The organism is Spirosoma aerophilum, from assembly GCF_054782495.1.
The window spans coordinates 640,908-739,712 of sequence record NZ_BAAGSJ010000009.1 but is presented as its reverse complement, the minus strand read 5'-3'; the positions used below and the strand labels follow the sequence as shown (position 1 = coordinate 739,712).

Below are 98,805 nucleotides of genomic sequence, written 5' to 3'. Positions count from 1 at the left end.
TTCAGTTAAACGAATGCTAACCAGCATTTAGCCATTATTCACGTTAGATACTTGTCAGGTATAAAGAAAATCCGAGACAGGCTCCATGTCGAGAGATCAACAACAAAAGTTAACCAGGTGTCAGGACAGCTAATGGTGATTCTGTCTGCCGTTGTTGCGCCCCCTGAGGGCACGTATTGGGTTTCCCTACCCGGCTACCCGGCGGGTTATAGCCACAGGGTGTCAGCGTTACGGCTGTCTATCCGGGAGCCGTTGCTGCCGGGTAACTCTGCACAACGCTGGGCAACATTTTTTGCAAAGAGCCGAGTACGTCGCCGGAGCGGGTGGCTACAGAGAGGCTGCGGACGGAGCGTGAATCGCTTCCAACAACTGGTGGATCGTTTCGGTTATGGGCTTATCCGCTATTCCGGCGTCTTATCGACCGTTACGTATAAAATGAGCAACCTCACCCATAACCTTTTTGATGGCCTACTGCATTGAAGCACCCCCTACATTGATCGAAGCCTCTGCCGAACAGATCTGGCAGATTCTGACCGACCTAGACCGCTACCCGGACTGGAACCCGATGACGTTTCGGGTTGAATCGGATCTACGCCCTGGCGGGCCGGTTGTCCTGCATGTGCGGATGAATGAGCGTTACACCCGCATTCAACACGAAATTTTAACCGATTTTGATCCACCTTATCGGCTAGGCTGGCGACCCACTATGCCCGCCTTTCTGCTAAAGGCCAACCGAATTCAGCAGATCGAGCCACTGGGTGAGCGGCAATCACGCTACCGTACCTGGGAAACCTTCAGTGGGCCAATGGCGCCCCTGGTCATGTTTTTGTTTCGAAACGATATTCAGCGCGGTTTCAATGCGGTGGCTACGGCCCTGAAACGGTACGCCGAACAGCAGTACCTTTCCAGGGCTAACTAATTTGAATAATGGGTCGACAGGTCAACTGTTTAGTTTGAATAGAAGGTAAAAAACAAACGTATTAATGCTGTTTTCGTATGTTTTCCCTTTTGTTAAAATTACCAGGGGCCATTCTGTTTGACTTGATAAAAGCGAGTGCCGTTGAACCGAAAAAGCCCTTGTCCTGTACCCCACCACGTATTGCCTGATTTATCCTGAAACATACTTTGCACACAGCAACTCGGGCCATCAGCCGGTGTGAACACAGTGAATGCTTTAGGGTTGGGTAGGGGAATAGAAGGGTCAAATCTTGTGGTGCTGCCCCGGGCTGTAATCCAGACGATACCTGACTGTTCTATGATAAGGCCCCAAAACTCAGTTCCGCCCAAACCATCTTTGGGCGTATAATCTGTGAAGCTTGTACCATCGAACTTGCAAATGCCGTTTTTCATCGTGAACCACATGTTGCCAGCTTTATCCTGTGCCAGGCCACCGGCATAATTCTCGCCCAACTCTTCCTTTTGGTTATAATTTACAATCGTTTTTCCATCATAGCGAAACACCCCTTTGTTGGACGAAGCAAACCAAAGAGTTCCGGCTTTGTCTTCCAGAATCCCCGCCACATGGATAGAGGGGAGCAATGGAAATAGCGAGAAGCACGGACTACCAACGCTATCCGCCGATGGGTCATATTGGTAAACCCCACCGTGGGTGCCTACCCAGATTTTACCGGATCTGTCAACGAGGATGCTTTTTCGGCTTATGTCGATGTGGTTTAGGCCATCTTTTTGATTGTAATTTCTGAACGCTTTGCCAACAGCCCGTCTGGGGTCGTATTTATACACGCCCTGATCGGTTCCAAACCACATATTGCCGTTTTTGTCTTCATTGATGGCAAAAACACTGTTAGTACGAAAGCCATCCGGATTGGAAAAATAAGTCAACGTTTTTTCATCATACCTCACGACACCTTCGCCTATGGTGCCAAACCATAATCTGCCTTTCGAATCCTGAAAAATACTTCGGATGTATTGACTGACTAAGGTTGTGTCAAAATCGGGGGCCAACGCGGCTGCCTTAAAGTTTCTTAGTACAGTTGGGCTTTGTTCAGGCGTATATGCACCTGTTTTTATTTGGCCATGGCAGACTGTATAAATGGCTAACGAGCAAAAAAGCAGTAGTTTCGTTAATGACATATGGTTGCGCAATCCTTATTACATTTTATGAAGTTATCTGGTAAAGGCTGAGACGCTTTGGTAGCCCAACTCCCATTTCGTGGATGTTTGCCCATTGCAGGAGGTAACCGCCGTTTGCAAGGCAAAACTAACAATTACCCACAATGGGTTTCATAGTTTCATAAGGGAGCGTGTGTTGGAAAAACCAGCGTGGCTACGACGATATGTCAATCTTCTATTGCTTCAATCCCCTGATCTTTGAGCTTCGCTAACCCATCTTTCATCGCCTGGACTTGCCCGGGAGCATGTCCCTGCCAAACCGTAATTTCGCCAACGACCTTAAACGGGGATTTTGAACGATATGACTTTGTTGGATTACCGGGGAATTTTTTGTCGGTTAAATTCGGATCATCCTCAATTGGCCCCGTTGGCTCTACCAAATATATTCGTTCCCGGCCTTCTCCCAACGCCAGTTCAGCGCCCCAAATAGCGGCATCCAAAGTAGCTGTCAGATAGATGTATTTAGCGTTGCTGTTTTTCCCATAATTGGAGGCTACGCCCGTTTTAATAACGTCGCCTATCTTCAGATCGGCCTTTGTGCCATGGAAAAAAGTCTGCACAAAAGGACTCGGGCTTGATAGATGCTCATTTTTTGGGTTTTCCATTGTCACGTTGGCTTATTGTTGAGTTTAAGATCGATCCATAGATTCGCATAGAAAACGGTTTCACCGGCAATTTTATACTCACTTCCGAAAACACGGCTGTCAGGCGTAGGATTGATTTTCTAATGCAGGCAATCGGCAGAAAGGGTTGATTTGATGGCAAATGCCCTGGGGCTAAACTTCTTCAGGATCATCAGCGCACTGTCGGCGGTGCGCTGCTGCTCGTATATCCCCGCTATCAGAGCCATTGATTTGTCGGAGGATGTTTCGTGGTAGACGTCCATGAATTCAATGCTGAGCGTTGACGACGGAAACCGGCGGGGATAGTAGTCACCGGCATAAACCAGATCTTCGCTGTTGTCTGGCAGGGCAATCAGGTCTTTGGCTTTGCTATAGGTTCGGCCCATAGTGTCTATCGACTGCCGCAGTGGCGTTTGATAACCAAGCATTTGTTGCCGCAGGTTAGCATAATACACGCCTGTATCAGCCACAACGACGAAGTAAGTGGCAGTGGTGCCTTCCTGGTACTGCCCTTCAGCAGTATCCTGACCTGTAGGAGTGCTTCTTGCTGCAACGAGGGTAGGCTGTAAGCTGTCTGTTTTATCAGAAACCTGCTTTTGGGATTGAGGCTTACCGCATGAGATAATCGTCAACGTCAGTAAGATGTATGGTAGTCTGGCCATGTAATTGGGCCTGCTTGTATGATAGGCGCTTGTGTTCGAGTAAACACAATAGCAAGTAAAAATTACTACTGGTCTATAGGTTCAGATGTCAATCGTCTACCCATAACTTTATCAATGCCTTAGTTAAAGGGTTCATAATTAGACAGTTTTATATTATCAAACCAGGCGTCAATGTAACCTTTCTTACTGACGGAGCCAGAGCGTAATCCCACCTCAAAACATCGGCCAATATCTGTTTTCAAATTAAACGCAGCACTAACTTTACCCCAGTTTTGGTAGTGTAAATCGGCGAACCGCACTTTGTAAAATTTCCAGTTCTTATCAACAACAGGAATCATTGTTGTAGAGCCCCATTTGCTGCTATGCCCTTTGCTAAGCACCAGATAATGAAGCATTAGTGTGTCGCCTTCACCGCCTTTACACCAAAAGGAAAGCCAGGTATCCTGCTGAAAAGATTTCCATGTTGACTCCATTCCATCAGCCGCAAGCGTATCAGCTTTGAGGTCAGTGAACCAGGTAAACGGTTTGTCGGATGTTATGGAATCCCATCTTACATGAAGGCAGGTTTTTGATCGCTTATTTAATTGATTTTCCTTGACTCGATCATACGAAAAGGTAACATTTCGATTGACCCGCCACCAGTTTTCAGTCTGTGGTTTATTCTCAAAGTCATGTATTATAATTTCCTGCTTTTTCTGGGCTACAGCAAGTTGCAAGGGGAGAGTTACCAGAAAGAGTAATAAAAGTAAATGCTTCATATTTTGGCGAGAAAATAAAAATACGCCTATTTTAGTTTGATAAAATCAGTCAGCCAAATCACTGGCTGTTAAAATTGTTTCATCAAGCTTAAGGACTCAATACTTTTTTTGAGTTTGAATAAAGGAAGTATTATCATTGATACTTTTACTTGGTCTTCGTCAATATCTTTGAAATTGTAATAAACTTGCTTCAATTCTGCTTAATATATTCAGTGAATTTAGGTGTATTTTTGAACGTCAAAACACACTATTGATAACAGGACTTTCACAGTCTAGGACTTCATCATAAAGTCAACCAAAAACCCTATAAGAATGGCCGAGGCTGAAAAAGTGATCAGGCCTAGTATATAGGAAAAAAAAGCTTTTAGATAGTTCATCGTTTTGCCTCTGCCAAAAAACTGTCCTATCGCCCAGGAACAATAAACAGCGCCTATTATACCACCAATAGCCATTAATTTTAGGCTTGTCAAGCCCTGGAGTAAAGCAAAAAATGAATAAATCAACATGCAGATTCCCATGACGAAGCAAAGTAAAATCAATAATTCAAATGTGTTGTAAGGATATTTTCTGAAAAATAATTTTAGCCAAAAGGTGATAAAAATTCCTATAATTATATTTGCATAGCCATAATGTCCTTCTATCCATTTGAAGATTTTAACTGGTGTTTTTAACGCATCGCCTTCAAATTTTATATATTGATCTTCAATATGAAAAAGATGGATTAAAAAAGAATAGATTAACGAAGTTATAATAATGAAGATTACCGGTTTAACCAGTCGACTTCTGTTTTCAGAAAGATAATGACTAATATTTTGCCCCGGATTTGTTATCAGCTCTCTAACTGTGTATAAAATCCCACGTTCAAAATGCAGAACGTGTTCGATTTCGTGGAGGATATAATGTCCGTCAATTCTTTTTAAATTTGCTGGCTGTCCACAGTCCGGACAAAATTTTGAATTTACTTCGGCGTTACAGCTTTTACAATTCATTTTATGTGTGCGATCGTTTATCAATTTGCTTTTTAATCGTTGCTTGAGACTTTTGCTGTTAACGGTTTAGATATTGACGTTGTGGAAAAACCGATGATGATCGGGAGCGACTTTCAGTTTGTAAGTTAGGGTTACTTTTTTGATGCCTTGCTTAGGAGAGATGTTACAACCTGAAAGATATATGGTAAAACAATTGCTTTTTTGTAAAGAACAAAAGAAAAGGGGTGAATTAATTAATGGTTCAAATTACACCATTCGCTTGGGCGTTGCACCATATTGACTTTTGTAAGCCTTGATGAAGTGAGAGACGCTTTCGTAACCAATCTCCATGCTGACTTCCGAGACGTTCTTGTCGGTGTTACGGAGCAGGAAATGCGCGTGTTCGAGTCGTTTTCGGCGTATCCAGTGGCCGGGGGATGTATGAAAATGTTCCTCGAAATCACGCTTGAACGCTGACAGACTCCGACCTGATAGTCTCGATAGCTCATTCATGGATAGCGGCTTGAGGAAGTAAGTGCTCATCAGGTAGTCGAGATCGGTTTTCTGGCCCTGGTAGATGTGCCAGAGGATAGCCCGCAGGTGCTGGGCGGAGTCGAGTTCGAGCAGGTGAAGCAGGAGTTCCTGCGATTTGAGCCGCAGTAATTCGTTCAGAAACGGCGTTCTAGCCCCAAAGTAAGGGAGTAACGAGTTAATGAACGTGGCGAAGGTAGGCGATGACGTAAAGGACAGAATCGGATCGTCGGGGAGGGGCGTTTGCAGGCTTTCGAACAGGTTGAGGTGCTGGCTGACAAACTCCTTCAGCGACTTCTCATTCACGAAAAAGACGAGGCTTTTGTAGTTCGCGTCGATGGATTCGTTCATCGAATAGCAGCCCCGCTGAAAGAACAGGATCTGGCCTTTGTGTACGTGTAGCTCCTGCGTGGGCGAACTAAACTTCTTTTCGCCTTCCAATACCACAATAACGGCATGTTCTTCAAAGAAAACTTCGTTCCGTTCGGGATATACGTCACTGCGGTAGGCCACAAACGTCATCTCCGAACCGTCGGGCCGCTGAATGTTCAGGGATTGAAACTGGTTGGCTTGGATGGAAGAGGGGACGCGGAGCATAGTATTGATTAATATTTTCGTCAGCCAGAATGGCGAAGTCTGTTAACTTCATCAGGCTGCCCTATCGACATCAATGATACGTTCGCTCCATAAGGCATTGATCACGTAGCGGACAGCTTCCTGAACAGCATCGGTCGAGAGCCGGGGAAACTTGCGCATGATATCCGCAACTGACGCTCCGTTGGAAACAGTTTCCAGAATCAGTTCTACACGGATACGCGTTCCTTTCATACAAGGCTTTCCACCCAATATGCCGGGTGTAGAAGCAATATACTGATAGACCACAGTGTGTTTTTTATACTAAGTTACACCAAAAACTGAAACAGGTCGGGTTGGTTGTTCAGGTACTCAAACACGATGTTTTGGTCCTTCATCCGCTCCAGGAGTGGCTCAAAATCTTCGCGGTTCTTCAGCTCGATACCCACAACTGCGGGCCCTGTTTCGCGGTTTGTTTTCTTGGCGTACTCAAACCGGCTAATGTCGTCGTTGGGCCCTAGAACATTCAGGAAGTCGCGGAAGGCACCGGCCCGCTGCGGAAACCGGATGATGAAGTAATGTTTCAGGCCTTCGTATAGGAGTGACCGTTCCTTGATTTCTTCGGTTCGGGTAATGTCATTATTGCCACCACCTACCAGACACACCACGTTTTTGCCCTTAATTTCATCTTTCAGAAAGTCAAGTGCCGCAATCGTTAGCGCACCGGCAGGTTCGGCCACAATCGCTTCTTCGTTATACAACTGAAGTATGGTTGTACATACCTTACCTTCCGGAATCAACACAACCCGATCCAGATTCTGGCGGCATATCTCGAAGGTGGTGTCGCCCACCCGCTTCACGGCGGCTCCATCCACGAATTTATCAATCTGGCCGAGTGTAACGACGTGACCTTCTTCAATGGCTACCTTCATGCTTGGCGAGCCAAGGGGTTCAACACCGATAAGCTTGGTTTTGGGGCTTAGCTGCTTAAAAACTGTGGACACGCCTGATGCCAGACCGCCCCCGCCAATGGCCATCAGGAGGTAGTCGATCTTGAAATTGGAGTCTTTAAAGATCTCCAACCCAACGGTTCCCTGCCCTTCCATCACCTGCACATCGTCGAAAGGATGCACAAATATGCTTTCGTGGGTGTCAACAAATTCCATGGCGGCATGGTAGGCATCGTCATACGTATCGCCAACGAGCACGACCTCTACAAAGTCTTTGCCGAAGAGTTTTACCTGTTTTACTTTCTGGTTGGGTGTGGTCGTCGGCATGAAAATGGTGCCATGAACGGCCATCTTCCGGCAGGCATAGGCCAATCCCTGTGCGTGGTTACCGGCGCTGGCGCACACAACACCTTTGGCGAGTATGTCCGGCGACAGACTCGCCATTTTATTATACGCCCCCCGGATCTTATACGATCGAACGACCTGCAGATCTTCGCGTTTGAGGAAGATATTGGCCCCGTAACGGTCTGATAAATTAATGTTTTCCTGAAGGGGCGTATGGGTGGCTACGCCCCGAAGCCGTTCGGCTGCCAGATAAATATTGTCGAGGTCTGGAAACGTAAACTTTTTCTCTTCTGCTACCGTGCTCATACCGTAAAGTTACGCAAACAACGAATAAAGACGCTGTTAAACCCGAACCTGGGCTTTGTATTTACGTACAGCATGGTGCGCCGGTTGGCAGACCAGGTCACTTAACGAGCGCCCTTACGGGAGCGATTGGTCCGAATGCCGAAGGGTAAATAAAGCGGACAACTGCTAACCAGGCTTGTTGCGACAAACACGGCAGCCAGAGCCAGGCTTACGATAGCCCAAATGCCTGAAACAACGCCTGTGGCATACAAACCAACCAGGACAAGCGCGACGATAACCCGTATCGCCCGATCGAGGGAACCCATATTTTTTGTCATGTCTTTTTTTTACGAATGACGCTCATGGTTCAATCCCGATCTGTAACAAAAGTCACATTAGCAGGGAGTTACGGGAAAAATAATAGCTATGTCTCAGCCTCCGTACCCCGGATCAACCGGGGCACGGAGGCCGCTCGGCACCTTGTTTATTTAAAGCCGAATAGTAATGGAAAGAGAAACGTTACGACAATTGTCCAGAAGCAGTAGACGGGCAGGTAGGCTGCAATTGCTTTTCCGACTTCGGCCAGGGGCACTTTCTTCCACACCACTTTGTACAGTTGCGTGGCTACCAGCAACAGATTAAGTAAAATCAACACGTTGCCACCCAGCACGGCAGCCCGGTTGGGGGTGATGCCCCCTTCGGTAATTCGGAACACGATAGCCGACAAAGCGATGCCGTTGACGAGTATGGTGACCAGCGATAACAGGAAAAGAACCCATATTTCCGGCTGGCTTTTGGTTGACTTTGACGTTTCAGCAACGGAGAAGAAAATAATGGCCATGACGCCAATGAGCAAGGCGTTGAAGATTAGCAGAAACTCCCGGTCGTTATACGGGTCTTTGCCCGAGTAGATGATGGCGATCAGGTAAATGATCAGCATCACAACCACCAGCGGACTGAATATTCGGGCAATTACCGGCGATACTTTCCCAACCAGATGCGGATTGGTCTGGGTAAGGTAAGTGCCGACAATAGGAGCCGCAGGCAACGCGCGAAGGACAATATTTTCGAAATAAAAGTCTTTAATATCAAAGCCAATAAGGTGGAAGAGACCAACGGTTATGCCCGTCATGATGCCGCCTGCGATCAGGATGAGGGTAGTCATGACGACCAGATCACCGTTATACCGCAAATAGCCAAGTCGCTTCTCCGCGTTATTTCCGGTCTCGCCCACAAAAGCAACACCCAGTATGGCCCACAGAAACAAGAGTAAGTGGATACAGGATAAAATCAAGGTGTCGCTTTTTTTTACGTCGGGCAGGAAATTGATGAATAGCAAACCAGCGAACGTGGCACCCGCTATAGCTGCTATTTTGCCCATTGACAGATTGTTCTTCCAGGCAAAATAGGCTGTCAGCGCAGGGAAAACGACAAAACCAATGTTGCGGGGATAGAAAAAGTCTTCGCTGATAGGTAAAAAGGAGGGCAGCTTGACGATAAAACCCGCTACCAGCGCGGCCAAAAGCACCACAACTATTTCGCGGCCGCTGCCCCAGTTAATCTCATCGCTTTCATACGTCAGCCGTTCATTCCAGAAATCAGCTACTATATTGCCTTTAAGCTCCGGATATAATGTGTTGAACTGCCGCTTAAAATGAACCTTGTCTGTCCGGTACATTTTTTCCAGTTGCTTAGGGTTGTCCAAATGGGTGAGGATCTCGTCTTTCATGAGTTTGTATGGTAGGTTTATTTTAAATTTTGTTTTTGAGGATGGCTTCTAATCCCACAAGGTGCCGTTTAAGCCCAGAACGGCACCAAGCCATAGCCCAATGATGTACACCAGCAGGCTCAGTATGTTGGCCAGTGCTTTTAGCCAGCTGCCCTGATAACGCAGCTGGTCCATGAAGTAAAAAAAGACCCCGCCCGCTGCCCCTGCCAACGGCACGACAATTAGCGGTTTCAGCATCCATAGTTTTGGCCAGTTTGGGTTCGGATTTTTTACGGGCAGTAGGAAAAGGACGATCAGTACTAAGGCTATTCCGGCGCCTTGCAGCATCCGTTTGCCTACTGAACCCGGGTGAATTGGCTGCGTTGTTGATTGGCTGATTTGTGTCATAGTCATTGAGGGATAACTGGTTCTTAATTTATTTATGAAGTACTTTGAATTTCAAAGTTAGAGGGTAAAAAAAGAGACTTGCCTGTTGGGGGCAAACGTTTGTTGACTTACTCCGCAATTCCCTTGATGAGTTTTTCCAGTGCGTTTAAGTGATCGCTAAAGGCTTTGCGCCCAAGTGGCGTAGCGGCATACCGTGTGTTCGGTTTTTTGCCGATAAACTGCTTCTCTACCTGAATATAATTTAGCTTTTCCAGGCCTGTTAAGTGGCTGGCCAGATTGCCGTCTGTCACATCAAGAAACTCCTTTAGTGAAATAAAATCCAGCGCATCGTTAACCAACAGCGCCGACATGATGCCTAGCCTGATCCTGCTCTCAAATGCTTTATGTAAACCGTTAATGGATATGTTCACCTTTCGTACCGGTAATGCATGTAAATGCCATAAATGATATGGAATACCCCGAAGCCCAACGCCCACAGCAGCAACCCATAATCAACAAAATAAGCCCCAATCAAACCCAGACCCATTTGAATGAGCCCCAGACTTTTCACTTCTTCGTAGGTGAATTTGCTGGCGTTGTATAGTGCCAGGCCGTAGAAGAGTAACGAGAACGGAGCAATAAAGGCAATCAGGCCTTTGGCAATGAAAACGAGAATCAGCAGACCGCCCGCAATAAGGGGAACAGCCATGTTGATCATAAGCCGCCTGGATGTAGCGTTCCAGAGGGTTTCACCCCGTTTGTTGGCTTTCCGGGCCGATAGAATAATGGCAGTACCAATCGCCAGAAGCAACACCAGCGTGGCTAACAGAATAACATTCAGCAAACCGGAAGATGCCCACCCCGCTCGGGCCAGGTCATATACGGATTCGGTCGGGTTAAAATTGAAAAGGGTGTGGGCCAGATAAGCTCCCGCCAGGGCATATAGGCCCGCCATGATGCCTGCCCAGCCGGAAAGCGACAGAAATTTGGACGAGCGCTCCATCATGGAACGTATTTCAGCGATATTCCGGATATAGTCCTGGTCTTCCTTCATTTGAAAGTACTTTGAAATCCAAAGTTATTGAGAAATCATGAATATGCAAGCGTTATTCAATTTATTGATGTTCATTTTGGAATAAAAATCTACGGGTAGTTGCTGCAGACTACTCAGGGTACGGGTAATCTACAGTTGAGCCAAGACCGGTATGCAGGCCCTGCTTGTGCAAAGCCGTTGGGGGGTCGGTTTGTGAGTTGCCGGTGCTAACGAGACAAAGAAACCAAAATCGGTTCATGGCCATGCCGATGGGTTTATGGCTTTGCCTGCTCGTCAGCTGGACGAGTCTGCCGCCAGATTCTTAGAAAAGCCGATGAGTGATGAGGCCACTTAATGGTGACCTGCCGTGGCAGCATCGAACACACGGCAGAAATTGCCGCTGCCCACCTTGCCGATCTCATCGTCGGCAAAGCCCGCGTTTAGCAGGACATCGACAACGGCGTAGTAGAATCCGGTTGACTGGTCGGCCCAGGCTTCATTTGTGCGTTCGCCCACCCGACCTCGATTCTGACTACTGCCGGGTTGAGAAACAGGGCTACCGGGTCTGTAGGTAGGGGTCATTTTGGTGTCGGTGCCCATGCAGACATGATCGATTCCTACCCCAAAAACCAGGAGGCCTCAGCAGACATATTGTGTCCGCTGAGGCCTCCTCTGTCAACTTATGTTTACCGGGGGGGATTGTCGCGCGCCGGTTAAAATCACGACCTACGCCCATTCGCCAGTCGTGGCGTCCGGGTCGTTACAGATTACTGGCTGAAAAGGATTACTGTGGATTGGTTTCCATCAGCTTCAGCGCTTCATCGTCTTTGTACTTAACGATCTGCTCTTTCAACTGCTTTTTGAGGAGAGCCGTTACCTTTTCGTACCCTTTCTGGCCGTACAGGTTTTTGAGGTTGTTGGGGTCTTTCTGAATATCATAGAGTTCCCAGAAATCGTCCGGACCATAGAACCGGGCCAGCGTGTACTGAGCCGTGCGCAGGCCAAAGTGGGGCGACACATGGTGCGGCTGTGGATACTCGTAATAGTGGTAATACGCCTGATTTCGCCAGGTGTTCTTGCCGCCGGTCAGCAGGGGTAGAAATGACTCTCCCTGCACATAGTCTGGAACGCGGGTGCCGGTCAGGCTCAGCAGTGTGGGTGCCCAGTCGACATTCGACACGACCTGCTTCACCTGGCTGCCCGGCTTGATAACGCCCGGATACCGAATCACAAATGGGGTCTTCAGAGATTCTTCATAAATCCACCGTTTATCGAACCAGCCGTGTTCGCCGAGGTAAAAGCCCTGGTCGGAGGTATACACCACCACTGTGTTTTTGGCCAGCCCATTTTTATCCAGGTAATCGAGTAGTTTGCCGATGTTGCGGTCCAGCGAGTTGGCCGTGGATAGGTAATCTTTCATGTAGCGTTGGTACTTCCACTCGACCAAAGCCTTGCCGCTAAGTTTCTTTTCGTCAAATTCCTTACTGATTTTATTCTCGTAGTAGTCGTAGAAAGGCTTTTTCTGCTCGGGTGTGAACCGGTTGTAGGATGAGTAGGGTCCCGTAGCGTCATAATTGGCATGCACTTTCAGATCGCTGGCCAGAACCATGGTTTTATCAATGCTCATGTCCTGTTTTTGGGCAGCGGTGCGCCCTTCGTAGTTGTCGTAGAACGTAGGCGGCAGTGGGAACGTAACCTGGTCGTAAGCCCCTAAATCTTCCGTGGCTGGCAACCACTCGCGGTGGGTCGCTTTGTGACCGACTACCAGAAAGAAAGGCTTTGACGTATCACGGTGCGAAAGCCAGTCGGTCGATAAACTCGTTACAACGTCTGTGACGTAGCCCATGTGGCGGGTTGTCTTATTGTTCGAGTCGACAAAGTCTGAATTGTAATAACTCCCGTGCCCCGGCAGTATATTCAGGTAATCGAACCCGTGGGGTAGGCTGCCCAGGTGCATTTTACCGATCCAGGCTGTTTGGTAGCCGTTCTTCTGCAACTCTTCGGTAAATACCGGCTGGTTGATATCGAATACCTTCTCATTGAGTTTGTAGCCATTCCGGTGCGAGAACTGGCCGGTCAGCAAGGTAGCCCGACTGGGGCCGCAGATGGAATTGGCCACCACGTTATTGTAGAGAATGGCCCCTTCCCGGGCGATCCGGTCGATGTTAGGCGTTTTGGCTAGCTTACTGCCATACGCACTGATGGCCTGCGACGTATGATCGTCGGAGATGATGAAGACGATATTGGGGCGCTGCTGCGCCGGACGATCCGTTGGGAGGGCATCCGGCGAAACAGGTGTATAGCCGGGTATAGCCAGCAGCAAAGCGACGGCGGTTGCGCCCAGCAAGGAGCGAAAAACGGCTTGTTTTGTCATTGATTTATGGGTTAAAAAGACGGGTTACGGGTCGTATCGGAATGTTTAAAGAAGTAAGCGGCTCGAGGTATAACAGAAGTCGGGGTCGCCGACGTTAATAATTGCCCCGGTAGCGGTGGTCGAAGCGTTTCTGCTTGATCGAATGGAGCGGTATCTGTAATCCATTGGTCGATTCAAGCCAGTCGAATACCTGCCCTTTCAGCTCTTTGGCGATCTCCTGATGCTGCGGACTGCGAATCAGATTATTCACTTCCTGCGGGTCGTTTTTCAGGTCATACAACTCGTTGGCCTCCCAAACCCCGTGATTGAAAATGTACTTATAGCGGTCATTTCGGACGCCAAACATGGTGGGCGTCTGTGGGAAATCGGCTTCCCAGTAATATTCGTAAAAAGCCCGGTCGCGCCAGGGTATGGTTTCGCCTTTGAGTAAAGGCAGGAACGAGTTTCCCTGCATCTGGGCGGGTTTGGGCAGGCCCGCATAGGCCAGGAACGTTGGGGCAATGTCGACATTCTGAATAACCTGCTCCAGTTTCGTACCGGGCTTCACAATGGCCGGGCAGCGGACCAGCAGCGGCACCCGCATCGACTCTTCATACATGTGTCGCTTGTCGATCAGGCCCCGCTCGCCAAAGCTAAAGCCGTTGTCGCCCATATAAACGACCATGGTGTTTTCCAGCTGGCCATTTTCTTCCAGCCATTTCAGCACCCGCCCAACACTATCGTCGACACCCATCAGGGTTTCGCAGTACTGCCGGTAAAAGTCATTGAAATCAATGGCCCCGTGATACAGATAATCGACGCCGTGCCAGCTGTAACGCTGCTGCTTAACCCAGTTGGGCATGTCGGCCATGTTGACTTGCAAGGCTTTGGTTTCCGGATTCGTTGATGATTTTGGCCCCCATACTTTACTGGTGTCGGAAGCCGTCAGGTACATTGTCTGCGGGTAATTGATGGGCATGTTTCGGTACAGGCCTTTGTGGCGTTTGGCCGGCTGAAAGTCGGCATGAACGGCTTTGTGCGACAAATACAGGCAAAACGGCTTGTCTTTATTGAGCGAACTCAACCATTTAACGGCATAATCGGTCAGCAGATCCGTGGTGTAACTGCTGTCGCCATGAGCAACCTGTTTGCCGTTGATGTTGAACGTCGGGTTATAATACACGCCCTGCCCCTTAAAACTAAGCCAATAGTCGAAACCCGGCTGGGGCGCATCGTCGGCGTTACCCATGTGCCATTTGCCCAGAAAAGCCGTTTTGTAGCCTGCTTTTTGCAGGTATTGCGGGAAGAATTTCAGCCCCGGCGTCATGGGCGCAAAATTATCGACAACCTTATGCGTGTGGGCATACTGGCCGCTCAGGATACTGGCGCGGCTGGGTGAGCAAAGGGCGGTGCTGACAAAGGCGTTTCGAACATGGGCACCTTCGGCCGCAAGCCGGTCGAGATTAGGCGTTTTCAGACCGGCTACCTTGCCCGTGAACCCCATAAAATCGTACCGATGGTCGTCGGCCAGGATGTAAATTATATTCTTGGGTTTGGCCGCACGGGGCCCTGCCGACGGTTGGCCGGGGGTCTCTTTGCCCGGCAGTTGCGGGCGAAACGCCATCAGGGAGCCAATAAGCGATAGCAGGACAAACGTGTAAAAGAGTGGGTTTTTCATGACAAATGCGAAACGGGAAACAGTATTGAATACCAATTGAATATTTTTATTGGCCTTGGTACCGGTTGTGGGGCTTCATCAGCATGATAAAAAAGACGTAATAGCAGCGAACTACTTAATACCCGGTATTCTGTTCTCATTTTTTAGTAATAACTGGTTCTCTTTGCGGAATAGACAATAGCACACGCTATTGAGAAGGACAGCAGCCAAGCCGGTTGGGCTTATATGATCTGGTCGTTCCCTGCCAATAAGTCCGGGCAAAGTAGCCACCGTCCTTACACGCGCTTACTGTAGTGATGCGTGTCTACAATCATCCTGATCAGGTACACTATAAGTTGGATAATACGTATATTCGTAGAAGGGTGCTTCAATCAGCACCGTACGTGATTTGCGATACTTAATCCAACCGGGCTATGCCTAAACATTTACTGGCCCTGCTCACAACGATTATTTTTTTTACCGTCGTTGTTAATGCCTGTACGAAAGATGGTCAGGGCACAGCCGTTGCCCCTCTGGTATCTGTGCCGGTTGAGCCGACTCCGGTCAGTAATCCCATCACTGACCCTACGGCTTTGCTTGGGCAGATGCTGTTTTGGGACCCGATTTTGTCGGGGAGAAGAGACGTTGCCTGCGCTACATGCCACCATCCTGCCAATGCGTACACCGATGGTCTGGACCTTTCGTTGGGGATCAATTCGATCGGTTATGGACAAAGTCGCTGGCCTCTACAGCCGAATGACGTAAATTTTACAAAGCGCAACGCCCCAACGCTACTCAACGTAGCCTTTAATGGGATGGATGCCAGCGGAAATTATGTGCCGCTGGCCGCACCGATGTTCTGGGATTCGCGTGTGCAGAGTCTCGAAAATCAGGTGGCCAACCCAATGGTGACCTTTGAGGAAATGCGCGGCCATGCTTACCCCGAAGCCGTCGCTTTAGATAGTGTAGTTGCCCGGTTGACAAAAATTGCCGAGTATCGACAACTGTTTCAGACGGCTTTTGGTGCCGACCAATCCATTACGGCGGCAACGATCAGCAAGGCCATTGCGGCCTTCGAACGCACGCTAACCGCGATGAACTCGCCCTACGACCGCTACCAGAAGGGCGATAAAACGGCGCTCACCGAAGCGCAAATTAAGGGAATGCTGATCTTTAAAGACAAAGGCTGCGCCTTTTGTCATGCAGGCCCCATGTTTTCCGACTATAAACTGCACGTCATGTCGGTGCCTGATAATGGTAAACTCGCTGCGTCTGACGCAGGCGCAGGAGGAACCTATGCCTTTCGGACCCCATCGCTGCGAAATGTCGGGATGACGGCTCCGTACATGCATAGTGGGGTTTATGAAACCCTGAAGCAGGTGTTGACATTTTATGACGACATCGGCGAGCCCATCTCCCAAAATCCGCATGTGCCGGTGGAGCAGCTAGATCCCAAAATACAGCGAATTGCCCTGCGTGATTTTGAGCAGGAGCAGGTGATTGCCTTCATGAATTCCCTGACCGATAACGGTTTTGATAAGACAATTCCGGTTCGTGTTCCCAGTGGTCTGAGTCCCGGTGGCCGCCTTCGGTAGCTCCATACCAATTAAACACCATCAACACCTGGCCCGGCGCCTGGCCGACTGGCAGGCCGATACGGGTTGGTTTACCCGGCTTTAGGGTAGCGCGGCCGGGAAGCCGCGCTACAACTCTTTTTATATATCCGAATAATCGGTTGGGTATAAAAACCGGGTATCGTTTCTCGATACGTTCTTCTGGTAGTTGGGCATGGCAGAAAGCTTTTTCCAGTAGTCGTCCTTGCCAAAGGCGTCCCAATGGGCGTCTCTCGCTGCTTTGTTCTCGAATGTTGTGAGGTACATCAGGTTAGGCATGCGGCTGCCGGCCACTACTTCGGCGTAAAAAACGGCGTTGAAGCCAAGCCGTTTAAATAAACCAATCTCATCGCCCTGATTGAACATGTCTATCTTGTTTTTCGAGATCTTCTCGGTGTGTCCTTCATAGCTTCTCAGTTCGTAGACGCGGTCTTTTCGGGCCGAGGTCAGTTCGGGAAGGGTAAAGTGCGGGCTCTTTTCAAAAGCGTTTAACAGAATGGTCTCGATGCGGTCGTAGGGGGGCACGTTATACACGGCATCCAGATAGGCTGCGCCATCGGTCAGATACTGCTTGTCTTTGGCGAGTTTTTCGTCCAGCTTAAAAAAGTCATCGCGCGACCGGAAGGGAACAAACACATACAGCAGGCGATCGTCGGTAGATGCCGGTGTTGCTGCGTTGACAATAGTTTTGAAAACACCCACTTTCGCGATGCCCATCCGGTGGAGGGCCGGTAGATACGCTTTCTGGAGAAAATCGTCCAGCTTCTGTTCCTGATCGGCTGTTTTATAATGATACACTTTTAGTTCGTAAAACTCCCGGCTGGCCATGGGGGTAAAGGCGAATGAAGCCGCCGACTGAAGTAAGACAAACAGGCAGAGTAAACTGATTTTTGACATAGGATTTGACTAAAAAGCTTAATTGGTAAAACGGGTAAATGTACTAATCTTTCCGGGCCATTGTTGATCTCGACTTATAGCCAGTCTACTCACAATTTTCAAAGCGACTGTCTCTCCTTTTGCGCTGCATTGGGGCCACGGGTATGTATAACGCTTGTATTACGGGGGCGTCACGGATATAGGAGGAGTATGGCTGTATAGCGGCTAAATCGTTAGGGAGCGGTCATTTTAGAACGGTATGAATTAATTCAGTGACGAAGTCGTGGTTCAGTTGTTACGCTAAAAACAACATACAACCATGAACGAAGAAAGTCACCTTAACAGACGTCAGGCCATTCAGGGATTAGGTACCGGCTTCGCTGCCGTCGTTGCCACGCCGGTATTAGCCGCTTCGGGCGGTACTCCTGCGAATGCCACGGCGCCACCCGCCCTCGACAATCCAACCAGTAAATACCCGAAACCACCGTTTAAAGAGCAGCCACAACCCTGGCCGGGCCTCGCCGGGAAAATGGACCCGAAACCCGATCATGGTGAAACAAGCTACAAAGGATCGGGTCGGCTGGCAGGCCGGAAAGCGCTGATCACCGGGGGCGATTCGGGTATGGGTCGGGCCGCAGCCATTGCCTACGCCCGCGAAGGAGCCGACGTAGCCATCAATTACCTGCCTGCTGAAGAGCCGGATGCCCGTGAGGTTATTGCACTCATCAAAGCCGAAGGACGTAAAGCAATCGCGATTCCCGGCGACATCCGCGACGAAGCTTTCTGTCAGCGGCTGGTGGCTGAGGCCGTGCGGGGTCTGGGTGGTCTGGATATTCTGGTAAGCAATGCCGCCCGGCAGCAAGCCCACGCATCCATTCTGGATATATCGACTGAGCAGTTCGACTGGACCATGAAGACCAACATCTACGCGCCCTTCTGGATCATAAAAGCGGCTTTACCGCATCTGCAGCCCGGATCGGCCATCATAGGAACCACTTCGGAGCAGGCTTACGACCCCTCGGCAGATCTGTATGATTATGCTCAGACGAAGTCGGCCACTACCAGCTTTGTGAAGTCGCTGGCTAAACAGCTTGGCCCAAAGGGCATCCGGGTAAACGGCGTTGCGCCCGGTCCGATCTGGACCCCTTTACAGCCTAGCGGAGGAGCTACCCAAGAAAAGCTCAAGACCTTTGGTGGACAAACGCCACTGGGTCGGCCCGGTCAGCCAGCCGAACTGGCATCCATCTATGTTCAGTTGGCCGCCAGCGACGCCAGTTATGCAACCGGACAGGTTTACGGAGCCGCCGGAGGCAGCGGCCAGCCTTGATCGTAGTTAACCGGGTAAATGGCTGGTTCGTCGTCGGATGACAGGAAGAGAAATATGATCACAAAACTGGCTGGCCATTTGCCCGACTATAGACGATAGGGCGACTTAGCTGAACGAGAATTATGGAAAAATCCGCAGTCGATAAGGTATCAATAGGCGATCCGATGAACCGGGTCGATGGCCGGTTAAAGGTTACCGGGGCGGCTCAATATGCGGCCGAATACAACCTGCCGGGCATTACCTTCGGGGTGTTGGTGACCAGCACGATTGCTAAAGGCCGCATTGCCGGTTTGACGACGACGGTTGCCGAAAAAGTACCTGGTGTACTGGCTGTGCTGACCCATAAAAATGCCCCTAAAGTGCCCGGCTACGAGGCTGGAACGGATAATGCTGGCTCCAGGGTGTATGGCCAGGAGTTTCGCGTTTTTTACGACGATCGTATCTACTTCAGCAATCAGCCGGTGGCGCTGGTTATTGCCGACACGCTTGAACGGGCCACTTACGCGGCTTCGCTGGTGAGGGTGTCCTATCAGCAGGAGCCGCATCAGACCGATACCAGGGCAAACCTTGGCAAGGCAATCAAGCCTGAGCGACCGGAAGATTATTCACGGGGAATCCCGAACGCCTACAAAACAGCACCGGTGACCATTGAGCAAACGTACCACACGCCGGTACACGTGCATAACCCCATAGAAACCCATGCCGCGACCGCTTTCTGGGAAGGCGACGACAAGCTTATTGTTTATAACAAATCGCAGGGTGTGAAGCTGGCGCAGAAAGACCTGATGAAAGCGTTCAATTTGAAAGAAGAGAACATTCAGCTTCACTCCCCATTCGTGGGCGGGGCATTTGGTAGTTCGTCGCGCATCTGGCCGCAGGAAATGGCGGCTATCCTTGGGGCTAAGCATGTGGGGCGTCCGGTAAAAGTGTCGCTCAAGCGGCAACAGCAGTTTAATATGGTGGGTTACCGCCCCCGGTCGGTTCAGAAGATCGGGCTTGGTGCCAACGCCGATGGGACGCTTGTGGGTATTACGCACGAAGCGTATGGGCTGACGTCTACCTACGAACAGTTCACCGAGCGTATTCTGCACCCCACCAAGTCGGCTTATCGCTGTCCTAACCTGACGGCCAGTTACCAGCTCGTTCCGCTCGATGTCAGTACGCCCTGCTGGACGCGTGGCCCCGGCGAAACCAGCGGATCGTTTGCACTGGAATCGGCGATGGACGAACTGGCCTACGCCCTGAATATGGACCCGATGGCCCTGCGCCTGAAGAACTACGCGGAGGTAGATCCCGAAAACAACAAACCCTGGTCGAGCAAATACCTGAGCGAATGCTACGAGCGGGGTGCCAGCCAGTTTGGATGGAGTAAGCGAAACCCGGAACCCCGCTCCATGCGGTCGGGCGAGATGCTGGTTGGTTTTGGAATGAGTTCGGGAATTTACAAAGCAGAGCGCAGTCCGGCTGCCGCCCTTGCCAAACTTACGGCAGATGGCAAACTAACGATTCAGAGCGCTACGGCCGATACTGGTCCGGGTACCTACACTGTGATGACCCAGATCGCGGCCGACCTGACCGGCATTGCACCGGAAAATATTTCGTTTGAGCTGGGTGATTCATCGTTCCCGCAGGCACCGCCCCAGTTTGGTTCGCATACAGTCGCGTCGGTTGGTTCGGCGGTGCACGACGTGTGCATGGCCCTTCGGCAGCGGTTCGGTGAATTGGCCATCCACAAACAAGGGTCAGCCTTGTACGGTGTTGCCCAAACCGAACTCGTTTTCAATGGCGATACTATTGGGTCGAAGCAGGGAGCTGCCCGTTTGTCGTATGTGGATATTCTCAAGCTGAACAACCTGCCGGAACTGGCCGTTACGAAAGAAGCGAAGAGCGGTCCTGAGGTCGGAAAATACTCGGGCAAATCGTTCTGCGCCACTTTTGTGGAAGTGAATGTGCACCCGCAGACAGGCATGGTGAACGTAAAGCGGGTAGTGTCGGCCATTGATGCGGGAAAAATTATGAACCACAAAACAGCCCGCAGTCAGGTATTGGGCTCTGTTGTATGGAGTCTGGGTATGGCCCTGATGGAAGACGCGGTGATCGATCACCGCTTTGGCCGGTATGTGAACAAAGACCTGGCCGAATACCACGTTCCCGTTTGCGCCGATATACCCGAGGTGGACGTGATTCTGATTGACAAACCTGACCCGATCCTTGACCCCATGGGTGCGAAGGGGCTGGGTGAAATCGGTATGATTGGGTTGCCCGCAGCTATTGCCAATGCCGTCTATCACGCCACCGGGAAGCGTATCCGGGAACTGCCCATCACCCCGGATAAACTCTTGTAAGTCGACGTCGGCAGCGTTCTGAAGCCATTATCTTACAAAGTAAACGGTACCCAGTGGCCAGTAACTGGCTGTACCGAATACCGGTGGGTGCATCTGCGGACTACTTGTTTACCGGGTTTCGCAGGAATGGGTAAAGTCCATTTCTGTTTCGGCGAAGTGGCAAAAGCCGTCCAGCAGCTGGCTGAGCTTTTCGCCGGTTGGTGTTAACGAGTACTCCACCCGGACGGGAACTTCCCGGAAATTATCATTTCGGGTAATGAGTTTGTTCTGCTCCAGGAGTTTCAGCCGGTCGGCAAGTACATTATCACTAATCCGTTTCAGGTCTTCTTTTAAGCTTGAAAACCGATTGTTGCCTTCTTCTATGCTGAAGAGCACTTCGGTCAGCCAGCGTTTGCTTAGTATATTGATAAGCTCGTTTAATGCACATTTCTCTTCAAGAAACGTTTGATTATGGTAATTGGTGGAGCTTAGTTTTCTCATTCGAGTACTGATTTTTTTAGAAGTAACTCACAATTTTTGAAGGTATTGCCCGGACTGCCATCTGCCTGTTCCTTTGTGCCAATGACGTGAAAAAACCGTAGACGTACGCGACTAATTATGTCTTAAAGATACGTCATATGTTCTGACCGATTCCTACTCCCTTTCCTTTTTTACCGACGATCAATCTATTGGTTGATCGTTCTTATTTAACGTGAATAATGACCGCTACGGCGGTCGGATGTTTGTAGCAAAATGGTCTGCTGATCCAGCCAGCGTGCCGTAGGTACGTAACAAACAATAAACGTTGCGTACCTATGACACGCTGGTTGGATCAGCAGGCCATTTTGCTACAAACATATCGTGCCTACGGCACTTAACGGCCTGATAATTAACTGACGTTAATAATGTTATGTGCCGTTTTATTCCGTTTTTCAAAGCATCGGCCCGCTGGCTGAGTGAAACAAACTGTTTGTTTCACTCAGCCAGCGGGCCGATGGTATTATTGGACTGGTAAACCAGCGGAGCCGTTACTAGGTCCGCTCAGGACGCAGCGAACGAACGGCTTTACCGGCTTGCCACATTTCTGATTCGCGCAGTTCGGCGAGTTCAACTTCGAGTTTCTCGCGGTAGTCAGGCTGCGAGTTGCGAGTGATGCTGATTTCAGCCTGCTCCTGCGTTTTTACCGAGTTATACAGTTGCTCGAAAACGGGCTTGGTCGCATCGCGGAAAGGCTTCCACCAATCGAGGGCACCACGTTGAGCGGTTGTCGAGCAGTTGGCGTACATCCAATCCATACCGTTTTCAGCGACCAGCGGCATCAGCGACTGGGTCAGCTCTTCAACCGTTTCGTTGAAGGCTTCGGAAGGGCTGTGGCCATTGGCGCGCAGTACTTCATACTGAGCGGCAAAGATACCCTGAATAGCACCCATCAGCGTACCACGCTCACCCGTCAGGTCGGAGGTTACTTCTTTGTAGAAGTCGGTTTCGAACAGGTAGCCCGAACCTACGCCGATACCCATGGCAATGGCTTTGGTGCGTGCGTTGCCCGAAGCATCCTGATAGATAGCGAAGCTGGAGTTCAGCCCTTTGCCTTCTACGAACAGACGACGCAGCGAGGTACCCGATCCTTTTGGAGCAACGAGGAATACATCCACATCGGCCGGAGGAACGATACCGGTTTTTTCTTTATACGTTACGCCAAAACCGTGCGAGAAATACAGCGATTTGCCGGGTTTCAGGGCGGCTTTCACGGTTGGCCACAGTTCGATCTGAGCGGCATCGGAGAGCAGGAAGCAAATGATCGTACCTTTTTCCAACGCTTCTTCAATTTCGAACAGCGTTTCGCCGGGTACCCAGCCATCAGCAATCGCTTTGTCAAACGTTTTGCCTTTACGTTGTCCAACAATCACGTTGAAGCCATTGTCGCGCATGTTCAGCGACTGGCCGGGGCCCTGTACGCCGTATCCAATAACCGCAATGGTTTCATTGGCCAGCACCTCGCGGGCTTTTTCTAACGGAAATTCTTCCCGTGTGACTACTTGTTCCTCAACTCCTCCGAAATTAATCGTTGCCATGTTTAATTGGTTTTGTACTCGTATTGTAGGATTGTGATTGGTTATAAATAATAAGCCCACTCGGCTTCGGGCAGGTACTCGACCAGACCTTTTTCGGTCTTGCCGACTGCTACGCGGCCTGAGCGAACAAACTCAAGAATTTCGTACTGTTTGAGGTATCCGAAAAAATCGAAGATCTCGGTGTCGTTGCCGGTTTTCTCGATAACGACGTAATCCAGTCCCCAGTAAACAACCCAGGCTTTGTATTCTTTATTGATGGTCTCAACATCAAGCGATTTACTGCCCAGTTGGGTCGAAATCTTGAAGAGTGCAATCTCATTGTAAACAATCTCGTCGTTGAGGTAGCCGAAAACGGCCATCACTTCCACAATCTTGCGAATCTGACGAACGAGTTTCTCAACTTCTTCCCGCGATTCGTGCTTGATCACGATCGTGAAGCGCGATACGCCTTTGCGCTCCGTTTCCGAAACGGTCAGGCTCTCGATGTTGATGCGTCGGCGGGTGAAAATGATCGTGATGCGGTTCAGCAGCCCGATGGTATTCTCCGTGAATATGCAGATGGTGTAGGTTGTCATCTTATTTAAGTCTTATCTGCGAAACGCTGGCTCCGGCGGGAACCATCGGGAACACGTTCTCTTCTTTCTCAACGATCACTTCGAGCAGGAACGGCCCTTCGTGCGCCAGCATGGTATCGAGAGCATCGGACAGGTTATCCCGTTGATCGCAGGTTTGCCCGTCCATACCAAAGCCGCGGGCAATAGTGATAAAGTCAGGGTTTTGCAGCTCTACGAACGAATAGCGCCGTTCGTGGAACAACTGCTGCCACTGGCGAACCATGCCCAGGAAGTTGTTATTCAGGATGATGGCCTTTACCGGCTGCTTGTTCTGGACAATCGTACCGAGCTCCTGAAGCGTCATCTGGAAACAGCCATCGCCAATGATTGCCACCACCTGACGGTCGGGGGCACCCACCTGTGCGCCAAAAGCCGCCGGTAAGGCAAAGCCCATGGTGCCCATGCCCCCCGACGTAACCAAACTGTTGGGTCGACGGAACTGGTAATAGCGGGAAGCCATCATCTGGTGCTGACCAACATCTGTAACCAGCACGGCTTCACCTTTCGTTTTCTTCGACAGCATGTCGATCACCTCGGCCATTCTGATTTTACCACCGGGGTGGGTCAACTCAGGTACCGTAATGGTTTCGTTTTCGATCACGTCGAACTTCCGAAACTCGTTACGCCAAACCGTGTGGTCGTTTGGCTTCACGAGGGGTAACAATGCTTTCAGTACTTCTTTGGCATCGCCAACAACGGGAGCGTCGGCCCGGATAATTTTGTCAATCTCCGAGGGGTCGATCTCAATGTGAACAACTTTTGCCTGTTTAATGAACTTGCTGGCATCGCCGGTAACCCGGTCGTCGAAGCGCATGCCAATGGCAATGATCACATCGGCCTGATCGGTCATCACGTTCGGGCCGTAGTTGCCGTGCATGCCCAGCCAGCCCACATACAGGGGGTGGTTGGTCGAAATAGTTGATTGCCCAAGCAGGGTGGTGGCTACCGGAATACCCGTTTTTTCGGCAAACTCGATCAGTTCAGCTTCGGCTTTGGCAATCTGAATACCGTGGCCAGCAAATATATAGGGGCGCTTGGCCGAGTTAATCAGGTTGGCTGCGGCCTCGACCTGCTCTTGTTTCGGAATTCGCCGTGGCCGATAACTCACCAGACTCTGGCAGCGTTCGTACACGAAGGGCTTCGTCATCAACTCCAGCTGCGAACTTTTGGTCATGTCGATCAGGACAGGCCCCGGCCGACCCGACTGCGCGATATAAAAGGCTTTCGACAGAATTTCAGGTACTTCGTTCGCATCCGTAATCTGGTAGTTCCATTTCGTTATGGGCATGGTAACGCCCATAACATCGGCTTCCTGAAACGCATCGGTGCCCAACAGTTTTCGGCCAACCTGACCCACAATACAAACGAGTGGTGTGGAGTCTATCAGCGCATCGGCAATGGCCGTTACTAGATTGGTTGCTCCCGGCCCCGAGGTAACAAGGCAGATACCGGCCCGGCCGGTTACGCGAGCGTAGCCCTGAGCCGCATGACCGGCCCCCTGTTCATGGCGGACAAGGATATGGTTTATCTGATCCTGATAGTCGTAGAGGGCATCATACACGGGCATGATGGCGCCACCGGGGTACCCAAAAATAGTTTCTACACCTTCGGCTAACAGGGATTTCATCAGGGCGTGCGAGCCGTTGATGTATGTAGCATCCGGAGCAACCGCTGGGGCTGTATCCACTGCGTGAGCGGTTTCCGGTTTAATACTGGCGATTGCTTCCATGATGTATGGTCAATTTAAAAATCGTATTCAGTTTGTTGATTTACTGTTGTTATTCGTTCTCTAGCGTTTCAATTATTGCTTCAATGGAAATCAAAAGTGGCGTTGCATTTTCAGTTATGACCAACCACACAATCATCAGATCGACGTCAATGTATTGATGGATGAGCCGATCCCTCATTCCGGCTATATCTCTCTCTCCATGGAATATTTGTAAAACGTTCACGGACTTGTTTTGATAACCGTTTAGTTGCCTCACCCGCGATCTCTAACTGCCTGACGCAGGCATCCTGAGTCTTCGAGTCATTCAGAAATTCCGCTAGCGTCATTTCTTCAGCGTACTCCAATAGTTTCTTAAAACTATTGGCAATATGATCCAAGTAGGTTAGATCGTCATTCATGAAGAAACTATCTTGAGATCATTTAGGACACGTTGACGCATACGTTCATTTTTAAGCCCACCGTCTGATACCAGATCGACTTTTATATTGAGAATCTCTGACAACTCACGTTCCATTCTGACGAATGTTAACAAGGAAACTGGCTTGATGAATTTGATCAGAATATCCAAATCACTTCCCGGTCCATTTTCACCCCGTGCCCATGATCCAAAAATACCTACCCATTCAAGCTGATAAGGCTTAAGATAATTGAGGATTTGCTGGTTCTGGGTGGCCGTTGTCATGGTTTCAGTCAGTAATGCTGGTGGTCAGTACATGGATAACAGTTTTGATTATTCACATATTGGCCTCAATTCCATTATTAAGCTTCGTCCGTTACGCAGCCTTCACTTGCTGATTTTACGTTACGGATGTATTTGCCTAACACCCCTTTTGTAAATCGGGGAGCCGATTGTTTCCATTCGCTTTTGCGCTGCGCCATTTCTTCATCCGAAATGTGCAGGATCAATTCGCGGGTGGTGGCGTCGATGGTAATGCGGTCGCCATCGTGTACCAGCGCAATCGGTCCACCGTCGAAAGCCTCGGGTGTTACGTGTCCTACCACAAAGCCGTGGGTACCGCCCGAGAAGCGACCATCGGTAATTAAAGCTACTTTATCGCCAAGGCCCGCGCCCATGATGGCTGAGGTTGGTTTGAGCATTTCACTCATGCCCGGTCCACCTTTGGGCCCTGCGTTCCGAATCACGATCACCTGACCGGGTAAAATTTCGCCCTTCTGCAGCGCGTCGATCACTTCGCCTTCGTGCTCACAGACTTTTGCCGTCCCATCGAAACGTAGCCCTTCTTTACCCGTAATCTTGGCAACCGAGCCGGTTGGCGAGAGGTTACCCCGCATGATCTGAATATGGCCGGTTGGCTTGATCGGGTTGCTCAACGGCCGGACAATATGCTGTTTGTCAAAATCCAGATCAGGTGCATCAGCCAGATTCTCGGCTACTGTTTTACCGGTCACCGTCATACAATCGCCGTGCAGCATGCCGTTCTGGTAGAGGTATTTCATTACCGCCGGTACGCCCCCGATTTCGAGCATGTCCTCCATGTAATATTTACCACTTGGCTTCAGATCGGCCAGGAACGGAACCCGGTCGCTGATCGCCTGAATTTCGTCGAGGGTTAGCTCAATATCAGCTGCCCGAGCAATGGCCAGGTAGTGCAGTACGGCATTGGTAGAGCCACCCAGTGCCATAACGATCGTTAGTGCGTTTTCGAGCGATTTACGGGTGATAATATCGGCGGGGGTGATGTTGCGTTCGAGAAGGATGCGCATAGCCGCCCCGATTTTCTTACACTCTTCCTGCTTGCCCTCGTGGGTAGCGGGGTAGCTGCTGCTGAAAGGCAGACTCAGGCCCATCGCTTCAATGCTGCTGGCCATGGTGTTCGCCGTATACATACCGCCACAGGCACCCGCACCCGGGATGGAGTTTTTGATTACACCTTCGTAATCTTCGTCGGAGATGTTGCCTGCGTATTTTTTGCCCAGCGCTTCAAACGCCGAAACGATGTCTAATTTCTGTCCTTTATAATGACCCGAACGAATGGTGCCCCCGTAGACCATAATGCCCGGACGGTCAAGACGAGCCATGGCCATAACCGCACCCGGCATGTTTTTATCGCAACCAACCACCGTAACCACGGCATCGTACCACTGGGCCGCAACCACCGACTCGATCGAATCGGCAATTAAATCCCGACTGGGGAGCGAGTAGCGCATGCCGTCGTTGCCATTGGTCATGCCATCCGATACACCGATTGTATTAAAGATCAAGCCGACCAGTCCGTTTGCCTGAATACCCTGCTTCACATAAACGGACAGTCCGTTTAGGTGCATGTTGCAGGTGTTTCCCTCATAACCCGTGCTGGCAATTCCAATCTGGGGCTTCTGCATGTCTTCTTCACTCAGACCAACGCCATAGAGCATGGCTTTTGCGGCTGGATTACTGATCTCCTGAGTGAGGGTGCGACTGAAACGATTCAATTCGGTGGTAGGCTGCTCGGTAATCATATTTAACATTTAGCGAAATTTCGCTGATAGTGTAATAACGCCGTAAATTTCGTTCATGTTTGCCGAAAAGGCAAGAAAAAAGAGATTATTTGTTCGGTAGAATCGGCCTGTATTAATTTTGAGGTATGACAACTGAAACGGCTTCCCATTACGACCATCTGGAGCAAATGTCGGTCCACGACTTGCTGATAAATATCAATAAAGAAGATAAGACCGTACCGCTGGCGGTTGAGCAGGCGATTCCGCAAATTGAAGCGCTGGTGGCGCAAATTGTGACCCGTATGCGGCAAGGTGGCCGACTGATCTATATTGGTGCCGGTACGAGTGGTCGATTAGGCGTTGTGGATGCGTCGGAATGCCCGCCCACCTACGGCGTTCCCCATGATCTGGTTATTGGTCTGATGGCCGGTGGCGATGGAGCCATTCGCAAAGCCGTTGAATTTGCGGAAGACGATGCTGAACAAGCCTGGAAAGACATCGCGCCGTATCAACCCGACGAACACGATACCGTAATTGGCATTGCCGCGTCTGGTCGAACGCCTTACGTAATCGGCGGTTTGAACGAAGCCCGGAAAGCGGGGCTTTTAACGGGTTGTGTGGTTTGCAATGCGGGTTCTGCGGTGGCGCAGGCCGCTGAGTTTCCGGTGGAGGTGGTTACGGGGCCGGAGTTCGTTACGGGCAGTACGCGTATGAAGGCAGGAACTGCTCAGAAACTTGTACTGAATATGATTTCAACCTCGGTCATGATTCAGTTAGGGCGTGTAAAGGGCAATAAGATGGTCGATATGCAGCTAACGAACATTAAGCTGCAGGATCGGGCCGCCAAGATGGTCATGAGCGAAATTGGCGTCGACCGGGCGCAGGCTGAAGCGTTGTTGGCCCAGTTTGGCAATGTACGTGGCGCTATTGAGGGGTTTACACAAGCCAAGTGATACAGGTCGTAAATAGGCTGGCGCGAGCATTGGCTAAGAATGAAGCGAAATACCGGTTCGGCCGGGCCGCTCCTTAATCTGCCCGAGCTTGGTCAGGAGCTTACCCGTTTCGGCCAAACAGCGAACCAGGGAAAAGCAACCGACCGTCGGAATGGCTTTGGCCGCTAACAACGGTTGGGTGTGCTGATCGAGTGCCAGATGCCAGCCAGGCTGTTTAGTGTCGGGGAAGTGCTGGAAGGTGTAGTCGTGAATGCGCTTGAACCACTTCAGGCAGTCGGGATGGCGCGTGTGTTCATACCCTTTCAGGAGAGCAGACAGCGCTTCGAGCTGCACCCAGGCCCATTTCTGATGCCAATCGGGAAAAATGGGCACCTGCTGTTTTATGTCGACATACTGATCCAAACCGGCATGAGATTCGTCCCACGCCTGTTCGCACAGGCGCAGACACCAGTTGACAACCTGCATGGCTAAGCGACGATTGTTACTAACTACGCCTGTTTTTACCGAAGCGTTTTCGGTATAGAAATCAAATAGGTAGCCGGCCGTTTGAAAAGAGCACCCGACATTTATTCGCCGGCCTTCGGGCGTGTTGATGAAGCCTCCTTCGGGTAGGATAAACTCGCGAAGCGTATCGGTACGCCGGTCCATGAATTCGTGCAGAATATCCTGCAAGGCTCCGTCAATGTGCTGTTTCCAGACATCCTCGGCCAGTAGCGGCTGCACATCCAGCACCATTTTAAGAAAAGTCGCTGCTTCACTCAGGTGCCGAACCTGCCGAACGCCACCCAGTGTAGTAATCTGCTCAGCCCGAATGGTGTCCCGGCGCTGGAGTAAAGTATTCAAACTTTGCTTGGCCAGCATAGCCCATTCATCCTGCCGGGTGGCCTGGTGAAGCTGAGCATAGGCCATAATAACGTAACAGTCTGATATGAAGTCCGTCGATTGGGAAACGGGGCGGCCACGTCGGTCGAGTTGCGCGTAGCAGGCAAGTGTGTCCTGGTGGGCAAACTGACTGAGAAATGCGGCACCGTGTTGGGCCTGTTCGAGCCAGGCAGGTTGCCCGTCGAGCATGTTATAAAGCCAGGCGAATGACCATACCTGCTGGGCATGCAAACTGACAAACTTATCGCCATCAATGGGTGCGCCTATGTCGGACAGAAGGTCAAAATAACCTCCGCACCGCTCATCACGGCTGTTTTTGAGCCAGAAAGGCACAACTTGCCTGAGCAGGGCCTGCTGATAGGCAGCGGAGAGTTTCTGAAAATCGAGCACGGTATAAAGATAGGAACGCGGATGGAACAGATGGAGCCGGTACGCCGGAGCGGATCAAAACGGATTTATATTTATTTATCCGTGTAAACCCGCTCCGTCTGTTCCATCCGCGTTCTTATTCCCTGGGTCAATAAACTTTTTCTACTTCGCGGGACTCTTTGTCTTCGGGAAGGATAAACTTCATCGGCTTACCCACTTTGCCGGGTAACAAGGCGATTTCGAGCACCTGGTCGACCGTGTCGGCGTAATGGAAAACCAGATCTTTTATGTAAGACTGATTGATCTCTTCTATATCCTTGCGGTTCTTCGAGCAAAGAATAAGTTCTTTGATGCCAGCCCGATTGGCCGCCAGAATTTTCTCTTTGATACCACCCACGGGCAGCACTTTACCCCGCAGGGTAACCTCGCCGGTCATGGCCAGGTAAGGCTTCACTTTCCGCTGGGTGTAGATCGAGGTCATCGACGTGAGCATGGTGATACCCGCCGATGGACCATCTTTAGGAACGGCCCCCGCCGGAATATGGATGTGGAGATCGTAATGACTGAATATGCGGTAGTCGATACCCAGATCATCGGCATGTGCCTTCAGGTAGGAGAGGGCCGTAATGGCCGATTCCTTCATCACATCGCCAAGCTGGCCTGACAAGGTAAGTACCCCTTTACCACGGCTCAGACTGGATTCGATCAACAGAATTTCGCCCCCTACCTGTGTCCAGGCCAGACCGGTAACGATACCGGCAATATCATCATCGGCATACAACTCTTTGTCAAAGATCTCGGCCCCGAGCATTTTAGGGATATCGGCCACTTTAATAGTGTGGTTATATTCCTCCTCCATGGCAATGGACTTGGCAATCTTGCGGATCAGTGCCCCGATTTTCTGCTCCAGATTCCGAACGCCCGACTCTCGGGTGTACCCTTCAATGATACGAAGAACCGCTTTGTCTTCGAACGCCAGGTCTTTCGGTTTAAGACCGTGATCCCGGCGCTGTTTTGGAATCAGGTATTTCTTGGCAATCTGTACTTTTTCCTCCACGGTATACCCCGCAATGTCGATGATCTCCATCCGGTCGCGCAGGGCAGGGTGAATGGTATCGAGCGAGTTGGCTGTGGCAATGAATAACACCCGCGAGAGATCGAATTCGGTTTCCAGGTAGTTGTCCATGAACGTTGCATTTTGTTCAGGGTCCAGTACTTCGAGTAAAGCTGAGGAGGGGTCTCCCCGGAAATCCGAGCTCACCTTATCAATTTCATCCAGAATGAACACCGGATTGGCGGTACCGCATTTACGGATATTCTGAATGATCTTACCCGGCATAGCGCCAATATAGGTTTTCCGGTGCCCGCGAATTTCAGCTTCGTCGTGTACACCACCCAGCGCCATTCGGCTGTATTTACGTCCCAGCGCTTTGGCAACCGATTTTCCCAGTGAGGTTTTACCCACACCCGGAGGACCGTAGAGGCACAAAATCGGGGCTTTCATATCATTCTTCAGCTTCAGAACGGCCAGGTATTCGATAATCCGTTCTTTTACTTTTTCGAGCCCGAAGTGGTCGGTATCCAGAATTTTCTGGGCGCGTTTCAGGTCAAAGTTGTCTTTCGTGTATTCGTTCCAGGGCAGGTCGACCATTAACTCAACGTAGTTCATGGTTACCGGGTATTCCGGTGCCATGGGGTTGATACGCTGTAGTTTATTAACCTCCTTGTCGAAGTGGGCGCGTACGTCGGCAGGCCATTTTTTGCGATCCGCTTTGATGCGCAGTTCATCAATTTCCCGATCCGGATTCTCCATGCCCAGTTCGTCCTGAAGAACCTTCATTTGCTGGCGCAGGTAATAATCGCGCTGCTGCTGATCGAGGTCTGAGGATGCTTTGGACTGGATCTCGCGTTTCAGTTCGAGTAACTGAACCTCCCGAAGCATGAATTCAAGCAGCAGATTAGCTTGCTGGCTTCCTTCGAGGGTTTCCAGAAGCCGCTGTTTATCGGCTACATCGGCGTTCACGTTGGAGGATAGAAAGTGCAGTAGGAAGGATGGACTTTCTATATTATCCAGGGCAATACGGGCTTCCTGAGGAATTTCCGGGTTAAGTCGCAGCATTTTGTTAGCCGCGTCTTTCACCGATTGAAGAAGGGCCTTTCCTTCTTTCTTGTTGACGTTGGTGAACGAGTCGTCGATCTGGCGAACCTGTGCCGTCATGAAAGGCTCCTCCTGGGTAATCTGCTGAACTTCAAAACGCTTTTTCCCCTGAATGATGATCGTAATATTCCCATCGGGAAGCGTGATCATCTTGATGATATAGGCCACCGTGCCGAAGCGGTATAGATCGTCGGCTGTGGGTTCATCTTTTTGCTGATTCAGCTGTGCGACAACGCCAATGATCCGGTTGCCTTTATATGCCTTTTTAACTAATCGTATTGACTTAGACCGGCCGACCGTAACCGGAATGACCATGCCTGGGAACAAAACAGTGTTACGAACAGGCAGGATCGGTAGGTTGGCTGGTAACTCGTAATCATCATCTAACCCCTCTGGCGACCCAAGCGGTACAATCTCTAAATTGTCCGAATCGAAATCGGTCATCAGCAAGCGGGTAGCTAAATCGTGGTCTGAATGCATAAGTACACTGCCAGTGTGGCAGCATTGAATATTTGGTGCCTGAAATAAAGGAAAGGCAAGGAAAATGAGGTATTTGCAAGGTCCGTGCCAGTACGCTTGCTAAGACGAAATGACGGACTAATCGTTACAACTACAAAATTAACGAATAAGGGCGCTTGGTGACCTAAAAATTTATTAATCGACTGAAATGTCCTGAATCGGCTGTGTTTTACGGAAGACAAATGTTTTTTTGTGACCCTGATACTGAATGTTAACCATATTTACCTGATCATCAAATAATTCCATGAGCACGTTCTGTTTCAGGGAACCTCCCCGAAATGGTTCGCTAAAGGGCATTTCCAGGTAAATCCAGTGAGCGTCTGCTTCTACTTCGTATCCGACATATTTAATAGCCTTCGTTTGCTTTTGGGGCGTAGTGTAAAAAAAGTGTGACTGAACGTATTTTTCAATTAATAAATCATTTTTAGCGGGGCCATTCAAATTCACTTTGCTCCTGGAGGCCTCGGTGAGCGCTTTTTCAAAATCATCGGTAAAAATCCGCATACTGATTTCAAAGACCCGCTCTTTGGGATCATACTGCATCTGCGTTACGCTGGCGTGAAATTCATGTATCGGTCGACTCGCCGATAGTAGGCCAATAATAACAAAAAGAAAACAACTCCGAAACAGTGAATTAACCATAGATGAATACCAGGAAGAGGACTGATAGAGCTCGGGAGAAGTTCCTTTTAGCTCTACAAATCCTCTTCTATCTTCGTGCTAAACGGATGCTAGAATACAGCTTTAAGAACGTCGTTAAAGATAGCAAATGCCATCAATGCAAGCAGAATCACCATACCCACTTTCTGGGCTCCCTCCAGAAAACGATCCGAAGGCTTGCGGCCCGAAATAATTTCGTAGCCCAGTATGGTAGCATGACCACCATCCAGCGCCGGAATGGGCAACGCATTCATGAACGCAAGGGCCATTGATAGCAGACCCGTAACGGTCCAGAAACGATCCCACACCCAAACACCGCCAAACAGATTCTGAGCAATACCGATGGGGCCGCTCAGCGCTTTAGAGGCAGATACCTCCCCCCTGAAAATCTTGCCGAACCCTTTAATGTTATCAAATACAACCTGGAAGGCCCGCTTGGTACCAACACTCAGGGCTTCACCGAAAGTATACTCCTGTGTAGTCAGCTTTAGCAGTGATTCCCGATAAAAACCGACAGTTCCCTCCGGCGTCGTGGTCATCTGAATCGTAAGCGGAGCGCCATTTCGATTGATGCCCAGCGTTATCTGTTTATTCTTAAGCGATTTCATGGTTTCGACGAACTCATGATAATACTGGATAGGCTTGCCATTCACGCTGGTGATCAGATCGCCTTTCTGCAAACCCGCTTTCACAGCTGGCTGCCCGGGTACCAGGTCGCCTACTTTAAAGGGTTCAATGGGTGCCACGAAGGGTTCGGAAGCTCCTCCCTTGCTGTCGATCAGTTTATCCGCAAAATCGTTGGGAATGAAAATGTCAACAAGCTTGCCGTTTCGGTCAACCGTATACGAGCTGTTGTTACCCAGCAAAACATCGGAACTGCGGATGTCATTAAAATCCGTAATGGTTTTCCCATTGACCTTCACAATCTTGTCGCCAGTTTGCAGGCCGATACTTTTAGCCAGATCGTAGGCAACAATACCGTATTTGGCATCCTGAGCAGCCAGATAGGTATTGCCGTTTTTGTAGGATATGATCACGAAGATCAGAATGCCCACAATGACGTTCACGATGATACCGCCTAGCATGACGATAAGCCGCTGCCAGGCTGGCTTGGCTCTGAATTCATAAGGCTGAGGCTCGGTATTGGTATGGGTCGTGTCGAGCGATTCGTCGATCATCCCCGAAATTTTCACAAAACCGCCCAGCGGAATAGCGCCGATACCGTACTCCGTTTCACCACGCTTAATGCTCCAGACCTTAGGCGGAAATCCAATAAAATACTGCTCTACCCGCATACCAAATGCCTTGGCAGCTAACAGGTGTCCTAATTCGTGTAATCCAACTAAAATGGATAAGCCCAGAATGAGCTGACCCGCCATTATTAAAATTTCCATGTATGCAGAGCCGCGACCGCGGACCGTTGTGTTAAGACTGATTTGAGGTTATACAATTTTTACTAATTACGACTCTTGATGGCGCAAAGTAAGCTATGCTTGCCAGGATGTCTGCAAAAAGCTGAATCTATTGAGTCGTGTGATAATAAACGTTAAGAAGGATTGATACTGTACAAACAGCTAAACCAATGTTTTAATTCTCTCCGTAGCGATTCGGCGAGCTTCTTCGTCCGTGGAAACGTAGTCGTCGTAGGTTGGGTTCTCCACAAAGGTCGTTTTGGCCAGACACAGGTCAATGATTTCTGAAATCTCCAAAAAGCTAACCTGATCGTGCAGAAAAGCATCGACCGCTACCTCGTTGGCTGCGTTGATCATGCAGGGGGCATTGCCGCCCTGTTTCAGCGCATCGAAGGCAAGCTGAAGGTTCCGGAAGGTTTTCAGATCGGGTTGCTCAAACGTAAGCGACGGGAAATCCATGAAGTTGAAGCGGGGGAAATCGGACTTGAGCCGGTCGGGATACCCCAGCGCGAACTGAATCGGCAGGCGCATGTCGGGCAAGCCCATCTGGGCTTTAAGGCTTCCATCTTCAAACTGCACCAGCGAATGGATAATGCTCTGCGGGTGCACGATCACATCGATCTGCTCGGCGGTAAGGCCAAACAACCATTTTGCTTCAATAACCTCCAACCCTTTATTCATTAGGGTCGCGGAGTCGATGGTGATTTTAGCGCCCATCGTCCAGTTCGGGTGCTTGAGGGCCTGCGCCTTCGTAACCGTCGCCAGAAACTCCGATGTTTTACCCCGGAAAGGCCCTCCCGACGCCGTCAGGATGATTTTCTCGATCGGGTTATGAAATTCGCCCACCAAGCACTGGAAAATGGCGGAATGTTCTGAATCGACCGGATAGATATTGACGCCTTTTTGAGCCGCCAGCCGGGTAATGAGTTCGCCTGCCACAACAAGCGTTTCTTTGTTGGCCAGGGCAATGGACTTCCCGGCTTCGATGGCTTTGATGGTGGGCAGCAACCCGGCATAGCCAACCATGGCCGTCAGCACCATGTCGATGGTGTCCATCTGCACGACCGACGCAATAGCTTTGGCACCCGCATAGACTTTAATACCCAGTGGGTCGAGGGCGGCAAACACCTGATCGTAGCGAGCTTCGTTGCAGATAACCACCACATTGGGTTTCAGATCAACGGCCTGCTCAATGAGCAATTCAGCATTGTTATTGGTGGTCAGCACCTCGACCTGAAACCGGTCGGGGTGCGATTTTATCACGTCGACAGCCTGGGTTCCAATGGAGCCCGTCGAGCCGAGGATAGCGATATGGCGTTTTTTTATGTCAGTCATTTAGTTTTTCGCGCAGGTATTGAATGTGCTGGTAGTAAGGCGAATCTAAGGCCCTGATTAACATTTGATCGTCGTAAACTATCTTGTCAATCATGGCAACCAGAACATCTTTTAAATTAGGTAAGTTGATTTTAATTACATCCCAGACTCGCTCATGGTCAATCCCTCTGTAATCATGCGCCAAGTAATTACGCATTCCTGACATGTTTTTCCAAGGTATATCCTGAAACTCTTTTTTTAGATCGGCTTCGACCTTTCTAGATTCTTCCCCTATAACAAGCAGGAGTGCCCAGATAGCATTAAAATCCCTTTGGTCTTTTGTCCAGGCTAATTCTTCTGCATTGGAATAATCTTTAGCATAAATGGAAATTTTCTCAATGCATTCGAGCATTGTAAAAATATAAACCAGGTTGTCGTCATTGTACATAGATCACATCCTTCTCCATTTTATACTCTATAAAAGGGTTCATAAATCGACGGTCGACCAGATCTATTTTTCTATGTAAACGGCGTCGTAGAATTCTGTAAAATCGTTCTTTTTCGGTCCACGGTAAGGTTCGGCCCTTTTCTAAAGAGTATACCAAATCAATATCACTTTTCTCCGTCTCTTCGTTTCGGGCGAAACTGCCGTATAAGCCAATACGCTCGATGCCGAACTCCTTCCGAAGGCGGTCGCGATTGGCCCGTAGGGTTTCCAGAATGTATTCCTGATTAACGGCTACTTTTTCCATTGTCTACACCGTTTGCCCTGTCTGCAATAACCCCTCTGCTAGTTTTCGATCATTGGCCAGTCGGGGCACTTTGTTTTGCCCCCCTAACTTGCCCTGCGATTTCATGTACTGCTGAAAGGCCCCGCGTGATAGACTCGTTAGTTTTAGCGGTTGCAAGATAGAGCCCGTAATCAGATCATCATAATATACGTTCAACTGCGTCAGGCGGTTGTCGATGTCGCGGGCAAAAGCTACTGTATCGTGTGGGGGGGTAGCAAACTCGACCAGCCACTCATGATAGGGCAACCCTTCTTTGGGGCTTACCATAGGCGCCACCGTAAACTCGACCACTTCCGTTTCGGGGTGTTTCTGCATGGCAAATTGCAACGCCTTCTCCACTTCCTCGCCAATGACGTGCTCGCCGAAAGCCGAAATGAAGTGTTTGATGCGCCCGGTCACCAGCAGTCGATACGGCTCCCGCGAAACAAACTTGACCGTGTCGCCCAGAGAGTAGCCCCACAGACCTGCATTGTTATTGATAATGACGGCGTAGTTTTTGCCTAATTCAACTTCGTCAATGGTCAACCGGCGCGGGTTTTCGCTGAAGTACTCGTCGGCCGCAATGAATTCAAAAAAGATACCACTGTCAACCAGCAGCAGTAAGCCCTCTTCGGTCTGGCTGTCCTGAAAGGCGATGAAACCCTCCGACGCCGGGTATGTTTCGATCGAGTCGATCCGTTTGCCGATGCTGTCGAACAGTTTGGCGCGGTAGGGTTCAAAGTTGACGCCCCCATACACGAACACTGAGAAATCAGGGAAAACATCTTTTATGAGTTTACCCGTCCGCTCCTGAATCCGGTCGAAGTACATCTGCACCCAGGGCGGGATACCCGAGATCAGGGACATGGGTTGCGTTATGGTCTCGTCGATGATGCGTTCCAGCTTGGTTTCCCAATCCTCAATCACGTTAGTCTCGTAGCTGGGCATCTGGTTGGTACGCAGATAGCCCGGCACGTGGTGGTTGGCGATGCCCGAAAGCCGCCCGATGTTGATGCCTGCTTTTTGGGTGAGCTCGGGGCTGCCCGATAAAAAAATTAATTTTTTATCCAGAAACGCGCCGTTTCCCGTTTCATTAATATAATTCAACAGGGCGTCGCGGGCCGAATTGATATGGTTTGGAATGGAATCCTGGGTAATCGGAATGTACTTTGTGCCGGAGGTAGTGCCCGATGTTTTGGCGAAATACAGGGGTTTTCCTGGCCACAGAACGTCGGTTCCACCGCTTAAAATCTGCTCGATGTAAGGCTTCAGATCTTCATAATCACGAACCGGAACGGCCTGCCGAAACTCGGCAATGGTGTTTACGTCCCTGAGGTGATGATCTTTCCCAAAAACGGTTGTCCGACCTCCTTCCATCAATCGCTGAAACCAGCGATGCTGGGCCTCGGCGGGCCGATACATCCAGGCTTGCTGACGTTCTACAATAAACTTGGCTAATGGCTTACTTACAACCGAACGAATTCCCATAATAACACAAAGGTAGTGGGTAATGAATAATGTATCATGCGGAATCAATAACCAGAGGCTCACGGCCTTGATTAAACATTATCCGTCCTTCATTCTACATTATCCATTTTATTCTCTTGAATTATCTATATTTTTGCACACTTTTCAATAAAACAGTATTTGTAATAAGGCGTTCAGCGCCAACCTATAATGGGACTTTTCAATTTTTTAACCAGCGACATTGCTATTGACCTGGGCACGGCGAATACCTTGATCATTCACAAGGATCGGATTGTGGTGGATGAGCCTTCGATTATTGCAATGGACAAAGTCAGCGGCAAGGTGCTGGCCATTGGTCATAAGGCCATGCAAATGCACGAAAAGACCAACGAAAACATCAAGACCATTCGTCCATTGAAAGACGGCGTTATTGCCGACTTCACTGCCGCCGAATTAATGATTCGGGGCATGATCAAGATGATCGATACGGGCAGTAAGCTGTTTTCGCCTTCGCACCGGATGGTTATTTGTATTCCGTCGGGTATTACGGAGGTAGAGAAGCGGGCCGTTAAGGACTCTGCCGAACACGCTGGTGCCAAGGAAGTATATATGGTGCATGAACCGATTGCTGCGGCCATCGGGATCGGTATCGATATAACACAACCCAACGGAACCATGATCGTCGACATCGGCGGGGGAACGACCGAAATTGCGGTTATCGCCCTGTCGGGGATTGTCTGCGAACAGTCGATCCGTATTGCCGGTGATGTATTCACCCGCGATATTGTCGACTACATGCGTCGGGAGCACAACCTGCTCATTGGCGAACGGTCGGCCGAGCAGATCAAAATGGAAGTGGGTTCGGCATTGCCCGAACTCGACAACCCACCCGCTGACTACGAAATTCGTGGCCGTGATTTGATGACGGGTATCCCGAAGGAAATCAAGGTTACGTACAGTGAGATTGCGTATGCGCTCGATAAATCCATCTCGAAAATTGAAGAGGCCACGATGAAGGCCCTCGAAATTTCGCCACCGGAATTATCCGCCGATATTTATACCAACGGTATTCACCTGACGGGTGGCGGTGCACTGCTGCACGGCCTCGACAAACGTCTGGGTGCCAAAACCAAGTTGCCGATCCACGTAGCTGATGACCCGCTCAAGGCGGTTGTAAAAGGTACCGGCGAGGTGATCAAAAACCTGGAAATGTACCGGTCTGTATTAATTAGTTAATGTAATGCCGGGCCAAAGACCCGGCTGTATAGAGTTAGTAATACAGCCGGGCCTTTGGCCCGGCATTACTTTATATGGGAGAGTTAGTCGATTTTTTTGTTCGAAGTCGAAACTTCATTTTGTTCGTATTGCTGGAAGTACTGTGCTTTTACTTCATCATCAATACGAGCAATTACTGGAGTGCTACGTACTTCAACACGTCCAATCGGTATGCCGCTCAGGTGCTTGCCCTATCGAACGCAGCTAACGAATATGCCAGTCTTCGACAAGTTAATTCCGATCTGGCACTGGAAAATCAACGGCTCAACGCCCAACTGACCAAACTGCTTCAAAGCAAGCCCGCAGCCCCGGCGGAGTATCGGGCCGATTCCGCCTTTGCCGATCGGTTTAAATTCACGGTAGCCAAGGTCGTTGATAACACAACGCAATTTGCCAATAACTACATCACGATCGACAAAGGAACCGATGATGGCATTCGGCCAGGCATGGGCGTTATCTCGCCAACGGGAGTAGTTGGGAAAGTGAAGGCCTGCAATCGACATTTTTCGGTTGTAACGTCCATTCTTCATTCCGAATTTCTGGTGTCGTCGAAACTGATGAAGGCCAATGATATTGGTACGGCCCGGTGGGATGGAGGAGATCCGCATCTTATCAAACTGAATGATATTTCGCGGTATAAGCCTGTCAGCAAAGGAGACTCAGTGGTTACCTCAGAATTTAACTCAACATTTCCGCCGGGTATTCTGGTTGGGCGTGTGCGTTCCGTTGGGGTACAGCCAAATATGACATTCCACGATATTACGCTTAATCTGGCGACAAATTTTAGTAACCTTTCGTTTATCTACGTTGTCGAAAACCGTCTTCAAGCCGAGCAGGAGCAGCTAGAGAAACAAATTGAAAATGAGAAATAGTCGGTAAGTCGGTAAGTCAGTAAGTGGCTGACGCCAGATCAACGCATGCGTCAGCCACTTACTGACTTATCGACTATCTACTTACTGAATTATAAAATGACCCTGCGCGAAATACTGAATACGTCGCTTTTGTTTTTGTTGTACCTGATTCTGCAAATTTTGCTGGTGCGAAATCTGGTTTTGTTCGACTATGCATTCTGCTTTATCTATATAGCCTGTATTCTGCTTTTGCCTAACGAAATCAGTCTGACGTGGCTGCTGGTGATTGCTTTCGTGACGGGAATTATTGTCGATACGTTTTACAATACGTTGGGTATGCATGCGGCTGCCTCGGTACTCATGGCGTATTGCCGCCCATTAATTGTTCGCTCTCAAATCGACGTGCCCGGCCTGGAAACACGTATTGAGTTTTCGTTGCGGGAACTGGGTGTTGGCGCTTTTTTTCGGTACGTATTGATACTGACGCTCATTCACCACACAGCTTTGTTTTTTATCGAAGCCAGCAGCCTGACGCTCATCATTCCAACCCTTATCCGAGTAGTAGCCAGTACGTTATTCACAACGGTTAGCATCGTGTTAATTCAGTTCTTTACCAGAAATTAAGCCATGGCTGAAACACTCATTCTTCCTGAAACATCAGATCGGCAGGCTATTTACGATAGTCTGATTCCGCAGATAGCCGCCCTCGTAGCGGGTGAGCCGGACCTGATTGCCAATCTGGCCAATATCACGGCCGCTCTGAAAGAAGCGTTTGGCTTTTTCTGGGTTGGTTTTTATCTCAAAAAAGAAAATCAATTGGTGCTGGGTCCCTTTCAAGGGCCAATTGCCTGTACCCGAATTGCTTTCGATAAAGGTGTTTGCGGAGCCGCTTACACCCGGCAGGAAACCATTGTCGTACCCGACGTTGACCAGTTTCCGGAACATATTGCCTGTAGCTCGGCCTCAAAATCGGAAGTCGTGGTGCCGGTCTTTGATCGGGATGGCAACGTGACCATGGTGCTGGACGTGGATAGCGACCGGCTGAACGATTTTAGTGAGGTCGACGCGAAACAACTGGAGAGGATTGCTGGCCTGATTATGACCTTCTAGAACGAGTTTTTGTTTGCTTGAATGCCCTATACCGCAGAGGGCTATCTAACATAAAATTTGTTAAGAAGTCGTTAAATCCCTGGCAAAGCTTAAACCCCAGACCCTATTCTTGATCTTAGGTTCACAGTTAAACGAATCGTGAACCATGTTTAAGAAAATCGCTTTGAGTGGGCTACTGCTTACTCTGTTTTCATTCTCTTTATTTGCCCAACAAACAACTACGCCTGACTCACCGACGCAGGACAACATGCGCCGTATGGGCAGGAATCGGTCTATGCAGCGTCAGATGGGCGATCCGGTTACCCGCGCCAGAAAAATGACCGACCGCATGACACAGTCTCTGGGCCTCGATCAGGCTACTTCGCAGAAAGTGTATGATATCACGCTGGCCCGTACGCAGAAAGTGAACGATATTCAGGCAAGTTCGGATGATAACAAGGCTAAACAGCAGGCATTGAAAGCAAATGCCGATGAGTATAAGGCTAACCTGAAACGTATTTTGACGCCCGACCAGTTTGCCAAACTCGATGCCATGAAAGACCGGATGAAACACGGTCGCCGGGGGAGCGATGGTGGTAGCGACGGCCAGAAGTAGCCGTATAAGTGCCTTTAAAAAAGAAAGTTACCCGATAGATGATTATACAATATCGATCAGGTAACTTTCTTTTTTGTAAGTAGAAGAGGTCTTGTCTGCGTTATTTGCAGTAAAGTTTAGCTAGTCATGGCTTTTTCCATAAACTCTAGCACTACTGTCATGGCATCCCCCCTTTCACGTCGACTATTTTTGAAACAGGCCTCGCTGGCAGGCGCAACCGGTGTTGCTGTTCCAACACTGCTGTCGGCTACGCCCTATAAAAAGGCGGCAGAATCAGCTACAATCGGCCACAACGGCTTTCAATACAAAGTTGTGCCGGGCTGGGGTGTTTTGGATGCAGGCAAAAACCCCGTCAATGACTGCCACGAAATGGTGCAGGATGCCAAAGGACGCATCATCCTGCTGACCAACGAGACAAAAAATAACATCCTGATCTACGACAAATCAGGTAAACTGCTCGAAACCTGGGGGCACAGCTACCCTGGCGGACACGGATTGACCCTGGGAGGGGAAGGTAACGAGCAGTATTTACTGATCTGCGATACCGACCGTAATCAGGTGATCAAAACCGACCTGAAAGGCAAGGAATTGATGAAGCTGGACTACCCACGGGAAACCGGCAAATACGACTATCCTTCGCAGTTCAAACCGACCGAAACGGCCATTAATCCCGCTAATGGGGATATTTATGTGGTCGATGGGTACGGCTTGAACTACGTTACGCAGTACGATAAAAACGGTAAGCTCATCCGGCAATGGGGGGGCAAAGGCGATACGAACGAAACCTTCGACTGCTGCCACGGCATTACGGTAGACCGTCGGGTAGCGGCCAACCCAACCCTCCTGGTCACCGACCGGCGGCACAATGCGCTGAAGCGGTTCTCGCTCGATGGCAAATACCAGTCGACCATTGCGCTGCCCGGCTCCTACATCTGCCGACCGGTCATTCGGGGTGAGAATATCTACGGGGCCGTGTTCCGGAGCACATCCGACTCGTATCCTGATTCGGGGTATATTCAAATTCTGGACAAGAACGACAAAGTTATTTCCACACCCGGCGGCTCGGCACCAACCTATCAGGATGGCAAGCTGGCCGAGCAGCGTAAAGACCGCACGAATTCGCCGTTTCTACATCCGCACGATGTGCTGGTGGATGAGGACGATAGTATTTATGTGGCACAGTGGGCGTCGAAAAAAACATATCCTATTAAATTAGAGCGCGTTGCCTGATAGTCTGGCCTGATCTATGAGCGAGTTGATTTTATTGCAAGCGAATCCATCTTCCCCATCCGACTGGGTCTTGTTCTGGGGGCATTTTCACCCACTCATTGTTCACCTGCCCATTGGTTTTTTACTGATTGCCGGTCTGCTCGAAATCGACCGTCTGACCCGGCGCAATTCCGTTAGTCCGCATACCATTACGCTGATTCTGTTCTGGTCGGCGGTCAGTGCTACCATGGCCTGTGTATTTGGCTATATGTTATCGCTGGGTGGCGGCTATGAAAAAGAGACTCTGAACGACCACATGTGGGAAGGCATTGGCGTGGCTGTATTTGCCTGGCTGGCCTGGTCGGTAAAGTCCGAGAATCTGGGCCGAATCTTCTCCTTTGCCCAACTCATGTATCTGCCTGCGCTTGGAATCGCGTTGGTGTTGTTGCTGGCGGCTGGTCATCAGGGGGGTAATTTGACCCATGGCTCCGACTACCTGACGCAGTACATGCCGGGTCCCCTTCGGGCCATTGCTGGTGTAGAGCCGAAAGTCAAAGTGTTGAAGGTGGAGCCTATTACCGATGTCAATCAGGCGATGGTCTATCAGCAAATCGTGAACCCAATTTTGCACAGTCGGTGCGTGCAATGTCATAACGCCGACAAGTCAAAAGGTGGGCTGCGGCTGGATTCGCCCGAAATGATCAAGAAAGGCTATGAAGATGGGCCGGTATTTGTGGCTGGCAACAGCAAATCGAGCGAGTTAGTGAAAGTATGCCTCTTACCCGAAGACGACGACCTTCACATGCCGCCAAAAGGGAAAACCCAGTTAAAAGAAAGCGATATTGCCCTGCTTACCTGGTGGATTGATCAGGGTGCTCCCTTCGACAAGAAAGTTTCTGATTTAAAAGTCAACGACGCCATTCGCCCGGTGCTGGCGTCCTTAGGCGGTGGTGGCCCGGTCGAAACAGGGGCTGCGACGGTGGCTGCCGGTCCAGCTCCCGAGTCGCCGGTGTTGACCATGAAAGTGCCAGCGGCTGATTCGAAGGTCATTGACGAATTGAAAAAGCTGAATCTGCTGGTGTTGCCCCTCTCAAAAGAGCAGAACCAGCTGGAAGTGAGTGCAGTAAACGCCCGCACATTCAATGATGCGCAGGCGGCTGAGTTACCGAAACTGAGCAATCAGATTGTGTGGCTAAAGTTGGGTGACACGGAGATTTCTGACGCGGCACTAGCGCAGGTGGCCAAACTGAAGAATCTGCAAAAACTCCATTTGGAAGAAACGAAGGTGACCGACGCCGGTCTGAAACAACTGAAGGGACTCGCGTATCTGGAATACCTGAATCTATATGGCACGGCCATCACTGATGCCGGACTTGCTGAACTGGCTGAGCTGAAGAACCTCAAAACGGTCTATCTCTGGCAAACGAAAGTAACTGAGCAGGGCATCGCGAAGTTAAAAACGGCTATGCCAAAAATAGAGGTGATCGGGGGTATCAGCGAGCAAGCCGTCGCCGATTTTGTGAAAGTGGCGGAGCCTAAAACTGGGGACACTAAGAAGTAAAAAATGCATTTGACAATAATAGAAGCCCGCTCACAAGGTGAGCGGGCTTCTATTATTTAATATAGGGACTTTCCGTTTTGCCGGGTTTTTGTTTTTGTGCTGGACTATGGAATGCCAGCCCCGATAAACTATGACCCACGATATGGAGTCGGACCCTCGAACCCAAACATAGCCTTCATTTGCATCACTTACCTTTTGGTGACTTAAAGGCAAAATAGTCCATCATCAAGATAAGATAGTACGATTTTTACGTACCTTCTCCGGTTAAATTTGTAAATTAGTTTCATAATCAATCAGTTCGTTGGTATGCTCGTTTGGTCAAACATACGATTTAGATACGTTCTTCTCAGCGCAACGGCTGGCCTGTTCAGTGCGTCTATCTGGTTAACGTCCTGTCAACGTTCAGTCGAAAAGCCAGCCGAGATTGTGGCCGTCGAAGCTACGCTTCCCGAAAAAGTTGATTATAATTTACATGTAAAACCTATTCTGTCTGATCGTTGCTTTGCGTGTCATGGTCCCGACAAAGCCAAGCAGCAGGCGGGTTTACGTCTGGATACGCCCGATGGTGCTTACGAAGCCCTGGCAAAAAGCGGTCACAAAGCCATTGTACCGGGTAATCTGGCCAAGAGTGAATTGGTCAGTCGCATCCTCAGCACTGATCCCGAGGAGATGATGCCAACCCCCAAGTCGAACCTGACGCTGACGACGGAAGAAAAAGCGATGCTGATTCGCTGGGTCGAGCAGGGGGCCGAATACAAAGAACATTGGTCGCTCATTGCGCCGACCATGCCGGAGCTTCCGAAAGTAAAAGACGAAAAATGGGTGGTCAACGACATTGACCGGTTCATCCTGGCCAAACAGGAAGCGAAAAAAGTAACACACGCACCCGAAGCGGATAAAACGACACTGCTCCGCCGGGTTAGCCTCGACCTGACGGGCTTACCGCCAACACCCGCCGAAGTCGACGCTTTCCTGGCCGATAAATCACCCAATGCTTACGAAAAAGTAGTGAACCGACTGCTCAATAGTCCGCATTACGGCGAACGGCAGGCGGTTGAGTGGCTCGACGTGGCGCGTTATGCCGATACACACGGGTATCAGGATGACGGTTTGCGCACTATGTGGCCCTACCGGGACTGGGTTATTCGGGCTTACAACCGCAATCTCTCCTTCGACCGATTTATAACCTGGCAGCTGGCGGGCGATTTACTTCCCAATCTGAATGGGTCGAAAGACAAACGCGAAAAACTCATTGCCACAGCCTTCAACCGCAATCACCAGCAGAGCCAGGAAGGGGGCATTGTGGATGAAGAATACAGAACCGAGTACGTCGCCGACCGGACTAACACTTTTGGGAAAGCGATGCTGGGCCTGACGGTGGAATGCGCCCGTTGCCACGACCATAAATACGACCCCATCAGCCAGAAAGATTATTACTCGCTCTACGCCTTTTTCGATAGCAATAACGACCGGGGTCAGATTCCCTACAATGGCGAAGCTGCTCCAACTATCACGCTCACCAAGCCCGAAACAGAGGCCAAGCTGCGCTTTATTCGCGAAAAACTGACACCGGTTCAACAACAGCTTAACCCCAACCGACCCGATTATCAGCAACGTTTTGGGCAATGGCTGGCGAAAACACGGGCGCTATCATCCATTGACTCTGGTCTGTTGGCGCATTACACGTTCGATGAAGCTGACCGGACGGATATTGGGGCTTATGTAAAAGCAAAAAACGAGCAGCGGAAACTCGAAGAGGAAAAGAAAAAACGCGAGGAAGAAGCGAACCGAAAAAAAGAGGGTATAGCTAAAGCCGGAAAGCCCGAAGACAAAAAGCCCGAGAAAAAGGAACCGCCTAAACGTAAAACAAAGGAAGAGCTTTGGGAAGACCCACGAAATGCCTTTGCGAACACGGTTAACGATACCATACCCGCCCGGTTAGGGGGCGACCCCGACAAGGTGGCTTATTCGGTGCCGGGTCGTTTCGGAAAAGCCCGGTATCTGGCGGGGGATAGTTTTATTGAACTACCCGGAAACTTCGCGGTCTTCGAGCAAAATGAGCCCTTTACCATCAGTAGCTGGTTTAATCTGGCGAAGCCAAATATGGCGCTGACGCTGATGGGACGAACTACCGGTCCCATGGATGGCCAGCGGGGGTATCAACTCGATTTGCTAAGCGACGGTCGGCTCAAGCTGGCGTTTAGTCACGTCTGGCCCGCTAATGCCATTGATGTGGAAACGATCGAAAAAGTACCGGTCCATCAGTGGTTTCAGGTGGCTTTTGCCTACGATGGCACCGGCAGGGCGAACGGCATAACCTTGTACCTGAACGGTCGGCCGCTCCATACGAAAGTCATTGCCGACAATCTTATACACAGCATGGTGTATGGGAAAAACAAAACCCGCTGGACACAGCATCCTTTCTATGTGGGCCGGATGCACGATAACTTTTACAAAGACTTTGCCGTCGATGAACTGCGTATCTACAATCGTTGCCTGACTGCGCTGGAAATGCCTAAGTTGGCGGGCCAGCCGGATGCACTTATGGCCGCGCTGCAAACCCCCGCTGCCAATCGAACACCGGCGCAGCGAACAGGCTTGTATACGTATTACGTCAGAACGCAGGACCCCGTTTATAAAACAGTCTACGCCAAAGCGATGCAGCTGAGGGGTGAGCAGATCACCCTCTATAATAACTCCGATCAGTTGATGATCATGCAGGAACGGTCAGTACCGCGCGAGACACACTTGCTCAAACGAGGGGCCTATGATGCTCCCGGTGAGGTTGTGAAACCGGCGGTTCTGCATAGTCTGAATCCATTGGACGAGGATATGCCTAAAAATCGACTTGGTTTGGCGAAGTGGTTGCTGGCCCCCGAAAATCCGCTCTTTAGCCGGGTAATGGTGAACCGCATGTGGCAACAGTATTTTGGTCAGGGGCTGGCAAAGAACAGCGATGATTTTGGGAATCAGGGCGCATTGCCCAGTCATCCCGAATTGCTGGACTACCTGGCGACGAAATTCCGTGACATGGGCGAATCCGGTGGGCAATGGAATACGAAAGCCATGCATAAACTGATCGTGATGTCGGCAACGTACCGGCAATCGTCGAGTGTAACCGAGACTGTTCGGGAGGCTGACCCCGATAATACCTATCTGACTCGCGGACCGAGTTACCGTATGTCGGCGGAGCAGGTTCGGGATAATGCACTGGCTTCCAGTGGCCTACTGGCCCGGCAGATCGGCGGCCCGAGTGTACTGCCCTATCAACCATCGGGTATCTGGGAAGCCCTGGCTACCCGCAATGCCGTAAAGTACGAACAGGATCATGGCGACAGCCTATATCGTCGGTCGATGTATACGATCTGGAAACGGTCGTCACCCGCGCCCATGATGCTGAATTTCGATGCAGCCGAACGGCATACCTGCATCGTCAAACGCCAGAAAACGAGTACGCCTTTACAGGCGCTCGTAACGCTGAACGACCCCCAATTCGTGGAAGCCGCCCGGGTACTGGCGCAAAAAGTAGTGCCGTCGTCTGTAGTACAGACCGACAACGGTATCACGGCTATTTTCAAAGCGGTCATCAGTCGTCCGGCACGACCGGAGGAGATGAAACTGGTGAAACAATTGTATACTGAAGAACTTGCCGACTTTAGACAGAATCCAAAACGGGCTGCAGAATTATTGTCAGTAGGGGAGTACCCCATCGATAAAAAGCTCAACCCCGCCGAGTTAGCCGCCTGGACGGTGGTCGCAAGTACCATTATGAATTTCGACGAAGCAATAATTAAACGATAAGTGCTGGCGCGAGTATTCACCCGTGCCGATAATTGGGCCAGCATTTGCTGGCATAGAGAAATTAGCTGATCTGCCAGCAAATGCTGGCCTAATTATCGGCACGAGTGAATGCTCGCGCCAGAGACAGAAAGCGATGGATATTCAGGACGAAATACACGACCAACTTAGTCGCAGAACCTTTCTGGGGAAGTCCAGTGCTGGTTTAGGAGCCATTGCGCTAGCATCACTGCTCAACCCGACCAATCTGTTCGGTGGGGCATCGTCGCCCGGCACCTCCATGCCGGGCGAAAACCCGGCGGTGGGCAAGCCGCATTTCCCCCCGAAAGTGAAGCGGGTTATTTATCTATTTCAAAGCGGGGCACCATCGCAGTTGGAGCTGTTCGACTACAAGCCGAAACTCGAAACCATGTGGGGGCAGGATTTGCCCGCTTCGGTGCGCAACGGCCAACGCCTGACGGGCATGAGTGCCGGGCAAAGTCGCTTCCCATTGGCTGCATCGAAATACAAATTTGCGCAGTATGGACCCGGTCAGATGTGGCTCAGTGAATTGCTGCCGCATACGGCGAAGATTGCCGGGGATTTAACCTTTGTGCGATCCCTGCATACCGAGGCTATCAACCACGACCCGGCCGTTACATTTTTTCAGACGGGTAGCCAACAGGCAGGGCGACCCAGTTTTGGCTCCTGGATTAGCTATGGTCTGGGCTCAGACAATCAGAACCTTCCGTCCTTTGTCGTACTGCTGTCCAAAGGACGCGACGGCGATCAGCCGCTGTATGCCAAACTCTGGAGCAATGGCTTCCTGCCATCCGTGCATCAGGGCGTGGTATTCCGGTCGGGACCAGACCCGGTGTATTACCTCAACAACCCACCCGGCGTTGATAAAACCAGCCGTCGGCGAATGCTCGACTATTTGGGAAAACTGCATCAGGAGCAATTTAAACATGTCCTGGACCCGGAGATAAATAACCGGATGGCGCAGTACGAAATGGCCTACCGGATGCAGACATCGGTTCCTGAAACGCTCGACATTTCGAAAGAGCCGAATTATATTTTCGATATGTATGGTCCAGACAGCCGTAAGCCTGGTACGTTTGCCGCCAACTGCTTGCTGGCCCGTAAACTGGTTGAGAAAGACGTCAAGTTTATTCAGTTATACCACCAGGGATGGGATCAGCATGGCAACCTGCCAAACGATATTAAGACGCAGGCAAAAAGCGTTGACCAGCCCTCAGCCGCGCTCATCATGGACCTCAAGCAACGTGGTTTACTGGACGATACGCTTGTGATCTGGGGCGGAGAGTTTGGTCGTGGGGCTTACTCACAGGGAAAGCTTACCCGGGATAATTACGGTCGTGACCACCATCCACGGGCTTTTTCAGTCTGGATGGCCGGTGCTGGTGTTCAAAAAGGTATGGTATACGGCGAAACCGACGATTTCGGGTATAACGTTGTCAAAGACCCGGTTCACGTTCATGACTTTCAGGCAACGGTCCTGCATTTGCTTGGCATCGACCACGAAAAGCTGACCTTTAAAAGTCAGGGACGGCGTTATCGGTTAACCGACGTGCATGGCAAAGTCGTGAAGCCTTTGCTGGCGTAACAAGCACTATTTTTATAGATCGGATAAATAGGCCTATGAGGTTTTTTCAACCTTGTAGGCCTTACTTTTGTCTGTAATTATATGCTACAACAACTGGAAATATGGATAAGAGCCACCGTCCGCTGGTTCGGCTACATTCCTAACCGTGATTTATCGGGCTGGGTACTGCTTATTATGGCGGTATTGATTGGACTGGCTGTCGATTTTGTCGTTACGCAAATCGTCCGGTTCATCGTCCGACGCAGGCCTTTTCAAACGCTGGCGTTTCTTAAGGCGCACGTGCGTTGGGCTTTCTGGACCTTTATGCCTTCGCTCTGTTTTTTACTGGCAACGAATATCCAATCGGCCCGATTTTTACGACGGCACCCGGTTGCCGATAAAACGGCCGAAGTACTTTTTCTCATTACCTCAACATGGCTTGTGGTTCAACTGCTCAAAGTAGGTGAGTTGTTGCTCGTTCGGCAGTACGATACGGTACAGGATGTTAATTTGTCGCACCGAAAATTCGTTACCCAGGTTCGCTTTTTTCGGCGGATACTGGCTGCCGGAATTATTTTGATTGGGGGCTCATTACTGCTGATCTCCTTTCAGGGGAGCCGCAAAGTGGGGTTGAGCGTGCTGACGTCGGCGGGTGTCGTATCGGTGTTGATTGGTTTTGCCGCTCAGAAAACGCTGGCCAATTTGATGGCGGGCATTCAAATTGCCTTCAATCAGCAAATTCGCCTGGGCGACGCTGTGGTGGTTGAAAAGGAATGGGGTCGTGTTGAGGAGATCAATCTGACCAGTGTGATCGTTCGGATATGGGACCGTCGCCGATTGATATTGCCCATTACCTATTTTGTAGAAACGCCCTTCGAAAACTGGACCCGCTCCGATGCGTCGATCATTGGCAGTATCTTTCTTTATCTGGATTACAAAGTACCCATCGACAAACTTAGGGAAAAGGCCCGTCTGATTGCCGAAAATGACCCGCTCTGGACCGGCGAAACCTTTGCCGTGCAGGTAACGGATACGCAGCCCACCTGTATTGTCGTCCGCGTTCTGGTTTCGGCCCACGATTCGCCGTCCGCTTTTGATTTACGCTGCCACATGCGCGAACATCTCATTGCTTTCCTGCGGGATGAATACCCGGAAAGCCTGCCCCAAACACGTTTAATGCTGGCCGAGGAGTTGAAACCAGCTTCAAAAGATGTATGATGTATGATATAGGATGTATGATGTATGATGTATGATGCATCTCCTGGAAATACATCATACATCATACATCATACATCCTATATCATACATCCACTTACTCTTCCCACCCAAATGACCGCTCGATGGCTTTTTGCCAGCCGCGCATGAGCTTCGTGCGCTGAGCATCGTCCATATTGGGTTCATAGGTTTTGGCAACGCCCCAGTTCTGTCGTAAATCATCCAGATTTTGCCAGTAACCAACGGCCAACCCGGCTGCATAAGCCGCACCGAGAGCGGTGGTTTCGGTCATACGTGGGCAGATGACGGGGCCATTGAGTACGTCGGACTGAAACTGCATTAGTAACGAGTTTCCGACCATGCCACCATCCACGCGCAGGGATTTGAGCGATACCCCCGCATCCTGCTCCATCGCCCGGACCACATCGACGGTTTGGTAAGCTGTTGCTTCCAGAACAGCCCGCGCAATATGACCTTTGTTGACAAAACGCGTCAGACCGGCAATAACGCCCCGCGCATCGGCTTTCCAGTGGGGGGCGTAGAGTCCCGAGAAAGCGGGTACGAAATACGCTCCGCCATTGTCCTCAACCGTGCGGGCGAGGGTTTCAATGTCTGTGCTCTTTTTGATCATGCCCAGATTGTCGCGCAGCCACTGGACCAGCGCCCCGGTGATGGCTACGCTACCTTCGAGGGCGTAATGAACCGGCTCATTCCGAAACTGGTAAGCTACTGTTGTCAGCAGACCACAGGTCGATTTACGAAGCTCAGTGCCAGTGTTCATGAGCAGGAAACAGCCCGTGCCGTAAGTGTTTTTTGCCTGCCCCGGTTCGTAGCACGTCTGGCCGACAAGAGCCGCCTGCTGATCGCCGAGAATACCCGCCACCGGAACACCCGGCAGCACTTCCGACGACACCGTTCCGTATACCTCACTGCTGGGACGAATTTGCGGCAACATGACGCGAGGTACTGTAAAATCGCTCAGCAGAGTGTCATCCCAGTCGAGGGTGTGCAGATTCATGAGTTGCGTCCGGCTGGCGTTAGTCACGTCGGTGAGGTGCAGACCACCATTTGTTCCGCCTGTCAGGTTCCAGACCACGAACGTGTCCATGTTGCCAAAAACAGCGTCGCCCCGTTCGGCATCTTCCCGAAGCCCCGGCACATGATCCAATAGCCACTTTAGTTTCAAACCGCTAAAGTAGGTCGCCAGGGGAAGCCCTGTTTTCTCCCGGAACCGATCCTGTCCGTGGCCATTAGCCGAGAACTCAAGAACCAGATCGGCAGTGCGCATGTCCTGCCAGACAATGGCGTTGTAGTACGGCTTGCCCGTCCGGCGGTTCCAGACAACGGTCGTCTCGCGCTGGTTGGTAATGCCAACGGCTTTGATATCCTGTACCGAAAGTTTGCCTTTAATACGAGCCAGGGCAATGACTTCGAGTGTATTACGCCAGATCTCTTCGGGGTCGTGTTCTACCCAGCCCGGCTGCGGGTAAATCTGTTTGTGTTCTTTCTGAGCAACGGAAACAATCTTGCCCTGTCGGTCGAAGACAATACAACGGGTACTGGTCGTTCCCTGGTCAATGGCGGCTATGTAGGAGGGCATGCAAATAAAGGTTATAAATAAGGACAGATTTTGTAGCTTACCTCTTACCGTAACATAATGAATACATGCGTGAAGAGGGGTATCAGGACTGGCTCAATATGAAGGCAGTGCTGGAGGATTATCTAACGGTGATCGACGAACAAACTTTGACGTTCTCTGCTACGGTAAAGACGACAAATACCAGTTCCTTCTCAAAAAAAGCCATTGAATATCGAGATACTATCCACAAAATAATTGAGCTTTTACGCAAAAAACGACATTTTATGAGCGATGTAAATAGCCGTACGAAGCAATACTTTGAGGAATTTGAACGCGCAACTTCTACGAATGAGCGAAAGGTATCAGCTGATAATTACAAGGCATATTATGCTCAATTATCACCAGTAGACAGAGCGACTGCCGATCAGGTAACAAAACCTTACCTGGCAAATGCTCTGCTGGCAATTCAGAGTATGGAGCCGGCACTTCAGCGGGCTAAGATGATGCTTGAGCGTATTCATTCGCAACCGTCCGGATCCATTACAGCGTAAACCACCGAATCAGTAACCCGCCGATGGCAGCGCCTACTAAGGGCCCCACAATGGGTACCCAGGCGTAGCTCCAGTCGGATGAGCCTTTCGCAGGAATAGGCAGCAGCGCATGGGCCAGACGCGGACTGAAATCACGGGCGGGACTCATGGCGTAGCCGGTGGTGCCGCCTAAGGACAGGCCAATGCTCCAGACCAGAACACCCACCAGATAGGGGCCAACACCAATGGCCAGTTCCCCCAGGTGTTTTGACGAAATACCTGCCAGGCCCAGAATAAGCACCAGGGTAGCCATGGCTTCACTCAGCAAGTTGGCTGCTGGTTTCCGAATGGCCGGCCCCGTTGCGAAACAGGCCAGTTTCGCATCATGATCGGGGGTGGCAGCCCAGTGAGGAAGATAATGCAGCCAAACCAATGTCGCGCCCAGAAACGCACCAATCAGTTGGGCCGTAATGTAGGGGACTACGTGGCTGAAATCATTCGTGGCTACAGCAAAGGCAACCGTTACGGCGGGGTTCAGATGGGCATCGACGCTACCAAACGCTTTGGCGACAAAAACGCCCATTGTCACGGCGAAGGCCCAACCCGCCGTGATGACGATCCAGCCTGACGATTCACCTTTGGTTTGTTTCAGTACTACGTTGGCGACGACCCCATTGCCCAGTAGAATGAGCACCATCGTGCCAATTAATTCACCTAAAAAGGGAGATGTTTGCATTTTTGTGTAGTTAGTGGTTCGAAAAGCGTACTAACTGGCGACTTGGTTAAGGCAGACAGCCAGCAGGCTTAATGAACTACCGTGTTCAAGGTTTAGGAATAGTTTGTGCGAATTAAGTCATATTTTTGACCCTATTCCAAACAGTGCTACAAATTCGTTTGTTCGCTTTATCTGAACGACGGGCATTCTGCTGGTCGTTCTTACTGTCTTCCCTATGAAAAGTATCATTTTCACGCAGGCCGGAAAGCCAACCGATATTCTTAAACCGACAGACATAGAGGTCCCTAAGCCCGGTCCGAACGAGGTTCTGGTTAAGGTGATTGCTGCGCCCATCAATCCATCTGACCTCATGTTCGTGCAAAATCTGTATGGAATCAGGCCACAATTTCCTTCGGGGGCCGGTTTTGAGGGTGTAGGGGTAGTTGACGCTGTTGGTGAGGGTGTACAGATGCAAACGGGCATACGGGTGAGCTTTACCAGTATAGGTACCTGGTCGGAGTACGCCATTGCCCATCAGAGAAGCCTGATTCCGGTGCCCGATGCCATACCGGACGAGGTGGCAGCTCAGTTATTTGTCAATCCGTTTACAGCCTATGCTATGGTGCAGGATTCAGGTGTGCCCGAAGGGGGCTGGCTGATGCTTACGGCGGCCGGGTCGGCGTTTGGTAAAATGGTGATTCAACTCTGCGCTATGCGGGGTATTAAAACCATTGGCACTGTTCGACGCGACGATATGAACGACGAACTGAAAGCCCTGGGGTTAACAGAGGTCATCAATACCGAGACCGAGAACATGGCTGCCCGTATCAAGCAGATTACCGACGGGGTAGGCGTTGCCTGTGTGCTCGATGCTGTTGGGGGACATATCGCCACCGAAGCCGTCAAATGTCTGGCCAAGGGTGGCACTATGATCATTTACGGACTCATGAGTTTGCAGGACCCGAGCCTGAATGCCGGCCTGCTGATATTCAGGGAGTTGACCATTAAAGGATTCTGGCTCACCGACTGGATGCGCCGGGTTGATAGCCAGACGCGGCAGGAGGTAGCGAAAAACGTAATCAAATTGCTGGCATCCGGGCAAATACAACTTCCTGTAGAGGCCGCTTATTCATTCGACCAAATTGCCGAAGCTGTCGAACATGCTGATCGGCCGGGGCGTCGGGGTAAGATTTTGCTGAAGCCCTAATGGTCACTAGTTACGGATGGCGAAGGTCATTTGCCGGATAGGGAAGGCCTTAACACTAATGATATCCTGTCGACATTCACTAATTTTCTAAAACGATTTCAGGTGGCTTACTTATCTTTGACAACAATATACGCTTCGGTGCGTTTGTTTGAATAACGATTACAGGTTTACCCTCATACACTTACCCGACTCGTTCGTATGCTCTTGCTCCAGGTTCCGGCTATTGATACTACGGCCACATCGCTGTCGGCCACAACGGCTGCTCAACCCCAAACACTGCAATTATTTGATTTGGTAGCCAAAGGCGGCTGGGTTATGATTCCCATCGCGTTTTTGCTGTTTTCTGCCCTTTATCTGATCTTCGAACGGTTTTTTGTGATCCGCTCGCAAAGCCGGTACGATGCTAACTTTATCGATAACATCCGGGATATGGTGGCGCAGGGAAATATCAAGTCAGCCGAGTCGTTTGCCAAAAACCAGCGTACCGCTATGGGGCGGGTATTCGAAAAAGCCATTGGCCGTATCGGTTCACCCATTCGCGAAATTGAGAGCACGATCGAAACCGTTGGTCAGATCGAACTGTCGCGGCTGGAGCGCAATATGGGCTACCTGGGTATCATTGCCGGTATCGCGCCGATGTTAGGGTTTATCGGTACCATCTCCGGTATTATCCGGATTTTTTACGACATCTCGCTCTCCGATAACATCAGCGTGGGTATCATTGCCGGTGGTTTGTACGAAAAGATGATCACCTCAGGTTCCGGTCTTATTGTTGGGGTCATTGCCTATACCGGCTACCACCTGCTCAACATGATGATCGAGCGGTTCACCCTGGCGCTGGAAGTCAACGCGTTCGAATTCATTGAAGTTCTTCAAAAACCAACTACCGAGCCCGCCCGGATGCGGTAGACTCGTACCAGACAGTCTCTGGCTGTCTGCGTAAGTAACATCAGTAAAAAAGACAGTTAGCGGCTGTCTGATACAAAAACATGAAACTCCGACGTAAAACAAAATTTGCTGCCGAAGTCGCGACTTCTTCCCTGAACGACATCATGTTTTTCCTGTTGTTGTTCTTTTTGATCATCTCGACGGTAGCAAACCCCAACGTTATTAAACTGTTGTTGCCCAAGGCTGCTTCAACGCAGCAGTTGAGCAAGAAACAGGTGACCTTGTCTGTCGATGGTGACAAAAAATATTATATTGATAAAAAGCCGGTAGATCCGGCCAACCTGGAAAACGAGTTGAAAACCGTTATGGCGGGTATTGCCGAGCCAACCGTTGTAGTGCGTTTCGATAAAACCTTAACGGTGCAGGATCTGGTCGATGTGCTGCAAACGGGTGCCAAACTGAATATCAAAATGGTAATGGCGACGTCTAAATAATCTTATCCCGGATTTTTAGGATTTAAAAGATTTTCATGATTAAAGGACCAGGACAGGTGAATGTTCTGGTTTTTTTGTGCGCTTAAATGAGGTTTCTTCGGGTCTGATTAAAATCAAATCAGTTAGTTGGTGAGTTTATAGGGAAAACAGGACCACCCATGATAGCTGACTACACAGAAGCCCCCGTTTGCCATGTCGATGATTTGGCAGATGGCGAACTAAAAGAAGTTCGCGTAGGCGATACCGACGTTTTGCTGGCCCGCGTTGCCGGACAGTATTATGCCCTTCATCCGAAATGTACGCACTACAGCGGGCCTCTGGCGAAGGGACTGTTGAATGGGCATCGGCTCGTTTGTCCGTGGCATAATGCCTGCTTTGATGTTCGCAACGGTAATCGGCTTGAAGCACCCGCCCTGAACGGATTGCCTACGCATGAGGTACGTGTTGAAGGTGGACAGGTTTTTGTTCGGCTGACAACGAACAAGGAAAGTTTAGAAAACCCATTGTCCGCTCCCGACGAGGCCAATCCGGAAACCTACGTCATCATCGGGAGTGGTGGAGCCGGTGCCTTTGCCGCTGAGGGCATGCGTGAGGGCGGTTTTACGGGTAAAATCGTCATGCTCACCCAAAGTAGTGAAGCTCCTTACGACCGACCAAATTGCTCAAAGGATTACCTGCAGGGAAAAGCACCCGACGAATGGATGGCACTGCGTACCGATGAATTTTATAAAGATTACGGCATCGACGTTCGGACAAACCAGCACGTCACCTCTCTTGATCCGGTCGCCAAAACGATCGAACTCGCTTCCGGCGAAACGCTTAACTACGATAAAGCGCTGGTATGCCCGGGCGGTACACCCAATTCGTTACCCGGCTTATCGACTAACATGAACGGCGTGCATGTGCTGCGCAGCCTGCACGATAGCCAAAAACTTCGGGAACTTGGCCAGGCGGGTAAACGGGTAATTATCATTGGCAGTTCGTTTATTGGCCTGGAAGGAGCGATGAGCCTGCGTAAACTGGGGAGCGACGTAAGCGTGGTTGGTCTGGAAAATACACCGTTCGAGAAAATTCTGGGCACCCGAATCGGTCGGGTCGTACAGGGGTGGCACGAGAAAGAAGGTATTCGGTTTCACCTTGGCCGCAAGCTTGCCAAACTGGAAGGCGATGATGCCGTAACGGCCGTGATTCTCGACAATGGCGAACGAATCCCCGCCGATTTCGTGCTGCTGGGATTGGGTGTGAGGCCTAAGACAGATTTCCTGACAGGCATTGCTCTGGAGAAAGACGGCGGTGTGAAAACGGATGCGTATCTGAAGATAACAGACGATCTCTATGCCGCGGGCGATATCGCCCATTATCCCACGGCTGACGAAACCCAGCGAATCGAACACTGGAAAGTGGCAGGCCAGCAGGGGCATGTGGCTGGGCTGAACATGGCTGGTAAAGAGGAACCGTATGAGATGGTGCCGTTTTTCTGGACTAACCAACAGGGAAAACGCATTAATTATGTAGGGCATGCGACCTCGTTCGAGGAGATTATCTTCGATGGTAATCCGGAAACAGACGAGTCATTTCTGGCCTTATATGTCCAACATGGAAAGGTGAAAGCAGCGGCCGGACTCAAACGCGATCAGGATATTATTGCCATTCGCGAGCTGATGCAGGAAGGCCGAATGCCTTCTGTTGAGGCCATTCGGAACGGGATACGCTGGCCCGAAGCTTTGAAGAAAGGATAAGGCTTATCCGTTTTTAGCAAGAATCCTATACCGGCCAAAAGCTTAAAGCTGTTTACCTTTGTTGTCAAACCCTGCAAAAACCGGTTTGATTATGACGCATCAACTTGTACTCAGAAAGCCGCTGGCCTTTTTCGACCTCGAAACAACGGGCATCAATATCGCCAAGGATCGCATTATTGATATTTGCATTATTAAAGCATTGCCGGGGGGCGAAGTCGTTTCCAGGACCCAGCGTGTAAATCCGGGTATGCCCATCCCGCTGGAGTCGAGTCTGATCCATGGTATTTACGACGACGATGTTCAGGATGCACCCCCATTTAAAACCGTTGCCCGGACGCTGGCCCAGTTTCTGGACGGATGCGATCTGGCTGGATTCAACTGTAATCGGTTCGATGTGCCGCTTTTGGTGGAAGAGTTTTTACGGGCGAATGTCGATTTCGATATGAAAAATCGACGTCTGGTCGATGCGCAACGGATTTTCCACCTGATGGAGCCGCGTAATCTGTCGGCTGCTTACCGGTTCTACTGTAATAAAGAACTGATTGGTGCTCATGGTGCCGAAGCCGACACGATCGCTACGCTCGAAGTCCTTAACGCGCAGGTGCAGCGGTACATGGGCATGGTTGCCAAGTCCGACAGCGGTGCCGATGTGGTATTCGAAAACGACGTCGATATGCTGCATAGCCTGACCGCCAACAAAAACATTGACCTGGCCGGCCGAATGATCATCAACGAAAAAGGCGAAGAGGTTTTCAACTTTGGAAAACACAAAGGGACCCCCATATTGGAGGTGTTAAAGAAAGAACCTTCGTTCTACGATTGGATATTAAAAGGAGACTTTCCATTAGATACCAAACGACGACTGACCGAAATCCGGCTGCGTATGTTCAGCAACGGAAATCGGTAATATAACCGTGGTTATTTGGTAGAGACGACAACTTCCGTAACCACCGGAATATTTGATGCATTCTTACCGGAGATGTAAAGTTTCTGGCCGTTCGAAAATAGATTTCCATTGCTGGGTAAACCACTTAGCGTAATAGGGTTGGTCGCCCAGGTATTATTGACGAGATCGTAGATATAGACCGACTGCCCCTGCAGCAGATACAGATTATCGCCCAGAACCGCTGAGAACACATTGCCGTAGTTACTGGCCACCTCAACGGGAACATCTTTCACCGCTGTCCATGTATTGGAGGTTGTTGAGAAATAGGCCATTTTTTGTTTGGCCCCCTGCCCGCCAAGCACATAAATCCGGTCTTTATAAACCGCCATTTCGCTGCTCGTGGTTGAATACAGGTAGTTTGGCGAGGTAAACCATTTGTCCTGACTAATGCTGTAAAATTTGAAAAGTGTGCTGGGTGTCCGCCCGCCAACGAAGTAAATGTTGCCGTTATAATACACTACGCCCGCTTCACCCGCATTATCTTTAGCCGTGGCTGGATAGGTCAGAGTCGTCCAGGTATTCGTTGAGGCAGTATATTTTGTGGCATCGTTGGCGATGTAAAAAATATTTGTTCCATCGCTTACCAGATGGCTACTATAGCCGCAGCCGCAAACATTGGGGGATTTGGCCAGTGCCGACGAGAAAGAATTGGCGGTTAAGTCATACCGCACAAAAAACTGAGCCTTAGACGTATTCGAATAGTTTCCAAAGTAAATACTGTTTCCCACCAAAACCGACTGAATTGGGAAAGCTCCTGTATCGTAGGAGCTTATGGGTACGTTGATGGGATTGGCGGTTAAGACAATATCGTTGACAGTTTTTTGTGGGCTAGTCGATGAATCATCACCTTTTTGACAGCCAGCTAAAAAAACGACGAATAAACAGGTAAAGAGGACTTTCATATAAGATATTCTTTATGTTAATGATCTGATAACCAATCTGTTGTTTCTGTAAATGTTATGTCTGTAAAAGGATAATTTTAGCGTAGAATTACTGAATATATAGGTTGAAACTTCGCAAAAAAAGCCGCTTACCGGATAGCCCCGTGATTTTTGGCAAGTCCTTCAGAAATTCCGCACAAAAGAACATAGTTTTACTGTAATAGACCTATATAATAAAAGGAGTAAAGGGTGAGTCTAAATAGGAAGTAGTATGGATATAAATTGCACCTGATGAAAAACACCTTTACGCCAATTCCGAATAATCTTTACCTTTGCGGAACTTTGTATTAACCGGCAAGCCATGCAACCCACGCAGGACGTCCTCATTCCGGAAGTCATTCAACAAATTCCGCTTACGTACTACCTGATTCTCAGTACTGCGCTTTTCGTTATCGGCATTATAGGGGTACTCACCCGGCGAAACGCAATTATTATCTTTATGTCCGTTGAGCTCATGCTCAATGCGGTCAATTTGCTATTAATTGCCTTCTCATCATATCGGTCCGACTCTGCGGGACAGGTATTCGTCTTTTTTATTATGGCCGTAGCTGCCGCCGAAGTCTCGGTTGGGTTGGCCATTATTGTCATGATTTACCGTAATACCCGCTCCATTGATGTGGGATTGCTCAATAAATTGAAATGGTAATGGTAGTCAATAAGTTGGTAAGTTGGTAAGTTGGTCAGTCAGTAAGTGGCTGACGCGAGTGTTATTCAATGCGTCAGCCACTTACTGACTGACCAACTTACCAACTTACCGACTTACCGACTGTTAGGCTTATTGACTAAAAAAATGAAAATAGAATTACTCTGTGCGTTAATCCCGCTCTTTCCGTTACTTGGCTTTCTTATCAATGGCCTTGGCTTTCGGCAACTATCCAAAGGCCTGGCTGGGGTAGTGGCAACAGCCGCCGTGCTGGCGTCTTTTCTCCTCTCCATCTATCTGTTCAGCTCATTTTCCGGAGAATCAGAGCCACTCGTTGCCACGCTTTTCGACTGGATCAGTGTTGGTGATCTACACATCAACTTCTCGTTTCAGATCGATCAGCTATCGTTGTTGATGCTGCTGGTCGTAACGGGCGTTGGATCGCTGATTCACCTCTATAGCATTGGCTACATGAGCCACGATGAAGGATTCGGTAAGTTTATGGCTTTCCTGAACCTCTTTATCTTTTTCATGCTGCTGCTGGTGATGGGCTCAAACTACGTCATCATGTTCATTGGCTGGGAAGGTGTAGGACTTTGTTCTTATCTGCTCATCGGTTTCTGGAACAAAAATATCAGCTACAATAACGCGGCCCGTAAGGCTTTCGTTATGAACCGGATTGGCGACCTGGGCTTTTTGCTGGGTATATTCATGCTCATCAATACCTTCGGCACGGTTGAATACCTCGACATTTTCAAACAGGCCACTAGCCTGGAAATTGGTGATAAAACGGTGCTGGCTATCACGCTGCTCCTGTTTGTGGGCGCTATGGGTAAATCAGCGCAGATTCCGCTCTACACCTGGCTACCCGACGCGATGGCTGGCCCGACACCCGTGTCGGCCCTGATTCACGCGGCTACCATGGTAACGGCTGGTATCTATATGGTTGTCCGGTCAAACGTGCTGTATACCCTTTCTCCGCTAACCCTCGAAATTGTGGGGGGCATTGCCATTGCCACGGCCTTGCTGGCAGCTTCCATTGGCTTGTTGCAAAACGACATCAAGAAAGTACTGGCCTATTCGACCGTTTCGCAGTTGGGCTATATGTTCCTCGGCCTGAGTGCCACGGCCTATACGGCGGGTATGTTCCACGTTATTACCCACGCGTTCTTCAAAGCGTTGTTGTTCCTAGGCGCTGGTAGTGTGATTCACGCTATGTCCAACGAACAGGATATTCGTAAAATGGGTGGTTTGCGCAAAGCATTGCCCATTACGTTCATTACCTTCCTGATCGGTACCATTGCCATATCGGGCTTACCGCCCTTTGCCGGTTTCTTCTCGAAAGACGAAATTCTGGCGCACGTGTTCGAGCACAACAAAGTGCTTTGGGCACTGGGCGTTGTAGGCTCGGGTCTGACATCTTTTTACATGTTCCGGCTCCTGTTCCTGACGTTCTTCGGCGAGTTTCGCGGAACGGACGAACAAAAGCATCACCTGCACGAGTCACCAGCGTCGATGACCATCCCGCTGGTGGTGCTGGCGGTATTGTCGGCCATTGGTGGCGGGCTGAACTTACCGGGTGGCGGCTGGCTAAGCCATTTTATGGAACCCATCTTCGAGGGGTCGAAGCAGGTGAGTCCCGAAGCCTTTGCCGAATCGACAATGGAGCATAGCACCGAATACGTACTCATGGCGGTTTCGGCCGGTGTTGCGTTGATCGCGCTGATTGCAGCCTATGTCATGTACATCAGCCGTCAGGCTGTTCCGGCACCGGAATCGACGGAGCGCTCTTTGCCTGAGCAGGTTATCTACAACAAATATTACGTCGACGAACTGTACGAAACGATCATTGTTCGGCCCATTCGCGGGTTAGGCGACACGCTGTATAGCTTTGGTGAAGGGCTTGTTGATGGCGTTGTGAACGGGGTGGCCTGGCTGGTTCAAAAAGGGTCGGCGCAGTTGCGTTTGCTGCAAAACGGCTCCATTGGCTTTTATGTACTCGCCATGGTCGTCAGTATCGTTGTCATTTTTGCGTTACGGTTCTTCATTCGTTTATAGTCATAACCTTGGCAGGTAGATCGTCTTCCGTCCATCGTATATCGTAAACCGATTATATGCTTACTCTTTTTCTTATTCTTTTCCCTGCCGTAGCGGCCACCCTGATTTTCCTGATTGGGGGAGAACGGACAAAACAGATCGCTTTCCTGGCTGCGCTGGTCGAGCTGGCCCTGGCAGGTTACACGTTTCTGACATTTAAACCCGACGCCAGTTCGCAGTTTGGGTTCGATTACCCCTGGATCAGCTCCCTGGGTATTCGCTTAAGCGCGGGTGTCGATGGCATTAGCGTGTTGCTGGTGCTGCTGACCGGCCTGCTGGTTCCGTTCATCATTCTGTCGACTTTCGACCGAACGTATAAACAGCCTGGTACATTTTATGCGCTCATGCTCTTCATGCAGGCTGCGCTGATGGGTGTATTTACGGCCCGCGACGGGTTTCTTTTCTACTTCTTTTTCGAAGCGGCTCTGATACCCATTTACTTTCTGGCAGCGATGTGGGGTGGCGAGAACCGGATTCCGGTTACGTTCAAGTTCTTCGTATACACCATCTTCGGTAGCTTGTTCATGCTGATCGCGCTGGTGTATCTGTATTATCAGACACCCCCCACGAGCCTATCAGCTCACTCGTCGGCAATTGCCGACTTTTACAAGCTAAACTTGTCGGCTGATACACAAAACTGGCTTTTTTGGGCTTTCTTCATTGCGTTTGCTATCAAAATGCCTGTATTCCCGTTCCACACCTGGCAACCCGATACCTACGTCGAGTCGCCAACCCAGGCGACTATGCTGCTGGCGGGTATCATGCTGAAGATGGGCGTTTACGGTCTGATTCGTTTTATTCTGCCTATCGTGCCGCTAGGGGTTGAGGTTTGGGGAAAAACAGCCATCATTCTGTCCGTTATCGGCATTATTTACGGCGCTATTATTGCCATTCGCCAGCGCGATATGAAGCGACTGATTGCTTATTCGTCGTTCTCGCACGTTGGGCTGATGGCAGCCGGTGTTTTTTCCTTAACGGAGACTGGCCTTCAGGGAGCGTTGGTACAAATGCTTGCCCACGGCATCAACGTGGTCGGCTTATTCTTTGTCGCCGATATTATTTTCTCCCGCACCAACACGCGCCAACTCGATCAACTTGGGGGCATTACCCAATCGACACCCAAGTTGACGGTGTATTTCTTAATTATGCTGCTAGGGAGCGTGGCCTTGCCGCTTACAAACGGATTCATCGGCGAATTTTTATTGCTGCATGGGGTCTTCACGTACAACCATTATCTGGGATTAGCCGCTGGGTTTACCATCATTTTCGGCGCGGTGTACATGCTCCGTATGTTCCAGAAAAGCATGTTTGGCCCTACATCATCCCGAACCGAATCATTTGCTGACCTGTCGACCTCCGAAAGCTGGGTGTTCATTCCGCTCGTTGTAATGGTCTTCTGGATTGGTGTTTACCCCCATACCTTCTTACGTGTAACCGAACCCGCCGTTGCTAATCTGATGAAGTACATCGGAACAACAGCCGTGTCAATGAAATAAAATAGTTTTCGGGTTCTGGCGCTCAACACCATTCGGAGGGCCGGTAACCGACGACCGTAAACTGTAAACCTATGTTTCCAATTGTTCTCTTATCGGTTTTTGGCATAGTGCTGCTGTTCCTTGGCTTTATGAAGTCAAAAGCAATCCTGCTGCCCGCAACCCTATTATTTCTGCTCGTTACGCTGGCCGTCAATTTCATCGACTGGGGCAAAACATATCTGTACTTTAACGATATGCTGCGGACCAATAACCTGTCTATGGTGTTTACCGCTATTGTATTGGTATCGGCCTTTCTCGTCGTTGCCCTATCGGGTAGTTTGCTAGATAACGAAGAGTCGCAACCGGCAGAATACTACGGTATTATTCTATTCTCGCTGGTTGGCGCCGTCATGATGGTTAGCTACGAAAACCTAATCATGCTATTCGTGGGGGTTGAAATCCTATCGGTGGCCATGTATGTGCTAACGGGCAGCGACAAACGGAACCTGCGCTCAAACGAAGCCGCCCTTAAATACTTTCTGATGGGTGCCTTCACGACCGGTATTATGCTGTTTGGAATGGCGCTTCTCTATGGTGCTACGGGATCATTCACCATTGCCGGCATTGGTGCATATACGGCCCATGCCCAGGGACTTTCATTACTGCTGTACGTTGGTCTGTTAATGTTGCTGATTGGCCTTCTCTTTAAAGTATCAGCCGCTCCTTTCCATTTCTGGACGCCTGATGTTTATGACGGGGCCCCCACAATTTTCACTGCTTTTATGTCTACCGTTGTTAAGACGGCAGGCTTTGCCGCTTTGTTCCGTTTACTCTCCGTTTCGTTCGTGGGCGTTTACGGATTCTGGTGGACTATTCTGGCGGTTATTACCGCCCTTACACTCATCATAGGAAACCTGACCGCTGTTTATCAAAATAGCTTCAAGCGCATGATGGCTTATTCCAGCATATCGCATGCGGGCTATCTGTTGATTGGTCTGGCAGCTCTGGGAGCGCAAACAAAGCAGGCTATTGTTTTTTATTCACTGGCGTATTCCGTTGCTACTATATCCGCTTTTGGTGTGTTGCTGCTGGTTGCTCAGCAGCGGAGCACACAAACAATCACCAGCGAAGGCGTTGCCAGCGAAAACTTTGATTCGTTTAATGGACTCGCCCGGCAAAATCCATTTTTAGGATTTGCTATGACAGTATCCATGCTATCGCTTGCCGGGATACCCTTAACGGCCGGTTTCTGGGGTAAATTCTACATGTTTTCAACGGCCGTCGAGCGAGGACAAATCTGGCTGCTTGTTATAGCGGTGCTCATGTCGGCGGTTGGTATATACTATTACTTCCGCGTAATCATCGCCATGTATTTTCGGGATGGGGCTACTGAGCCGATTCGTATCGCTCCTTTTTATCAATACATTTTGCTGGCCGCCACCATACTAACGTTGGGATTTGGTATTGCTCCCGGCCTTTTACAGGGCCTTTTTTAAGGTCCTAAGTGGTCACCACTAGTTTGTTAGCTACAGATAGTAACTTTTACCTTACTATTGAGTTAGTAGTTTTGACCTCTTATTTAGTTAGAATAGGAAATAAACTCGGTATTTTTTCCAGGCAACCCCGTGAACGTGAGCAGTATCGATCAGCCGAAATATAAAAGCTACAGAAGTTTTTTCTCGTTTTTTCTAACGGCTCTATTCGGTGCCTCTGTCAATTTCTTTAGCCAGATTCTTTTCCGAAAGTCCTTCGATTACTCAGCCAGTGTGTTTCTTGGTTATCTGACGGCAACGGTCGTTAGCTTTATTCCGACAAAACTGTTTGCATTTTCAGCGAAACAGACAGGAAATACCGGTCGTGAGATGATCAAGTTCGTCATCATTGCGCTGGTTGCCTGGGGTGTTCAGGTAGGGGTAGCTGTGGCAACGCTCGAGTGGGTCGCCAATCCATATTTCGCTAAAACCAGCATGTTCTGGCGTGAGAAGGTATCTCACGTTGTTGGAATGGGTTTTAGTTTTCTAGCCAACTATTTTGGCCATAAGTTGCTCACATTCCGCAGCACGGGCATGTATGACCGAATACTGCGCTCCTCTAAACAAGAGGAAGAACAACTATAGAGATAAGGGGCAATTCTTCAATAAAGCCAATCCCAAATGGTATTATTCTTCTGGTAATGTCTGCTAAACAGAGATTAACTGACTGTTGTTTTGGATTTGTCAGGAAAAAACTATATTTGCAATCGAAACCTAAAAAATCACTGAAAGGAATGAAAAAAGTATTCGCCCTACTATTCGTTGGTAGCATGCTGACGTTCGCAGCTTGCCAGAGCAAACCAAAAACTGAAGAAACCACCACGGATTCTACAGCTACGATGTCGACCGACACCACCACGATGGCTACGGATTCGGCTTCGACGATGGCTACGGATTCGGCTGCCGCTCCTGCTGACAGCGCGAAGTAGTAATCTCTACTCGTCAAGATTTGAAAAAGCCTTATTTTTATAAGGCTTTTTTTATTTTCTATACCTTGGTAGATCCGTTCACAACCTATATCCCCACTGCCGCTTCGGCCTATTGCCGTCAGCTTTGGCAACACTATAAATTTCATTTTCGGGTGGTGAGACCACGCCGGACACGATTGGGCGATTTTAGAGTGTTGCCTCAAAATCAGATGCAGATTACTGTTAATGAAAACCTTAATCTGTATGCCTTTCTGATAACATACATCCATGAAGTAGCCCATGCTGCGGTGAGTCAGCAATACAAACGACGGGTTCAGCCTCATGGTAAGGCCTGGCAAACGGCCTTCCAAAAACTGATGCAGCCCTTACTAACCGAAGCTGTCTTTCCGATCAGTATTCTGGAACCGCTCCGACACTATATGGCCAAACCAGCCGCGACTACCTACGCGAATCCTGCCCTGATGATGGCCCTTCGGGAAATAGATGCCGCCGGGGAAAGTAAAATTGGCAGCAGCAAGGTACTGCTCCGCCATATCGCTGAAGGACAGGTTTTCGATTTAGCAAAAAAGACGTTCATTCGGGGTACGCTTCGTCGGACCCGTATCGTTTGTAAGGAAGTATCGACAGGAAAATCATATGCGATCCTGGCCCACGCCTGGGTAGACGTTGTGAAAAATGACGAATGAGACATGAAAAATGGCCGAAAAGCGGATGAAGTGTGGGGGGGAAGATCCCGGCTATTCTATTTGATCTGCATTCTATTTTGCTCATTGTCCAGTACGCCGTTGGTCGCCCAGTCTGTTCTGCGAACGGGTCTTTGGGTGAAAATTGGCGTCACGCAGTCGGGGGTTTACCGGGTTAGTCAGGATCAGTTAACGGCATTCAATCCTGCTTTTGCCAGCGCCGACCCGAAACGGTTACGTTTATACAGTAATGGAGGGGCTATGTTACCCCAGCCAAACGCCAGCTCGCGGCCGGTCGATTTAATTGAAAACGCCATTCAGGTGGTAGGGGAGGCCGATGGCCGATTCGATACCGGAGATGCCCTGTTGTTTTTCGGTGAAAGCCCGCACGTTATTCGCTACGATTCGACAGCCCGACGCTTTGCGCATCACATCAACGCCTATTCCGATACAACGTTCTATTTCCTGACGATTGGCGATGTGCCCGGCTTGCGGATGCCTGAGCGTCCGGCTGGTAATGTATCGACAATACCAGTCGTGAAAACCTTTACGGATTACCAGTTTTATGAGCCGGATCTGCTAAAAGTACCGGCGGTTCGCTCCGGTCGGGAATGGTTAGGGGATTATTTAACCATCGACACCACGAAAACTATCCCATTTGATGTTACGGGACTTATTGCGGGTACACCACTGCGAATGACGGCATCAGCCGTAGCGGGAGCCTTATCGCCCACTCAGTTTCGTCTGCAGGTAAATGAGCAGTTGGTGGGCACCATGCCCATGCCAACGATTTCGGGTTATGAATACGACTACCAGGGAGTAGTTAGAACCGATACCTTCCAGACAACCCCGTCTACGGCGACAAACTCAGTACGAATGGCCCTTACCTTTCGTAAAAATGGGCAACAGTCGGCCCAGGGATATTTGAATTTTCTGTCGTTACAGGTGCAGCGCGAACTTCGCCAGTACAGTAAACCCGTCTGGGTACGCCAACTGGGAGCCGGTCTCTGTACGGTGCGGCAGGCAACCACGGGGCTACGGGTTTGGGATATTACCAATCCACGCGCGCCCGGTACGCAGGCCTATGTGGTATCGGCCGCTCAGGAAGCAGTCTGGGCATCTTCACGCGTTAATGATTATTTTCTGTTTACCGACGCCCAGCTTCTCACTCCGGTTTCTCTGGCGTCAGTCGCTAACCAAAATATTCGGTCGCAACCCGTGCCGGACCTGATCATCGTAACACCGGCTGCCTGGCGCGATCAGGCCGAACGACTGGCCAAATTTCGACGCGAACAGGATCAATTGGCTGTACTGGTCGTGACGACTCAGCAGGTATTTAATGAATTTGGGTCCGGGCAACCTGATCCAACGGCTGTTCGTGACATGGCTAGGTTTTTTTATCTCCAACAGCCTGCGAAAGTTAAATACCTCCTCCTTTTTGGCGATGCGACCTTTAATTACCGAAACATTGGGGGATCGGTCAGTTCAACGCAACTGGCCAATATGGTACCGGTGTATGAAAGCCGGGAGTCTTTGCATCCTGTGCTGAGTTACTCATCCGATGATTACTTCGGTTTTATGGACGCTCCCGAAGGAGAATGGCCGGAAAATCAGAATGGCGACTACAAACTAGACATTGGCGTCGGTCGATTGCCCGTGAAATCGGTTGAGGAGGCCAGAACCGTGGTTGATAAACTGATCCGCTATAGTTCAGACCGAACGCTGGCGGGCGACTGGCAAACCCGGTTAATGCTGGTTGCCGACGATGGGGATTATAACATTCACCAGCAGGACGCCGACCAGATGGCCAAGAGTGTGGAAAAATTGGCGCCGGCTTATCGTCCACAACGCGTTTTTTTAGATGATTATCCGCAGGAGAATACCAGCAGCGGCCAAAAGGCACCCGTTGTCAACCAACTCATTAACCAGGCTATGGCCGATGGCCAACTCATCATCAACTACAGTGGCCACGGTGGGATTTTGGGCCTTGCTGATGAGCAGATTGTTACCTTGCAGGATATTCTTTCCTGGAAAAACCGCCGTCTGCCACTGTTCGTGACGGCCACCTGTCAGTTCGGACGGTATGACGATCCGAGTGTCAGCTCGGGAGCGGAGTTGACACTGTTGAGTCGAACGGGGGGTGCCATTGGTCTTCTTACCACCACCCGCCCGGTATATGCCAATACGAATTTATTGCTCAATCAGGCCTTCTACGATGCGGTTTTCAAGCCGGTTAACGGGCAAATGCCTCGTTTGGGCGATGTGATGCAAAGCACAAAAAACAACAGTCTAAGCGGGCCTGTCAACCGTAATTTTGCCTTGCTGGGCGATCCTTCCCTGCGACTGGCTTATCCGCAAGCCCAGGCTGTGCTTACCCAGGTGAATGGCCGGGCCATGAACGCTGCCCGGCCTGATACGTTGCGCGCGCTGCAAGCCGTGGAACTGGCAGGAGAAATACGGCAGCAGGACAAACGACTTTCTACCTTTTCGGGTGTTCTTCGGCTAACGCTTTATGACAAAGCAATCGCCAAAACAACACTGGGATCAGAAGCCGGGACGCCGAAAATGACGTACCAAGCCTTTCTTAATCCAATCTTTACCGGTCAGGTGCCTGTGCAACAGGGCCAATTTGTAATTCGGTTTACTATGCCCAAAGATATTGACTATACCGTTGGCCCCGGAAAACTCTATCTATACGCTATGCAGACAGATAGTTTGGTCGATGCCGCAGGGGGTAATGAAAGTTTGCGCATTGGGGGCAGTGTTTTGGCTGATAGTCTGGATACGCAGCCACCAGTCATTACGCTCTCCGTTATGGGCGGTTTGGTTGATGAAACGGTCGTTCGGGTAGCGGGGCCGAACGTAACGTTACGAATTGGATTATCTGATAATCAGGGAATCAATATTGCCAAATCGGGCCTGGGTCATGAACTTACCGCTCAATTGGGTACGCAGCCGGTCGTTATCCTAAATGAAAATTACGTGGCGAATGGCACAGACGGACGCCGGGGCGACGTTCAATACACATTTCGGGATGTTGCCCCGGGAACCTACCCGATTCGGGTGAAAGCCTGGGACATTAACAATAATTCAGCGGAGGGTGCGTTGACCATAGTAGTTTCGGAAAGGCCGGCGCTGCAAGTGCTTGCCCTGAAGGCCAGCCCTAACCCGGTTATTGGACAAACAGCGTTTGTGGCTGAGTTGAACCGGTCAGGGGAGCCGCTGGACTGGACATCAGGCATCTATGATCTTAACGGACGGCTTCTTTATCAACAAACGGGTCAGTGTACCGATTGTGAGGCTAAGCTGGATGTTGGCGTCTGGGATGGGCTGACACGAACAGGTCAACAACTGGCCAACGGACTGTATATTCTTCAGTTTCAAGCTCGTTCAATTATTGATGGCACGATTGCTGACAGTACATATAGAATACTATTAACTAAATGATTTATCTGACTTAAAATCATCTCGCTTTTTCTAATCCAACCTTTCATTGTAATTTTGACCGCACAGGACTGCCATTTTCACTATCATCGGTTGCTGTCGTTGACCAACTCTCATTTTATGAAGCGCAATTTTTTCCGTGTACTTCTCGGCGCATGTAGTTTTTTCCCGTTCGTCGTTTCTGCTCAATCCACTCAAGTAACTATTCTTAACGGTCAGCAGCTCAATATTCCCACTTCATCGGTGCCTTTTTTAAATTTCACGCCAGATGCCCGTTCGGGTGCACTGGGTGATGCCGGGGTAGCGCTGGGCGATGTAGATGCTAATGCTATTTACTGGAACCCATCGAAGTTAGTATTTGCCAAACAGGATAAAGGCGCATCGATTTCCTACACGCCCTGGTTGCGGAATTTAATTGGTGATATGTATTACACCTACCTGAGCGGTTACTCTAAAGTTGGGAAAAACTCGGCTATTGGGGGCTCGCTCATGTATTTTGACCTGGGAACGGTTGACTTCACAACGGCAACGGGGGTTGCCGCGGGTACGTTCAACTCCCGCGAGTATGCAATTACGGCAACCTTTGCGCAACGGCTCTCACAGAATTTCTCGCTGGCTGTTGATCTTAAATACCTGAGTTCCAATCTGGCCGCTGGCAGCAGCAACCCTGGCCTGAAGCCCGGATCGACCGCTGCCGCTGACATTAGCGCCTATTACCAGAACGAATCCCGCGATAATGCGACGGGTAAAGGCATTGGCTGGGCCTATGGTGCCATGATCTCGAACTTGGGCGGCCGGATCAACTACGGTGGTACGCAAAGCTATTTTATCCCAACAAACCTGCGGTTGGGAGGCCGGTTTACACTCTTCTCCGATCAGTACAACAAATTCAACTTTGTACTGGATGCCAATAAACTGATGGTACCAACCCCCGACATTCAATTGGTGAATAATGTACCAACCAATGTAAACGGTAATAAAAATTACTTTAGCTCGGTATTTGGCTCATTTGCCGATGCACCCGGTGGCTTTAGCGAAGAATTGAAAGAGTTTACGATTTCGACGGGTGTTGAGTACTGGTATAATGATCAGTTTGCTGCCCGTGTCGGTTATTTTAACGAATCGAATCAAAAAGGAGGCAGGAAATACATCACAACCGGTATTGGCTTACGCCTGCAACAGCGGTTTGGGGTTGATTTCTCCTACCTGCTACCCGTTAAGCAGGGAAGCCCACTCTCCGAAACGTTCCGTATTTCTTTATTACTAAACTTGAACAAAGGAAATTCAGTAGGGGATGACGAAGCCTATCTGGACGACTCGAAATAGATAGTATAGAAAAGAGTAAAAGAGTGCAGGAACGAAAGAGATCAATTGACTTTCGTTCCTGCACTCTTTTACTCTTTATATCTTTGTACACATGACGCTCGACAGAACACTACCGCCCGCATTTCAGGCTATTCAGGAAATACGTTTACCCGCCGTGGATTCACACCGGTTAGACAATGGTATTCCGCTGCACCTTATTTCCGTTCCTCATCAGCCGGTTTTGCGACTGGAATGCGTGTTCAATGCCGGCACATGGTATGAGCAGGTGCCGGGTAGTGCGTTCTTTGCGATGAAGATGCTGTCGGAAGGTACACCGTCGCGTTCGTCAGCACAGATAAATGAATACATTGATCGATATGGGGCATTCCTGGAGTTAAACTCCGGCCCCGACCGGGCGAGCGTTGTGATCTATTGCCTGACGAAGTTCCTGCCGAATATTTTACCCCTCCTGCGCAAGATGCTGACCGAATCGGCTTTTCCGCAAAAAGAATTAGACGACCTTCGAAATATTACCCTGCAAAACTTACGGGTCAACTACGAGAAGAACGCGTATCTGGCCGGGGTGCTTTTTCGGGAGAAATTATTCGGTGCTGACCACCCGTATGGCCGGAGCCAGCGGCCGGATGCCGTTGAGAAACTCACCCGTCAGGACGTTGTCGACTTTTTTGAACGCGTTTTGCGCGAGCGAACCTTTCAGATCGTACTGGCCGGACAGGCTACCGAAAACGAGGTACTGGCGATCAACCGCGAATTAGGTCAACTCCCCATCCGCACGGATGCCCTGCCTGCTTTTGCGGGCCAGGCCCATGTAGACGATGGCTCCCAGGTGCTGGCCGAGAAACCCGACAGTGTACAGTCGTCCATCCGTATCGGTCGGCGGTTGTTCACCCGATCGCACCCCGATTTCTTCGAGATGCTCGTGACAAATGAGGTTCTTGGTGGCTATTTTGGCTCAAGGCTGATGAAGAACATTCGGGAGGAGAAAGGATTTACTTACGGTATCTCATCGAATATGCCCTCCTTTCGGCAGGACGGTTATTTTCTGATCGGCACGGATGTCAATAAGGAAAATACACAGCAGACGCTGGACGAAATCCGGAAGGAGATCCATATTTTGCAAACAGAACCCGTTTCGCCGGATGAACTCGAAACGGTTCAGAACTACATGGCCGGGGAGTTTGTTGGGTCATTAAATACCCCTTTCGAAATTGCTGACCGGTATAAAGTGATTCTGCTGGATACTATGCCCGCCGATTTTTTAACGACCTACATCCAGAAAGTACGGGCCGTAACGCCAACGGATATTATGGAAGTCGCTACCCGCTATCTAGCGCCCGAGAGCCTGCGCGAAGTCATCGTTGGTGGTAAATAAGGAAATTTATTTAAAGCACATTTGTTTACTGGGTTGAAAGTTGACCGTTTAGTAACAATGCCTTAATTTTGGGGTTACACTCCTATTGCGGGGACGATTTGAACAGATCGTTAATCCCTTTATCCAGCACTAACTTTTTTTTGGTTGATGAATATCCTTATCATTAGCATGACCGTGGTGGTAGCCTACCTGTTAGGCTCAATTCCTTCAGCCGTTTGGTATGGACAGGGCTTCTTCGGCCTTGACATCCGGAAGTTCGGCAGCGGTAATGCTGGGGCTACCAACACGTTCAGAGTACTTGGCAAACGGGCAGGCACCATTGTTATGCTGGTGGACGTCCTGAAAGGCTATACCGCAGCCGTGTTATCGACCATCCTATGGTATGCCGATGTAATTACGGAAACGGAGATTATGACCTTTAAAATAGTCTTTGGCCTCGTGGCGGTTATTGGGCACTTGTATCCCGTTTTCGCCAATTTCAAAGGGGGTAAAGGAGTTGCTACGTTGTTAGGCATGGTGCTGGCAACGCATCCGGAGATGGCTGCCGTGTGCATCGGTATCTTCCTGCTGGTGGTTATTGCGTCGCAATATGTATCGCTGGGCTCCATTCTGGCAGCACTGGCTTTTCCCGTATTGCTGCTGCTGCGCATATTCGGTGAAAAAGAGAGCCCTTTATTGATTGTATTTGGCTTCGTTGTGTTTCTTCTGGTCGTGTTCACCCATCAAAAGAACATAGGGCGCCTGCTGCGTGGCCAGGAAAGCCGCACCGTGCTTATTCGGTTGCGTAAAAAGCGGTAAGTACGAAAACATAACTCCTACAATCATCAACGCCCCGACGTTGCGCGAAAAGTGCGTAACTTCGGGGCGAACTTTTACAGATGTAGGATATAGGAAATATGATATAGGGCATCAGCGAACTACATCATACAGCCTATATCCTACCTCCTATACCTATCAAGCATGACTACGTACCTCGAAACCAACAAACAACGTTTTTTAGACGAATTGTTGGAGCTATTACGCATTCCTTCCGTTTCGGCTGATTCTAATTTCAAAGGCGACGTTCGTCGGGCGGCCGAATTTGTTAAAGATAAATTGCAGGCGGCCGGTCTGGACAATGCCCAGCTTTACGAAACACCGGGCCATCCGATCGTGTATGCGGAGAAGATCGTAGACCCTGCCAAGCCAACGGTGCTTGTGTATGGCCATTATGATGTTCAGCCTGCCGATCCCTATGAACTGTGGCATACACCCCCCTTTGAACCAACCATTCGAAATGAGCGGATATACGCCCGTGGAGCCTGCGATGACAAAGGTCAGTTCTACATGCACGTGAAAGCCATTGAGGCCATGGTGGCCACTGATGGTCTGCCCTGTAATGTAAAAGTGATGATCGAGGGTGAGGAGGAAGTTGGTTCTGATCACCTGGGCATCTTTGTTGCCGAGCACAAAGACATGCTGAAAGCTGATGTGATCCTGGTGTCGGATACAAGCATTATATCGAACGACACCCCATCGCTGGAAACAGGTCTGCGGGGACTTTCTTACGTGGAAGTGGTTGTAACAGGGGCCAATCGCGATTTGCATTCGGGCGTGTACGGCGGTGGTGTGGCTAACCCCATTAATGTACTGTGCGATATGATCGCGTCGCTTCATGATGAGAATGGTCGTATTACCATCCCCGGATTTTATGATCATGTTGATGACTTAAGCGCAGCCGAACGGGCCGAACTGGCAAAAGCTCCCTTCGACCTGAATGATTACATGAGTGATTTGGGCATCAATGACGTGATGGGCGAGGCTGGTTATTCGACCAACGAGCGTACTTCCATCCGGCCAACACTCGACGTGAATGGCATTTGGGGCGGCTATATTGGCGAAGGAGCTAAAACGGTTTTACCGTCGAAAGCATCCGCCAAAATCAGCATGCGTTTGGTACCGAACCAGACCCCCGACGAAATTACGGAGCTGTTCACGAATCATTTTCTGTCTATCGCACCGAAAGGCGTTTCGGTTACGGTGACTCCGCATCATGGTGGCATGCCGTATGTAACGCCTGTGGACTCGATTGAGTTTGAGGCCGCCAGCAAAGCCTTTGAAGATGCCTGGGGCAAAAAGCCTATACCCACCCGCGGGGGAGGTAGTATTCCCATTATGGCCCTTTTTGAACAGGAACTGGGGGTTAAGTCAATTCTGATGGGCTTTGGCCTGGATAGTGATGCGTTGCATTCCCCCAACGAGAGTTACGGACTGTTTAATTTTTACAAGGGGATCGAAACCATTCCGTATTTCTATAAGCACTACGCTGAACTCAAACAGTAAAATTTCTTAACCAACTTGCGCAGGTATCACTCGCGTCGCGGCCTTTATTGTATGAAAAAAACGCTGTCGGTTCTTTTAGTAAGTTTATTCGTTGCGTTTGGAGCGATGGCACAAACGCCCACCAATCCACCCGGTCGCGTCCTGACGCCTGCTGAACAGCGGCAAAAAGAAAAAAATGATCGGGAGATTCAGCGTGAGCGCCAGATACGGGCCGAGTGGCTACAGAAGCAGCGGGAATACGAGGCTAAACAGGCTGAAAAAGAACGCCAGCGGGCCGCTAAAAAAGCTGGAAAACCCATTGAGCCAGCCGTAGAGGTTGCCAAACCAGCAGCAACCACCCCGGCCAAAGCAGTAGAACCACCGGTTATTGATCAGCCGGCGACAGCCGCACCCACGGCAGTTGAGCCAGCACGGAAGGAAAAGAAAGAAAAGCGGAAGAAAGAGGTTAAAGAAGTCGTACCGAAAGCAGAGCCCGCTCCGGTTGTCGAGCCGGCGCCGGTTACTACGCCTGCTGTGGAAACCCCGGCTCCGGTCAAAGAACCTCGTCCGGAACGGGTGCGGGTAAAACGCGAGAAAAAGCCCCGGCCCGTTGACTCGGTGGCCACTCTACCAACTCCGGCTCGTGAAGAAACCGTAACGCGACCCGGAAAAGAATTCCTGCCGAAGGGACATTTGTTTGACCCGATCCTGCTGGACCCCCTCGAAGCGCAGACCTATGGCAGCGTATTGCCGGGCTACTGGACTGAAGGAAAAAAATACAAAGGCAGTATTGTTCCCTTTGCCTTTGGGTTTGCCAAACCGTTCTACCGACGCACCACCGATGCTACCCACGCCGAAGAATGGGTACTGGACCTGGCGTCGTTCACCCAGTTTGAGGCTTATCATGATGATGTCGCCGGTAGAGCCCGTCGGCGAATTGTTAATAATGATTACAAAATCAGTATCATCTATAACGTTCGGCGGGGCGAGAATAATTACCGTTTCCGGGTTTATCACCTGTCGTCTCATCTGGGTGATGACTACATTTTTCGAAATAAAATAACCGCGCCTTCGCCCAATTCGGTTAATTACGAACTGCTGGACGCTACCTATAGTCGCACTGTCGATAACTGGCGGTTGTATGGTGGGCTGGGCGTTGTACTTCGTAAGTCGGAAGAGCGGAAGCCCCTCAGCGCTCAGCTGGGAGCGTTCTATAAAAAGCCTTCAACGCATGCTGCCCGGTTGGTGGGTGGCGTTGATATTAAATTCTGGCAACAGACCAATTTCAGGCCGGGCATTCATGGTGGCATCGGGATTGAGTTAGGACGTACACAAAACAACCTGACATTTCTATTCGAAGGCTACTCAGGCTTCCGGCCTTATAGTCAATTTGAAGGGGAGCAAACGACCTGGTTAGGGGTCGGACTGTACCTGAACCCGTTTTGATGTAGGAAATAAGATGTATGATATATTCTACATCTCATCTCATACACCATACATCATACATTATACATATATGAATTTATCTGCATTGACGGCCATATCGCCTGTTGACGGCCGCTATCGGTCGCAGGTTGACGCGCTGGCTCCCTATTTTTCCGAACTTGGTCTGATTCATTACCGGGTTCGCATCGAAATTGAGTATTTCATTGCGCTTTGCGAATGGCAGGTGCCGCAACTGGCCAGTGTCGATGCGTCGCAGTTTCCGGCGCTTCGGGCGCTTTACGAGAATTTTACGGAAGCTGACGCCCTGCGCATTAAGGAAATCGAAAAAACGACCAACCACGACGTTAAAGCGGTTGAGTATTTTATAAAAGAAAAGCTGGAAGGGTCGCCGGTGGAGCCGTTTCTGGAGTTTGTTCACTTCGGCCTGACCTCGCAGGATATTAATAATACGGCTATTCCTCTGTTGTTAAGCGATGCGCTCACCACTGAGATTGTGCCGCTTTACCGGGATGCGTTCATGCGTTTGCAGGTGCTGGCTGAGCAGTGGAAAGATGTATCCATGCTGGCCCGCACACACGGTCAACCCGCATCGCCAACGCGATTAGGGAAAGAACTGCTGGTGTTCGTAGAACGCATAGAAAAGCAGCTTCATCTGCTGGAGACCATCCCAACGGCAGCTAAGTTTGGCGGAGCGACTGGTAACTTTAACGCCCATGCCGTAGCGTATCCTGGCACAAACTGGAAAGAGTTCGGGGATAAGTTCGTCGAAAGCCTGGGTATGGTTCGGAGTCAGTTTACGACCCAAATTGAGCATTATGACATGCTGGCGGCTACGCTCGATGCGTTCAAACGCCTGAACACGATCCTGATCGACCTCGACCGCGACGTTTGGGCTTACGTGTCCATGAACTACTTCAAGCAGAAGCTGAAAGAAGGCGAGGTGGGTTCGTCGGCTATGCCCCACAAAGTGAACCCCATTGATTTCGAAAATTCGGAAGGTAATCTGGGTATTGCCAACGCCCTGTTCGAGCATCTGTCGGCTAAACTGCCTATCTCCCGTCTGCAACGTGATCTGACCGATTCGACCGTGTTGAGGAGTATTGGTGTTCCTTTTGCCCATTCAGTTATTGCGCTAAAGTCGCTGCTGAAAGGGCTTGGCAAACTTGAACTGAATCCGGCTGCCATTGCCGCTGATCTGGAAGACAACTGGGCCGTAGTCGCTGAAGGTATCCAAACCGTTCTTCGGCGCGAAGGATATCCCAAGCCTTATGAAGCTCTGAAAGCGCTCACGCGTACCAATCAGAAGATCACTGAGCAGGGCATACAGGAATTTATTAACGAATTGAACGTGTCGGAGTCAGTGAAAACAGAGTTGCGGGCTATTACGCCGTTTAGTTATACAGGCTTGTAAATTCTGTAACGCCGACCGTCCCGGTTGGGTGTCTGGTTGTTTTCTTACACACCTGACCAGGACGGTCGGCGCTACGTTACCCTTTCGACAGCTCCGTCGACCGGGTTTGGGCGGCTTTGATGCCTGCTACCAGCGTATCGGCCAGGCCACCACTTTCAAATTCGCGCAGGGCCGCTTCGGTCGTACCGCCCTTAGAGGCTACGGCTTTGATGAGTTCGTCCAGCGATTTGTCGGCAGTGTTAATGAGGTGATAGGCCCCGAGCATGGTTTGTTTGACCAGCAAGGCCGCCACGGCATCATCGAATCCCATCTGTTTGCCGGCGTCGATCATCGCTTTTACGACATAGTAAAAATAGGCGGGGCCGCTGCCACTAAGTGCCGTGACAGCATCGAGCATGGATTCATCTTCCAGAAAAATGGAACGGCCGGTCGCGTTGATCAGATTTTCGACCCGGCGCAAACTGGCTAAATCGACCTCTTTTGCAGCTGTAAAACCGGTTATACCCATGCCGAGCATTGCGGGCGTGTTTGGCATAGCCCGGACCACCAGCGGATGCCCAAGTTTTTCCTGAATCTGTGCCATCGGAATACCGGCCATGATGGACAGCACGATCTGATTCGGCTGGATGGCCTCCCGGAGCGCTTCGTGAACGCTGTTGAAATCCTGTGGTTTCACCGACAGAATGATAAGGTCGGTTTCGCCAACATGGGGGCCAATCGTATCGACGACAATCCCTGCTTTCTCGCTCTTGAGAGCCTCTGAGCGTTCAGCACTTTTTTCAATTAACAGCAGGTTATCTTTCTTTACCAGATCATACTGAATGAATGATTTGGCAAAAGCCATTCCCATATTACCGCAGCCAACAATAGCGATTTTCATTTTTTCAAAGAGTGAATTAGTGAATAAATCATAGTTGATGAAGGGTAATTGAGGCCAGAGGCCAAAAAAAAGGTCAGGTTCGTAAACCTGACCCTGCAAAACTAACGACTTGCGGCTAACTCATTGGCCACCTTTTAGAATTTCTTCCAATTTCTGTTCCAGAGCCGGACCGCGCAAATTCTTGGCAATGATCTTTCCATCCTTGTCGAGCAGGAACGTGGCTGGAATGGCCTGCACACCATATTGCTGAGCAGCAGCCGATTGCCAGAATTTAAGGTCTGAAACGTGGGTCCAGGTTAGGTTGTCGTTGCGAATGGCTTTGGTCCAATTGGCCTTAGCCTGATCGAGCGAAACGCTGTAAATGGCGAATCCCTTGTCTTTAAATTTGTTGTACATCCGAACCACATTTGGGTTCTCGGCCCGGCAGGGACCGCACCAGGATGCCCAGAAGTCGATCAGCACGTATTTGCCGCGTAGGGACGACAGCGGAACGGGCGTGCCCGTCGTGTCATTCAACGTTATTTCGGGAGCCGGAGCACCAACTGATACCCCTTTGATACGGGCCACCCGGCCAATCAATGATTTGGCATGCGGGCTGTTGGGCTTTTCTTCCTCGAAACGTTGGGCCAGCTCGTCGTACGTAGCAAAGTCAGAGTCGATATTGATGAAGTTAAGCGCGAATAACGACACTAACGACGTTCCCATTTCGGGTAACATAGCCTTCACCTTGCTGACAACGTCCTGTTCGGCAACCTGATAATCCTGTTCAATTTGCGCAATACGCTTGTTATCCTTTTTCTCGGTTGCTGCGGCTACCTGTTTGTTCCAGCTAGCGACTTTGGCTTCCATATCGGTGCGCAGCACATTGAGCTTGTTGTAGTACTCCATGTTTTTGGAGCCGGTCACAGTGGCCTTCCCGGTCTGACCCGTCTTGGCATCCATAACGAAGCCGTCGGCCAGCACATTCAGGGTTTCGCCCCCTTCAACCAGCAAGGCCATTTTCTGGCCACCGCCTACGTTCAGAACGAATATTTCGCCCCCCTCGGCCACCTTTCCATTCATAGTGAAGGTGTTGCCCGCCATCACTTTCGTGGAGTCGATCTTGCGCGTCGGCTGGGAGTTGGTTTCCAGATAAACGTAGCTTCCCGGTGTTGCCTTGTTCACTTTCCCCGTTACCGTAAACGGCTTGGTTGTCTGGGCATTGGCTGTCAGGCCCAGGGCTACCAAACTGGCTATACTGAATAATAAATTTTTCATGCTTTATGTAATGTCTTTGCTAGTAACTCATTCACCAATTTGGGGTCGGCTGAACCTTTGGATTTTTTCATCACCTCACCAACAAATAAACCCAACAGGTTTTTCTTGCCTTTCCGGTATTGTTCAACTTTGTCGGGCCAGGCAGCCAGCACCTCTTCTACCAACGTTTGTAAGGCGTCGGTATTGCGATTCTGTACCAGACCATTTGCTTTCGCCAGATCTTCCGGCGACGTGTTCGGCTGCTCAATCATCAGACTAAACACTTGCTGAGCAGCCGTTTGGCTAACCGTACCGTTATCAATCAGGTTGATGAGCGAGGCCAGCCGCTCTGCCGAAACGGGAAACTGGCGATCGCGCAGGGCTTTTTCGTTGAGCTGCCCTTTCACGGGTCCCATGATCCAGTTCGAAACGGCTTTATAATTCGTCGTTTGCCCACAAACGGCTTCATAATATTCAGCCAGCTCCTTGGCGTCGGTCAGCAGGGCCGCATCGTAATCGGGCAGGCCATAGACCGTCGTGAATTTCTCATATAAAGCGGCTGGCAGCACGGGCATATTCGCCTGAATGTCGGCAAGCCACTCGTCCGAAATAACCACCGGCGTCAGGTCCGGGTCGGGGAAGTAACGATAGTCATTCATCGTTTCTTTCTCCCGCATGCCGTAGCTAAGCCCGGTGGCGGCATCGAACGTACGCGTTTCCTGCGTGATCCGTCCGTTTGTTTCGGTCAGTTCAACTTGCCGCAGAAACTCGCTTTCGACGGCCCGCATCACGTTTCGAATCGAATTCAGGTTTTTGACTTCAACTTTCGTGCCCAGATGCGTAGCTCCCTTCGGCCGGATAGAAACGTTTACATCGCACCGAAGCGAACCTTCTTCCATATTACCGTCGCAAATGTCGAGGTACCGAACCAGGCGCCGAACTTCGGTTAAGTACTGCCCCGCTTCCTCGGCCGTCCGAATACAGGGGTCGGTTACCATTTCGATCAGGGGCGTGCCCGCACGGTTGTAATCAAGCTGCGTGGCCCAGTCGTCGCCATCGTGAATGGATTTACCGGCATCTTCTTCGAGGTGGATGTGGTGAATCTGGATGGTTGTCTGGTAAGGTTCGCCCGTGATTGGGTCTTTTACTGTAACCGGAATACCCCCGCCAACGCAAATCGGGCCTTTGTCCTGCGATAATTGGTATCCTTTTGGCAGGTCGGGGTAGAAATAATTTTTTCGGGCAAAAACGTTGTGACGGGTAATAGTACTTCCGCAGGCCAATCCCATGCGTATGGCATAGTCAACGGCTTTGCGATTTAGTTTGGGTAACGTACCGGGATGCCCCAGTGTGATGACGCTGATATTGGTATTGGGTTCTGCACCGAATGCGTTGGCATCGGATGCAAATATCTTGCTCTGCGTGAGTAACTGACAGTGTACTTCTAACCCAATAACTGCTTCGTATTGAGACAGAACCTCCGGCGAAATAAGCTCCTGGTCCACCATTGACAAAAACTAAATGATTTTAGGCAAAGATAGGCAGAAATAAAACAGGGGGATAGCTGCCTCATGGCTTTAACAAAACCATGAGTTGAACAGATCAATAAGCAGGCCAAAATGCAACCGTTCCGGAAGAGGTAAATCTATAGGACGTTTAGTCGGTATTTTACATACGTTCGGGCCAGAAGAGCGAATTTTTGCGGGTTGGGTACCCGAACCCTTTCGCTCTGGATACGTGTGGCCGATAGCTGCTTGATCTTGTTAAATAAGGTCTGATAGTAGATATAGGCCAGATAAACGCCCATCTTAGCGCCCTTGGGCAGATTCATAATACCAATATACGCTTCGTCGAAATCGTTCTGAATGTCGGCTTCGATAAGTTGTTTGGCATCGCCCCCGAAATCATTGAAATCCACACCGGGGAAGTACGTACGGCCCCGATCAACGAAATCGCTTTTCAGGTCGCGCAGAAAGTTTACCTTCTGAAAGGCCGCTCCCAGCTTGCAGGCCGATGCCCGAAGCCGGTCGAACTCCGCCAGATTGCCTTCGCAGAAAACCCGCAAACACATAAGACCCACTACTTCGGCAGAGCCATAAATATATTTGTTATAGCCATCGGCATCGTAATCCTGACAGTAGAGATCCATTTCCATACTTTTCAGAAAGGCCTCGATCAACTCATGCTCGATCTTATACTCGCGAACAACCAGTTGGAACGACTGCAATACCGGGTTGAGGCTGATGCCTTCTTCAATAGCCTGGTAAGTGTCATGTTTGAAGCGTTCCAGCAGCGTTTTTTTGTCGAAATCATGAAACGTGTCCACGATTTCATCCGCATACCGAACAAATCCGTAGATGGCATAAATAGGCAGATGGAATTTACGATCAAGCGTTTTGATGCCTAATGTAAACGACGTACTGTAATTCTCAGTAATGATTTTACTGCATTCCAGTGCGGTTTTATTGAACAGAGCCATCATAGAGTTTAGAAGGGTAGGTATAAGTAAGCGTGTAGATGTAAAATTAAGCAAATTCTTTCGCTACCTCGTCGGCCACGACTAAGCCCGAAATCAGGGACGGCGGAACACCCGGGCCCGGCACGGTCAATTGACCGGTGTAGAATAAATTGTTTACCCGTTTATTCTTAAGGGACGGTTTGAGCAGCGCTGTCTGTAAAAGCGTATTGGCTAATCCATAGGCATTTCCACGATACGCGTTGTAATCCTGTTTGAAATCGCTGTGCGCGTAACTCCGTTTAAAGACCAGATAATTACGAATATCCTCACCCACATACGCTTCGAGCCGGTCCATGATCATGTCGAAGTAACGCTCACGGGTGGCGTCATCATCGGTCAGATCGGGGGCTACGGGAATGAGTAAAAACAAATTTTCGCATCCTTCCGGGGCCACGCTCGGGTCTGTTTTTGACGGTGCCGACGCGTAAAACAGTGGTTTAGTGGGCCAACGGGGCGTTTCGTAAATTTCCTGCGCATGAAGTTTGAAATCTTCATCGAAGAACAGATTATGATGCTGCAATCGGGGAATACGCTTGCTGACACCCAAATAGAATAGCAGTGACGACGGTGCCATCACCCTGCTTTTCCAGTAGGCTTCATCATAATTCTGGTGCTCTGCCGATACCAGACTGGAGTCGATATGATGATAGTCGGCACCCCCCACAATCACATCTGCCTCAAAAATACCGTTGTTCGTTACCACGCGATGCGCCTTCTTTTTTAGTACATCGATTTGTTGAACAGTTTGGTTCAGTAAAATTTTAACCCCTTTTTCCTCGGCCAGGCTAACCATGGCTTTGACAATCTCGTGCATGCCGCCCATCGGATACCAGGTGCCCAGCGCCATTTCGGCATAGTTCATCAGGCTGTACATGGCGGGTGTGTTGGCGGGTGTGGCACCCAGGAACAAGACGGGAAACTCTATAATTTCGAGCAGGCGCGGGTTTTTGAAAAATTTACGGGCATGAACGGCAAACGATTTGAATACATCCAGACGAGTTACATCATAGAGTAATTTCAAACTCATGAATTCAGTGACGGACCGGCTGGGCTTCCAAACAAATTTGTTCATGCCTACCTCGTACTTATAAGCGGCCTGCTTCAGAAACTCACGAAGCATGGGACCGCTGCCCGGCTCTATTTTTTCAAATAATGTTTCGAGGTTATCCAGCCCGGCGGGGAGATCTACGGCTTCTTCGTTGCTAAAAACGACGGTATAGGATGGGTCGAGACGAACAAGGTTGTAATAATCTGAGGTTTTTTTTCCGAAGCGGGCAAAGTAGGTGTCAAACACATCAGGCATCCAGTACCAGCTGGGTCCCATGTCGAACGTAAACCCTTTTTCGTTAAAGACGCGGGCTCGCCCACCGGGCATACTATTTTTTTCGAGGAGGGTAACATCATAACCTTTATCGGCAAGGCTTGTGGCGGCAGAAAGCCCGGCAAAACCGGCTCCAATAACAAGAACTCGTTTAGGCATTGGTGGGTACAGTTGGGTAAGAGACAGGAAAAGTAATTGATGAAGAAATTTGTTTTGCCTAAACTATCTAAAATTTCTAATCATCCCTGTTTTTTATCGTTCCCTATAGGCTCCGTTTATCGTCTTTCGGAGATACAATTACAGACAATCCCCTTCTTTTCTTTGAGGGCAGGTTTTCCTGTTTTGTTTCAAATCGAACGCCCTTAAATGGGGCGTTTGTGTTGTAGTTTGTTGATTATGAAAATGTTAAAACAAAAAAAAGTTGGGTAGAAACTACCCAACTTTTCGAACCTTCCTCTTTTTTAACCAAAAACTACTCAATCAATAAACCTTAGACGAAAGACTTTACAAAAGTCTCGCTTAGGCATTGAAATATGCGTAAACTTTTAGTTGACCTTTCAATTCCTTTCTGGCAATGTGAATGCGGTTCTTCACCGTTCCAATGGGGATATTAAGCTTTGCAGCAATTTCGTGGTATTTAAAGCCCCGGAAGTGCATCATGAACGGCGTTTTGTACGTGTCGTCCAAACCATTAACGGCCCGGTTGATGTCGTCCTGTGCAAACGATGAATACGCTATATTATCTGTGCTGCTCTCGATCGAATTAATGTAGTGCAGATTGTCTGTCGTGTCAATGAACGTGTTCTTACGCACCATACGCTGATAGTTGGTAATGAATGTGTTCTTCATGATCGTATATAACCAGGCTTTCAGATTGGTACCGTCAGTGTATTTGTCACGATTAGTAAATGCTTTCAGTAATGTGTCCTGTAACAGGTCGTTTGCATCTTCAACGTCTTTGGTTAAACGCAGAGCAAATGGACGTAACGATTTAGACACTTTGCCGATATGGTTAGTAAATTCGAGAGCGGTCATGGCTGTTTAAGTTTTTCTGTTGAATCGAATACATTATCCTCATAGACAAAAACACAACCAGTCTTTTTCCAAAGTACCCAGACTTAAAACCTGCTTAGCGTAACTTTCTGATAGATAGCAGGTTATGTAAGGTTAAATTTAAATTAGGATCTGTATACGTTAGTTGCCAACTGTGTGGAGTGTGGAATATTTCCCCCATTATGTGGATTCCACACTGTGGATTTTGTTTAACAATTATACATTTTTATTAAACAAAAAGTTCGAGACTAATAGCCTCGAACGTAGGATGTCTGTAGAAATAAAGAAAAAACGTCAGTTTCCAGTTAAATAAGCCCTTCCCGCAGCAAATCGTGGAGATGTATAAAGCCTAACACACGCTTATCTTCAGTTACGACAAGTTGTGAAACGTCCCGTTCCTGCATCAACTGAAGAGCAGCTACGGCGTATTCATCGGGGTCTACACAAACAGGGGAGGGGGTCATAACATCCTGGGCGCAGAGTTGCCAGAATGAGGTATGGTCATAGGCCATACGGCGTATATCGCCATCGGTAACGATTCCAACCAACAAACCCGACTCGTCGACAACAGCAGTTGCTCCCAATCTGTTGGCCGAAATCGTGAAGATTACTTCCCTGACGGGGGTCGTCAGAGGCACCTGCGGACATTGGTTGTGGGGAAAAATATCAGCAACTTTCAAATACAGTCGTTTGCCAAGCGACCCGCCGGGATGGTACCGGGCGAAGTCCTGTCGGGTAAATCCACGCACTTCGAGCAGGCTGACCGCCAGCGCGTCGCCAATGGCCAGCGCAACGGTTGTACTGGTCGTAGGAGCAAGGTTCAGCGGATCGGCTTCATATTCGGCGTAGGCATGGAGCACATAGTCGGCATGCTGGGCCAGATACGAGTCACGGGCGCTCACAAGCGCGATCAATCGAACGCCCGTACGCTTCAACAATGGTATGAGTACCTTAATTTCAGCCGTGTTGCCGCTTTTTGAGATCAGTAAAACTATATCGTTTGTCTGGATCATGCCCAGGTCGCCGTGAATGGCATCGGCCGCGTGCATGAACAAAGACGGTGTGCCCGTTGAGTTCAGGGTGGCTACGATCTTCTGGCCAATAAGGGCACTTTTCCCAACGCCGGTTACTACCAATCGGCCCGATGCGTTGAGTATCATATCAACCGTGGCATCGAATTGATCGTCGAGCAGATCAACGGCATTACGGATTGCTTCGGCCTCAGCTAGCAGAACCGCGCAGGCAATAGTCTTAGGATTTTTTATTACTTTCAACGTCAGTTTTGATAATCAGGAATTGTTTGCTGTGTATATTCGCTAACTTTATATAGCAAAGATACAGCAAGCATAGTGAGTAAAGTAACTTTTGTACGATTTGTAGAATGATGCAGGTTGATCAGTCGGTCCATTCAACTCTTAAAGAGCGGCTAAAAGAAATTTTCGGGTATAGCCAGTTCCGGGGCGAACAGGAAGCCATTATTTACAGCATTTTGGCGGGGCGGAATACCTTTGTTATCATGCCAACCGGCGCAGGTAAATCGCTGTGTTATCAACTACCAGCTATTGTAAGCGAGGGCACAGCGGTTGTTATATCGCCTTTGATCGCCTTAATGAAAAACCAGGTCGATCAGTTGAATGCGTTTGGCATTAATGCTCAGTTCCTTAACTCAACGCTCTCGAAAGCGGAGATGAATAAGGTTAAAAAAGATACGCTCAACAGTTCACTTAAGCTGCTATACATTGCTCCCGAATCATTAACCAAGGAAGAAAATTTGGACTTTTTGAAGAAAGCCAACATCTCTTTCGTGGCCATTGATGAAGCTCACTGTATATCGGAATGGGGGCACGATTTCAGACCGGAGTACCGCAAGATTCGGGGTATCGTCGATAACATCGGGAACTTACCCGTTATCGCGCTTACGGCCACCGCTACACCTAAAGTTCAGCAGGATATTCAGAAAAACCTGCAGATGGAGGACGCCAACCTGTATAAGACGTCTTTTAACCGAAAGAACCTTTACTACGAAATAAGGCCAAAAGTTGACGCCAAAAAACAGCTGATCAAGTACATCAAGCAGAACAAAGGCAAGTCGGGGATCATCTACTGCCTGAGTCGGAAGACGGTCGAAGAGATTGCCGAACTCCTGCGCGTAAATGATGTAAAGGCATTGCCGTACCACGCGGGTCTGGACCCCGTAACCCGCATGAACAATCAGGATGCGTTCCTGAATGAGGATGTTGATGTGATCTGTGCCACTATTGCCTTTGGTATGGGTATCGACAAGCCCGATGTTCGGTTCGTGATTCACTACGATGCGCCCAAATCGCTCGAAGGCTATTATCAGGAAACGGGCCGGGCCGGGCGCGATGGGCTGGAGGGTAACTGTCTGATGTTTTACAGCTACGACGATATCGTTAAGCTCGAAAAATTCAATAAGGATAAACCCGTTACTGAGCGTGATAATGCCAAGCATCTGCTGACTGAGATGGTTTCCTACGCCAATCTGGGCGTTTGCCGTCGTCGGCAGTTACTCGGTTACTTTGGGGAGTTCATGGAGAAAGATTGCGGTTTCTGCGATAACTGCCTGAAATCGCCCGAGAAGTTCAAAGCGCAGCATGAAGTGGTACTGGCATTGCAGACGGTGCTCCAAACCGACCAGCGTTTCGATGTGGCTCACCTGGCCGATGTACTGACTGCTACGGGAAATCAGTACGTTACGAGTTACGAACACGACCGGCTTGATGTATATGGCAAAGGCCGCGAATTCAACGAAGACTGTAACTTCTGGTGCTCGGTTATCAAGCAAATTACCATTTACGGCTACCTCGAAAAAGATGTCGATAACTATGGTATCCTGAAATTAACCCAGCGGGGCCTTAACTACATCGAAGACCCGTATCCAATTACCCTAACGAAAGATCACGACTACGAACAGCAGGTAATCGACATCAAAGAGGATGAAGATAAGGATTCGACACCAGCATCGGGTGGTATAGCTTACGATGAAGAGTTGCTCGGCCTGCTGAAAGCCCTTCGGAAGCGGATCGCCAAAGAGAAAAATCTGCCACCCTACGTTATTTTCCAGGAGACATCCATGGAAGAAATGGCAACCACGTACCCCACCACGCGTGAGGAAATGGCCCAGATCAATGGGGTCGGGATGGGGAAAGTGCAGAAATTTGGCCGGCAGTTTATTGATCTGATCACTAAATACGTTGAAGATAATGATATAGAGACGGCCAAAGACGTCGTTATCAAGTCTACAGTCAATAAATCAAAAGTCAAGATTTTTATTATCCAGCAGATTGACCGTAAGGTTGACCTGGATGAAATTGCCGAGTCAAAATCCCTGACCATGGAAGACCTGATGGAGGAGATCGAGCACATCTGCTACTCAGGTACGCGGTTGAACCTCGATTATTACATCAATCAGGTCATGGATGAAGACCGACAGGACGAAATTTTTCAATATTTCATGCATGCCGAAAGCGATAATATTGCCGTAGCCATGCGCGAATTCGGGGGCGACGATTTCACCGAACAAGATCTGCGCCTGATGCGCATCAAATTCCTGTCGGAAGTAGCTAATTAAAGTTAGTAAGTTGGTAAGTCAGTAAGTTGGTAAGTGGCTGACCGCATCAGCGGACCGGCATGTGTTTCTCTGTCGTCAGCCACTTATTGACCTACTGACTTGCCGATTTATCGACCGCACGGGCGACCCCGTTACTCACTAATTTATGAATATACTAATACTAGGGTCGGGCGGGCGTGAACATGCTTTTGCCTGGAAATTGGCGCAAAGCCCGTTGTGCGATACATTATTTGTAGCACCGGGCAATGCCGGAACGGCGCAGGTGGCTACGAACTTGCCCATTAGTTACAATGATTTTCCAGCCGTTGCCAAGGCTGTTCGTGACAATAAGATTGACTTGCTCATTGTTGGTCCGGAGGAGCCCCTGGTGAAAGGGATCGTTGATTACCTGCATAAGCAACGTGGTTTGTCTAAACTTCGCATCGTTGGGCCCGATGCCAAAGGAGCCCAACTGGAAGGGAGCAAAGACTTTTCCAAGCAGTTTATGCTCCGCTACGGTATTCCTACCGCTTCTTCCAGAACATTCACGGCCGAAACGCTTCAGGAAGGCCTGACCTATCTGGAAAGCCATCCGCTGCCTATTGTGATCAAAGCCGATGGTCTGGCTGCCGGCAAAGGAGTTATCATTGCCGAAACCCTGGCCGATGCCCAATCGGCGCTGCGTGACATGCTGGACGGGCAAACCTTCGGCGAAGCCGGGAGTAAGGTCGTTGTGGAGCAATTTTTGCGTGGTATCGAATTGTCGGTCTTTGTCCTGGCCGATGGCACCAGCTACAAGATTTTGCCCGAAGCGAAAGATTATAAACGAATTGGCGATGGCGATACGGGTCCGAATACCGGTGGCATGGGGGCCGTTTCGCCAGTAGTATTTGCCAACAAAGCCTTTTTACAGAAAGTTGAAGATAAGGTTGTTAAACCGACGCTGGCTGGATTGCAGCAGGAAGGCATCTCTTACAAGGGATTCATTTTTGTGGGGTTGATGAAAGTAAATGGCGAGCCCTACGTTATTGAATACAATGCGCGTATGGGCGACCCCGAAACGGAAGTTGTACTGCCCCGGATTCAGAGTGATTTTGCCGAATTAATGCTGGCTACTGCCGAAGGTAAACTCGATAGTGTGTCGGTTCAGGTGTCTCCGCAAACGGCGGTAACGACCATGCTGGTGTCGGGCGGCTATCCCGGCAAATACGAAATCGGTAAACTGATTTCAGAGTTAGGGCGTTTAGAAGATGTAATGGCATTTCATGCCGGAACGCTCGAAAATAACGGTCACGCGTTGACCAATGGCGGACGCGTACTGGCTGTTACAGCACAGGCCAACTCGCTTGAAAACGCTGTCAGGAAGTCGCAGGAAGCGGCCCGGACAGTACAATTTGACGGAAAACAGTACCGGAAAGACATCGGGCTCGACCTGATCCGGTATTCCGACTAACTGATTGAAGGATGAGCCTGTGTAAGCACAGATGCTAACGGACAGACTCATTCGGACGTCGTAAATTATATATATACATGTCCTGCAAATCTTGTGCAACCGGCGGGTGTGGAACCCAGCGTGGCGCATCCGATGGCGAGAAAACAGCCACAAAAGGATGCGGTAGCGGAGGGTGCAGCACCGGAGGCTGCAACAAACTGAACTCTTTTGACTGGCTGAGCGATATTGCCATGCCAGGCCTGCGATACGATGTTGTAGAGGTTAAATTTAAAGGTGGCCGCAAAGAATATTACCGAAACGTGCACCAGCTTGACCTCACAACGGGCGACTATGTAGTCGTTGAGATGCAGTCGGGTTTTCATGTTGGATCGGTTTCGCTGCAAGGCGAACTGGTACGCATACAGGTGAAAAAACGCGGTGTCAAAATCACGGACGATACAAAAGTGATTCACCGTATTGCGACGCCCAAAGACCTCGAACGCCACGAACAGGCAGTCCTTCGCGATCTGCCCGCCCTGTACCGCTCCCGCGAAATTTCCCGCGAGCTAAAACTGAACATGAAATTGTCTGATGTTGAATTCCAGTCAGACAATACCAAGGCGACTTTCTATTATTCGTCTGAAGAGCGGGTTGACTTTCGTGAGCTGATCAAAATGCTGGCGGGAGAATTCAAAGCCCGCATTGAAATGCGCCAGATTAGCCTTCGGCAGGAGGCCGGTCGGCTGGGGGGCATTGGGTCCTGCGGCCGCGAACTTTGCTGCTCCACCTGGCTCACCGATTTTAAGAACATCGCTACATCGGCGGCCCGGTACCAGAACCTGTCGTTGAATCCGGCGAAGCTATCCGGTCAGTGTGGGCGTCTGAAGTGCTGCCTGAACTACGAACTGGACACCTACATGGATGCCCTTCGGGATATTCCAACGATTGAGAAACCTCTGGAAACCCAGAAGGGGCGAGCCTACCTGCAAAAGACCGATATTTTTCGGAAGCTGATGTGGTTTGGCTACGGGGCCGAGAGCACCTGGTATCCGTTGCCCATTGCCCGCGTAATGGAAATTGCTGACCTGAACAAGAAAGGTGTAATTCCCGAATCGTTCGACGTGCTGACACCCATTGGCGACAAAGAGCCCGTTACGGCCGCTGCCCTCAATAGCGACCTGCAAAAACTCGATGCCAAATACACGGCTCGTACGGCCAGCAAAAAGAAAAAGAAGAAATCCCGTGGACCGGAAGGCAACACGCCCCGACCGGCCCCCAACGGTAAAGTCTAGAATTAAACAACCCCGGAATAGTTTCGGGGTTGTTTGTTTTAAAAATCACCAGTATAAAATGGACTAAAGACGTAGTAACTGCTATCGCGTTTGGCACGCTTGGGCGCGGTTTCTATGTTCAGGCGAAACCGGGGTAATGGATCATCGGCCCGAAACCAGTCTGTATAGGGCCGTTCCTGGGTGTACAGTCGACCTACTTCCCGAACATGAATGGTCTTTACATCGGCAACGGTAGCTGGTAAATTGTTGATAGAAACCTCTACAGAATTAGCGTAATCGTCGTAAACGTTCAGGTGTTCGTCTTTTGTGCGTTCGACCAGCGCATCTTTATTGCGGAAAAACGTTGCTTCGAGCAACTGATTCATGTTGAAGGAGAACGTTTCACCCAGCGGATGTTTTGAGATGGCTGCTGCCTGCAACAGGGTAAAAAACTGTTTCCGTTTTTCGTTGAACAGAACGGGTTTGGGGCTCGTCTGAATAAAAATCTGATAGGATTTGGCTTTTGTATCGACATCAGCCATATTCTCCCATTGGTGCATGACAAACAACTCGCTGACAAACTCCGGAGCCAGTTTTGATAATGAATCAACGGGCACTTCTTCGCCATCAACGTAGACCGCTGATTCGTACTTATAGTCTTCCGGCACTATAAAATGATCACCTTTAATCTGAAGTATTATTGGTTTGCTTTGCACAACCTCCGTACCGGACTTTTCGGCGTAAAGGGCCAGATGCCGATACCAGGTACCTCTTTCTTCTAAATCAAGGACCCCGGCCCTCGTTAAGCTGGTAGCAGGCAGGCCGTTACCATCCCAATCTCCCCCTGGAATATGAATGCTTTTCCGGGTTTCGTGCTGACAGGCCAGTACAACGATCGCCATCAGGAATACCCACAGGGCATACCGCCACCAGGCAAGTGCACCCGAAGGTTGACTGTTGATCATCCCCACGCGCTGACGTAGGCTAGGGCCACTGAAACGGTTGGTGAACGAGTACATGACGGTTATAATGTTGTATAAATCAAGACAATTCGTTGGGTTGTCTGATTATTATCAATGAATTTATCTCGCGTTATGACCGAATAAATTTGGGTTAAGCTTATGTTCCTTAATTCGCTTGATGTAATAGGATGATTATTGAGCCAATAGCTTTTGTTCTCCTTGTTGCTGGTAGTCAATTGGCCCGTTTTAGCAAAGGATAGCCCTGTTTGTGTTTGGATAACCGCCTGATTGCTCACAATCTCATCGGCACTGAACCGCTTAGTTACCCAATTGTCTTTTGTTAGGGCCAGTCCTTCCGCTATCATATAATCAAGTCGATTGTCTTCCAACAGGCGTTGAACATTTTGTTCGTCGGCCAGTGCTTTAGCCATCAACGTTTTGGTTGGATAAGTACTGTTGGTTCCTAATTCGTTTACCCCCAATACACCTGGTTTGAGTATAGAAATTTGCCCGCCAAAAGACTTCATCGGTTTGTTTACTTCTACTTCTTCGGTCGTTCGTCGTCCCTGGGCATTCAGGGAAGTCATTGTCGCATCCAGACGCACAAGAAACCTATGCAACATGTCAAATTTTAACTCGTCGATGTCAAAAGTGTAGCCGTAGCCAGCTACCTCTGCTTTTAGCTGAACGATGTCCTCAAATGTTGATAATGGGGTGATTACCCAAAAGAGTGTATTATCCCGAACTTCAGTGTGTACTGATGGGTGAGTGTTAGCTGTAAGGGTAGGTATACTTTCGGTACTATTTTTTAGTATTGTTGCTAGGTTGTTGTTGGTATAAGTCTGGGTATCCATTTTCATGGATTGCTTACTGACACCAGCCAACTTCTTGTCAACCACGACCAGATCCGTTTTTTTCGCCCGGACAACCACTTCCTCAAGCGCATCGACGACAGGTTTGGCAACGTACTTGCTCAGTCCCTCTATGGGTTGCGGCCGGGCAAAGGCTGAGGCTATTGTGAGAGTGGCCAGTAGTACAACGGGATATTTTAGCCACGTAAGGGTCGAGGAGTTTGGTTGGTTGAGCATAATAATCCGGCTTTTAAGCTGCACTTCGCTGAAGTGGCTCGACAGGGGAGACTCGACCGCCGACAAACTCACTTTCAACAGATTGTACTGGTAGGTTTTGGCGTCGATGCCTTCGGCTAGCACGGCCCGGTCGGCACTGAACTCGAGAATCTGGTGGATCAAATGCCGAAAGAGATAGACGGCCGGGTTGAACCAGCACACAATGCAGATCAATTCCACCGCCAGCATGTCGATACTATGTCGTTTGCGCACATGAACACGCTCATGCCGCAGAATCTGGTCTAGTTCGTCGGCTGTGTGCTGGTTCGGGTTCAGAACTACCCAGTTAAAAAAAGAAAAAGGCGATGACACCGTCTCATTGTGTACCAGAATGAAATCATCGTAAGGCTCATGGGCCGATTGGCGAATGAGCTTTCGCAGCGACATCAGCTGAATAGTAAACCGAATCAACAGCAGCAGTGTGCCAAGGCCATAGAACAGGATAAGCCCGGTCTGCCACGACCAGACGAACCGGTTCTGTTGTTCCTGAAAAGCGTGATAGGTCCTCAGGTTGGGGAAGGTAATGGTTACTTCGGGTTGTGAAAAGGCCGGTTTATCCAGCACGCTCGGGATGATGACCTGAGCGGTGCGCTGCATGGCCGAACGAACCGGCTGTGGGCGCCAGTCGGGGAGTTCAAGCACGGGGAAAACGAGCGCACTGGCTAGCCCCAGCCATAAAACCAGTCGATTGGCACTAAAGAAAGTCTCGCGCCGGAGTAATAAATAATAGGCAATACTTACGACGGCCAGCAGGCCATTGACCAACACGACATAGCGTAACATTTCCATAGCGGTAACAAATCCTGGATAGATCCCGGCTAATTTTTTTGTAGAAACCGGACGTTAATCCGGAAGAGTACCCCTATTTTTTCTCGATCATCGCCAGAATTTCCCGCAGCTCATCGGCCGAGATCTTCTCGTTCTTTGCAAAATAGCTAACCAGATTCTTGTAGGAGTTGTCGAAGTATTCGTCCACTACTTTAGTCAGTACGAACCGATTCTGGTAGGCTTCTTTCGTGATAATCGGGTAGTACTCGTGGGTGTTGCCATAGGCTTTGTGGCCTACATAGCCCTTCTCTTCGAGGTTACGGACAATGGTCGACACGGTATTGTAATGCAGGGGTGGATTTGTAAATTGAGGAACCATATCTTTTACATAACCCTGCTCCATCTTCCAGAGCACCTGCATTACTTCTTCTTCTTTGGCGGTTAACTTTTCCATAAAGCAAAGCTAGAACTATTTCTATCGTTTGCAAACTAGCTTAGTAGTTTTTTGTCGTTTGAAAAGCCAGTTGTACCGTTGTAGCTTTGCAGATTATTTGGAGGGATTCGTATGAAAGGATTTGGCATACTGTTGTTGGTTACCATGCTGCTTGGCGGCTGCGATACCAACGCAGTCTATAAAGAATATACTGATATTGAGGACGGAAAGTGGTACATAAAAAATGCGCCCTCGTTCACGTTCGAGATTACCGACGCGTCGCAGCCTTACAATATCTATTATAACCTTCGCAACAGCCTGTCCTATGGCTACTACAATCTTTACCTGACACGTTATCTGCGCGATGCTAACGGTAAAGAAATCGAATCCCGGCTGGATGAACTGATCCTGATGGACCCTAAAACCGGTAAGCCCAATGGCGACGGCCTGGGCGACCTCTTCGATCATAAGTTTCTGATGAAGCGGAACTACCGTTTCCCCAAGCCGGGCAAATACACCATGCAGCTAAAGCAATACATGCGTCAGGACCCGCTGCTCAACATCATGAGTGTTGGCATTACGGTCGAGAAAGCCGCTCCTGCCCATTAAATTGACTTGTGTTGTTCATGGTACTTGATTTTTTTCGTAAAAACCGGCTCTTCTTTCTGCTTTATGCCTGCCTGCTGGTCGTGTTCGGCATACTGCAACTTTTATACACCCAGGAGCAATTGATGCAATGGGTCAATACGCGGAATAGTCCTTTGGCCGATCTGCTTTTCCCCTACATTACCTACCTGGGTGACGGAATATTCTTTGCCGCCGTTTGTCTGCTGCTGCTATTTATCAACCGGCGGATTGGGTTAATGGCCTTTGCGAGTTTTGCGTTGTCGTCCCTGGTTTCTGAACTCCTGAAGAAAGTTGTTTTTAAAGGTTCACCCCGTCCGTTAAAGTATTTTGAGCATTCGACCTTTCAGTATCACATTATAGAAGGTCTGGATATTTTCAGCTACAATAGCTTTCCATCAGGCCATACCATTTCGGCGTTTGCGTTGTTCGGGTTGCTGGCGTTTCTGGATGAAAATAAGAAAAGGGGCTGGCTTTGGCTGTTATTAGGCTGTTTGGCGGGCTATTCCCGCGTGTATCTGTTCCAGCATTTCGTCGAAGATGTGTTTGTCGGTTCGCTGGTTGGGGCTGTTTCGTCGGTTATTATTTACTGGCTAATGAGCCGTTGGGCTACACAAACGAGTGAATTAGAAAAGCATTAAACGTTGATTTTGCCTACATTTGTTTAGGGCCCTGCCGAACCATTGCCCAGGCAGTGCCGTTACTTCGTTACTACTAAATCAAGTGCTTCGACAAACTCCCTCATGAGCGACGCCATCAAACATGAGTGCGGTATTGCCCTAATCAGGCTACGCAAACCGTACCAGTATTACATTGATAAGTACGGAACCGCGTTATACGCAGCCAACAAGCTCTACCTGCTTATGGAAAAGCAGGTCAATCGCGGCCAGGACGGCGCCGGGATCGCCAACATTAAGCTCGATGTGCCCGCCGGGCATCGTTACATCAGCCGCTACCGCTCCGTCGATCAGCGCCCTGTAACGGACATCTTCGAGAAGGTCAATAAGAAATTTCGGAAAGCGCTCAAAGGCAACAAAGACAAAGCCAAAGACGCGAAATGGCTCCAGGAAAACATCGCCTTCACCGGCGAAGTATGGATGGGACACCTTCGCTATGGTACCCACGGGGCCAACGAAATCGAAAACTGCCATCCCATGCTCCGTCAAAGCAACTGGCGTAGCCGGAACCTGGTCGTAGCGGGTAACTTCAACATGACCAATGTTGATGAACTATTCGACAAGCTCGTTTCGCTGGGTCAGCATCCGAAGGATAAGGTTGACACCGTAACGGTGATGGAAAAAATTGGTCACTTCCTCGACGAGGAAAACCAACGCGTATTTGAACGGTTCAAGGGTATTTACGAAAATCCTGATCTATCGGATATTATTGAAGATAACCTCGATATGCAGCGGGTGCTGCACCGCTCCTGCCGTGATTTCGATGGTGGCTATGCTATGGTAGGTATGACGGGCTACGGCGCTTCATTCGTTGCCCGCGACCCGGCCGGTATTCGGCCAGCCTATTATTACGCTGACGATGAAGTAGTGGTGGTAGCGTCGGAGAAACCGGCGATAAAAACCGCGTTCAATGTCGACTACAGTGCCATTCAGGAAGTAAAACCAGGCCATGCGCTCATCATCGACAAGTACGGTGAATACATGGAGCAGGAGTTTGTGAAGCCAATCGAAAAGAAATCCTGCAGTTTCGAGCGGATTTACTTCTCAAGGGCCACTGATCCCGATATTTACAACGAACGCAAAACGCTGGGTAAATTACTGATTCCCCAGATTCTTAAAGAAATCGACTACGATCTCGAAAATACGGTCTTCTCATACATCCCGAACACGGCCGAAACGGCTTTCTTTGGCATGGTAGAGGGGCTGGAAGATCATCTGGCCAAACAGCGTAAGAAAGCTATCATGGATGGTATCCTCTTTGAGGAGGAACTGGATCGGGTGCTTTCATTCCGGCCACGTATCGAGAAACTGGTTGCCAAAGACGTAAAATTACGGACGTTCATTGCCGACGACTCGCAGCGCGACGACATGGTGTCGCATGTATACGATACCACTTTTGAGGTCATCAAAAAAGGAAAGGATAACGTTGTCGTTGTTGATGACTCAATTGTTCGGGGCACAACGCTGGAGAAGAGTATTCTTCGCATGCTGGACCGCCTGGGCCCAAAAAAGATTATCATTGTCTCGTCGGCGCCCCAGATTCGTTTTCCTGACTGTTACGGCATCGA

Annotated in this window: 88 protein-coding genes and 1 pseudogene (1 of these 89 cut by a window edge); 41 read left to right on the top strand and 48 right to left on the bottom strand. The window is 49.7% G+C overall.

What is annotated here, in order from left to right; genetic code table 11:
* Positions 1 to 117 precede the first annotated feature (117 nt).
* Entirely contained in the window at positions 118 to 480 is a 363-nt protein-coding gene (locus tag ACYVK4_RS10790) for a hypothetical protein (RefSeq protein WP_461127499.1), read from the top strand.
* Complete coding sequence (locus ACYVK4_RS10785; RefSeq protein WP_461127498.1) at positions 464 to 919, top strand: SRPBCC family protein; 456 nt, start codon at positions 464 to 466, stop codon at positions 917 to 919. Before ACYVK4_RS10790 ends, ACYVK4_RS10785 begins: the two co-directional genes overlap by 17 nt.
* A 98-nt stretch (positions 920 to 1,017) precedes the next feature.
* On the opposite strand, the gene ACYVK4_RS10780 is transcribed toward ACYVK4_RS10785, so the two are convergent.
* From ACYVK4_RS10780 to ACYVK4_RS10700, 17 genes and pseudogenes are all read right to left on the bottom strand, one after another.
* Positions 1,018 to 1,842 (bottom strand): ligand-binding sensor domain-containing protein, encoded by an 825-nt coding sequence (locus ACYVK4_RS10780; RefSeq protein WP_461127514.1) that lies wholly within the window; start codon positions 1,840 to 1,842, stop codon positions 1,018 to 1,020.
* 39 nt (positions 1,843 to 1,881) lie between these two features.
* Positions 1,882 to 2,094: pseudogene (locus ACYVK4_RS10775) on the bottom strand (two-component regulator propeller domain-containing protein); the annotation flags it as partial.
* Between the two features lie 206 nt (positions 2,095 to 2,300).
* Entirely contained in the window at positions 2,301 to 2,738 is a 438-nt protein-coding gene (gene arr, locus ACYVK4_RS10770) for an NAD(+)--rifampin ADP-ribosyltransferase (RefSeq protein WP_461127497.1), read from the bottom strand.
* 119 nt (positions 2,739 to 2,857) lie between these two features.
* Positions 2,858 to 3,418, bottom strand: coding sequence for a hypothetical protein (locus tag ACYVK4_RS10765; RefSeq protein WP_461127496.1), 561 nt, complete (start codon positions 3,416 to 3,418; stop codon positions 2,858 to 2,860).
* 119 nt (positions 3,419 to 3,537) lie between these two features.
* Positions 3,538 to 4,176 (bottom strand): hypothetical protein, encoded by a 639-nt coding sequence (locus ACYVK4_RS10760; protein WP_461127495.1) that lies wholly within the window; start codon positions 4,174 to 4,176, stop codon positions 3,538 to 3,540.
* A 272-nt stretch (positions 4,177 to 4,448) separates the two neighbouring features.
* Positions 4,449 to 5,165, bottom strand: a complete 717-nt coding sequence (locus tag ACYVK4_RS10755; RefSeq protein WP_461127494.1) for a DUF3667 domain-containing protein — start codon at positions 5,163 to 5,165, stop codon at positions 4,449 to 4,451.
* Between the two features lie 246 nt (positions 5,166 to 5,411).
* Positions 5,412 to 6,272 (bottom strand): helix-turn-helix transcriptional regulator, encoded by an 861-nt coding sequence (locus ACYVK4_RS10750; protein WP_461127493.1) that lies wholly within the window; start codon positions 6,270 to 6,272, stop codon positions 5,412 to 5,414.
* A gap of 51 nt (positions 6,273 to 6,323) precedes the next feature.
* A complete protein-coding gene (locus ACYVK4_RS10745; RefSeq protein WP_461127492.1) occupies positions 6,324 to 6,557 on the bottom strand; it encodes a DUF433 domain-containing protein in 234 nt (77 codons plus the stop codon).
* Between the two features lie 20 nt (positions 6,558 to 6,577).
* Positions 6,578 to 7,849 (bottom strand): threonine ammonia-lyase, encoded by a 1,272-nt coding sequence (gene ilvA, locus ACYVK4_RS10740; RefSeq protein WP_461127491.1) that lies wholly within the window; start codon positions 7,847 to 7,849, stop codon positions 6,578 to 6,580.
* A 101-nt stretch (positions 7,850 to 7,950) separates the two neighbouring features.
* A complete protein-coding gene (locus ACYVK4_RS10735) occupies positions 7,951 to 8,166 on the bottom strand; it encodes a YgaP family membrane protein (protein WP_461127490.1) in 216 nt (71 codons plus the stop codon).
* Positions 8,167 to 8,312: 146 nt separating this feature from the next.
* On the bottom strand, positions 8,313 to 9,557 hold the full coding sequence (locus tag ACYVK4_RS10730; protein ID WP_461127489.1) for a hypothetical protein: 1,245 nt from the start codon (positions 9,555 to 9,557) through the stop codon (positions 8,313 to 8,315).
* Between the two features lie 48 nt (positions 9,558 to 9,605).
* Positions 9,606 to 9,944 (bottom strand): potassium transporter KefB, encoded by a 339-nt coding sequence (locus ACYVK4_RS10725; protein ID WP_461127488.1) that lies wholly within the window; start codon positions 9,942 to 9,944, stop codon positions 9,606 to 9,608.
* A 107-nt stretch (positions 9,945 to 10,051) separates the two neighbouring features.
* The gene (locus ACYVK4_RS10720) at positions 10,052 to 10,354 is read right to left on the bottom strand and encodes a winged helix-turn-helix domain-containing protein (protein ID WP_461127487.1); all 303 of its coding nucleotides are present in this window, start codon (positions 10,352 to 10,354) and stop codon (positions 10,052 to 10,054) included.
* Positions 10,351 to 10,977, bottom strand: a complete 627-nt coding sequence (locus tag ACYVK4_RS10715) for a hypothetical protein (protein WP_461127486.1) — start codon at positions 10,975 to 10,977, stop codon at positions 10,351 to 10,353. Before ACYVK4_RS10715 ends, ACYVK4_RS10720 begins: the two co-directional genes overlap by 4 nt.
* A 330-nt stretch (positions 10,978 to 11,307) precedes the next feature.
* Positions 11,308 to 11,556, bottom strand: coding sequence for a hypothetical protein (locus ACYVK4_RS10710; protein ID WP_461127485.1), 249 nt, complete (start codon positions 11,554 to 11,556; stop codon positions 11,308 to 11,310).
* A 184-nt stretch (positions 11,557 to 11,740) separates the two neighbouring features.
* The gene (locus tag ACYVK4_RS10705) at positions 11,741 to 13,330 is read right to left on the bottom strand and encodes a sulfatase family protein (protein ID WP_461127484.1); all 1,590 of its coding nucleotides are present in this window, start codon (positions 13,328 to 13,330) and stop codon (positions 11,741 to 11,743) included.
* Between the two features lie 94 nt (positions 13,331 to 13,424).
* Positions 13,425 to 14,987 carry a sulfatase family protein gene (locus ACYVK4_RS10700; RefSeq protein ID WP_461127483.1) on the bottom strand — a complete coding sequence of 521 codons (1,563 nt, stop codon included), beginning with the start codon at positions 14,985 to 14,987 and terminating at the stop codon, positions 13,425 to 13,427.
* 413 nt (positions 14,988 to 15,400) lie between these two features.
* Between ACYVK4_RS10700 and ACYVK4_RS10695 the strand changes: the two genes are divergently transcribed.
* The gene (locus ACYVK4_RS10695) at positions 15,401 to 16,561 is read left to right on the top strand and encodes a cytochrome-c peroxidase (RefSeq protein WP_461127482.1); all 1,161 of its coding nucleotides are present in this window, start codon (positions 15,401 to 15,403) and stop codon (positions 16,559 to 16,561) included.
* 120 nt (positions 16,562 to 16,681) lie between these two features.
* On the opposite strand, the gene ACYVK4_RS10690 is transcribed toward ACYVK4_RS10695, so the two are convergent.
* Complete coding sequence (locus ACYVK4_RS10690) at positions 16,682 to 17,476, bottom strand: NIPSNAP family protein (protein ID WP_461127481.1); 795 nt, start codon at positions 17,474 to 17,476, stop codon at positions 16,682 to 16,684.
* A gap of 298 nt (positions 17,477 to 17,774) precedes the next feature.
* Between ACYVK4_RS10690 and ACYVK4_RS10685 the strand changes: the two genes are divergently transcribed.
* Both ACYVK4_RS10685 and ACYVK4_RS10680 read left to right on the top strand, forming a co-directional pair.
* Positions 17,775 to 18,782 carry an SDR family oxidoreductase gene (locus ACYVK4_RS10685; RefSeq protein WP_461127480.1) on the top strand — a complete coding sequence of 336 codons (1,008 nt, stop codon included), beginning with the start codon at positions 17,775 to 17,777 and terminating at the stop codon, positions 18,780 to 18,782.
* 122 nt (positions 18,783 to 18,904) lie between these two features.
* A complete protein-coding gene (locus ACYVK4_RS10680) occupies positions 18,905 to 21,127 on the top strand; it encodes a xanthine dehydrogenase family protein molybdopterin-binding subunit (RefSeq protein ID WP_461127479.1) in 2,223 nt (740 codons plus the stop codon).
* A gap of 108 nt (positions 21,128 to 21,235) precedes the next feature.
* On the opposite strand, the gene ACYVK4_RS10675 is transcribed toward ACYVK4_RS10680, so the two are convergent.
* The 8 genes from ACYVK4_RS10675 to ilvD all read right to left on the bottom strand — a co-directional run bounded on the left by ACYVK4_RS10675 (position 21,236) and on the right by ilvD (position 27,984).
* The gene (locus tag ACYVK4_RS10675) at positions 21,236 to 21,607 is read right to left on the bottom strand and encodes a winged helix-turn-helix transcriptional regulator (protein WP_461127478.1); all 372 of its coding nucleotides are present in this window, start codon (positions 21,605 to 21,607) and stop codon (positions 21,236 to 21,238) included.
* Between the two features lie 530 nt (positions 21,608 to 22,137).
* On the bottom strand, positions 22,138 to 23,181 hold the full coding sequence (gene ilvC / locus ACYVK4_RS10670; RefSeq protein WP_097126190.1) for a ketol-acid reductoisomerase: 1,044 nt from the start codon (positions 23,179 to 23,181) through the stop codon (positions 22,138 to 22,140).
* Between the two features lie 41 nt (positions 23,182 to 23,222).
* Complete coding sequence (gene ilvN, locus ACYVK4_RS10665) at positions 23,223 to 23,756, bottom strand: acetolactate synthase small subunit (protein WP_461127477.1); 534 nt, start codon at positions 23,754 to 23,756, stop codon at positions 23,223 to 23,225.
* Position 23,757: 1 nt separating this feature from the next.
* On the bottom strand, positions 23,758 to 25,524 hold the full coding sequence (gene ilvB / locus ACYVK4_RS10660; protein ID WP_461127476.1) for a biosynthetic-type acetolactate synthase large subunit: 1,767 nt from the start codon (positions 25,522 to 25,524) through the stop codon (positions 23,758 to 23,760).
* A gap of 49 nt (positions 25,525 to 25,573) precedes the next feature.
* Positions 25,574 to 25,660: a hypothetical protein gene (locus ACYVK4_RS10655; protein WP_461127513.1), complete on the bottom strand. Its 87-nt coding sequence runs from the start codon at positions 25,658 to 25,660 to the stop codon at positions 25,574 to 25,576.
* Between the two features lie 10 nt (positions 25,661 to 25,670).
* Positions 25,671 to 25,850 (bottom strand): HepT-like ribonuclease domain-containing protein, encoded by a 180-nt coding sequence (locus tag ACYVK4_RS10650; RefSeq protein WP_461127512.1) that lies wholly within the window; start codon positions 25,848 to 25,850, stop codon positions 25,671 to 25,673.
* Positions 25,851 to 25,918: 68 nt separating this feature from the next.
* Entirely contained in the window at positions 25,919 to 26,206 is a 288-nt protein-coding gene (locus tag ACYVK4_RS10645; RefSeq protein ID WP_461127475.1) for a nucleotidyltransferase family protein, read from the bottom strand.
* A 77-nt stretch (positions 26,207 to 26,283) separates the two neighbouring features.
* The gene (gene ilvD, locus ACYVK4_RS10640; RefSeq protein WP_461127474.1) at positions 26,284 to 27,984 is read right to left on the bottom strand and encodes a dihydroxy-acid dehydratase; all 1,701 of its coding nucleotides are present in this window, start codon (positions 27,982 to 27,984) and stop codon (positions 26,284 to 26,286) included.
* A 125-nt stretch (positions 27,985 to 28,109) separates the two neighbouring features.
* On the opposite strand from ilvD, the gene murQ reads away from it, so the two are divergent.
* Positions 28,110 to 28,916 (top strand): N-acetylmuramic acid 6-phosphate etherase, encoded by an 807-nt coding sequence (gene murQ / locus ACYVK4_RS10635; protein WP_461127473.1) that lies wholly within the window; start codon positions 28,110 to 28,112, stop codon positions 28,914 to 28,916.
* Between the two features lie 33 nt (positions 28,917 to 28,949).
* Here the strand turns inward: murQ and ACYVK4_RS10630 are convergent, their stop codons facing one another.
* The 8 genes from ACYVK4_RS10630 to ACYVK4_RS10595 all read right to left on the bottom strand — a co-directional run bounded on the left by ACYVK4_RS10630 (position 28,950) and on the right by ACYVK4_RS10595 (position 38,488).
* Complete coding sequence (locus tag ACYVK4_RS10630; RefSeq protein WP_461127472.1) at positions 28,950 to 30,188, bottom strand: AGE family epimerase/isomerase; 1,239 nt, start codon at positions 30,186 to 30,188, stop codon at positions 28,950 to 28,952.
* Between the two features lie 127 nt (positions 30,189 to 30,315).
* Positions 30,316 to 32,805 carry an endopeptidase La gene (lon, locus tag ACYVK4_RS10625; protein ID WP_461127471.1) on the bottom strand — a complete coding sequence of 830 codons (2,490 nt, stop codon included), beginning with the start codon at positions 32,803 to 32,805 and terminating at the stop codon, positions 30,316 to 30,318.
* 174 nt (positions 32,806 to 32,979) lie between these two features.
* Positions 32,980 to 33,486 carry a DUF6702 family protein gene (locus tag ACYVK4_RS10620; protein ID WP_461127470.1) on the bottom strand — a complete coding sequence of 169 codons (507 nt, stop codon included), beginning with the start codon at positions 33,484 to 33,486 and terminating at the stop codon, positions 32,980 to 32,982.
* An 89-nt stretch (positions 33,487 to 33,575) separates the two neighbouring features.
* Positions 33,576 to 34,898 (bottom strand): RIP metalloprotease RseP, encoded by a 1,323-nt coding sequence (gene rseP, locus ACYVK4_RS10615; protein ID WP_461127469.1) that lies wholly within the window; start codon positions 34,896 to 34,898, stop codon positions 33,576 to 33,578.
* Between the two features lie 180 nt (positions 34,899 to 35,078).
* Positions 35,079 to 36,251 (bottom strand): 1-deoxy-D-xylulose-5-phosphate reductoisomerase, encoded by a 1,173-nt coding sequence (locus ACYVK4_RS10610; RefSeq protein WP_461127468.1) that lies wholly within the window; start codon positions 36,249 to 36,251, stop codon positions 35,079 to 35,081.
* Positions 36,244 to 36,642 carry a HepT-like ribonuclease domain-containing protein gene (locus tag ACYVK4_RS10605; RefSeq protein WP_461127467.1) on the bottom strand — a complete coding sequence of 133 codons (399 nt, stop codon included), beginning with the start codon at positions 36,640 to 36,642 and terminating at the stop codon, positions 36,244 to 36,246. The genes ACYVK4_RS10610 and ACYVK4_RS10605 overlap by 8 nt, the downstream gene beginning before the upstream one ends.
* A 25-nt stretch (positions 36,643 to 36,667) precedes the next feature.
* Positions 36,668 to 36,982, bottom strand: a complete 315-nt coding sequence (locus tag ACYVK4_RS10600) for a nucleotidyltransferase family protein (protein ID WP_461127466.1) — start codon at positions 36,980 to 36,982, stop codon at positions 36,668 to 36,670.
* Positions 36,983 to 36,985: 3 nt separating this feature from the next.
* On the bottom strand, positions 36,986 to 38,488 hold the full coding sequence (locus ACYVK4_RS10595; protein WP_461127465.1) for a GH3 auxin-responsive promoter family protein: 1,503 nt from the start codon (positions 38,486 to 38,488) through the stop codon (positions 36,986 to 36,988).
* Positions 38,489 to 38,677: 189 nt separating this feature from the next.
* Here ACYVK4_RS10595 and ACYVK4_RS10590 point away from each other — a divergent pair, with 189 nt between their 5' ends.
* From ACYVK4_RS10590 to ACYVK4_RS10545, 10 genes are all read left to right on the top strand, one after another.
* Positions 38,678 to 39,703, top strand: coding sequence for a rod shape-determining protein (locus ACYVK4_RS10590; protein WP_018619308.1), 1,026 nt, complete (start codon positions 38,678 to 38,680; stop codon positions 39,701 to 39,703).
* A 74-nt stretch (positions 39,704 to 39,777) separates the two neighbouring features.
* Positions 39,778 to 40,614 carry a rod shape-determining protein MreC gene (gene mreC / locus ACYVK4_RS10585; protein WP_461127464.1) on the top strand — a complete coding sequence of 279 codons (837 nt, stop codon included), beginning with the start codon at positions 39,778 to 39,780 and terminating at the stop codon, positions 40,612 to 40,614.
* Between the two features lie 96 nt (positions 40,615 to 40,710).
* Positions 40,711 to 41,217: a hypothetical protein gene (locus ACYVK4_RS10580; RefSeq protein ID WP_461127511.1), complete on the top strand. Its 507-nt coding sequence runs from the start codon at positions 40,711 to 40,713 to the stop codon at positions 41,215 to 41,217.
* Positions 41,218 to 41,220: 3 nt separating this feature from the next.
* Positions 41,221 to 41,703, top strand: a complete 483-nt coding sequence (locus ACYVK4_RS10575; protein WP_461127463.1) for a GAF domain-containing protein — start codon at positions 41,221 to 41,223, stop codon at positions 41,701 to 41,703.
* 145 nt (positions 41,704 to 41,848) lie between these two features.
* Complete coding sequence (locus tag ACYVK4_RS10570) at positions 41,849 to 42,298, top strand: DUF4890 domain-containing protein (RefSeq protein ID WP_461127462.1); 450 nt, start codon at positions 41,849 to 41,851, stop codon at positions 42,296 to 42,298.
* Between the two features lie 159 nt (positions 42,299 to 42,457).
* Positions 42,458 to 43,528, top strand: coding sequence for an NHL repeat-containing protein (locus tag ACYVK4_RS10565; RefSeq protein ID WP_461127461.1), 1,071 nt, complete (start codon positions 42,458 to 42,460; stop codon positions 43,526 to 43,528).
* Positions 43,529 to 43,544: 16 nt separating this feature from the next.
* On the top strand, positions 43,545 to 45,068 hold the full coding sequence (locus tag ACYVK4_RS10560; protein ID WP_461127460.1) for a c-type cytochrome domain-containing protein: 1,524 nt from the start codon (positions 43,545 to 43,547) through the stop codon (positions 45,066 to 45,068).
* A gap of 306 nt (positions 45,069 to 45,374) precedes the next feature.
* Positions 45,375 to 48,869 carry a DUF1553 domain-containing protein gene (locus ACYVK4_RS10555; protein ID WP_461127459.1) on the top strand — a complete coding sequence of 1,165 codons (3,495 nt, stop codon included), beginning with the start codon at positions 45,375 to 45,377 and terminating at the stop codon, positions 48,867 to 48,869.
* 133 nt (positions 48,870 to 49,002) lie between these two features.
* Entirely contained in the window at positions 49,003 to 50,472 is a 1,470-nt protein-coding gene (locus ACYVK4_RS10550; protein WP_461127458.1) for a DUF1501 domain-containing protein, read from the top strand.
* A gap of 81 nt (positions 50,473 to 50,553) precedes the next feature.
* A complete protein-coding gene (locus ACYVK4_RS10545; protein ID WP_461127457.1) occupies positions 50,554 to 51,669 on the top strand; it encodes a mechanosensitive ion channel family protein in 1,116 nt (371 codons plus the stop codon).
* A 94-nt stretch (positions 51,670 to 51,763) separates the two neighbouring features.
* On the opposite strand, the gene glpK is transcribed toward ACYVK4_RS10545, so the two are convergent.
* Positions 51,764 to 53,266, bottom strand: coding sequence for a glycerol kinase GlpK (gene glpK / locus ACYVK4_RS10540; protein ID WP_461127456.1), 1,503 nt, complete (start codon positions 53,264 to 53,266; stop codon positions 51,764 to 51,766).
* A gap of 65 nt (positions 53,267 to 53,331) precedes the next feature.
* Between glpK and ACYVK4_RS10535 the strand changes: the two genes are divergently transcribed.
* The gene (locus ACYVK4_RS10535; protein WP_461127455.1) at positions 53,332 to 53,796 is read left to right on the top strand and encodes a hypothetical protein; all 465 of its coding nucleotides are present in this window, start codon (positions 53,332 to 53,334) and stop codon (positions 53,794 to 53,796) included.
* Here ACYVK4_RS10535 and ACYVK4_RS10530 read toward each other — a convergent pair.
* Positions 53,786 to 54,511: an MIP/aquaporin family protein gene (locus ACYVK4_RS10530; protein WP_461127454.1), complete on the bottom strand. Its 726-nt coding sequence runs from the start codon at positions 54,509 to 54,511 to the stop codon at positions 53,786 to 53,788. The genes ACYVK4_RS10535 and ACYVK4_RS10530 overlap by 11 nt on opposite strands.
* Positions 54,512 to 54,725: 214 nt before the next feature.
* Between ACYVK4_RS10530 and ACYVK4_RS10525 the strand changes: the two genes are divergently transcribed.
* The 5 genes from ACYVK4_RS10525 (at position 54,726) to ACYVK4_RS10505 (ending at position 59,725) form a co-directional block, all read left to right on the top strand.
* On the top strand, positions 54,726 to 55,697 hold the full coding sequence (locus ACYVK4_RS10525; protein WP_461127453.1) for a zinc-dependent alcohol dehydrogenase family protein: 972 nt from the start codon (positions 54,726 to 54,728) through the stop codon (positions 55,695 to 55,697).
* A 198-nt stretch (positions 55,698 to 55,895) separates the two neighbouring features.
* Positions 55,896 to 56,606, top strand: a complete 711-nt coding sequence (locus ACYVK4_RS10520) for a MotA/TolQ/ExbB proton channel family protein (protein ID WP_461127452.1) — start codon at positions 55,896 to 55,898, stop codon at positions 56,604 to 56,606.
* Positions 56,607 to 56,686: 80 nt separating this feature from the next.
* Positions 56,687 to 57,079, top strand: coding sequence for an ExbD/TolR family protein (locus ACYVK4_RS10515; protein WP_461127451.1), 393 nt, complete (start codon positions 56,687 to 56,689; stop codon positions 57,077 to 57,079).
* A gap of 158 nt (positions 57,080 to 57,237) precedes the next feature.
* Positions 57,238 to 58,818: an FAD-dependent oxidoreductase gene (locus tag ACYVK4_RS10510; protein WP_461127450.1), complete on the top strand. Its 1,581-nt coding sequence runs from the start codon at positions 57,238 to 57,240 to the stop codon at positions 58,816 to 58,818.
* Positions 58,819 to 58,909: 91 nt separating this feature from the next.
* Complete coding sequence (locus ACYVK4_RS10505; protein WP_461127449.1) at positions 58,910 to 59,725, top strand: exonuclease domain-containing protein; 816 nt, start codon at positions 58,910 to 58,912, stop codon at positions 59,723 to 59,725.
* A gap of 11 nt (positions 59,726 to 59,736) precedes the next feature.
* Here ACYVK4_RS10505 and ACYVK4_RS10500 read toward each other — a convergent pair whose 3' ends face one another.
* A complete protein-coding gene (locus ACYVK4_RS10500; RefSeq protein WP_461127448.1) occupies positions 59,737 to 60,666 on the bottom strand; it encodes a Kelch repeat-containing protein in 930 nt (309 codons plus the stop codon).
* 340 nt (positions 60,667 to 61,006) lie between these two features.
* On the opposite strand from ACYVK4_RS10500, the gene nuoK reads away from it, so the two are divergent.
* The 5 genes from nuoK (at position 61,007) to ACYVK4_RS10475 (ending at position 67,037) form a co-directional block, all read left to right on the top strand.
* The gene (gene nuoK / locus ACYVK4_RS10495; protein WP_077132821.1) at positions 61,007 to 61,351 is read left to right on the top strand and encodes an NADH-quinone oxidoreductase subunit NuoK; all 345 of its coding nucleotides are present in this window, start codon (positions 61,007 to 61,009) and stop codon (positions 61,349 to 61,351) included.
* A gap of 144 nt (positions 61,352 to 61,495) precedes the next feature.
* On the top strand, positions 61,496 to 63,406 hold the full coding sequence (gene nuoL, locus ACYVK4_RS10490; protein WP_461127447.1) for an NADH-quinone oxidoreductase subunit L: 1,911 nt from the start codon (positions 61,496 to 61,498) through the stop codon (positions 63,404 to 63,406).
* A gap of 56 nt (positions 63,407 to 63,462) precedes the next feature.
* Positions 63,463 to 64,941 (top strand): complex I subunit 4 family protein, encoded by a 1,479-nt coding sequence (locus tag ACYVK4_RS10485; RefSeq protein ID WP_461127446.1) that lies wholly within the window; start codon positions 63,463 to 63,465, stop codon positions 64,939 to 64,941.
* A gap of 71 nt (positions 64,942 to 65,012) precedes the next feature.
* Entirely contained in the window at positions 65,013 to 66,416 is a 1,404-nt protein-coding gene (locus ACYVK4_RS10480) for an NADH-quinone oxidoreductase subunit N (RefSeq protein ID WP_461127445.1), read from the top strand.
* A gap of 135 nt (positions 66,417 to 66,551) precedes the next feature.
* Positions 66,552 to 67,037, top strand: coding sequence for a GtrA family protein (locus ACYVK4_RS10475; RefSeq protein ID WP_461127444.1), 486 nt, complete (start codon positions 66,552 to 66,554; stop codon positions 67,035 to 67,037).
* On the opposite strand, the gene ACYVK4_RS10470 is transcribed toward ACYVK4_RS10475, so the two are convergent.
* Positions 67,012 to 67,527, bottom strand: coding sequence for a hypothetical protein (locus ACYVK4_RS10470; protein ID WP_461127515.1), 516 nt, complete (start codon positions 67,525 to 67,527; stop codon positions 67,012 to 67,014). The genes ACYVK4_RS10475 and ACYVK4_RS10470 overlap by 26 nt on opposite strands.
* A 6-nt stretch (positions 67,528 to 67,533) precedes the next feature.
* On the opposite strand from ACYVK4_RS10470, the gene ACYVK4_RS10465 reads away from it, so the two are divergent.
* The 8 genes from ACYVK4_RS10465 (at position 67,534) to purB (ending at position 79,364) form a co-directional block, all read left to right on the top strand.
* Positions 67,534 to 68,067, top strand: coding sequence for a SprT-like domain-containing protein (locus ACYVK4_RS10465; protein WP_461127510.1), 534 nt, complete (start codon positions 67,534 to 67,536; stop codon positions 68,065 to 68,067).
* A gap of 3 nt (positions 68,068 to 68,070) precedes the next feature.
* Positions 68,071 to 71,511: a type IX secretion system sortase PorU gene (gene porU, locus ACYVK4_RS10460; protein ID WP_461127443.1), complete on the top strand. Its 3,441-nt coding sequence runs from the start codon at positions 68,071 to 68,073 to the stop codon at positions 71,509 to 71,511.
* Between the two features lie 117 nt (positions 71,512 to 71,628).
* Positions 71,629 to 72,834, top strand: a complete 1,206-nt coding sequence (porV, locus tag ACYVK4_RS10455) for a type IX secretion system outer membrane channel protein PorV (protein ID WP_461127442.1) — start codon at positions 71,629 to 71,631, stop codon at positions 72,832 to 72,834.
* A 91-nt stretch (positions 72,835 to 72,925) separates the two neighbouring features.
* Positions 72,926 to 74,206 carry a M16 family metallopeptidase gene (locus ACYVK4_RS10450; protein ID WP_461127441.1) on the top strand — a complete coding sequence of 427 codons (1,281 nt, stop codon included), beginning with the start codon at positions 72,926 to 72,928 and terminating at the stop codon, positions 74,204 to 74,206.
* Between the two features lie 147 nt (positions 74,207 to 74,353).
* Positions 74,354 to 75,004, top strand: coding sequence for a glycerol-3-phosphate 1-O-acyltransferase PlsY (plsY, locus tag ACYVK4_RS10445; RefSeq protein WP_461127440.1), 651 nt, complete (start codon positions 74,354 to 74,356; stop codon positions 75,002 to 75,004).
* 162 nt (positions 75,005 to 75,166) lie between these two features.
* Positions 75,167 to 76,528, top strand: a complete 1,362-nt coding sequence (locus ACYVK4_RS10440) for a dipeptidase (protein WP_461127439.1) — start codon at positions 75,167 to 75,169, stop codon at positions 76,526 to 76,528.
* A 51-nt stretch (positions 76,529 to 76,579) separates the two neighbouring features.
* A complete protein-coding gene (locus ACYVK4_RS10435; protein WP_461127438.1) occupies positions 76,580 to 77,953 on the top strand; it encodes a DUF1207 domain-containing protein in 1,374 nt (457 codons plus the stop codon).
* A gap of 70 nt (positions 77,954 to 78,023) precedes the next feature.
* A complete protein-coding gene (purB, locus tag ACYVK4_RS10430) occupies positions 78,024 to 79,364 on the top strand; it encodes an adenylosuccinate lyase (protein ID WP_461127437.1) in 1,341 nt (446 codons plus the stop codon).
* 76 nt (positions 79,365 to 79,440) lie between these two features.
* Here the strand turns inward: purB and proC are convergent, their stop codons facing one another.
* The 7 genes from proC to ACYVK4_RS10395 all read right to left on the bottom strand — a co-directional run bounded on the left by proC (position 79,441) and on the right by ACYVK4_RS10395 (position 87,646).
* Positions 79,441 to 80,244: a pyrroline-5-carboxylate reductase gene (proC, locus tag ACYVK4_RS10425; protein WP_461127436.1), complete on the bottom strand. Its 804-nt coding sequence runs from the start codon at positions 80,242 to 80,244 to the stop codon at positions 79,441 to 79,443.
* Between the two features lie 120 nt (positions 80,245 to 80,364).
* Positions 80,365 to 81,501 carry a redoxin domain-containing protein gene (locus ACYVK4_RS10420; RefSeq protein WP_461127435.1) on the bottom strand — a complete coding sequence of 379 codons (1,137 nt, stop codon included), beginning with the start codon at positions 81,499 to 81,501 and terminating at the stop codon, positions 80,365 to 80,367.
* Positions 81,498 to 82,988 carry an Asp-tRNA(Asn)/Glu-tRNA(Gln) amidotransferase subunit GatB gene (gene gatB, locus ACYVK4_RS10415; protein ID WP_461127434.1) on the bottom strand — a complete coding sequence of 497 codons (1,491 nt, stop codon included), beginning with the start codon at positions 82,986 to 82,988 and terminating at the stop codon, positions 81,498 to 81,500. The genes ACYVK4_RS10420 and gatB overlap by 4 nt, the downstream gene beginning before the upstream one ends.
* Positions 82,989 to 83,125: 137 nt before the next feature.
* Entirely contained in the window at positions 83,126 to 83,962 is an 837-nt protein-coding gene (locus ACYVK4_RS10410; protein WP_461127433.1) for a phytoene/squalene synthase family protein, read from the bottom strand.
* Between the two features lie 43 nt (positions 83,963 to 84,005).
* A complete protein-coding gene (locus ACYVK4_RS10405) occupies positions 84,006 to 85,478 on the bottom strand; it encodes a phytoene desaturase family protein (protein ID WP_461127432.1) in 1,473 nt (490 codons plus the stop codon).
* Between the two features lie 360 nt (positions 85,479 to 85,838).
* On the bottom strand, positions 85,839 to 86,354 hold the full coding sequence (locus tag ACYVK4_RS10400) for an RNA polymerase sigma factor (protein ID WP_046577103.1): 516 nt from the start codon (positions 86,352 to 86,354) through the stop codon (positions 85,839 to 85,841).
* Between the two features lie 323 nt (positions 86,355 to 86,677).
* Positions 86,678 to 87,646 carry a KpsF/GutQ family sugar-phosphate isomerase gene (locus tag ACYVK4_RS10395; protein ID WP_461127431.1) on the bottom strand — a complete coding sequence of 323 codons (969 nt, stop codon included), beginning with the start codon at positions 87,644 to 87,646 and terminating at the stop codon, positions 86,678 to 86,680.
* 107 nt (positions 87,647 to 87,753) lie between these two features.
* Here ACYVK4_RS10395 and recQ point away from each other — a divergent pair, with 107 nt between their 5' ends.
* The 3 genes from recQ (at position 87,754) to ACYVK4_RS10380 (ending at position 92,667) form a co-directional block, all read left to right on the top strand.
* Complete coding sequence (gene recQ, locus ACYVK4_RS10390; protein WP_461127430.1) at positions 87,754 to 89,964, top strand: DNA helicase RecQ; 2,211 nt, start codon at positions 87,754 to 87,756, stop codon at positions 89,962 to 89,964.
* 145 nt (positions 89,965 to 90,109) lie between these two features.
* Positions 90,110 to 91,396 carry a phosphoribosylamine--glycine ligase gene (gene purD / locus ACYVK4_RS10385; protein ID WP_461127429.1) on the top strand — a complete coding sequence of 429 codons (1,287 nt, stop codon included), beginning with the start codon at positions 90,110 to 90,112 and terminating at the stop codon, positions 91,394 to 91,396.
* 77 nt (positions 91,397 to 91,473) lie between these two features.
* On the top strand, positions 91,474 to 92,667 hold the full coding sequence (locus ACYVK4_RS10380; protein ID WP_461127428.1) for a PSP1 domain-containing protein: 1,194 nt from the start codon (positions 91,474 to 91,476) through the stop codon (positions 92,665 to 92,667).
* A 38-nt stretch (positions 92,668 to 92,705) separates the two neighbouring features.
* Here ACYVK4_RS10380 and ACYVK4_RS10375 read toward each other — a convergent pair whose 3' ends face one another.
* From ACYVK4_RS10375 to ACYVK4_RS10365, 3 genes are all read right to left on the bottom strand, one after another.
* Positions 92,706 to 93,665 carry a hypothetical protein gene (locus ACYVK4_RS10375; RefSeq protein WP_461127427.1) on the bottom strand — a complete coding sequence of 320 codons (960 nt, stop codon included), beginning with the start codon at positions 93,663 to 93,665 and terminating at the stop codon, positions 92,706 to 92,708.
* Between the two features lie 5 nt (positions 93,666 to 93,670).
* Positions 93,671 to 95,524, bottom strand: coding sequence for a M56 family metallopeptidase (locus ACYVK4_RS10370; protein ID WP_461127426.1), 1,854 nt, complete (start codon positions 95,522 to 95,524; stop codon positions 93,671 to 93,673).
* A gap of 73 nt (positions 95,525 to 95,597) precedes the next feature.
* Complete coding sequence (locus ACYVK4_RS10365; RefSeq protein ID WP_461127425.1) at positions 95,598 to 95,957, bottom strand: BlaI/MecI/CopY family transcriptional regulator; 360 nt, start codon at positions 95,955 to 95,957, stop codon at positions 95,598 to 95,600.
* 111 nt (positions 95,958 to 96,068) lie between these two features.
* Between ACYVK4_RS10365 and ACYVK4_RS10360 the strand changes: the two genes are divergently transcribed.
* The 3 genes from ACYVK4_RS10360 to ACYVK4_RS10350 form a co-directional block, all read left to right on the top strand.
* A complete protein-coding gene (locus ACYVK4_RS10360) occupies positions 96,069 to 96,545 on the top strand; it encodes a gliding motility lipoprotein GldH (protein ID WP_461127424.1) in 477 nt (158 codons plus the stop codon).
* A gap of 17 nt (positions 96,546 to 96,562) precedes the next feature.
* On the top strand, positions 96,563 to 97,201 hold the full coding sequence (locus ACYVK4_RS10355; protein ID WP_461127423.1) for a phosphatase PAP2 family protein: 639 nt from the start codon (positions 96,563 to 96,565) through the stop codon (positions 97,199 to 97,201).
* A gap of 102 nt (positions 97,202 to 97,303) precedes the next feature.
* Positions 97,304 to 98,805, top strand: partial view of an amidophosphoribosyltransferase gene (locus tag ACYVK4_RS10350; protein WP_461127422.1) — the 5' portion only. 391 nt of this gene lie beyond the right edge of the window; the window shows 1,502 of its 1,893 coding nt (coding positions 1-1,502); the start codon lies at positions 97,304 to 97,306; its stop codon lies beyond the right edge, outside the window.

What these genes read in the sequence shown, in the direction of transcription:
- ACYVK4_RS10785 (WP_461127498.1), top strand. Translation starts at nt 464, where the DNA reads ATGGCCTACTGCATTGAAGCACCCCCTACATTGATCGAAGCCTCTGCC.
- arr (WP_461127497.1), bottom strand. Translation starts at nt 2,738, where the DNA reads ATGGAAAACCCAAAAAATGAGCATCTATCAAGCCCGAGTCCTTTTGTG.
- ACYVK4_RS10765 (WP_461127496.1), bottom strand. Translation starts at nt 3,418, where the DNA reads ATGGCCAGACTACCATACATCTTACTGACGTTGACGATTATCTCATGC.
- ACYVK4_RS10760 (WP_461127495.1), bottom strand. Translation starts at nt 4,176, where the DNA reads ATGAAGCATTTACTTTTATTACTCTTTCTGGTAACTCTCCCCTTGCAA.
- ACYVK4_RS10755 (WP_461127494.1), bottom strand. Translation starts at nt 5,165, where the DNA reads ATGAATTGTAAAAGCTGTAACGCCGAAGTAAATTCAAAATTTTGTCCG.
- ACYVK4_RS10750 (WP_461127493.1), bottom strand. Translation starts at nt 6,272, where the DNA reads ATGCTCCGCGTCCCCTCTTCCATCCAAGCCAACCAGTTTCAATCCCTG.
- ilvA (WP_461127491.1), bottom strand. Translation starts at nt 7,849, where the DNA reads ATGAGCACGGTAGCAGAAGAGAAAAAGTTTACGTTTCCAGACCTCGAC.
- ACYVK4_RS10735 (WP_461127490.1), bottom strand. Translation starts at nt 8,166, where the DNA reads ATGACAAAAAATATGGGTTCCCTCGATCGGGCGATACGGGTTATCGTC.
- ACYVK4_RS10730 (WP_461127489.1), bottom strand. Translation starts at nt 9,557, where the DNA reads ATGAAAGACGAGATCCTCACCCATTTGGACAACCCTAAGCAACTGGAA.
- ACYVK4_RS10725 (WP_461127488.1), bottom strand. Translation starts at nt 9,944, where the DNA reads ATGACACAAATCAGCCAATCAACAACGCAGCCAATTCACCCGGGTTCA.
- ACYVK4_RS10715 (WP_461127486.1), bottom strand. Translation starts at nt 10,977, where the DNA reads ATGAAGGAAGACCAGGACTATATCCGGAATATCGCTGAAATACGTTCC.
- ACYVK4_RS10710 (WP_461127485.1), bottom strand. Translation starts at nt 11,556, where the DNA reads ATGGGCACCGACACCAAAATGACCCCTACCTACAGACCCGGTAGCCCT.
- ACYVK4_RS10705 (WP_461127484.1), bottom strand. Translation starts at nt 13,330, where the DNA reads ATGACAAAACAAGCCGTTTTTCGCTCCTTGCTGGGCGCAACCGCCGTC.
- ACYVK4_RS10700 (WP_461127483.1), bottom strand. Translation starts at nt 14,987, where the DNA reads ATGAAAAACCCACTCTTTTACACGTTTGTCCTGCTATCGCTTATTGGC.
- ACYVK4_RS10695 (WP_461127482.1), top strand. Translation starts at nt 15,401, where the DNA reads ATGCCTAAACATTTACTGGCCCTGCTCACAACGATTATTTTTTTTACC.
- ACYVK4_RS10690 (WP_461127481.1), bottom strand. Translation starts at nt 17,476, where the DNA reads ATGTCAAAAATCAGTTTACTCTGCCTGTTTGTCTTACTTCAGTCGGCG.
- ACYVK4_RS10685 (WP_461127480.1), top strand. Translation starts at nt 17,775, where the DNA reads ATGAACGAAGAAAGTCACCTTAACAGACGTCAGGCCATTCAGGGATTA.
- ACYVK4_RS10680 (WP_461127479.1), top strand. Translation starts at nt 18,905, where the DNA reads ATGGAAAAATCCGCAGTCGATAAGGTATCAATAGGCGATCCGATGAAC.
- ACYVK4_RS10675 (WP_461127478.1), bottom strand. Translation starts at nt 21,607, where the DNA reads ATGAGAAAACTAAGCTCCACCAATTACCATAATCAAACGTTTCTTGAA.
- ilvC (WP_097126190.1), bottom strand. Translation starts at nt 23,181, where the DNA reads ATGGCAACGATTAATTTCGGAGGAGTTGAGGAACAAGTAGTCACACGG.
- ilvN (WP_461127477.1), bottom strand. Translation starts at nt 23,756, where the DNA reads ATGACAACCTACACCATCTGCATATTCACGGAGAATACCATCGGGCTG.
- ilvB (WP_461127476.1), bottom strand. Translation starts at nt 25,524, where the DNA reads ATGGAAGCAATCGCCAGTATTAAACCGGAAACCGCTCACGCAGTGGAT.
- ACYVK4_RS10655 (WP_461127513.1), bottom strand. Translation starts at nt 25,660, where the DNA reads ATGATTGTGTGGTTGGTCATAACTGAAAATGCAACGCCACTTTTGATT.
- ACYVK4_RS10650 (WP_461127512.1), bottom strand. Translation starts at nt 25,850, where the DNA reads ATGACGCTAGCGGAATTTCTGAATGACTCGAAGACTCAGGATGCCTGC.
- ACYVK4_RS10645 (WP_461127475.1), bottom strand. Translation starts at nt 26,206, where the DNA reads ATGACAACGGCCACCCAGAACCAGCAAATCCTCAATTATCTTAAGCCT.
- ilvD (WP_461127474.1), bottom strand. Translation starts at nt 27,984, where the DNA reads ATGATTACCGAGCAGCCTACCACCGAATTGAATCGTTTCAGTCGCACC.
- murQ (WP_461127473.1), top strand. Translation starts at nt 28,110, where the DNA reads ATGACAACTGAAACGGCTTCCCATTACGACCATCTGGAGCAAATGTCG.
- lon (WP_461127471.1), bottom strand. Translation starts at nt 32,805, where the DNA reads ATGCATTCAGACCACGATTTAGCTACCCGCTTGCTGATGACCGATTTC.
- ACYVK4_RS10620 (WP_461127470.1), bottom strand. Translation starts at nt 33,486, where the DNA reads ATGGTTAATTCACTGTTTCGGAGTTGTTTTCTTTTTGTTATTATTGGC.
- rseP (WP_461127469.1), bottom strand. Translation starts at nt 34,898, where the DNA reads ATGGAAATTTTAATAATGGCGGGTCAGCTCATTCTGGGCTTATCCATT.
- ACYVK4_RS10610 (WP_461127468.1), bottom strand. Translation starts at nt 36,251, where the DNA reads ATGACTGACATAAAAAAACGCCATATCGCTATCCTCGGCTCGACGGGC.
- ACYVK4_RS10605 (WP_461127467.1), bottom strand. Translation starts at nt 36,642, where the DNA reads ATGCTCGAATGCATTGAGAAAATTTCCATTTATGCTAAAGATTATTCC.
- ACYVK4_RS10600 (WP_461127466.1), bottom strand. Translation starts at nt 36,982, where the DNA reads ATGGAAAAAGTAGCCGTTAATCAGGAATACATTCTGGAAACCCTACGG.
- ACYVK4_RS10595 (WP_461127465.1), bottom strand. Translation starts at nt 38,488, where the DNA reads ATGGGAATTCGTTCGGTTGTAAGTAAGCCATTAGCCAAGTTTATTGTA.
- ACYVK4_RS10590 (WP_018619308.1), top strand. Translation starts at nt 38,678, where the DNA reads ATGGGACTTTTCAATTTTTTAACCAGCGACATTGCTATTGACCTGGGC.
- mreC (WP_461127464.1), top strand. Translation starts at nt 39,778, where the DNA reads ATGGGAGAGTTAGTCGATTTTTTTGTTCGAAGTCGAAACTTCATTTTG.
- ACYVK4_RS10580 (WP_461127511.1), top strand. Translation starts at nt 40,711, where the DNA reads ATGACCCTGCGCGAAATACTGAATACGTCGCTTTTGTTTTTGTTGTAC.
- ACYVK4_RS10575 (WP_461127463.1), top strand. Translation starts at nt 41,221, where the DNA reads ATGGCTGAAACACTCATTCTTCCTGAAACATCAGATCGGCAGGCTATT.
- ACYVK4_RS10570 (WP_461127462.1), top strand. Translation starts at nt 41,849, where the DNA reads ATGTTTAAGAAAATCGCTTTGAGTGGGCTACTGCTTACTCTGTTTTCA.
- ACYVK4_RS10565 (WP_461127461.1), top strand. Translation starts at nt 42,458, where the DNA reads ATGGCATCCCCCCTTTCACGTCGACTATTTTTGAAACAGGCCTCGCTG.
- ACYVK4_RS10560 (WP_461127460.1), top strand. Translation starts at nt 43,545, where the DNA reads ATGAGCGAGTTGATTTTATTGCAAGCGAATCCATCTTCCCCATCCGAC.
- ACYVK4_RS10555 (WP_461127459.1), top strand. Translation starts at nt 45,375, where the DNA reads ATGCTCGTTTGGTCAAACATACGATTTAGATACGTTCTTCTCAGCGCA.
- ACYVK4_RS10550 (WP_461127458.1), top strand. Translation starts at nt 49,003, where the DNA reads ATGGATATTCAGGACGAAATACACGACCAACTTAGTCGCAGAACCTTT.
- ACYVK4_RS10545 (WP_461127457.1), top strand. Translation starts at nt 50,554, where the DNA reads ATGCTACAACAACTGGAAATATGGATAAGAGCCACCGTCCGCTGGTTC.
- glpK (WP_461127456.1), bottom strand. Translation starts at nt 53,266, where the DNA reads ATGCCCTCCTACATAGCCGCCATTGACCAGGGAACGACCAGTACCCGT.
- ACYVK4_RS10535 (WP_461127455.1), top strand. Translation starts at nt 53,332, where the DNA reads ATGCGTGAAGAGGGGTATCAGGACTGGCTCAATATGAAGGCAGTGCTG.
- ACYVK4_RS10530 (WP_461127454.1), bottom strand. Translation starts at nt 54,511, where the DNA reads ATGCAAACATCTCCCTTTTTAGGTGAATTAATTGGCACGATGGTGCTC.
- ACYVK4_RS10525 (WP_461127453.1), top strand. Translation starts at nt 54,726, where the DNA reads ATGAAAAGTATCATTTTCACGCAGGCCGGAAAGCCAACCGATATTCTT.
- ACYVK4_RS10520 (WP_461127452.1), top strand. Translation starts at nt 55,896, where the DNA reads ATGCTCTTGCTCCAGGTTCCGGCTATTGATACTACGGCCACATCGCTG.
- ACYVK4_RS10515 (WP_461127451.1), top strand. Translation starts at nt 56,687, where the DNA reads ATGAAACTCCGACGTAAAACAAAATTTGCTGCCGAAGTCGCGACTTCT.
- ACYVK4_RS10510 (WP_461127450.1), top strand. Translation starts at nt 57,238, where the DNA reads ATGATAGCTGACTACACAGAAGCCCCCGTTTGCCATGTCGATGATTTG.
- ACYVK4_RS10505 (WP_461127449.1), top strand. Translation starts at nt 58,910, where the DNA reads ATGACGCATCAACTTGTACTCAGAAAGCCGCTGGCCTTTTTCGACCTC.
- ACYVK4_RS10500 (WP_461127448.1), bottom strand. Translation starts at nt 60,666, where the DNA reads ATGAAAGTCCTCTTTACCTGTTTATTCGTCGTTTTTTTAGCTGGCTGT.
- nuoK (WP_077132821.1), top strand. Translation starts at nt 61,007, where the DNA reads ATGCAACCCACGCAGGACGTCCTCATTCCGGAAGTCATTCAACAAATT.
- nuoL (WP_461127447.1), top strand. Translation starts at nt 61,496, where the DNA reads ATGAAAATAGAATTACTCTGTGCGTTAATCCCGCTCTTTCCGTTACTT.
- ACYVK4_RS10485 (WP_461127446.1), top strand. Translation starts at nt 63,463, where the DNA reads ATGCTTACTCTTTTTCTTATTCTTTTCCCTGCCGTAGCGGCCACCCTG.
- ACYVK4_RS10480 (WP_461127445.1), top strand. Translation starts at nt 65,013, where the DNA reads ATGTTTCCAATTGTTCTCTTATCGGTTTTTGGCATAGTGCTGCTGTTC.
- ACYVK4_RS10470 (WP_461127515.1), bottom strand. Translation starts at nt 67,527, where the DNA reads ATGAAATTTATAGTGTTGCCAAAGCTGACGGCAATAGGCCGAAGCGGC.
- porU (WP_461127443.1), top strand. Translation starts at nt 68,071, where the DNA reads ATGAAAAATGGCCGAAAAGCGGATGAAGTGTGGGGGGGAAGATCCCGG.
- porV (WP_461127442.1), top strand. Translation starts at nt 71,629, where the DNA reads ATGAAGCGCAATTTTTTCCGTGTACTTCTCGGCGCATGTAGTTTTTTC.
- ACYVK4_RS10450 (WP_461127441.1), top strand. Translation starts at nt 72,926, where the DNA reads ATGACGCTCGACAGAACACTACCGCCCGCATTTCAGGCTATTCAGGAA.
- plsY (WP_461127440.1), top strand. Translation starts at nt 74,354, where the DNA reads ATGAATATCCTTATCATTAGCATGACCGTGGTGGTAGCCTACCTGTTA.
- ACYVK4_RS10440 (WP_461127439.1), top strand. Translation starts at nt 75,167, where the DNA reads ATGACTACGTACCTCGAAACCAACAAACAACGTTTTTTAGACGAATTG.
- ACYVK4_RS10435 (WP_461127438.1), top strand. Translation starts at nt 76,580, where the DNA reads ATGAAAAAAACGCTGTCGGTTCTTTTAGTAAGTTTATTCGTTGCGTTT.
- purB (WP_461127437.1), top strand. Translation starts at nt 78,024, where the DNA reads ATGAATTTATCTGCATTGACGGCCATATCGCCTGTTGACGGCCGCTAT.
- proC (WP_461127436.1), bottom strand. Translation starts at nt 80,244, where the DNA reads ATGAAAATCGCTATTGTTGGCTGCGGTAATATGGGAATGGCTTTTGCC.
- ACYVK4_RS10420 (WP_461127435.1), bottom strand. Translation starts at nt 81,501, where the DNA reads ATGAAAAATTTATTATTCAGTATAGCCAGTTTGGTAGCCCTGGGCCTG.
- gatB (WP_461127434.1), bottom strand. Translation starts at nt 82,988, where the DNA reads ATGGTGGACCAGGAGCTTATTTCGCCGGAGGTTCTGTCTCAATACGAA.
- ACYVK4_RS10410 (WP_461127433.1), bottom strand. Translation starts at nt 83,962, where the DNA reads ATGATGGCTCTGTTCAATAAAACCGCACTGGAATGCAGTAAAATCATT.
- ACYVK4_RS10405 (WP_461127432.1), bottom strand. Translation starts at nt 85,478, where the DNA reads ATGCCTAAACGAGTTCTTGTTATTGGAGCCGGTTTTGCCGGGCTTTCT.
- ACYVK4_RS10400 (WP_046577103.1), bottom strand. Translation starts at nt 86,354, where the DNA reads ATGACCGCTCTCGAATTTACTAACCATATCGGCAAAGTGTCTAAATCG.
- recQ (WP_461127430.1), top strand. Translation starts at nt 87,754, where the DNA reads ATGATGCAGGTTGATCAGTCGGTCCATTCAACTCTTAAAGAGCGGCTA.
- purD (WP_461127429.1), top strand. Translation starts at nt 90,110, where the DNA reads ATGAATATACTAATACTAGGGTCGGGCGGGCGTGAACATGCTTTTGCC.
- ACYVK4_RS10380 (WP_461127428.1), top strand. Translation starts at nt 91,474, where the DNA reads ATGTCCTGCAAATCTTGTGCAACCGGCGGGTGTGGAACCCAGCGTGGC.
- ACYVK4_RS10375 (WP_461127427.1), bottom strand. Translation starts at nt 93,665, where the DNA reads ATGTACTCGTTCACCAACCGTTTCAGTGGCCCTAGCCTACGTCAGCGC.
- ACYVK4_RS10370 (WP_461127426.1), bottom strand. Translation starts at nt 95,524, where the DNA reads ATGGAAATGTTACGCTATGTCGTGTTGGTCAATGGCCTGCTGGCCGTC.
- ACYVK4_RS10365 (WP_461127425.1), bottom strand. Translation starts at nt 95,957, where the DNA reads ATGGAAAAGTTAACCGCCAAAGAAGAAGAAGTAATGCAGGTGCTCTGG.
- ACYVK4_RS10360 (WP_461127424.1), top strand. Translation starts at nt 96,069, where the DNA reads ATGAAAGGATTTGGCATACTGTTGTTGGTTACCATGCTGCTTGGCGGC.
- ACYVK4_RS10355 (WP_461127423.1), top strand. Translation starts at nt 96,563, where the DNA reads ATGGTACTTGATTTTTTTCGTAAAAACCGGCTCTTCTTTCTGCTTTAT.